108 protein-coding genes, 1 rRNA gene and 2 pseudogenes (1 of these 111 running past the window's edge) are annotated in these 115,343 nt (G+C 52.3%); 36 read left to right on the top strand and 75 right to left on the bottom strand.

Annotated elements, in window-relative coordinates; all coding sequences use genetic code 11:
• The 8 genes from icmF to JCR24_RS08015 all read right to left on the bottom strand — a co-directional run.
• A protein-coding gene (gene icmF / locus JCR24_RS08050; RefSeq protein WP_014196968.1) for a fused isobutyryl-CoA mutase/GTPase IcmF crosses the window boundary here: on the bottom strand, positions 1–164 show its start. 3,097 nt of this gene lie to the left of the window's left edge; 164 of the gene's 3,261 nt are visible here — the first part of the coding sequence; the start codon lies at positions 162–164; its stop codon lies beyond the left edge, outside the window.
• A 17-nt stretch (positions 165–181) separates the two neighbouring features.
• Complete coding sequence (locus JCR24_RS08045) at positions 182–814, bottom strand: TetR/AcrR family transcriptional regulator (protein ID WP_011232859.1); 633 nt, start codon at positions 812–814, stop codon at positions 182–184.
• A 246-nt stretch (positions 815–1,060) separates the two neighbouring features.
• Complete coding sequence (locus JCR24_RS08040) at positions 1,061–2,203, bottom strand: acyl-CoA dehydrogenase (RefSeq protein WP_011232860.1); 1,143 nt, start codon at positions 2,201–2,203, stop codon at positions 1,061–1,063.
• Between the two features lie 511 nt (positions 2,204–2,714).
• Positions 2,715–3,860: an acyl-CoA dehydrogenase gene (locus JCR24_RS08035; RefSeq protein ID WP_238980440.1), complete on the bottom strand. Its 1,146-nt coding sequence runs from the start codon at positions 3,858–3,860 to the stop codon at positions 2,715–2,717.
• 233 nt (positions 3,861–4,093) lie between these two features.
• Entirely contained in the window at positions 4,094–4,945 is an 852-nt protein-coding gene (locus tag JCR24_RS08030) for a 3-hydroxybutyryl-CoA dehydrogenase (RefSeq protein ID WP_013146630.1), read from the bottom strand.
• A 12-nt stretch (positions 4,946–4,957) separates the two neighbouring features.
• Positions 4,958–5,149, bottom strand: a complete 192-nt coding sequence (locus tag JCR24_RS08025; protein ID WP_080997802.1) for a hypothetical protein — start codon at positions 5,147–5,149, stop codon at positions 4,958–4,960.
• Between the two features lie 116 nt (positions 5,150–5,265).
• On the bottom strand, positions 5,266–6,444 hold the full coding sequence (locus JCR24_RS08020; RefSeq protein ID WP_015376074.1) for an acetyl-CoA C-acetyltransferase: 1,179 nt from the start codon (positions 6,442–6,444) through the stop codon (positions 5,266–5,268).
• 158 nt (positions 6,445–6,602) lie between these two features.
• A complete protein-coding gene (locus JCR24_RS08015) occupies positions 6,603–8,699 on the bottom strand; it encodes a heterodisulfide reductase-related iron-sulfur binding cluster (protein ID WP_238980439.1) in 2,097 nt (698 codons plus the stop codon).
• A gap of 335 nt (positions 8,700–9,034) precedes the next feature.
• Between JCR24_RS08015 and cls the strand changes: the two genes are divergently transcribed.
• The gene (cls, locus tag JCR24_RS08010) at positions 9,035–10,225 is read left to right on the top strand and encodes a cardiolipin synthase (RefSeq protein ID WP_238980438.1); all 1,191 of its coding nucleotides are present in this window, start codon (positions 9,035–9,037) and stop codon (positions 10,223–10,225) included.
• Between the two features lie 129 nt (positions 10,226–10,354).
• On the opposite strand, the gene JCR24_RS08005 is transcribed toward cls, so the two are convergent.
• The 5 genes from JCR24_RS08005 to speE all read right to left on the bottom strand — a co-directional run bounded on the left by JCR24_RS08005 (position 10,355) and on the right by speE (position 14,663).
• The gene (locus tag JCR24_RS08005) at positions 10,355–10,522 is read right to left on the bottom strand and encodes a XapX domain-containing protein (RefSeq protein ID WP_013146634.1); all 168 of its coding nucleotides are present in this window, start codon (positions 10,520–10,522) and stop codon (positions 10,355–10,357) included.
• A gap of 74 nt (positions 10,523–10,596) precedes the next feature.
• Complete coding sequence (gene argS, locus JCR24_RS08000) at positions 10,597–12,270, bottom strand: arginine--tRNA ligase (protein WP_238980437.1); 1,674 nt, start codon at positions 12,268–12,270, stop codon at positions 10,597–10,599.
• A 4-nt stretch (positions 12,271–12,274) separates the two neighbouring features.
• The gene (locus tag JCR24_RS07995) at positions 12,275–12,706 is read right to left on the bottom strand and encodes a YwiB family protein (RefSeq protein ID WP_011232869.1); all 432 of its coding nucleotides are present in this window, start codon (positions 12,704–12,706) and stop codon (positions 12,275–12,277) included.
• Between the two features lie 240 nt (positions 12,707–12,946).
• Positions 12,947–13,822, bottom strand: a complete 876-nt coding sequence (gene speB, locus JCR24_RS07990) for an agmatinase (RefSeq protein ID WP_238980436.1) — start codon at positions 13,820–13,822, stop codon at positions 12,947–12,949.
• 13 nt (positions 13,823–13,835) lie between these two features.
• On the bottom strand, positions 13,836–14,663 hold the full coding sequence (speE, locus tag JCR24_RS07985) for a polyamine aminopropyltransferase (RefSeq protein ID WP_238980435.1): 828 nt from the start codon (positions 14,661–14,663) through the stop codon (positions 13,836–13,838).
• A gap of 257 nt (positions 14,664–14,920) precedes the next feature.
• Between speE and JCR24_RS07980 the strand changes: the two genes are divergently transcribed.
• Complete coding sequence (locus JCR24_RS07980) at positions 14,921–16,966, top strand: transglycosylase domain-containing protein (RefSeq protein ID WP_238980434.1); 2,046 nt, start codon at positions 14,921–14,923, stop codon at positions 16,964–16,966.
• A gap of 131 nt (positions 16,967–17,097) precedes the next feature.
• On the opposite strand, the gene JCR24_RS07975 is transcribed toward JCR24_RS07980, so the two are convergent.
• Positions 17,098–17,613 carry a YwhD family protein gene (locus JCR24_RS07975; protein WP_063330595.1) on the bottom strand — a complete coding sequence of 172 codons (516 nt, stop codon included), beginning with the start codon at positions 17,611–17,613 and terminating at the stop codon, positions 17,098–17,100.
• Between the two features lie 17 nt (positions 17,614–17,630).
• Positions 17,631–18,299 carry a site-2 protease family protein gene (locus tag JCR24_RS07970; protein ID WP_238980433.1) on the bottom strand — a complete coding sequence of 223 codons (669 nt, stop codon included), beginning with the start codon at positions 18,297–18,299 and terminating at the stop codon, positions 17,631–17,633.
• A 131-nt stretch (positions 18,300–18,430) separates the two neighbouring features.
• On the opposite strand from JCR24_RS07970, the gene JCR24_RS07965 reads away from it, so the two are divergent.
• Complete coding sequence (locus tag JCR24_RS07965) at positions 18,431–18,619, top strand: 2-hydroxymuconate tautomerase (protein WP_238980446.1); 189 nt, start codon at positions 18,431–18,433, stop codon at positions 18,617–18,619.
• A 100-nt stretch (positions 18,620–18,719) separates the two neighbouring features.
• A complete protein-coding gene (locus JCR24_RS07960; RefSeq protein ID WP_238980432.1) occupies positions 18,720–20,021 on the top strand; it encodes an NCS2 family permease in 1,302 nt (433 codons plus the stop codon).
• A gap of 90 nt (positions 20,022–20,111) precedes the next feature.
• Here the strand turns inward: JCR24_RS07960 and JCR24_RS07955 are convergent, their stop codons facing one another.
• From JCR24_RS07955 to JCR24_RS07945, 3 genes are all read right to left on the bottom strand, one after another.
• Positions 20,112–20,630, bottom strand: a complete 519-nt coding sequence (locus JCR24_RS07955) for a YwgA family protein (RefSeq protein WP_015376081.1) — start codon at positions 20,628–20,630, stop codon at positions 20,112–20,114.
• A gap of 13 nt (positions 20,631–20,643) precedes the next feature.
• Positions 20,644–21,942, bottom strand: a complete 1,299-nt coding sequence (locus JCR24_RS07950) for an HD domain-containing protein (protein WP_095860278.1) — start codon at positions 21,940–21,942, stop codon at positions 20,644–20,646.
• 144 nt (positions 21,943–22,086) lie between these two features.
• A complete protein-coding gene (locus JCR24_RS07945; protein ID WP_011232879.1) occupies positions 22,087–22,314 on the bottom strand; it encodes a YuzB family protein in 228 nt (75 codons plus the stop codon).
• Positions 22,315–22,489: 175 nt separating this feature from the next.
• Between JCR24_RS07945 and JCR24_RS07940 the strand changes: the two genes are divergently transcribed.
• Entirely contained in the window at positions 22,490–23,143 is a 654-nt protein-coding gene (locus JCR24_RS07940) for an RsfA family transcriptional regulator (RefSeq protein ID WP_014196985.1), read from the top strand.
• Positions 23,144–23,282: 139 nt separating this feature from the next.
• Here the strand turns inward: JCR24_RS07940 and lipL are convergent, their stop codons facing one another.
• Together lipL and pta are read right to left on the bottom strand one after the other, a co-directional pair.
• A complete protein-coding gene (gene lipL / locus JCR24_RS07935; protein WP_238980431.1) occupies positions 23,283–24,134 on the bottom strand; it encodes an octanoyl-[GcvH]:protein N-octanoyltransferase in 852 nt (283 codons plus the stop codon).
• 199 nt (positions 24,135–24,333) lie between these two features.
• A complete protein-coding gene (gene pta, locus JCR24_RS07930) occupies positions 24,334–25,314 on the bottom strand; it encodes a phosphate acetyltransferase (protein ID WP_015376084.1) in 981 nt (326 codons plus the stop codon).
• Positions 25,315–25,568: 254 nt separating this feature from the next.
• Here pta and hemQ point away from each other — a divergent pair, with 254 nt between their 5' ends.
• The 3 genes from hemQ (at position 25,569) to gerQ (ending at position 27,686) form a co-directional block, all read left to right on the top strand.
• A complete protein-coding gene (hemQ, locus tag JCR24_RS07925) occupies positions 25,569–26,315 on the top strand; it encodes a hydrogen peroxide-dependent heme synthase (protein WP_238980430.1) in 747 nt (248 codons plus the stop codon).
• Positions 26,316–26,636: 321 nt separating this feature from the next.
• Complete coding sequence (locus JCR24_RS07920) at positions 26,637–27,083, top strand: cell wall hydrolase (protein WP_011232884.1); 447 nt, start codon at positions 26,637–26,639, stop codon at positions 27,081–27,083.
• Positions 27,084–27,101: 18 nt separating this feature from the next.
• Entirely contained in the window at positions 27,102–27,686 is a 585-nt protein-coding gene (gene gerQ / locus JCR24_RS07915) for a spore coat protein GerQ (RefSeq protein ID WP_044745350.1), read from the top strand.
• A gap of 195 nt (positions 27,687–27,881) precedes the next feature.
• On the opposite strand, the gene JCR24_RS07910 is transcribed toward gerQ, so the two are convergent.
• A complete protein-coding gene (locus JCR24_RS07910) occupies positions 27,882–28,253 on the bottom strand; it encodes a DUF423 domain-containing protein (protein ID WP_238980429.1) in 372 nt (123 codons plus the stop codon).
• A 210-nt stretch (positions 28,254–28,463) separates the two neighbouring features.
• On the opposite strand from JCR24_RS07910, the gene licT reads away from it, so the two are divergent.
• The 3 genes from licT to JCR24_RS07895 all read left to right on the top strand — a co-directional run bounded on the left by licT (position 28,464) and on the right by JCR24_RS07895 (position 32,935).
• Positions 28,464–29,294 (top strand): BglG family transcription antiterminator LicT, encoded by an 831-nt coding sequence (gene licT / locus JCR24_RS07905; protein ID WP_238980428.1) that lies wholly within the window; start codon positions 28,464–28,466, stop codon positions 29,292–29,294.
• 196 nt (positions 29,295–29,490) lie between these two features.
• Complete coding sequence (locus JCR24_RS07900; protein WP_238980427.1) at positions 29,491–30,903, top strand: glycoside hydrolase family 1 protein; 1,413 nt, start codon at positions 29,491–29,493, stop codon at positions 30,901–30,903.
• 97 nt (positions 30,904–31,000) lie between these two features.
• A complete protein-coding gene (locus JCR24_RS07895) occupies positions 31,001–32,935 on the top strand; it encodes a beta-glucoside-specific PTS transporter subunit IIABC (protein WP_238980426.1) in 1,935 nt (644 codons plus the stop codon).
• Between the two features lie 51 nt (positions 32,936–32,986).
• Here JCR24_RS07895 and JCR24_RS07890 read toward each other — a convergent pair whose 3' ends face one another.
• From JCR24_RS07890 to JCR24_RS07880, 3 genes are all read right to left on the bottom strand, one after another.
• Positions 32,987–33,286, bottom strand: coding sequence for a YwdI family protein (locus JCR24_RS07890; protein WP_238980425.1), 300 nt, complete (start codon positions 33,284–33,286; stop codon positions 32,987–32,989).
• Positions 33,287–33,299: 13 nt separating this feature from the next.
• On the bottom strand, positions 33,300–33,989 hold the full coding sequence (locus JCR24_RS07885) for a uracil-DNA glycosylase (RefSeq protein WP_238980424.1): 690 nt from the start codon (positions 33,987–33,989) through the stop codon (positions 33,300–33,302).
• 171 nt (positions 33,990–34,160) lie between these two features.
• A complete protein-coding gene (locus JCR24_RS07880) occupies positions 34,161–34,544 on the bottom strand; it encodes a YkvA family protein (RefSeq protein ID WP_015376089.1) in 384 nt (127 codons plus the stop codon).
• A 128-nt stretch (positions 34,545–34,672) separates the two neighbouring features.
• Between JCR24_RS07880 and JCR24_RS07875 the strand changes: the two genes are divergently transcribed.
• From JCR24_RS07875 to JCR24_RS07865, 3 genes are read left to right on the top strand one after another with little or no spacing between them, the layout of a single operon-like run.
• Positions 34,673–35,023 (top strand): STAS domain-containing protein, encoded by a 351-nt coding sequence (locus JCR24_RS07875; protein WP_013146655.1) that lies wholly within the window; start codon positions 34,673–34,675, stop codon positions 35,021–35,023.
• Positions 35,020–35,508, top strand: a complete 489-nt coding sequence (gene rsbW / locus JCR24_RS07870) for an anti-sigma B factor RsbW (protein WP_015376090.1) — start codon at positions 35,020–35,022, stop codon at positions 35,506–35,508. The genes JCR24_RS07875 and rsbW overlap by 4 nt, the downstream gene beginning before the upstream one ends.
• On the top strand, positions 35,468–36,238 hold the full coding sequence (locus JCR24_RS07865) for a sigma-70 family RNA polymerase sigma factor (protein ID WP_020753862.1): 771 nt from the start codon (positions 35,468–35,470) through the stop codon (positions 36,236–36,238). Before rsbW ends, JCR24_RS07865 begins: the two co-directional genes overlap by 41 nt.
• 49 nt (positions 36,239–36,287) lie before the next feature.
• Here the strand turns inward: JCR24_RS07865 and JCR24_RS07860 are convergent, their stop codons facing one another.
• Together JCR24_RS07860 and JCR24_RS07855 are read right to left on the bottom strand one after the other, a co-directional pair.
• The gene (locus JCR24_RS07860; protein WP_238980445.1) at positions 36,288–38,198 is read right to left on the bottom strand and encodes a SpoIIE family protein phosphatase; all 1,911 of its coding nucleotides are present in this window, start codon (positions 38,196–38,198) and stop codon (positions 36,288–36,290) included.
• A gap of 173 nt (positions 38,199–38,371) precedes the next feature.
• A pseudogene (locus JCR24_RS07855) lies at positions 38,372–38,467 on the bottom strand (FMN-dependent NADH-azoreductase); the annotation flags it as partial.
• A gap of 151 nt (positions 38,468–38,618) precedes the next feature.
• Here JCR24_RS07855 and JCR24_RS07850 point away from each other — a divergent pair.
• Positions 38,619–39,137: a type II toxin-antitoxin system PemK/MazF family toxin gene (locus tag JCR24_RS07850; RefSeq protein WP_015376093.1), complete on the top strand. Its 519-nt coding sequence runs from the start codon at positions 38,619–38,621 to the stop codon at positions 39,135–39,137.
• 484 nt (positions 39,138–39,621) lie between these two features.
• Here JCR24_RS07850 and JCR24_RS07845 read toward each other — a convergent pair whose 3' ends face one another.
• The 10 genes from JCR24_RS07845 to JCR24_RS07800 form a co-directional block, all read right to left on the bottom strand.
• The gene (locus JCR24_RS07845) at positions 39,622–40,257 is read right to left on the bottom strand and encodes an FMN-dependent NADH-azoreductase (protein ID WP_011232895.1); all 636 of its coding nucleotides are present in this window, start codon (positions 40,255–40,257) and stop codon (positions 39,622–39,624) included.
• A 173-nt stretch (positions 40,258–40,430) separates the two neighbouring features.
• Positions 40,431–40,580, bottom strand: a complete 150-nt coding sequence (locus JCR24_RS07840) for a hypothetical protein (RefSeq protein WP_013146662.1) — start codon at positions 40,578–40,580, stop codon at positions 40,431–40,433.
• 175 nt (positions 40,581–40,755) lie between these two features.
• Complete coding sequence (locus tag JCR24_RS07835) at positions 40,756–42,138, bottom strand: glycine--tRNA ligase (RefSeq protein WP_238980423.1); 1,383 nt, start codon at positions 42,136–42,138, stop codon at positions 40,756–40,758.
• Positions 42,139–42,401: 263 nt separating this feature from the next.
• Positions 42,402–43,256, bottom strand: a complete 855-nt coding sequence (locus JCR24_RS07830; protein WP_238980422.1) for a glycosyltransferase family 2 protein — start codon at positions 43,254–43,256, stop codon at positions 42,402–42,404.
• 79 nt (positions 43,257–43,335) lie between these two features.
• Positions 43,336–44,532 carry an MFS transporter gene (locus JCR24_RS07825; protein ID WP_238980421.1) on the bottom strand — a complete coding sequence of 399 codons (1,197 nt, stop codon included), beginning with the start codon at positions 44,530–44,532 and terminating at the stop codon, positions 43,336–43,338.
• Between the two features lie 174 nt (positions 44,533–44,706).
• Complete coding sequence (locus JCR24_RS07820; RefSeq protein ID WP_238980420.1) at positions 44,707–46,152, bottom strand: glycoside hydrolase family 32 protein; 1,446 nt, start codon at positions 46,150–46,152, stop codon at positions 44,707–44,709.
• Between the two features lie 11 nt (positions 46,153–46,163).
• Positions 46,164–47,540 (bottom strand): sucrose-specific PTS transporter subunit IIBC, encoded by a 1,377-nt coding sequence (locus JCR24_RS07815; RefSeq protein ID WP_238980419.1) that lies wholly within the window; start codon positions 47,538–47,540, stop codon positions 46,164–46,166.
• Between the two features lie 193 nt (positions 47,541–47,733).
• Positions 47,734–48,564: a PRD domain-containing protein gene (locus JCR24_RS07810; protein ID WP_011232909.1), complete on the bottom strand. Its 831-nt coding sequence runs from the start codon at positions 48,562–48,564 to the stop codon at positions 47,734–47,736.
• A gap of 18 nt (positions 48,565–48,582) precedes the next feature.
• On the bottom strand, positions 48,583–49,077 hold the full coding sequence (locus JCR24_RS07805) for a PTS sugar transporter subunit IIA (RefSeq protein ID WP_238980418.1): 495 nt from the start codon (positions 49,075–49,077) through the stop codon (positions 48,583–48,585).
• A gap of 90 nt (positions 49,078–49,167) precedes the next feature.
• Positions 49,168–50,229: a tartrate dehydrogenase gene (locus JCR24_RS07800; protein WP_015376102.1), complete on the bottom strand. Its 1,062-nt coding sequence runs from the start codon at positions 50,227–50,229 to the stop codon at positions 49,168–49,170.
• Positions 50,230–50,375: 146 nt separating this feature from the next.
• Here JCR24_RS07800 and JCR24_RS07795 point away from each other — a divergent pair, with 146 nt between their 5' ends.
• From JCR24_RS07795 to JCR24_RS07775, 5 genes are all read left to right on the top strand, one after another.
• Positions 50,376–51,611 (top strand): PucR family transcriptional regulator, encoded by a 1,236-nt coding sequence (locus tag JCR24_RS07795; protein WP_238980417.1) that lies wholly within the window; start codon positions 50,376–50,378, stop codon positions 51,609–51,611.
• Positions 51,612–51,728: 117 nt separating this feature from the next.
• On the top strand, positions 51,729–52,862 hold the full coding sequence (gene ald, locus JCR24_RS07790; protein ID WP_238980416.1) for an alanine dehydrogenase: 1,134 nt from the start codon (positions 51,729–51,731) through the stop codon (positions 52,860–52,862).
• A gap of 208 nt (positions 52,863–53,070) precedes the next feature.
• Positions 53,071–53,670 carry a Uma2 family endonuclease gene (locus JCR24_RS07785; protein ID WP_238980415.1) on the top strand — a complete coding sequence of 200 codons (600 nt, stop codon included), beginning with the start codon at positions 53,071–53,073 and terminating at the stop codon, positions 53,668–53,670.
• Positions 53,671–53,715: 45 nt separating this feature from the next.
• Positions 53,716–54,531, top strand: coding sequence for a pyridoxine/pyridoxal/pyridoxamine kinase (gene pdxK / locus JCR24_RS07780; RefSeq protein ID WP_238980414.1), 816 nt, complete (start codon positions 53,716–53,718; stop codon positions 54,529–54,531).
• Positions 54,532–54,685: 154 nt separating this feature from the next.
• Positions 54,686–55,546: a carbon-nitrogen hydrolase family protein gene (locus JCR24_RS07775; RefSeq protein ID WP_238980444.1), complete on the top strand. Its 861-nt coding sequence runs from the start codon at positions 54,686–54,688 to the stop codon at positions 55,544–55,546.
• A gap of 54 nt (positions 55,547–55,600) precedes the next feature.
• Here the strand turns inward: JCR24_RS07775 and putP are convergent, their stop codons facing one another.
• Positions 55,601–57,058, bottom strand: a complete 1,458-nt coding sequence (gene putP, locus JCR24_RS07770) for a sodium/proline symporter PutP (protein WP_238980413.1) — start codon at positions 57,056–57,058, stop codon at positions 55,601–55,603.
• A 407-nt stretch (positions 57,059–57,465) separates the two neighbouring features.
• Here putP and JCR24_RS07765 point away from each other — a divergent pair, with 407 nt between their 5' ends.
• The 3 genes from JCR24_RS07765 (at position 57,466) to JCR24_RS07755 (ending at position 59,732) form a co-directional block, all read left to right on the top strand.
• Positions 57,466–58,287 carry a basic amino acid ABC transporter substrate-binding protein gene (locus tag JCR24_RS07765; RefSeq protein ID WP_011232917.1) on the top strand — a complete coding sequence of 274 codons (822 nt, stop codon included), beginning with the start codon at positions 57,466–57,468 and terminating at the stop codon, positions 58,285–58,287.
• A gap of 69 nt (positions 58,288–58,356) precedes the next feature.
• Positions 58,357–59,013 carry an amino acid ABC transporter permease gene (locus JCR24_RS07760; protein ID WP_011232918.1) on the top strand — a complete coding sequence of 219 codons (657 nt, stop codon included), beginning with the start codon at positions 58,357–58,359 and terminating at the stop codon, positions 59,011–59,013.
• Positions 59,010–59,732, top strand: coding sequence for an amino acid ABC transporter ATP-binding protein (locus tag JCR24_RS07755; RefSeq protein ID WP_011232919.1), 723 nt, complete (start codon positions 59,010–59,012; stop codon positions 59,730–59,732). The genes JCR24_RS07760 and JCR24_RS07755 overlap by 4 nt, the downstream gene beginning before the upstream one ends.
• Positions 59,733–59,918: 186 nt before the next feature.
• On the opposite strand, the gene qoxD is transcribed toward JCR24_RS07755, so the two are convergent.
• The 5 genes from qoxD to JCR24_RS07730 all read right to left on the bottom strand — a co-directional run bounded on the left by qoxD (position 59,919) and on the right by JCR24_RS07730 (position 64,702).
• Complete coding sequence (qoxD, locus tag JCR24_RS07750; RefSeq protein ID WP_011232920.1) at positions 59,919–60,218, bottom strand: cytochrome aa3 quinol oxidase subunit IV; 300 nt, start codon at positions 60,216–60,218, stop codon at positions 59,919–59,921.
• Position 60,219: 1 nt separating this feature from the next.
• A complete protein-coding gene (gene qoxC / locus JCR24_RS07745) occupies positions 60,220–60,834 on the bottom strand; it encodes a cytochrome aa3 quinol oxidase subunit III (protein WP_160270581.1) in 615 nt (204 codons plus the stop codon).
• 3 nt (positions 60,835–60,837) lie between these two features.
• A complete protein-coding gene (qoxB, locus tag JCR24_RS07740) occupies positions 60,838–62,784 on the bottom strand; it encodes a cytochrome aa3 quinol oxidase subunit I (RefSeq protein ID WP_238980412.1) in 1,947 nt (648 codons plus the stop codon).
• Between the two features lie 17 nt (positions 62,785–62,801).
• Complete coding sequence (gene qoxA, locus JCR24_RS07735; protein ID WP_370643319.1) at positions 62,802–63,713, bottom strand: cytochrome aa3 quinol oxidase subunit II; 912 nt, start codon at positions 63,711–63,713, stop codon at positions 62,802–62,804.
• A gap of 245 nt (positions 63,714–63,958) precedes the next feature.
• A complete protein-coding gene (locus JCR24_RS07730) occupies positions 63,959–64,702 on the bottom strand; it encodes a TrmH family RNA methyltransferase (protein WP_015376115.1) in 744 nt (247 codons plus the stop codon).
• A 218-nt stretch (positions 64,703–64,920) separates the two neighbouring features.
• Between JCR24_RS07730 and JCR24_RS07725 the strand changes: the two are divergent.
• Positions 64,921–65,382, top strand: a pseudogene (locus JCR24_RS07725) (amino acid permease); the annotation flags it as partial.
• 148 nt (positions 65,383–65,530) lie between these two features.
• Here the strand turns inward: JCR24_RS07725 and JCR24_RS07720 are convergent.
• Positions 65,531–66,910 (bottom strand): ATP-binding protein, encoded by a 1,380-nt coding sequence (locus JCR24_RS07720; protein WP_238980410.1) that lies wholly within the window; start codon positions 66,908–66,910, stop codon positions 65,531–65,533.
• Between the two features lie 183 nt (positions 66,911–67,093).
• On the opposite strand from JCR24_RS07720, the gene JCR24_RS07715 reads away from it, so the two are divergent.
• Together JCR24_RS07715 and manA are read left to right on the top strand one after the other, a co-directional pair.
• On the top strand, positions 67,094–68,620 hold the full coding sequence (locus tag JCR24_RS07715) for an FAD-dependent oxidoreductase (protein WP_021321298.1): 1,527 nt from the start codon (positions 67,094–67,096) through the stop codon (positions 68,618–68,620).
• Positions 68,621–68,811: 191 nt separating this feature from the next.
• Positions 68,812–69,774, top strand: coding sequence for a mannose-6-phosphate isomerase, class I (gene manA, locus JCR24_RS07710; RefSeq protein WP_023634557.1), 963 nt, complete (start codon positions 68,812–68,814; stop codon positions 69,772–69,774).
• Between the two features lie 163 nt (positions 69,775–69,937).
• On the opposite strand, the gene JCR24_RS07705 is transcribed toward manA, so the two are convergent.
• Positions 69,938–71,092, bottom strand: a complete 1,155-nt coding sequence (locus JCR24_RS07705; protein ID WP_081132750.1) for a glycerate kinase — start codon at positions 71,090–71,092, stop codon at positions 69,938–69,940.
• 710 nt (positions 71,093–71,802) lie between these two features.
• On the opposite strand from JCR24_RS07705, the gene JCR24_RS07700 reads away from it, so the two are divergent.
• On the top strand, positions 71,803–73,041 hold the full coding sequence (locus tag JCR24_RS07700; RefSeq protein WP_011232930.1) for a GGDEF domain-containing protein: 1,239 nt from the start codon (positions 71,803–71,805) through the stop codon (positions 73,039–73,041).
• Between the two features lie 358 nt (positions 73,042–73,399).
• Here the strand turns inward: JCR24_RS07700 and rlmH are convergent, their stop codons facing one another.
• From rlmH to JCR24_RS07600, 20 genes are all read right to left on the bottom strand, one after another.
• On the bottom strand, positions 73,400–73,879 hold the full coding sequence (gene rlmH, locus JCR24_RS07695) for a 23S rRNA (pseudouridine(1915)-N(3))-methyltransferase RlmH (protein WP_011232931.1): 480 nt from the start codon (positions 73,877–73,879) through the stop codon (positions 73,400–73,402).
• Between the two features lie 84 nt (positions 73,880–73,963).
• Positions 73,964–74,116, bottom strand: a complete 153-nt coding sequence (locus JCR24_RS07690; protein WP_011232932.1) for a CxxH/CxxC protein — start codon at positions 74,114–74,116, stop codon at positions 73,964–73,966.
• 55 nt (positions 74,117–74,171) lie between these two features.
• Positions 74,172–75,392: a S1C family serine protease gene (locus tag JCR24_RS07685; RefSeq protein WP_011232933.1), complete on the bottom strand. Its 1,221-nt coding sequence runs from the start codon at positions 75,390–75,392 to the stop codon at positions 74,172–74,174.
• Positions 75,393–75,493: 101 nt separating this feature from the next.
• The gene (locus JCR24_RS07680; protein WP_011232934.1) at positions 75,494–76,288 is read right to left on the bottom strand and encodes an MBL fold metallo-hydrolase; all 795 of its coding nucleotides are present in this window, start codon (positions 76,286–76,288) and stop codon (positions 75,494–75,496) included.
• Positions 76,289–76,294: 6 nt separating this feature from the next.
• The gene (locus tag JCR24_RS07675) at positions 76,295–77,077 is read right to left on the bottom strand and encodes a two-component system regulatory protein YycI (RefSeq protein ID WP_011232935.1); all 783 of its coding nucleotides are present in this window, start codon (positions 77,075–77,077) and stop codon (positions 76,295–76,297) included.
• Positions 77,064–78,392, bottom strand: a complete 1,329-nt coding sequence (locus JCR24_RS07670; RefSeq protein ID WP_238980409.1) for a YycH family regulatory protein — start codon at positions 78,390–78,392, stop codon at positions 77,064–77,066. Before JCR24_RS07670 ends, JCR24_RS07675 begins: the two co-directional genes overlap by 14 nt.
• On the bottom strand, positions 78,385–80,214 hold the full coding sequence (gene walK, locus JCR24_RS07665; RefSeq protein ID WP_011232937.1) for a cell wall metabolism sensor histidine kinase WalK: 1,830 nt from the start codon (positions 80,212–80,214) through the stop codon (positions 78,385–78,387). Before walK ends, JCR24_RS07670 begins: the two co-directional genes overlap by 8 nt.
• Positions 80,215–80,220: 6 nt before the next feature.
• A complete protein-coding gene (gene yycF, locus JCR24_RS07660; protein WP_011232938.1) occupies positions 80,221–80,934 on the bottom strand; it encodes a response regulator YycF in 714 nt (237 codons plus the stop codon).
• A gap of 188 nt (positions 80,935–81,122) precedes the next feature.
• The gene (locus tag JCR24_RS07655; protein ID WP_011232939.1) at positions 81,123–82,409 is read right to left on the bottom strand and encodes an adenylosuccinate synthase; all 1,287 of its coding nucleotides are present in this window, start codon (positions 82,407–82,409) and stop codon (positions 81,123–81,125) included.
• A 217-nt stretch (positions 82,410–82,626) separates the two neighbouring features.
• Positions 82,627–83,991 (bottom strand): replicative DNA helicase, encoded by a 1,365-nt coding sequence (dnaB, locus tag JCR24_RS07650; protein WP_011232940.1) that lies wholly within the window; start codon positions 83,989–83,991, stop codon positions 82,627–82,629.
• A gap of 77 nt (positions 83,992–84,068) precedes the next feature.
• Entirely contained in the window at positions 84,069–84,518 is a 450-nt protein-coding gene (rplI, locus tag JCR24_RS07645) for a 50S ribosomal protein L9 (RefSeq protein ID WP_011232941.1), read from the bottom strand.
• Positions 84,515–86,491, bottom strand: a complete 1,977-nt coding sequence (locus JCR24_RS07640; RefSeq protein ID WP_013146700.1) for a DHH family phosphoesterase — start codon at positions 86,489–86,491, stop codon at positions 84,515–84,517. Before JCR24_RS07640 ends, rplI begins: the two co-directional genes overlap by 4 nt.
• A gap of 43 nt (positions 86,492–86,534) precedes the next feature.
• Complete coding sequence (locus JCR24_RS07635) at positions 86,535–87,464, bottom strand: YybS family protein (protein ID WP_238980408.1); 930 nt, start codon at positions 87,462–87,464, stop codon at positions 86,535–86,537.
• A gap of 135 nt (positions 87,465–87,599) precedes the next feature.
• Positions 87,600–87,836 carry a 30S ribosomal protein S18 gene (rpsR, locus tag JCR24_RS07630; RefSeq protein WP_008880812.1) on the bottom strand — a complete coding sequence of 79 codons (237 nt, stop codon included), beginning with the start codon at positions 87,834–87,836 and terminating at the stop codon, positions 87,600–87,602.
• A gap of 97 nt (positions 87,837–87,933) precedes the next feature.
• Complete coding sequence (gene ssb, locus JCR24_RS07625; protein WP_011232944.1) at positions 87,934–88,428, bottom strand: single-stranded DNA-binding protein; 495 nt, start codon at positions 88,426–88,428, stop codon at positions 87,934–87,936.
• 30 nt (positions 88,429–88,458) lie between these two features.
• Complete coding sequence (gene rpsF / locus JCR24_RS07620) at positions 88,459–88,746, bottom strand: 30S ribosomal protein S6 (RefSeq protein WP_011232945.1); 288 nt, start codon at positions 88,744–88,746, stop codon at positions 88,459–88,461.
• Between the two features lie 214 nt (positions 88,747–88,960).
• Positions 88,961–90,061 carry a redox-regulated ATPase YchF gene (ychF, locus tag JCR24_RS07615; protein ID WP_011232946.1) on the bottom strand — a complete coding sequence of 367 codons (1,101 nt, stop codon included), beginning with the start codon at positions 90,059–90,061 and terminating at the stop codon, positions 88,961–88,963.
• Positions 90,062–90,300: 239 nt separating this feature from the next.
• On the bottom strand, positions 90,301–92,322 hold the full coding sequence (locus JCR24_RS07610) for a molybdopterin-dependent oxidoreductase (protein ID WP_238980407.1): 2,022 nt from the start codon (positions 92,320–92,322) through the stop codon (positions 90,301–90,303).
• Positions 92,323–92,378: 56 nt separating this feature from the next.
• Positions 92,379–92,576 carry a DUF951 domain-containing protein gene (locus tag JCR24_RS07605; protein ID WP_011232948.1) on the bottom strand — a complete coding sequence of 66 codons (198 nt, stop codon included), beginning with the start codon at positions 92,574–92,576 and terminating at the stop codon, positions 92,379–92,381.
• A gap of 12 nt (positions 92,577–92,588) precedes the next feature.
• Positions 92,589–93,494 carry a mechanosensitive ion channel family protein gene (locus tag JCR24_RS07600; RefSeq protein WP_011232949.1) on the bottom strand — a complete coding sequence of 302 codons (906 nt, stop codon included), beginning with the start codon at positions 93,492–93,494 and terminating at the stop codon, positions 92,589–92,591.
• A 186-nt stretch (positions 93,495–93,680) separates the two neighbouring features.
• Between JCR24_RS07600 and yyaC the strand changes: the two genes are divergently transcribed.
• Positions 93,681–94,304, top strand: a complete 624-nt coding sequence (gene yyaC / locus JCR24_RS07595) for a spore protease YyaC (protein ID WP_011232950.1) — start codon at positions 93,681–93,683, stop codon at positions 94,302–94,304.
• A gap of 72 nt (positions 94,305–94,376) precedes the next feature.
• Here yyaC and JCR24_RS07590 read toward each other — a convergent pair whose 3' ends face one another.
• The 11 genes from JCR24_RS07590 to rpmH form a co-directional block, all read right to left on the bottom strand.
• The gene (locus JCR24_RS07590) at positions 94,377–95,078 is read right to left on the bottom strand and encodes a DUF554 domain-containing protein (protein ID WP_011232951.1); all 702 of its coding nucleotides are present in this window, start codon (positions 95,076–95,078) and stop codon (positions 94,377–94,379) included.
• A 54-nt stretch (positions 95,079–95,132) separates the two neighbouring features.
• Positions 95,133–96,002 (bottom strand): ParB/RepB/Spo0J family partition protein, encoded by an 870-nt coding sequence (locus JCR24_RS07585; RefSeq protein ID WP_011232952.1) that lies wholly within the window; start codon positions 96,000–96,002, stop codon positions 95,133–95,135.
• Positions 95,995–96,756 (bottom strand): ParA family protein, encoded by a 762-nt coding sequence (locus JCR24_RS07580; protein WP_011232953.1) that lies wholly within the window; start codon positions 96,754–96,756, stop codon positions 95,995–95,997. The genes JCR24_RS07585 and JCR24_RS07580 overlap by 8 nt, the downstream gene beginning before the upstream one ends.
• 125 nt (positions 96,757–96,881) lie before the next feature.
• Entirely contained in the window at positions 96,882–97,727 is an 846-nt protein-coding gene (gene noc / locus JCR24_RS07575) for a nucleoid occlusion protein (protein WP_011232954.1), read from the bottom strand.
• Positions 97,728–97,886: 159 nt separating this feature from the next.
• Positions 97,887–98,603 (bottom strand): 16S rRNA (guanine(527)-N(7))-methyltransferase RsmG, encoded by a 717-nt coding sequence (rsmG, locus tag JCR24_RS07570; RefSeq protein ID WP_011232955.1) that lies wholly within the window; start codon positions 98,601–98,603, stop codon positions 97,887–97,889.
• Between the two features lie 23 nt (positions 98,604–98,626).
• On the bottom strand, positions 98,627–100,516 hold the full coding sequence (mnmG, locus tag JCR24_RS07565; protein WP_011232956.1) for a tRNA uridine-5-carboxymethylaminomethyl(34) synthesis enzyme MnmG: 1,890 nt from the start codon (positions 100,514–100,516) through the stop codon (positions 98,627–98,629).
• 18 nt (positions 100,517–100,534) lie between these two features.
• Positions 100,535–101,923 carry a tRNA uridine-5-carboxymethylaminomethyl(34) synthesis GTPase MnmE gene (mnmE, locus tag JCR24_RS07560; protein ID WP_011232957.1) on the bottom strand — a complete coding sequence of 463 codons (1,389 nt, stop codon included), beginning with the start codon at positions 101,921–101,923 and terminating at the stop codon, positions 100,535–100,537.
• A 344-nt stretch (positions 101,924–102,267) separates the two neighbouring features.
• The gene (gene jag / locus JCR24_RS07555; RefSeq protein WP_011232958.1) at positions 102,268–102,924 is read right to left on the bottom strand and encodes an RNA-binding cell elongation regulator Jag/EloR; all 657 of its coding nucleotides are present in this window, start codon (positions 102,922–102,924) and stop codon (positions 102,268–102,270) included.
• Positions 102,921–103,685 carry a YidC family membrane integrase SpoIIIJ gene (gene spoIIIJ / locus JCR24_RS07550; RefSeq protein WP_011232959.1) on the bottom strand — a complete coding sequence of 255 codons (765 nt, stop codon included), beginning with the start codon at positions 103,683–103,685 and terminating at the stop codon, positions 102,921–102,923. The genes jag and spoIIIJ overlap by 4 nt, the downstream gene beginning before the upstream one ends.
• Positions 103,686–103,757: 72 nt before the next feature.
• Positions 103,758–104,123 carry a ribonuclease P protein component gene (gene rnpA / locus JCR24_RS07545; protein WP_011232960.1) on the bottom strand — a complete coding sequence of 122 codons (366 nt, stop codon included), beginning with the start codon at positions 104,121–104,123 and terminating at the stop codon, positions 103,758–103,760.
• Positions 104,124–104,202: 79 nt separating this feature from the next.
• On the bottom strand, positions 104,203–104,337 hold the full coding sequence (gene rpmH / locus JCR24_RS07540) for a 50S ribosomal protein L34 (protein WP_003253900.1): 135 nt from the start codon (positions 104,335–104,337) through the stop codon (positions 104,203–104,205).
• 478 nt (positions 104,338–104,815) lie between these two features.
• Here rpmH and dnaA point away from each other — a divergent pair, with 478 nt between their 5' ends.
• The 8 genes from dnaA to JCR24_RS07500 all read left to right on the top strand — a co-directional run.
• Positions 104,816–106,168, top strand: a complete 1,353-nt coding sequence (gene dnaA / locus JCR24_RS07535; RefSeq protein WP_025949250.1) for a chromosomal replication initiator protein DnaA — start codon at positions 104,816–104,818, stop codon at positions 106,166–106,168.
• A 172-nt stretch (positions 106,169–106,340) separates the two neighbouring features.
• Positions 106,341–107,477, top strand: coding sequence for a DNA polymerase III subunit beta (dnaN, locus tag JCR24_RS07530; RefSeq protein ID WP_238980406.1), 1,137 nt, complete (start codon positions 106,341–106,343; stop codon positions 107,475–107,477).
• A gap of 188 nt (positions 107,478–107,665) precedes the next feature.
• On the top strand, positions 107,666–107,896 hold the full coding sequence (yaaA, locus tag JCR24_RS07525) for a S4 domain-containing protein YaaA (RefSeq protein WP_012820418.1): 231 nt from the start codon (positions 107,666–107,668) through the stop codon (positions 107,894–107,896).
• Between the two features lie 11 nt (positions 107,897–107,907).
• Entirely contained in the window at positions 107,908–109,026 is a 1,119-nt protein-coding gene (gene recF / locus JCR24_RS07520) for a DNA replication/repair protein RecF (RefSeq protein WP_012820419.1), read from the top strand.
• A gap of 46 nt (positions 109,027–109,072) precedes the next feature.
• Complete coding sequence (gene gyrB / locus JCR24_RS07515) at positions 109,073–110,995, top strand: DNA topoisomerase (ATP-hydrolyzing) subunit B (protein WP_014194553.1); 1,923 nt, start codon at positions 109,073–109,075, stop codon at positions 110,993–110,995.
• A 150-nt stretch (positions 110,996–111,145) separates the two neighbouring features.
• The gene (gyrA, locus tag JCR24_RS07510; protein ID WP_011229522.1) at positions 111,146–113,602 is read left to right on the top strand and encodes a DNA gyrase subunit A; all 2,457 of its coding nucleotides are present in this window, start codon (positions 111,146–111,148) and stop codon (positions 113,600–113,602) included.
• 147 nt (positions 113,603–113,749) lie between these two features.
• Positions 113,750–114,817 carry an HD-GYP domain-containing protein gene (locus JCR24_RS07505; protein WP_014194554.1) on the top strand — a complete coding sequence of 356 codons (1,068 nt, stop codon included), beginning with the start codon at positions 113,750–113,752 and terminating at the stop codon, positions 114,815–114,817.
• 446 nt (positions 114,818–115,263) lie between these two features.
• Positions 115,264–115,343, top strand: a 16S ribosomal RNA gene (locus tag JCR24_RS07500); the annotation flags it as partial.

The following is a 115,343-nucleotide window of genomic DNA, read 5'->3' as shown; positions in this document are numbered from 1 at the left end:
TTGACGATTTCCTCCACCGATCGGTTATGGCCTAAATGGATGACCTCGGCGCCGCTCGCCTGCAAAATGCGGCGCATAATGTTGATTGAGGCGTCATGGCCGTCAAACAAGCTCGATGCAGTCACAAAGCGGACGTGATGCTTCGGACGGTAAATGTGCGCCATCGTTTCTTCTCCCCCTTTTAGACTCGCTGTTTCTCCATAATCCCCTTTAATAAAAACTCGGTTTGCAGTTCGATATATTCATCGAGTGTATACATTTTCCGCAGCACCCAACGGCGGAACGCCCACATTTGCCCAAGAACGACGATGTTGTGGGCGAACAGGCGGATCTCGCTTTCAGAAAGCTGCAGCGCCCCGCTCTCAACGCATGCGCGCAAAATATGTTCGAAAATCGCCGCCATATCGAGTTCTTTATTCAACACATACGGCAGCGATTCTTTGCTTAGCGCTTTCACTTCTTGATACATGACGAGCACTTCATCATCGAGTTCATCAACAACGCGGAAATAGTGGGCAATGGCGCGCCTTAACCCTTCGATCGTGCCATGGTGGGCACCGAGGTCTTGTTCCGTCCGCTCCCGCACTTCGTCGTAAATGCGGTCGCACACGAGATAGAGGACGTCTTCTTTCTTGCGGATGTACTCGTACAACGTGCCGATGCTGAAGCCGGACGCTTTGGCGATCTCCCTTGTCGTCGTTTGGTGGAAACCTTTTTGTTTAAACAAGGAAATCGCGCCTTTGATCATCTCATTGCGCCGTTTTTTCACGAGCTTTTCGTCTTTGACCGATGCAATCACTTCCCGTTTTTTCATGTTCGTTGTCTCTCCCCCATTCCCATTTGACGGCGGGGCGCCGCCCCGCCCCATGCCTATCCGTGCGCCCTTTCCCAAAGCGCCAAGCCGCCGTTCAGATCCAAAACCATTGAAATGACGCACAATGTTTCAATCGCGCGCCAACACGAATGAGTGGACGCGCAATGTTTAATTGCGTGTCAACACGAATGAGTAGACACGCAATGTTTAATTGCGTGTCAACACGAATGAGTGGACACGCAATGTTTAATTGCGTGTCAACATGCGCGAAATGACAAGGCGTTGGATTTCTTGCGTTCCTTCGTAAATTTGCGTAATCTTCGCGTCGCGCATAAACCGCTCGACCGGGTAGTCCTTCGTGTAGCCGTTGCCGCCGAAAATTTGCACCGCCTCGACCGTCACTTTCATCGCCGTGTCGCCGGCAAACAGTTTCGCCATGGCGGATGCTTTGCCGTACGGCAAGCCATTCGACTCCAACCATGCCGCTTGATAGGTCAAGAGCCGCGCCGCTTCAATGGCAGTCGCCATGTCAGCGAGCTTGAAAGCGACCCCTTGCTGCTCGATGATCGGTTTGCCGAACTGGACGCGCTGTTTCGCATAGTCCACCGCCGCATCCAGCGCGCCCTGGGCAATGCCGACCGCTTGGGCGGCGATGCCGTTGCGGCCGCCATCGAGCGTCATCATGGCGATTTTAAACCCTTCTCCTTCTTGACCGAGCAAGTTTTCTTTCGGAATGCGGCAGTCTTCAAAAATGAGCTCCGTCGTCGGCGACGAACGAATGCCGAGTTTCTTTTCCTTTTTGCCGAACGAAAAGCCCGGCGTTCCTTTTTCCACGATAAAGGCGCTGATCCCTTTATGCCGCTTTTCCGGATCGGTGACGGCAAATACGACGTAAATTTCCGCTTCGCCGCCGTTGGTGATCCATACTTTCGAGCCGTTTAAAATGTAGTGGTCCCCGTCTTTTACCGCACGCGTTTTCATCGAGGCGACATCCGACCCCGCCCCCGGCTCGGACAGAGCGTATGCCCCCAGTTTTTCCCCAGTCGCTAAGGCGCGCAAATACTTTTGCTTTTGTTCTTCGTTGCCGAACTTGTAAATCGGCCAGCTGGCGAGCGATATATGCGCGGAAAGCGTCACCCCGGTCGAGGCGCAGACACGCGACAGCTCCTCAACGGCAATGACATAGGCCAAATAATCGCTGCCAATGCCGCCGTATTCTTCCGGCCACGGAATGCCTGTTAAACCGAGTTCAGCCATTTTGTTGAAAATGCCGCGGTCAAACCGCTCTTCTTCGTCGCGCTCAGCGGCAGTCGGCGCTACCTCATTTTCGGCAAATTCGCGCACCATTTTTCGCAGCATTTCATGTTCTTCGCTCAATCGAAAGTTCATCGTTTCATTCCCCCGTTTTCCTATATATCCGAAATCCTCGTCCCCCGTGCCAGCGTGATCACCGTTTTCCAAAAACAGACAACGAATCGTTGTGCCGCGACGTTGCCATCCAGTTCGCCGCCCATTCCGGGTTTTCCAAAGACAGACAACGAATCGTTGTTGGGAAAAGAGAATAGGATCGCTCCGGCTGCACAACAAAACGCAGCAAATGACAGAGCCCCGTGTTTATGCCTCCATCCCTGAAAGCGGCGTTGTTCAGCCTTCCGAAGACCCGACGGTTTGCGGCTCATTCCACCATTTCATTCGGTTGCCAATCATGAGCTGACTGAACACAAGCTTTTCTGCCTCTTCCCTCGAACAAGAACGCCGACGGGCAAATGCCATTTGCCCGCAAAACGTTCATTGTTCGAGGAGGGCATGCTGTCGCATGCCCAGTCGGCAAGCGAACGGCTTGCCGACTACGGCAGAAAAGCTAGGAACAGAGCCTTCTCATCTGGTTCGGATTGGTTCATCAGCATGCCTGGCACAAATGTTTGCTGATGACGATGCGCTGAATTTCGCTCGTTCCTTCGTAAATTTGCGTAATTTTCGCGTCACGGAACAGCCGCTCGACCGGGTAGTCTTTCGTGTAGCCGTTGCCGCCGAAAATTTGCACCGCCTCGATGGCATTGTCCATCGCTGTTTGTGAAGCGAAGAGCTTCGCCATCGACGCCTCTTTTCCGCACGGCAGCCCTTGCGCGCGCAGCCAAGCGGCGCGATAGACGAGCCATTTCGCCGCTTCCGCCGCCGTCGCCATATCGGCAAGCTTGAAAGAGACGCCTTGCTGCTCGATGATCGGTTTGCCAAACTGCACCCGCTCTTTCGCGTAGGCGACGGCATGTTCGACTGCCGCCTCCGCGATGCCGAGCGCTTGGGCGGCGATGCCGATCCGACCGACGTCAAGGTTGGCCATCGCGATTTTAAATCCTTCCCCTTCCTGACCGAGCAAGTTTTCCGCCGGCACTTCGGCGTCTTCAAACGTAATGGTCACCGTCCGCGACCCGTGCAGCCCCATCTTCTTCTCATCTTTGCCAATCGACATCCCTGGCGTCCCTTTTTCCACAATGAACGCGGAAATGCCGCGGCTTCCGGCTTCTTCCGGATTCGTGCGGGCGAAGACGATGTACGTATCTGCCTCCCCGCCGTTGGTGATGAATATTTTTGAGCCGTTTAGCACATAACGATCTCCACGGCGCACCGCTTTCGTCTTCAAGCTTTTCGCATCCGAGCCGGCGCTCGGTTCAGTAAGGCAAAACGCCCCCAAGTACTCACCTCGGGCGAGCTTTGTCACGTATTTTTGTTTCTGTTCTTCGGTGCCGAAATACAAGATCGGATTCGTGCCGACCGACGTGTGCACTGATAAGATGACACCGACGGTCGGGCTCACTTTAGAAATTTCATGAATGGCGATGATGTACGACACAAAGTCCATACCCGCGCCGCCATATTGCTCCGGGACAGTGATGCCCATTAGGCCGAGTTCGGCCATTTTCGCTAAAATCGGGCGCGGAAACTCCCCTTGTTCCATGCGCTCGACAAATGGGGCGATCTCCGCCGCGGCGAACTCGCGCACCATTTGCCGCATCATTTCCTGCTCTTCGGTGAAGCGAAATTCCATGAAATGGCCTCCTTCCGATGTCGCTGACACAATGGTGTTTTCAGGCACTCCTCCGCTCCATGGGGTAGCCAGCAGGCAGCTGAACGATTCTATAGATTTGCCTTATAGGCTGTAAAACAGCGTTCCCGCATGCACCTAACGTGCGGCGTTACGGTCGGCAGACAGCATAGCGGGCGCCGCCCCACGCACATTGCGGCACGCTTCGGCGTTGTCCTGGAGCGACGCCAAGCGGTTTATTCATACGTGTAAAATCCGCGGCCCGTCTTGCGGCCGAGCCAGCCGGCTTTCACATATTTGCGCAAGAGCGGGCATGGGCGGTATTTGTCATCGCCGAACCCCTCATGAAGCGTTTCCATAATGTATAAGCACGTATCGAGCCCGATAAAATCAGCGAGCGTCAGCGGACCCATCGGATGGTTCATGCCGAGCTTCATCACTTCATCGATGGCTTCTTTGGTCGCCACCCCTTCGTATAAGGCGTAAATCGCTTCGTTGATCATCGGCATGAGGACGCGGTTCGAAATAAAGCCCGGAAAGTCGTTCACTTCGACCGGCACTTTGCCGAGCTTGCGGGCAACGGCTTCGATCGTTTCATACACGTCATCAGCCGTCGCCAATCCGCGGATAATTTCGACGAGCTTCATCACCGGCACCGGGTTCATAAAGTGCATGCCGATCACTTTCTCTGGCCGTTTCGTCGCGGCGGCAATTTCCGTAATCGGCAGCGACGACGTGTTCGACGCTAAAATCGTCTCCGGGCGGGCGAGCGCATCGAGCTCGGCGAACAGCTTTGTTTTCACGTCCATGTTTTCGACGACCGCTTCAATGACAAGATCCGCTTTGGCGGCGGCATGCAAGTCGGTCGAGCGGGCAAGCCGCGCGAGCGCTGCGTCTTTGTCCGCCGCTGTCATTTTCCCTTTTTCCACTTGGCGGGCGAGCCCTTTTTCGATGTTGGCGATTCCTTTGTCCAACTGCGCCTCGCTAATGTCGTACAAAAACACTTGATAGCCGGCGACGGCGCACACTTGAGCGATTCCTGACCCCATCTGTCCGGCGCCGACGACCATGATTGTTTTCACATCCATCTTCTGTTCCCCCTATCGTCCGCTTTGCGTTTCCTGTTCCGCGCTCAAACTCATATGCCTCACTGCCGCCAGCAGCCAACGGCAACCGGTCTTTGCATCGTCATCACAACAACCCCTGCTGTCAACCGTTGATGCCGCGGCTGTTGCGGCAATGAGCAACGTGCCGCGCGCTGCGACAGAGACAGCAGCGGCATGCCGCACCATGGCGCGATGCCTCATGACGCAACGCTTGAGGCAGACGGTCACACGCCGCATCCTATGCCTTGGCGCAACACTGGAAGGCGACGGCGGCATGCCGCTTGCCCGCCGCGCCCCGCTCGTTATACCTCGACCAAGATGGCGTCGCCTTGGCCGCCGCCGCTGCAGATGGCGGCGATGCCGAGGCCGCCGCCGCGGCGTTTCAGCTCATAAATGAGCGTGAGGATGATGCGTGCGCCGCTCGCGCCGATCGGGTGGCCGAGGGCGACAGCGCCGCCGTTGACGTTCACTTTTTCCGGGTCAAGGCCAGCGATTTGGATAGCAGCAAGAGCAACAGCGGCAAACGCTTCGTTTATTTCGAACAAGGCAATGTCGTCGACCGTTTTTCCCGTTTTGCGGAGCAATTCGTTGATGACAAGTCCCGGCGTTTTTGGGAAATCTTTCGCCTCAACGGCGATGGCGGTGTGGGCGACAACAGTCGCGAGCGGCTCAAGCCCCTCGCGGGCGGCGCGCTCCTCGCTCATCAAGACGAGCGCCGCGGCGCCGTCGTTGACGCCCGGGGCGTTGCCGGCCGTGATCGTTCCTTCCGGGTCAAACACCGGCGGCAGTTTCGCCAACGCTTCAAGCGACGTGTCTTTGCGCGGCGCCTCGTCGTGTTCGACGACAAGCGGCTCTCCTTTGCGCTGCGGAATCGTCACCGGAACGATCTCTTCCGCGAGCCGACCGGCTTCGATGGCAGCAATGGCTCGCATATGGCTGCGGTACGCCCACTCATCCTGCGCCTCGCGTGTAATGCCAAGTTCACGCGCTGTATTCCCGCCATAAACGCCCATATGGACGCCGGTAAAACTGCATGTCAAGCCATCATACACCATTAAATCCTTCACCGTGCTGTCGCCCATTCGCAACCCCCAGCGCGCTTTCGGCAGCACGTACGGGGCGTTGCTCATCGATTCCATCCCGCCCGCGACAACGACATCGGCATCGCCTAAGCGGATGAGCTGATCCGCGAGCGTCACGGCGCGCATGCCCGATGCGCATACTTTATTGACCGTCTCGGTGCGAACATGCCACGGAATGCCGGCATGGCGCATCGCCTGCCGCGATGGGAGCTGTCCTTGTCCGCCTTGCAAGACGGTGCCTAAAATGACATGATCGACTTGTTCCGCGCTCACGTCCGCGCGGGCAAGCGCTTCTTTCACGGCAATGCCGCCGAGTTCTGACGCTGACAGCGCTTGCAAAGAACCGCCGAGTTTTCCGAACGGGGTGCGCGCCCCGCTGACAATCACTGTTTTTCCCATATTCCTCTCCCCTTTTCGTTGGATAAGAAAGCGATTACAAAAAAACAGACTGAACGCTCGCTCGATCACGGTGTGAAAGAGAAGGTGTACAACGGTACACCCTCTCCTCTACCCTTATTCACTATTTTAAAAAATAAAAATTGTCTATGCAACTATTTTTACGATGCTGCTTCCTCTTTTTCCTCGCCAAACACCGATTTCGCCAACAATTCAGCGACATCGTACGTCGCAACGCGGTCTTCCACTTCCTTGGCCTTCGTGCCGTCCGACAGCATCGTCAAACAGTACGGACAGCCGGAGCTGATGACGGTCGGATTGACAGCGAGCGCTTGCTCCGTGCGGGCGACGTTGATCCGGTTGCCGGTCGTCTCCTCCATCCACATGAGGCCGCCGCCAGCGCCGCAGCACATTCCTCGCTCGCGGTTGCGCTCCATTTCAACAAGCTCGACGCCCGGGATGGCGCGCAAAATTTTCCGCGGTGCGTCATAGACGTCATTGTAGCGTCCTAAATAGCACGAGTCATGGAACGTAATGCGTTCATTTACCGGATATTTTGGCACCAAGCGCCCTTCTTCGATGAGCTTGGCGAGCAGCTCGGTATGATGATACACTTCGGCCTCGAACCCAAAATCCGGGTACTCATTTTTGAACGTATTGTAAGCGTGCGGGTCGATCGTGACGATTTTCTTGACGCCCGCTTTTTCAAATTCTGCGATGTTGTTCGTCGCTAATTCTTGGAACAAAAACTCATTTCCTAACCGGCGCGGCGTATCGCCCGAGTTTTTCTCCTTGTTGCCTAAAATCGCGAACTTGACGCCTGCTTCGTTCAACAGCTTGGCAAACGCAAGGGCGATTTTTTGGCTCCGGCTGTCATACGACCCCATCGAGCCGACCCAGAACAAGTACTCGATTTCCTCTCCCGCTTTCGCCGCCTCTTTGACGGTCGGCACATGCACATCATCGCGCAGCTCGCGCCAGTTCTCCCGCTCTTTTCGGTTCAAGCCCCACGGATTGCCTTGGCGTTCGATGTTCGTCATCGCCCGCTGCGCGTCCGGGTTCATCCGTCCTTCCGTCAGGACAAGATAGCGGCGCAAGTCGATGATTTTATCGACATGCTCATTCATGACCGGGCATTGGTCCTCACAGTTGCGGCACGTCGTACAGGCCCAAATCTCTTCTTCGGTGATGACATCGCCGATGAGGCTCGGCATTTCGATCGTCGCCGCCTGCTCGGACGCCGCGGCGAACGCGAGCTGATTGCCCCTTGTATGTTTGAAAGCGAACGCGGGCACCCACGGCGTGCGCGACGTGACGACCGCCCCTTTTTCCGTCAAATGGTCGCGCAATTTTAAAATCAAATCCATCGGCGACAACATTTTCCCCGTGCCGGTCGCCGGACACATGCTTGTGCAGCGGCCGCATTCGACACAGGCGTACAAGTCGATCAATTGCTTTTGCGTGAAATCCTCAATTTTGCCGACGCCAAACGACTCTTGGCTTTCGTCTTCAAAATGGATCGGCGCAAGCTTCGGCCGCGTCAGCCGGCTGAAAAAGACGTTGATCGGCGCCGCGATCAAATGGGCGTGCTTTGATTGCGGCACGTACACGAGGAACGTGAGCAAAATCAACAGATGCACCCACCAGGCGATAAAGAAGAGCACCGCAGCCCCCGTTTCGCCGACCCAGGAAAACGCGGCAGCAATAAGCGAGGCGACGGGCTCGCTCCATGTCGCTTCTTCGCCGTGCCAAATGATGCTCATCCCGTTGCCGAACAACACCGACAGCATGAGCCCGGCGATGAAGATGAGGACAAGCCCAGCTTTCAAGTCGCGCTTTAAACGGACGAGCTTTTCAATGTAACGGCGGTAAAAGGCGGCGAGCACCGCGATCAAAATAAGCAAGGTAACGATTTCTTGGAAAAACGTAAATCCCGCATACAGCGGCCCAAGCGGCAAATGCGCCCCCGGCGCAAGCCCTTTGATGATGAAATCAATCGCGCCAAATTGGACGAGAATAAAGCCATAGAAAAAGACGACGTGGATCAGTCCGCTTTTTTTGTCCTTGAGCAGCTTTTTCTGGCCGAACACGTTGACCCAGATGTTTCGCAGCCGCTCTTTTACTTTGCGGTCAAACTCGACTTTTTTGCCGAGTTTGATGTACATCGCCCGCGTTTTGACGACATATGCAAACAAGTGAATTGCGTAAGCGGTTACAAGCAAAAACGCGAGCCAGTTCACCACCAACAAGGCATTCATCTTCTCTCCCCTTCCCCCGTTTTTCGAGCGAATGTGTTGCCATAACAAAAGAAATTTTCAGAATTCGCTTTATGTCTATTGTACAAATGAATGAGCATTCAGTCAATAACCTTTTTTCATCCCAACCGTGAAAACTTTCCCTTGGCAACGGAGCGATCGCGGGGGAATCATCGATTTGTTCAGCCCTCTATAGACTCCCATGACGAAAAACATTCATCAATATGGAAATTTGATTCATTTGGAGTTTGGGTATGTTCACGGTAGATGCAATTTGAAACGTTTTGCGCGTTCTCGGGCACATTAATAAATACCGAATCGACATAGGAGGAGAAGATATGGTCGTCATTTCCGTCATTGCCATCGTATTGTTGCTCGTTTATCTTGATGACAAGCTTGGACAGTTCATCTTCCGCAATGGGCGCAAAAAAGTCGTCTACCCGGAGCGGAGAAGCGATATTTCCCTCTATATCAACGGCAGGCATTTATTTTCTGATTACTTCGCTGAACTAGGCCGCGCCCGCGATCATATTCACGTCTTGTTTTACATTATAAAAAATGACGAAACGAGCGCGCCATTTTTCCAGATTTTAAAGGAAAAAGCAGCTGCCGGCGTGAAAGTGCGAGTGTTGACCGATTGGGTCGGCAGCTTTGGACTGCCGAAAGCGCTCATCCGTTCGCTCGAGGAAAGCGGGGTGGAGTTCGCCTATGCCCGAAAGCCGCGCTTTCCGTTTTTCATTTACCGCCTCAACCGCCGCAACCATCGGAAAATTACGGTCATCGACGGGCGGGTCGGCTACATCGGCGGCTTTAACATCGGCCGCGAATACAACGGAAAAGACGCCAACTTCGGCGAATGGCGTGATTACCACTTAAAAGTGAACGGCGAAGGGGTTCACGACTTGCAAGAACAGTTTTTGCACGACTGGGAAGAAGCAACGGACCGGACGGTGCCTGACAAACATCGCTACTTCCCGCCGCTTCCGGCCGGCGCCATTCGCCATCAGCTCGTCGCCACCAACGGCACTGCCCTTGAAGAACAGTTTATCGAGGTCATCCGCCAGGCGAAAAAAGAAATTATGATCGGCAGCCCATACTTCATCCCAAGCCGGCCGCTGTTTAACGAGCTGATGCAAGCGCTTCGGCGCGGGGTGCGTGTGACCGTCCTTGTGCCGCTGAAGGCGGACCATTTATTTGTCAAAGAGGCTGCCTATCCGTACTTTTATCGACTCTTGAAAGCCGGCGCGCGCATTTACCGCTTTTACCAAGGATTTTACCATGCCAAAACGCTCGTCATCGATGAGGAGTGGTGCAACGTCGGCACAGCCAATTTCGATCGGCGCAGCTTGTTTTTGAACGGCGAAATCAACTGCTATGTGTTTGACCGCGCGTTTACCCGTCTCGTCAAACGGGCGATCGAGCGTGATTTGTTGCGCGCCGAGCCGCTGACGGTCGACTTTTGGCAAAAACGTTCGCTTCTTGACCGCGGCAAACAGTCGATTTCCCAGCTCATCTCCGCCTGGCTTTGACCGGTCTGAAGTTCCATTTCCCTCCCAAGCAACAGAAGAAGCAAAAAAACCCGGCCGGCGCTTCCGGCGGCTTGATGCTGCCAAAATTGCGCCAACCGGGTTTTGTTCCCCGTTTGATCATGCAAGTGCTTACTTCCAAAACACCGTGAACCATTGAAACAACCGCATGCCGAGATACACCCCGACGATGCCGGCGATGCCGGCCAACGCCGGGGGAGCAGGAATCGGCAACCGAAGCAAGGTGAACAAAAAGCCGACAACGATGCCGGTGATGAGCGATAGTACAACTTCTTTCATTTGTTGATCCTCCACCACTGTTTTTCTTTAGAATGCCCAAACAAAAGAGGGAGCAGTCGCTCCCCCTCGTTCGTTTACATTTGTTCCGGCGCTGAAACGCCAATGAGCGCTAACGCATTTTGCAGCGTAATTTGCACCGCCTTGACAAGCGCGAGGCGGGCTTTCGTTTTTTCGATGTTGTCCAGATCAAGCACTTTTTCCGCGTTATAAAAGCTATGGAGCGCGGAAGCCAAATCGAATGCATAGGCGGTGACGCGATGCGGCATCCGCTTGAGCGCCGCCTCGGCGACGACGTCAGGGAAATCGCCGAGCACTTTGAGCAGCTCGATTTCTTTTTCCGTCTCCGCTAAATGATGCAAAGCGAGGTCGCCTTCGTACGACACATTTTGCTCTTCCGCCTGGCGGAGAATGCTTGAGACGCGGGCGTGCGCGTATTGGACGTAGTAAACCGGGTTTTCATTCGACTGCGACACGGCCAAGTCCATGTCAAAATCCAAATGCGTATCGCCCGAGCGCATCGCAAAGAAATAGCGGACGGCATCGACGCCGACTTCTTCCATGAGCTCGCGCATCGTCACCGCCTTGCCGGTGCGCTTGCTCATTTTGACGCGCTCACCGTTTTGGTATAGGTTCACCATTTGAATGATTTCCACTTCAAGCGCCTCCGGATCATAACCGAGCGCAGCGATCGCCGCCTTCATGCGCGGAATGTAGCCGTGGTGGTCCGCTCCCCAAATGTTGATGAGCTTTTTGAACCCGCGCCGCAGCTTGTCTTGATGGTAGGCGATGTCCGGAAGCAAGTACGTATATGTGCCGTCCTGCTTAATTAAGACGCGGTCTTTGTCGTCCCCAAACGCCGTCGAACGGAACCATGTCGCCCCGTCCTGCTCGTAAATGTAGCCGCGCTCGCGCAAAGTGGAAAGCGCCTCGTCGATTTTTCCGCTTTCATAGAGCGATGTTTCCGAATACCAGACGTCAAACGGCACACGGAAGTCGGCCAAGTCTTTTTTGATTTTTTCAAGCTCATAGCGGAGCCCATAGTCGCGGAAAAAGGCAAGCCTCTCCTCTTCCTCCATTTCGACAAACCGGTCGCCGTACTCTTCGGCAAGCTTTTTGCCGATTTCGACGATATCGTCGCCGTAATAGCCGTCCTCCGGCAACGGCATATCGACACCGAGCGCCTGAAAATAACGGGCTTCGACCGATTTCGCCAAGTTGTAAATTTGCTTGCCGGCGTCGTTAATGTAGTATTCGCGCGTCACGTCAAAACCGGCTTTCGCCAAAATGTTGCAAAGCGAATCGCCGACCGCCGCGCCGCGGGCATGGCCTAAATGCAAGTCTCCGGTTGGATTGGCCGAGACGAACTCGACTTGCACTTTTTCCCCGTTGCCGACGTTCGATTCGCCATACGCTTGTCCCGCCTGCAAAATCGCCGGCACAACGGCTGTCAAATAGCGGTTGTCCATATAAAAGTTAATAAATCCTGGCCCTGCTACCTCGATGCGCTCAACCGACACCCGCTCACGGTCGAACTGCCCAACAATGGCCTCAGCGATCGCCCGCGGCGGTTTTTTCGCGATGCGGGCGAGCTGCATGGCGATGTTCGTCGAGTAGTCGCCATGCGCCTTGTCGCGCGGCACCTCAAGCAGCACATCCGGCAGCTCGTCGGCCGAAGCCAGCCCTGCTCTTACCGCCGCCTGGCGGATTTCTTCTTTCATCTTTTCCTTGATTTGTCCGACAATGTTCATCGGCTTATACCCCCTTAAATGTCAACGTCAACGTATGGCGCCCGCTTCGCTCATCGCCTAGCATCAGTTCATAGGAAAGAAAGAGCCGCCCCTTTTTCCGCTGCTCATCATAGTGAAACTCCATGGAGCTCGTTTTGGCCGCCAGCGCCCATCGTCCAAACGCTGTCCCATAATGGCCCGATGTTTCTTGGCGGCGGCGGAACGTTTGCCGCATCTCGACCGCTCCGGAACGAAGGACGGTCACCTCGTCAGGCGCGATTTTCACAATGTTGTTCACCCGCCCGAGTTCGTTTTCTTCGGCAAACTGCAAATAAACGGTTTCCCCTTTTATGTAATACGTGCCATCCGCCTCAAGCACAACCGTCTCTTGGCGCGGACCGTCGCGAATGACAGCCACTTGGCGGAGGCGCGCCGGGATGCCGTTTGTTTCCTTCATATCGATGAACACACCTTTGCGAACAAACAGTCATAATTCATAGTATAATGAACTGTTTCGCTCCATTCAAGAGGGGACAAACCCGATGGCAGATTTCCGCTCCAGTGGGCAAAAAAAGGGGCTGACCCAAAAGGTTGTTTTTCCTTAAATAAAACGTACGCTCATATTCCTGCATCTTTTGTCCCACCAAAGAAAAAAGCGCCCTCGCAAACTTGCGATTTAGGCGCTTTTTCTCATTTTTCACTTCGCCACCCAGCCAAGCAGCATTTCCCGCACAAGCTTGCTCGCCGTATTGGCCGTTTGTTCCGAGTGGTCGTAAATCGGCGCGACTTCCACCAAATCGGCGCCGACAACGCGGACGTCGGAGCGGGCGATCTCATGGATCGCGGCTAGCAGCTCTTTTGACGTAATGCCGCCGGCATCGACCGTCCCAGTGCCTGGGGCATGAGCGGGATCAAGCACATCGATGTCAATCGTCACATACACCGGACGGCCAGCGAGCTTCGGCAACACGGAGCGGAGCGGTTCAAGCACCTCAAACTTGGCGATGTACATACCGTTTTCTTTCGCCCACTCAAACTCCTCTTTCATCCCGGAACGGATGCCGAACGAAAAGACATTCGTCGGGCCGATCAAGTCAGCGACTTTGCGGATTGGCGTCGCGTGCGACAGCGGCTCGCCTTCGTAATGTTCGCGCAAGTCGGTATGGGCGTCCATGTGAATGACGGCCAAATCCGGGTAATAGTCGTACACCGCTTTGATGACCGGCCAAGAGACGAGATGTTCGCCGCCGAGGCCGAGCGGAAACTTGCCGGCGTCAAGCACCTTTTTCACGAACTGCTCAATCAGCTCTAAACTGCGGGCCGCATTGCCAAACGGCAGCGGAATGTCTCCAGCGTCAAAGTAGCGGATGTCTTTGAGTTCGCGGTCCAAATATGGGCTGTACTCCTCAAGCCCGATTGACACTTCGCGGATGCGGGCCGGGCCGAACCGCGAACCGGGCCGGTAGCTGACCGTCCAGTCCATCGGCATCCCGTAAATGACGGCTTCGCTTTCTTCAAAATTCGGATGGCTGCCGATAAACACGTTGCCCGAATAGGCTTCATCAAATCGCATCGCCTGCGCCCCCTTACTTCGTTAAATCCGCGACAAATTTTGGCAAGACGAAACACGCTTTGTGCAATTCTTTCGTGTAATATTTCGTCTCAATGTCATGGAACCGGTCGTCGCTCACAGCGAGCGGGTCGTATTGTTTCGAGCCGAGCGTAAACGTCCAGAGCCCGCTCGGATACGTCGGAATGTTCGCCGTATACAAACGGGTGATCGGGAAAATTTCTTTCACATCGCGGTAGACGTTGCGGATCAAGTCTGCTTTAAACCACGGATTGTCCGTTTGGGCGACGAAAATGCCGTCTTCCTTCAACGCGTTGGCGATGCCGGCATAAAACCCTTTTGTGAACAAGTTGACCGCCGGGCCGACCGGTTCGGTTGAGTCAACCATAATGACGTCATACTCGTTTTCGCTTTTGGCGATATGCATAAACCCGTCATCGACTTTCACTTCGACGCGCGGATCGTCGAGTTTTCCGGCAATTTCCGGCAAGTATTTTTTCGAGCACTCGATCACTTTGCCGTCGATTTCCACAAGCGTCGCTTTTTTGACGCTTGGGTGCTTCAGCACTTCACGAATGACGCCGCCGTCGCCGCCGCCGACGACAAGCACGTTTTCCGGATTGGGGTGGGTGAACAACGGCACGTGGGCGACCATTTCATGATAGACGAACTCGTCTTTTTGCGTCGTCATCACCATGCCGTCTAGAATGAGCATGTTGCCAAACTCCGCCGTTTCGACCATATCAAGTTTTTGGAACGGCGTCTGTTCTGTATGTAAAGTGCGGATGATGCGTGCGGTGATGCCAAAATGCTCCGTTTGCTTTTCGGTAAACCAAAGTTCCATTCGGTAACATCCTTTCTCCGAGCGTTGCTTACTATACAAGTTTTCCTTAGCCAACGAAAAACTAAACATGAAAAAGTATAGAGCAATCTAGCAAAAATGCAAGAGGAACAAGTTTAAAATAAAAAATTTTTTTTCATACTGGTAAGAAAAAGCGGAAAACCTCGCTGGCGAAGCCTTGACAAAAGCAAGGCGGCGCATTCAGCCGGGCGTCCGCCCGCATGTCTAAAACAACGCCAAAACCGTTGAGGTGATGCGCAATGGAACCGATCCCGGGCAGCCGTTTTCGCGGCACGTGGAAATATGTGCGCGCCGCCGTCTTTATCGGCTTTTTTCTCGCCATCTTTGCCTTCACCGCTCTCGGGAGCTTTGTGTTGTTCGCGAAAATCGAAGGCGCCCCGCCGGTCGCCGTGCCGCAGACGACGATTTTTTATGCGGACGACGGCCGCAAAATCGGGGAAAGCGACCATGGACAAAAGCGGTACTGGGTTCATCTCGGTGACATTTCCCCGCACGTCATCGAGGCGACGATTGCCGTTGAGGACCGAAAGTTTTACGAACACCACGGATTTGACTTGAAACGGATCGCCGGCGCGGTGCTCGCCAATCTCGAGGCCATGGACAAAGTGCAAGGAGCGAGCACGATCACCCAGCAATATGCACGCAACTTGTTTTTAACACATGAGAAAACGTGGTCGCGAAAAATCCAGGAAGCGCTGTACACGATCCGCCTTGAAGCCAATTACAGCAAAGAAAAAATTTTAGAAGGCTATTTAAATACGATTTACTACGGCCATGGCGCCTACGGCATCGAGGCAGCAGCGCGCTATTATTTCGGCAAGCACGCGAGCGAACTGACGCTGAGCGAGGCGGCGATGCTCGCCGGCATTCCGAAAGGGCCGTATTACTACTCGCCGCTTGTCAACGAGGCGCGGGCAAAAGCGCGGCAAAAAATCGTGCTCACCTCCATGGTGGAAGCCGGCTACATCAGCCGCGAAGAAGCGGAGCGGGCGTACCGTGACAAGCTCGTTTACATCCGCCACCGCGAACGAGAGCAGCCTGTGGCCCCGTATTTCCAAGATGTTGTGAAACAGCAGCTGCGCACGAAGCTTGGCCTTGATGAGCGGACGATTGAGCTCGGGGGGCTGCGCGTCTACACAACGCTCGACCGACGCCTGCAGCGAATCGCCGAAGAACAAGTTAAGCAAGTCATCAGTCCCCATTCTGCCATCCAGGCGGCATTGGTGGCCATGGATCCGCGCACAGGGGAAGTAAAGGCGCTCATCGGCGGACGCAACTACGAAGAAAGCCCGTTCAACCGCGCTGTGCAAGCGGAACGCCAGCCGGGGTCGACGTTTAAACCGTTTTTGTATTACGCGGCGATCGAGCAAGGATTCACCCCGTCGACGCAACTGCGCAGCGAACTGACCACCTTTACGTTTGACGGGGGCCGGGCGACGTATACGCCGCATAACTACAACGACTATTACGCGGACGGACCGATTACCCTTGCCCAGGCGCTCGCGGTCTCCGACAACGTTTTCGCCGTCAAAACACTGCAGTTTATCGGCGCGGATAAACTCATTGAGACAGCGAAAAAACTCGGCATTACGAGCCGGTTGAAGGCCGTGCCGTCACTCGCCCTTGGCACATCGCCGGTGAAAATGATCGACATGGTCGCCGCATACAGCACGCTCGCCAACTACGGCAAAAAAACGGACCCGGTGTTCATTAAAAAAGTCGTCGACGCGAACGGAAACGTGCTGTATGAACATAAGCCGGAGAGCCGGCAAGTGCTCGACCGCGACGCAGCGTTTGTGACGACCCATTTAATGACCGGAATGTTCGACCCAAAGCTTAACGGCTATACGACCGTCACCGGGCAATCGATCGCCGATGAAATGACGCGCCCGTACGCCGGCAAGTCCGGGACGACGAAAACGGACAGCTGGATGATCGGCTTCGCCCCGCAGTTGGTCGCCGGCGTCTGGACCGGCTACGACCGCGGCGAAACGATGAGCCGCTTTGACGAAAAGCAATACGCGAAACAAATATGGATCCGCTTTATGGAGAAAAGCCTCGCCGGCGAGCCGAAAAAATCGTTCAAGCCGACCAAAGGCGTCATCGGCGTCTACATCGACCCGCAAAACGGCAAGCTGGCGACCGATTCGTGCCCAGTGAAGCGGAAAACGTATTATATCGCTGGCACAGAACCGGTTGACTATTGCACCGATCATGTAAAAGAGGAGAAGAAGAAAAAAGAAGACGGAAAAAGCTGGTTCGAGAAATGGTTTCCATGGTTTTAAACAAGAAAATCCCCTGCGTTTGCCCGCAGGGGATTTTCTTGTCCTAGTTTTCCTGTGTTATACATGTAGATTTAGTTTATCCTTTTTTCCAGATAAGAACAAGCCCTTAGGCAAACATGTTCACAAAACCGTCACAATTCGCCTTCGAGTCCTTTTTTCAGTTCATCGCTCGAGCGGTTCCACATCCCGATGTCGTGGCCTTTCAAAAAGTCGGCGAGCACCCGCTTCGACTTAGCGTCCATATGATCGACGATGATATGCCGTTTCAGCGATTTATCGAGCCGGTTCACATGTTCCGGCAATAACTTATAACCGCGGCGCGCCTCACGGTCGATCGTCATTTCGCACGCCGTCACCCCGGCGTAATACGGACCGTCCTCGCGGCGCTCGATCGTCACCCAGACGATCCAATACGGCTTGCCGTTTGGCACGGCGGAGCGATCCGGCAAAAACTTGATGCCGCGCTCAACAGAGCTGCGGGCATGCATCGCCCCCATATCAACGAACGCTTCACCCGCTTCGACGTCAATGATGACCGGCGACACGTTTTCTAGGCTCAACGCCCCGGCGCCAAAGCCGCGGTGCCCGTCGGTCGGGTCGTCTTTGATGATATTAAAGCCGATGTTTTTTTTCTTTTTTTGCTCCATCCGCTTGTTCCTCCTTCCTACATAAACAAGCTGGCCACAAGTGACTGCAAGTTCTCAAGCACAAACGGCAGCGCCACTTGAAACACCGGCTCAATCGTATAGCGATCGAGCGGCGTCAGCACGAGAACAAGGAAAATGAGCGCCCCGTACGTTTCCCACTGCGTCATTTTCGCCCGCAGCCCATCCGGGGCCAAGTCTTCAATAATACGATACCCATCAAGCGGCGGAAACGGCAATAAATTAAACACAAACAAGACGGCGTTCAAGCTGATAAAAATTTGGAAAAACAGATCAAACCCGGCCGCAAACCAATCCGGCAGCGCCCGCATGATGCCGAAATCGATCATGGCGTACCAAATGACAAATCCAAGCGCGGCAAGCACGAGGTTGCTCAGCGGTCCGGCAACCGAGACGAGAATGCCGGCAAGGCGCGGATTTTTGAAATAAAAGCGATTGACCGGCACCGGGCGCGCCCAGCCAAACCCAGCGAGAAAAATCAGCAGGGTGCCAAGCAAATCCAAATGGGCAAACGGTGACAATGTCAGCCGTCCCTCGTTTTTCGCCGTCGGATCGCCGAACTTGTAGGCGACGTATGCATGAGCGAACTCATGCACGGAAAACGCCAGCGCCAGCGTCAACAGCACGTACGGAATTTCGCTTAACGAATACGGCAAAATGTGTTCCACTTGATTAACTCCTTTTCCCCTGTATTCACTATCCTTAGTATACATGATTTACCGCCAAAAGTGGACTGAACTTCACCGTTCCATGGTATAATAAGCGCGACAGCACTCGACAAGGAAATGGGGGAATGATGATGCCGTATGTCACGATCAAAATGCTCGCCGGCCGCACGGACGAGCAAAAGAAAGCGCTGGTGGAAAAAGTGACCGACGCCGTTGTAGAAACGACAGGAGCAAAAAAAGAGACCGTTGTTGTGTTCATCGAGGAAATGACGAAAGACCATTACGCCATCGCTGGAAAACGGCTGAGCGACGCGGAGTAACAAACAGGGGGACGCCATCGGGCGTCCCCGTTGCTTTTTGAAATAAAAACGAATATTATTATAGTTGTCTTTCATATTGTTCGCCTTTAGGAGGTTGCCTATGATTCGTCTTCCACACCGTGCCAGCAATCGCAAAACAGAGGTTCTCGCTGGCCTGACGACCTTTTTCACCATGGTGTACATCATCGTCGTCAATCCGGTCATCTTATCAGACGCCGGCGTCCCGTTTGAACAGGCGTTCACCGCCACCGTCATCGCGACCGTCGTCGGCACGCTATGGATGGCCATCTTTGCCAACTATCCGATCGCCATTGCCCCCGGCATGGGGCTGAACGCGTATTTTGCCTATTCCGTCGTCGGCTCGCACGGCGGCATTTCGTACGAAACCGCGTTTTCCGCTGTGTTTGTCGCGGGATTGCTGTTTTTGTTGCTGTCGCTCACCCCGCTCCGCAGCAAGCTGATCGAAGTGATCCCCGACAGCTTAAAACACGGCATCACCGCCGGCATCGGGCTGTTTATCGCCTTTATCGGCCTGCGGCTGACCGGAATTATCCAAGCCCATCCGCAAAATTTGGTCGCGCTTGGCAACTTGCATGCCCCGTCGGCCGTGTTGACGCTCATCGGCCTGGCGGTGACGCTCGTTTTCATGATGCGCGGCGTCAACGGCGCGCTCTTTTACGGCATGGTCGCGACCGGCGTCATCGCCTACGCGACCGGGCAGCTTCACTTTGACAAAGGTATCGTCTCGCTGCCGTCGCTGCCGGAAGGGCTTGTCGCCGCCAATCCATTGACGGCCGTTGGCGATGTCATCAGCCACAGCTTGTACGCTGTCGTCTTTTCCTTTTTGCTTGTCACGCTCTTTGACACGACCGGCACGATGATCGGCGTCGCCCAGCAAGCGGGACTGATGAAAGGAAACACACTGCCGCGCGCCCGCGAGGCGCTCTTGGCCGACTCCGTCGCGACCACGATCGGCGCCATGTTCGGCACGAGCCCGACATCGGCGTACATCGAGTCGTCAACCGGCGTCGCCGCCGGCGGCCGCACCGGCTTGACCGCGCTCACGGTCGCCGTCTTGTTCATCGCAGCCGCCTTTTTCAGCCCGCTTGTCGGCGCCGTCGCCGGGCTTTCTGCCATCACCGCCCCGGCGCTCATTGTCGTCGGCAGCTTGATGATCAGCAACATCGCCCATATCAATTGGCGCGAACTGGACGAAGCGTTCCCAGCCTTTCTCATCATCTTAAGCATGCCGCTCACGTCCAGCATCGCGACCGGCATCGCGCTCGGCTTCATCTCGTACCCGCTCTTAAAAATCGCCCGCGGCCGCTGGCGCGATGTGCCGTTGCTGCTGTACGTGCTTGCCGTGCTGTTCTTTTTGCAGCTGGCGTTTTTGCCGCATTAATCCAAAAGAAGAAGGTGTCCCGGAAACAATGGGACACCTTTTCGTCTATGGCCAGCTGATGGTGTGTTGAAACAGTGTTTTTCATCTTCCCTACACACAAGCGCCCTTGTTGCAACGGCTCCGCAGCGCCTCAATATACGCATACGCCTCTTCGATCTCGTCCTCCGTATAGCGCTGCTTGCTTTTTACGACAGCGATTTTCTCTTTTACCTCATCTTTTGACAAATGTTCAAAATAGAGCACCGTGGAGACAAGCTCCAAAAAGCGTGCGTTTTGTCCGTTCATCGCCTGCATGCATTCGGCAAGGCCCGGCATCTCCCAGTCGTAATGGCGCAAAAACTGTTCGCCCGCTTCGGTCAGTGTATAGCGGTATTGCACATAGCCGCTCTTTTTCTCTTTCACTTCATGCAAAAAGCCGAGCGCGCACAGCTCTTCGATGCGGCACGTCAACTCTTCCGAATACGGGCCGTAAAAGTGGAAGTCGAACTTCTCATAAAACGGAAAGTCGAGCTTTTTGGCGATGTAAATCATTTTTTGCAGCTTTTTGCGGCCCGCTATTTCCCCGGCGGCCGCCAACGCCTTCATCACTTTCGCATGCTCTGTGAGCACTCTCCGTCATCTCCTAACCCTTTAAAATTTCCATAATCTTTTTCTTCACTGTCCGCTTCGTCGACAAGTCTTCCAGGAAATCAGCGGGGAAATAGAGCTTATGGTCGGTGCGCCGCTTGCCGGAAATGGCGTCAACCAACACCGATTCGCGCGACAGCTCGCGCAGCTCCCCGTTTGGCATCAACAAATAAATCGGCAGGCGCTCGCCTTCCTCGCCCGGCCGGTAAAAATCGTACGGCAAGTCGGACGATGAATCGACGACCAAGTAATAGTCTGGATCGATCCCGGCCTTTTTGAACAAGCCGGTCAGCTCGATCAGCTTCGCCATTTGCTCGTTCGTCGGATGGAACTCCGTATATTTGAACAGGCGGCGGTGGACAAACCGCCGGCACAAATCGCTTAAAATCGGATCTCGCTCATATTGCCATTGCTGGAAGTAAAACAGGATGATCGCTTCATCGAGCGCCAAATAGTCGCCGAGCGTTACATGGCCGGCAAAAAACGATAAAAAATGGGTTGGCTTCGTCGCAAACGTATACCCGTCCTCGTACAGCTTTTTCGCCCGATGCAAAATTTTCGTCAAAATGACTTCCGCACTGCGCGTCACAGGATGGAAATACACTTGCCAATACATTTGGTAGCGGCTCATAATGTAATCCTCGACCGCATGCATGCCGCTTCGTTTGATGACGACTTGGTCTTCGCGCGGGCGCATGACGCGCAAAATGCGCTCCATGTCAAAATAGCCGTAGCTGACGCCGGTGTAGTACGCATCGCGCAGCAAATAATCCATCCGGTCGGCGTCAATTTGGCTCGAAATGAGGCTCACCACAAGCTTGTTCGGGTACGTTTTGGCGATCACTTCCGCCACTTTTTGCGGAAAATCGTCGCCCACTTCGCGCAAGGCGGCGTTCACTTCTGTATCGCCTAAAATGATGGCCTGTGTAAAATCTTCGTGGTCGAGGCGAAACACCTTTTCAAATGAATGGGAAAACGGGCCGTGCCCTAAATCGTGCAAGAGTGCCGCGCATAGGCAAAGAAGGCGCTCGCTATGATCCCAATGATCGCGGCCGACAAACACGTCGTCAATGATGCGGCGGATGATTTCGTAAACGCCGAGCGAATGGTTAAACCGGCTGTGCTCGGCGCCGTGAAACGTCAAATATGTCGTGCCGAGCTGCTTGATGCGGCGCAGGCGCTGAAATTCTTTTGTGCCGATCAAATCCCAAATCACTTTGTCGCGAACATGTATATATCGGTGCACCGGATCTTTAAACACTTTTTCTTCGTCAAGCTGCCCGCCGGAATACATCGCATCCTCCTCTTCCGTCTCCAACATACATCTATTATACGCCGTTTCTTTTGGCAAAGAAATAGTTGACTTTTTTCTCCGTCTTTCTCCATTATTGACGGAAAAAACAAAAAATCACCTTCTTTCGGCAAAGAAGGTGATCGGTTATCGCTTTTTCAACCTTTCGGCAATTTTATCAATCAGTTCGTCTTCCGTCAGCGCCGCCACCGGACGGTTGTTGACGAAGGCAAACGTCTTTTTCCGCCCTGGGCCGCAATACGACTGGCAGCCGATTTTGATGACCGCATCCGGATCAAGCTTTTTCAAGCGCGGAATCAATGTTTTTAAATTCGGCGCCTTGCAGTCGTCGCAAACGCGAAACTCATTCGCCATCACTCGTCATCCCTTTCCGCAGCGTTTGCTTTGTGTATTCTACCGCTTTTGCCGGAAAATTGCAAGTTGGCATGCTTTCACCCTTGTAATTTGCCAATCCCATAAACTTGCAACGTATAATTTTTTTCCTTTTGGTCCACCCTTTTACTAGCATGGGAAAAAGGAGTGGAGAACAATGAAACAACGGCAAGACGCTTGGACGGAAGAAGACGATTTATTGTTGGCAGAGACCGTATTGCGCCATGTGCGTGAAGGGAGCACCCAGCTGAACGCCTTTGAAGAAGTCGGCGACAAGCTAAATCGGACATCGGCCGCCTGTGGCTTTCGCTGGAATGCCGTCGTCCGCCATCAGTACGAAGAAGCGCTGCAGCTGGCGAAAAAGCAGCGAAAAGAGCGGCTGCGGCTGCTGGCCAAACAAGGCGGCGCGAAAAAGCGGCGCCTGTATGAACCACCGATGCCGTCATTGGAGGAGTTGGGCGATGTGATGCAGCTGCCAGCTGTCGTCCCATCCTCTCCGCCGCAACAAGTGACGCTGGATCAAGTGATCGCTTTTTTAAAAACGTTCCAATCCCATGAGCGGAAACGGGAGGCGCTGATCAAAGAAAACGAGCGGCTGCGCCGCGAAATTGACGAACTAAAGCAAAAAAATAAAGAACTTGAAGAAAAGGTTGCGAAATTAGAAGAAAATTCGTCGACCGTCCAAGAAGATTTTGAGACGCTCGTGAAAATCATCAACCGAGCGCGCAAAATGGTGTTAAAAGAGGAAGAAGAGCGGGGACTGACCTTCCGCATGGACCCGAACGGCAACTTGGAAAAAATCGCGGAGTAAATAAAATTAAGGATGCCCTGTCCATGGCTGCGCCTTGATCGCACTCTCTCCGGTGCGGCCGAGACACGGAGCATCCTTTTTGCCTGCCGGCGGCGTCAGGCGATGAACGCAGGCTCTTGCTGCTGGGCGGACCGCCCCCTTATTCTCCTGCTAGGAGCTCGCCCTTGAGCGCCGTTTCATTCCGCTCGACGATGCGCGCCCAATACTGCTCATACCAATTCCATTCGCCGTTCTCGAGGGCAGACGAATATAGCTCGCCGCCAAACGACTGCAGCGTGCGCCAAAGGGCGACAAGCAGCTCATCGATCGACAACTCGCAGCCGAGAAGCTCAGACAGCGACGCCATGACAGCTGGGACAACATCGGGGTAGGCGAATTTCGTTTTCTCTCCTTGGCGGCCGAGCTCATAAAAGCGGCGAATAAGCTCAGCCCGCGCGGCTCCACTCCCGTTGACGCAAAGGTAGATTTGCACGGCAACGCCGCCGCGCACCCGTCGCTGCGAAATGCCGGCAAATTTTTTGCCTCCTATGCTCAAATCATAACTCCCAGGGCAATAGGAACCAACCACTTCCCCCGCCTCAACGCGGGCGCCGTATGAGGCAAGCATGGCGGCCATGAGCGCGTACATCGCCTCATACCCTTGCTCGATGGCAATCGTGTTTTTCGTTTCCGGAAAAATGAGCGAAATATTCAACACCCCGCTGTCAAGGACAACGGCCAGCCCGCCGGAATTGCGGACGACGACGCGGTATCCTTCCTTATGCAAAAACGAAACCGCTTCGTGGAAATGGGGAAGTTTTGTATCCGCAATACCCAACACGATGGTGTCGTCATGCACCCATGTGCGGACGACCGCATCCGACTGTCCCGCACCAACCGCGGTGCATAATGCATCATCGATGGCAAACGATTGTTTCGCATCAAACAGCGGACCGAAATGCGACTGGTCGATGACCCGCCATTTCGGCTGCCGCAGCAATTCATGGCTCATCGCAGCAAACCCCTTACGTTGAACGTTCCGCTCTCATTATACCACATCAAACTGGAACGATTACGGCCATTAAAAAAGAAAGCGGCTAAACAGCAGCCAGCCGCCTTCTTTGACACGAATCCATGCATGAAACAAGAGATCGCCCATTCTTTGGCAAAACGAACCGGTTCCGACTCCTCTTGCTCAGTTCGCCGCCTCTTTACTCCCCAAGCGACTGCGCCGCGGTGATGAGCGCGAGCTTGTAGGCGTCTTCGGCGCTGCAGCCGCGCGATAGGTCGTTCACCGGCTTGTTCAGCCCTTGCAAAATCGGGCCGACCGCTTCAAAGCCGCCAAGGCGCTGGGCGATTTTGTAGCCGATGTTGCCCGCCTCAAGGCTCGGGAAAATAAAGACATTTGCGTCCCCTTGAATGACCGAGTCCGGCGCTTTCTTTTTCGCCACCTCTGGCACAAACGCGGCGTCAAATTGAAACTCACCGTCAAGGATCAGATCCGGCGCCATTTCTTTCGCCAACCGCACCGCCTCAACGACTTTTTCCGTCTCCGGCGACGAGGCCGACCCTTTCGTGGAAAAGCTTAACAGCGCTACGCGCGGCTTAAGGCCGAACATTTTGGCCGTCCGGGCGCTCTCGACCGCGATTTCAGCCAAATCATGACTGTTAGGAGCAATGTTGATGGCGCAATCGGCAAACACATATTTTTCGTCGCCGCGCACCATGATGAACACGCCGGACGTTTTGCCAACGCCTGGCTTCGTTTTAATGATTTGCAAGGCTGGTCGGACCGTATCCGCCGTCGAATGTGCCGCCCCGCTGACGAGGCCGTCGGCCGCTCCCGTATAAACGAGCATCGTACCGAAATAGTTTTCATCGAAAAGCAACTCGCGCGCCGTTTCTTCTGTCACTTTCCCTTTGCGCCGCTCCACAAACGCCGAAACCAGCTCATCAAACCCGCCGTAGCGGCGCGGGTTGACAATCTCCACCCCTTCAAGCGGCAAGCCAAGCGCAGCTGCTTTCACCCTTATCGCTTGCTCATCGCCAAGGACGATCGGCTGAAGCACTTGCTCCGTCGCCAAACGGCTCGCCGCCGTTAAGATGCGGTCATCGGTTCCCTCCGGAAACACGATTTTTCGACCCGTATCGGTTACTTTCGCTTTTAATGCCGTAAATAAATCGGTTGTCACGATCCAATCCTCCTTATGCTAGGCCAGCCTGCCCCGGTTAAGGCACGCCCGGCTCATTTCGGCATCCACAAGCCATTTCCACTATTAAGCATACCGCTTCTCGCCAGAAACGCAACGCAGGTAAGCCTTTACAACAAATAATTCACCTTTTGCCACAATTCAGTCTACTTCCACTTTGATGCGCTGATAGCCGCTTTTTTGGGCAAACTGTGATATAGTGATACTGTACAATTTGTTGATAAGGAGTGACGATGATGAGCGAAGCGGCCCAAACGTTGGACGGTTGGTATTGTTTGCACGATTTCCGCACGATCGACTGGAGCGCGTGGAAAATACTTCCAAACGAAGAGCGCGAGGCAGCGATCAGTGAGTTTTTAGCGCTTGTCGACCAATGGGAGACGACGGAAAGCGAGAAGCAAGGAAGCCATGCCGTCTACACGATCGTCGGGCAAAAAGCCGATATTTTGTTCATGATTTTGCGGCCGACGCTGGATGAGCTGCATGAAATCGAAACAGCGCTTAACAAAACGAAACTCGCCGACTATTTATTACCTGCGTATTCGTACGTTTCAGTCGTGGAGTTGAGCAACTACTTGGCGTCCGGCAGCGAAGATCCGTACCAAATTCCAGAGGTGCGCCGCCGTTTGTATCCAATTTTGCCGAAAACGAACTACATTTGCTTCTATCCGATGGACAAGCGGCGCCAAGGCAACGACAACTGGTACATGTTGTCGATGGAACAGCGGCGCGAACTCATGCGCGCCCACGGCATGACCGGCCGAAAATACGCCGGCAAAGTGACGCAAATCATCACCGGCTCCGTCGGCTTGGATGATTTTGAATGGGGCGTCACCTTGTTTTCAGATGATGCACTCCAGTTCAAAAAGCTCGTCTATGAAATGCGCTTTGATGAAGTGAGCGCCCGCTTTGGCGAGTTTGGTTCATTTTTCGTCGGCACTCGCTTGTCGGTGGAAAAAGTTCCTTCGTTCTTCCATGTATAAAAAAGAGGGGCCCAAACGCGGCAGGGCCCCTTCGCTTATTTTCCTGTTCTTCAAGCAACCGGCGAGCTCCTCCCCCTGAAAGGTCAGCCAAACGAGCGATTTCTTCCGCCGTCATCCCTTTGCACATCATGTTACGGGTCTTTCTTGCGCAACGGGTTTCCCTTTTTGGTCAACCTCCCCTGTTTCTGTCATATCCAGCCCAACTGCCCCATACATATAAATCAGAAATTCCTCCGAGAAATCGCCTGTCTGTCTGTCACCATTTTCCTGTTCCATCAATAGCCTATTACTGTCGAAATTCACAACGACTGAGGTGACGATATGGGTCAGATCGCTCCCTCCATTGTAGCCCACACAGAAGAGGAAGTGAAGTTGTTGGCTCGGCTCATGCGAGCCGAAGCGGAAGGAGACGGGCGGCTTGGGATGCTCATGGTCGGCAACGTCGGCGTCAACCGCGTCATCGCCGACTGCCTTGACTTCCGCGGCATCCGCTCTATCCGGCAAATGGTGTTTCAAAGCCCGGGCGGCTTTGAGGCGGTGCAAAAAGGGTACTTTTACCAACGGGCGCGCGAAGTGGATATAGGCCTAGCCCGCCAAGTGCTCCGCGGTTGGCGCTACCACCCAGCGACAAACGCCCTTTGGTTTTTTAAACCACCTGAAGGTCAACCGTGCCCACCGCAATGGTTTGGCCAGTGGAACGTCGGCCGCTACAAATCGCATTGCTTTTTTGCACCGACTCCATCCGACTGCCCACGTGTCTATTCTTAATATTGAGGAGGGTTCTTTATGCCGAACAATCCAGAAAATCAATTTTATCCACTTGATGAGGAGCAACAATCATTTTATTATTCGCCGTTCGGTCAAGAACGGCAACAACCGTATGCATCCTATCCATACGGCTATCCGTATCCGCAGCCGTACTATCCGGCGGCGTACCCGTATTATTACTATCCGCAAGCGGCTGCCGCTCCAACGATGACACCGGCGACAGCCGCCGCTCCGACGTTCGGTTTGCAGGCGCCGACGTTTACGGCCCCGACACCGATGCCGACCACCACCGGCCCATCGATTCCAGGGATGCTGCCGATTGAAGAATCGTACATTGAAAACATTTTACGGTTAAACAAAGGAAAAGTCGCCACTATCTATGCGACGTTTGAAAACAACCGTGAGTGGAATGCCAAGGTGTTTCGCGGCGTCATTGAAGCGGCTGGACGTGACCATGTCATTTTAAGCGACCCACAAACAGGCACACGCTATTTGATCCCGATGATTTACCTCGATTACGTCACGTTTGAAGGAGAAATCGCCTACGAATATCCGTTTGCCGGTGCCTCCGCCACGCCGCTCGCCTCCTATTCGCCGCGCTGAGTGCAAGCGCAAAACCGATGTTCGATGAGCAGGCTGCCCCAGGGTAGCCTGCTTTTTTTCATCCGATGCGACGTCCATCACAAGTTGCTGACGCCCAGTTGTTTATCATGGTGGCAAACGAAACAAAAAAGGTGCCTTCTATGATTGGGACGGCGCGTGATTTCCTGTTCGGGGTACACCTTGCCCGCGCTTCGCTTACAGCCATTTCAACGCCGCATAGCCGATCATCACCCAGGCGACCAAAAAAGCGACGCCGCCAAACGGAGTGATCGCGCCAAGCGGCTTAATCTGCGTTACACTTAATACGTACAAGCTCCCGGAAAACAACACGATGCCGGCGAACATCACCCAGCCCGCCGCACCGATCAGCCCGACATTTGGCGCCTTGCCAGCGAGCAATCCGACAACAAGCAGCCCTAATGCGTGGAACATCTGATATTGGACCGCCGTTTTCCAAATCTCCAAATAACGATCCGGAATCTTCCCTTCAAGCCCGTGCGCGCCAAACGCTCCCAACGCCACAGCCAAAAACGCATTGAGCGCGCCGAGGAAGATGAATGTTTTCATCGCGATCCCGTCCTTTCTGCCAAGCATTCCTCTCCCCATTATAAACGAGGATGCTCGCTAACAACAAATGAATAGTACCAACTCTTTCCCATTGATTACTCACACAACAAAATCCATTGACAAACTCGGCCAAATCGTCAATCCTTCTAAATAAGGGTATCACATGAATTTCATTCGGCAAGCATCCACATGCGGAAGGCAGGGGGTCATATGAAAATTGCGAAAGTCATCAACAATAACGTTATCAGTGTCATCGAAAACGGCCGCGAACTTGTCATCATGGGGCGGGGGATCGCCTTTCAAAAACGGCCTGGCGATGACGTTGATAAAGAAAAGATCGAGAAAGTGTTCAAACTGGAAAGCAAAGATATGATCAGCAAGTTTAAAGAACTGTTATATGAGGTGCCTCCCGAGTACGTCCATGTAACAGAGGAAATCATCCAATCCGCCAAAGAACAGCTCGGCAAAACGTTGAACGATATTATTTACATTTCATTGACCGATCATATTCATTTTGCCATTCAACGCCATCAACAAGGATTGCAAATCGTCAATCCTTTGCTTTGGGAGATTAAACGCATTTACAAACCGGAGTTTCGAATCGGGCTAAAAGCGCTGCAGATGATCCGTGACCGCCTTGGCATCGAACTGCCGGAAGATGAAGCCGGATTTATTACCATGCATATCGTCAACGCTGAACTGAATGAACAAATGGGCGACATCGTCACCATGACGAAAATCATTCAGGATATTTTAACGATTGTCAAATACCATTTTAAACTCGACCTTGATGAAGAATCGCTCAACTATTTCCGTTTCCTTACCCACCTAAAGTTTTTCGCCCAGCGTCTGCTTAGCAACACGTTGCTCAATCATGAAGAACATGACTTGTATCAACTGGTGAAGCAAAAATACCGCAAAGCGTACGAATGCACGAAAAAAATTAACGACTATATTCAGAAGACGCACTCCCGGATATTGACAGCGGAAGAGGAGCTATATTTAACCATTCATATCGACCGCGTCATCCGCCGCCATTAATTTTTATGGTTGACAACCATGAAAGCGCATGCTAGACTGGAGTCAGAAAATGAATATGAGTCAGACAATTAGGATTGTTACTGGTCATGCAGGCAAAACCTAAATTGTCTCGCCATCTTTTTCGCAGGCTTACTGCGTTTTTGGCGGGCAATTTAGGTTTTTTATTTTCATCTACAAAAGCAAGGAGGATCCATTGATGAAGTATGCTCATTTGAAACCGTTTCCAAATAACTTTTTGTGGGGCGGTTCAACATCTGCTTACCAAGTCGAAGGCGCATGGAACGAAGACGGAAAAGGGCCGTCGGTCATCGATATGGCCAAGCATCCGGAAGGAACGACCGATTTCAAAGTCGCGAGCGACCATTACCATCGGTATCAAGAAGATATCGCCTTACTCGCAGAAATGGGGTTTAAAGCATATCGCTTTTCCATCGCTTGGACGCGCATTTACCCGAACGGCGATGGGGAAGTAAACCGAAAAGGGTTAGAATTTTACAATCATTTAATCAATGAGATTGTCCGCCACGGTATCGAACCAATCGTGACGATCTATCATTTCGATTTGCCGTACGCCTTGCAAATAAAGGGCGGTTGGTCGAACCGGGCCACGATCGATGCGTTTGTCAACTACTGCCGGACACTGTTTGAACATTTTGGCGACCGTGTGAAGTATTGGTTGACCATTAACGAGCAAAATATGATGATCCTTCACGGGGAAGCCATTGGCATTGTCGATCCGGGCAGCAAAAACCCGAAAAAGGAGCTATACCAGCAAAACCATCATATGTTTGTCGCTCAAGCCAAAGCAATGGCACTTTGTCACGAAATGCTTCCTGACGCAAAAATTGGGCCGGCGCCGAACATTGTAACAATTTATCCGGCAAGCTCCAAGCCGGAAGATGTGCTTGCCGCCAACACGTATTCGGCAATCCGCAATTGGCTGTACTTGGACATGGCCGTTCACGGCCGCTACAACCCGACAGCGTGGGCATATTTAGAAGAAAAAGGGTATACTCCAGAGATTGCGGACGGCGATATGGACATCTTGCAAAACGCGAAACCAGATTTCATCGCCTTTAACTACTATACGTCGCAAACGGTGGCTGCTAGTGAAGGCGATGAGAGAGATATAAACCATACGGGCGACCAGCACATTACGATTGGCGAACCAGGCGTATACAAAGGCGCATCCAACCCAAACTTGGCGAAAAACGACTTCGGCTGGGAAATTGACCCGATCGGCTTCCGGACAACACTAAGGGAAATTTACGAGCGCTACCGGCTGCCGCTCATCGTAACCGAAAACGGGTTAGGAGCTTACGATCGATTAGAAGAAGGGGATATCGTGAACGACACGTACCGGATTGACTTTTTACGCAATCATATTGAGCAAATGCGTCTCGCCATCACGGACGGCGTCGACGTGTTCGGCTACTGCCCATGGTCAGCGATCGACTTAGTCAGCACCCACCAAGGCATCAGCAAGCGATACGGGTTCATTTACGTCAACCGCGATGAATTTGATTTGAAAGATTTGCGCCGCATTCGCAAACAAAGTTTTTACTGGTACCAACGGGTCATCGCCTCAAACGGCGAACAGCTTGACTAATCCGGATTGGGGAGGTTTTAGACGAGCTCATCAGGGGTGGCATAACATCGTCCTGTTGTGCATCTCCCCTCATTCATTACTCAAGGAGGGAAACGACATGAAATACGAACAACTGGCGAAAACGATCGTCAACCTTGTCGGCGGGAAAGAAAATGTCATTAGCGTCGTTCATTGTGTTACTCGCCTGCGCTTTAAATTGAAAGATGAAAGAAAAGCAGATACAGAAGCGCTTAAAAACTTGGATGGCGTCGTCACTGTCATGAAAAGCGGCGGCCAATATCAAGTCGTCATCGGCAACCATGTTCCAGAGGTATACAAAGCAGTCGTCGCGGTCGGCGGATTCCAGTCGTCCGCACCTGTATCTGCCCAAGAAGAAAAGAAACAAAATCTCTTTAATCGCTTTATTGATATCGTTTCTGGCATTTTCGTCCCAACGCTTGGCGTCCTGGCGGCAACCGGGATGATTAAAGGGTTTATCGCGTTATTCGTCGCGCTCGGTTGGCTTGATCCGTCATCGGGAACGTATCATATTTTATACGCGATTGGTGATGCGCTATTTTATTTCTTCCCGATTTTTCTTGGTTATACAGCAAGCCAAAAGTTTGGCGGTACGCCGTTTATCGGAATGGCAATCGGCGCCGCGCTTGTCTATCCGGCATTAAGTGGGTTAATGAACGGCAAAGCATTATATACGTTGTTTGCCGGCACAATGTTTGAATCACCCGTTTATATTACATTTTTAGGGATTCCGGTCATTTTAATGACATACTCATCATCCGTCATTCCCATTATCTTAGCTTCGTATTTTGCGGCCAAAGTGGAAAACGGCTTGAAGAAAGTGACTCCGGATGTCGTCAAAACGTTTTTAGTTCCGTTTTTCACGTTGTTGATCGTCGTACCATTAACCTTTTTAGTGATTGGACCGGTGGCGACATGGGCAGGAAAACTGCTCGGCCAAGCGACACTTGCGGCCTACCATCTGTCCCCTATTGTCGCCGGTTTGTTCCTAGGGGGCCTTTGGCAAGTACTTGTCATCTTCGGGCTTCATTGGGGACTTGTCCCGATTGGCATTAACAATTTGAGTACACTTGGCCAAGACCCCATTTTGGCAGTAGCGTCTGTTCCATCATTTGCTCAAATCGGTGCAGTATTGGCTGTTATGCTAATGACGAAACAACAAAAATTGAAAACGCTTAGCATTCCGGCGTTTATTTCCGGCGTCTTCGGCGTTACCGAACCGGCCATTTACGGTGTGACACTGCCACTGAAAAAACCGTTTATTATCAGCTGCATCGCCGCTGCCATCGGCGGAGCAATCGCTGGCGTCTTTAATTCCAAAATATATATGCTCGGTGGGCTCGGCATTTTCGTCATCCCGTCCTTTATCGATCCGAAACAAGGCATGACGCTCGGTTTTTGGGGCTTCATCATTGCCATTATAGTCGCATTCGCCCTCGGCTTTATCTTAACGTTATTGTTCGGGAGACAAAAAACAACGGAACAAACGCCTTCCCAAGCAAAAAATGGCCAGACAACAACATCGAAGCAAGTTCAACCTGGCGAAGAAATGATTGCCAGCCCATTAACGGGACAAGTCAAACCTTTGTCAAGCATTGAAGATGCAGCATTTGCATCCGGCGCACTCGGCCAAGGGGTTGCTATCGAACCGACAGAAGGCCGGTTATTCGCTCCCATATCCGGAACAGTCACGGCACTATTCCCAACGAACCATGCGATCGGCATCACATCTGATCAGGGAACGGAGCTATTAATCCATATCGGCATGAACACGGTTCAGTTAGAAGGAAAATGGTTTACTGCCCATGTTGAGAAAGGAACGCGTGTCGAAAAAGGGCAATTGCTTATTGAGTTTGACATTGAAAACATTCGTAAAGCTGGACTGGAAACGGTTACTCCTGTTGTCATCACAAACTTGACAGAACATATGAGTTGGAGTGCTGCCGACAAGACCCGCATCCAAGCCGGGGAACCGCTTCTCGTTGTTCAGCGCCAAACAGAACAGGCCGTGTAAACAGGAAAACCCGTGGAGAAAAGCCGCTCCACGGGTTTTCCTTGTCCCCCCTCAAAAATCCAACAACGACTCCCCGTTCGCCTCATCGTCAATGTCAGGGGAGCGTCCCCGGACAGAAACGGCTCCAAGCGAAAGCCCGCCAGCAACCGAAATCGGCCCGCCGACGACAAGCGGCCCGGCTGCGGCAGACGAAGCGGACGGCTGCGGATGGCTTGTTGCTTCCAACATCAAATCGCATAAAACGCGAATGGCGGCGACGTGTTCACGCACCCGCTGCAGGTCGTTCACGGACTTGGCTTTCCGCAACTCATCTTCCATCTTGGCGATAACGGCCGCAAACGAGATGGACATCATTCTCCCCTCCTTATTCAGCATGGACGCCGATGTTTTCGATTTGCCAGTCGATCGGTTCGCGTCCGCATTTCATCAAAAACGCGTTCGTCCGCGAAAACGGGCGATGGCCGAAAAAGCCGCGTGCGGCGGAAAACGGGCTCGGGTGCGGCGCTTCAATAATCAGATGGCGCGGATTCGTAATCCGTTCTTTTTTCTCCTGAGCGTTCCGGCCCCAAAGCAAAAAGACGACCGGATCGTCTTTTTCATTGACGAGTTCAATGACGCGGTCGGTGAATTGTTCCCACCCTTTGCCGCGGTGGGAGTTCGCCTGGCCGCGGCGGACGGTCAGCACCGTGTTTAACAATAACACCCCTTGCTCGGCCCATTTCACGAGATAGCCGTTATCTGGTATATAGCAGCCAAGGTCATCATGCAGCTCTTTAAAAATGTTCACCAAAGACGGCGGCACCGGCACGCCCGGCTTGACGGAAAAACTAAGCCCGTGCGCCTGCCCCGGGCCGTGGTACGGATCTTGCCCGAGCAGCACGACTTTGACGTTTGCATACGGTGTATAATGAAGGGCGTTGAAAATATCGTGCATATCGGGATAGATCGTCCGCGTTCGGTACTCTACTTTCAAAAATTCGCGCAGCTTCAAGTAGTATGGTTTTTGAAACTCCTCTTCAAGCAGCGGAGCCCAGTCGTTTTTGAGAATCGGCATTGCGAGCAACTCCTTTGCCATCGGCTTTTTCCCTTTTATCATTGTAGCCAAAAAGACACCAGCGTCAAAGCGAAGTGAATGTTCAGATTGAGGCAACCATAGCGAAACCTGTTTCCCCAACAGGAAATGCGTCAATCCCCTGCCGCAGCCATCAAAATATTGAAGAGAAAATCAAAATGTCCACGAAATCAACCAGCGGAGCAGCCAGACGCCAAGCAGCACGTATAAAAAAATGATCAGCACCCCAGCGGCCCAATTTGTCGGTTTGCCGTGCTTGGCAAGCTCTTCCGCCCGCGCCCGATGTTCGGCAGCGACGTCTTTCGGCAGCCATTTGAGCGCTATGTAAATGCCAAGCGGCACAAGCAGCAAATCATCGATATACCCAAGAACCGGAACGAAATCGGGAATCAAATCGATCGGACTGAACGCATACGCCACAACGACCAACATAAACAGCCGCAGCCAGATGGAAACGCGCCGGTCGCGAACCGCAGAATACAAGACGAATATGTCTCGTTTCAGCACCCTTGCCCATTCTTTCCACTTTGTGAACATCGCGTTCCCCTGCCCTTTCCTGTTTCATATAGTATAAAATATGGGTATAGTAGTGTAAACATTGCAAGGTGGACAACCTTCCCGTACCATCATCCAGCTAACTCATTGATTATGTGAGGTGAACGGCTATGGACAGGAAACGATTTCATATCGTGCATGATGAACAGCCGGATCGGCATGTTGTATACATAAAAGGGGAGCTTGATCTAGCGACGGCCGAACAGTTTCAACGCGCCGTCGAACCGCTTGCTCATGACGCATCAAAACCGCTTGTCATCCGCCTTGAAGAATTGTCGTATATCGACAGCACCGGCATCGGGATGTTTGTCGCACTGCTGAAAACACGCAAAAAACAAGAAGCGCCGTTTATGATTGAAAATGTGCCGCCAAAAGTGAAACGTTTGTTCGATTTAACAGGTGTATCTTACTTCTTTTCGGAAATGGATCAGACGACAGAAAGGATCGGGGGCCAATCATGAAAGAGCATGAAACCGTCGTACAGCTGTCGATTCCAGCTGATGCGCAGTTTATCGATGTCGCGCGTTTGACGCTATACGGGCTGGCCGCCAAGATGGGGTTTTCCTATGAAGAGATTGAAGATATGAAAGTGGCCGTCTCAGAAGCGTGCAACAACGCTGTTTTGCATGCGTACAACGGAAGGGGTGGCATCATTCATCTTCGCTTTGAGATGCGCGCCGATGCGCTTTCGATCATCATTAAAGACGAGGGCAAAGGGTTTGATTACAAACGGGTGTCCAAACAAGCAGCGCCCCTGTCCGCAAAGCCGCTTGAAGACGTCAAAGCTGGCGGCCTCGGCCTGTTTTTGATGGAAGCGCTCATGGACGATGTCACCGTCACCACAAAGGGCGGAACGGAAGTCCGCCTGACGAAATTCCGCCATCGCGGCGAAGGAGAGCATGCCCATGACTGTATATCCCCCTCCTCTGTCCAAGAGCAAGCTTGACGCCCTCATTTCCGCCTATCAACAAACAAAAACGGAAGAAGCGGCGACCGCCTTGCTCGTGCGCTTCGAGCCGCTCATTGCGGCCGCAGCGAAAAAAATGGCGCGCAGCCGCCCTGACTTTTACGAAGACTTGTTTCAAATCGGACGGCTGTCGTTTTTGCGTCTCCTTGACCATTACGACCCTAAACAAGGAACAAGCTTTGAGTCATACGCCATGAAAAGCTTGATCGGCTATATGAAAAACTATTTGCGCGACAAAGCATGGTACATCCAAGTGCCGCGCAAGGTGAAAGAAAAAGGAAGCAAAGTGCAGCAGGCGATCGATGAGCTGACCGTCAAGCTCGAACGGTCGCCGACGCTCGATGAGATCGCCGGCCACTTAGGCTTATCGGTCGAAGAAACGATCGAAATTTTGGCCGGACGGGACCATTACCAAGCCGTTTCGCTCGATGCCCCGGTGCAAGACGGGGAAAAGGATGCGACGACGATCGGTGAATTCGTCGCTGATGAAGCGAACGAAATCGAGTCACTGATCGAGCGAATGGATTTAGAGCAGGCGATCGGCAAACTGAGCGAGCAAGAACAAATCGTCATCGACGCCATCTTCCGGCGCGGGGAAACGCAGCGCTCGTTAGCCGAGAGGCTCGGCGTCTCGCAAATGACAATCAGCCGCATTCAAAAGCGGGCCATCGCGAAATTGAAGCGGCAGCTCGCCGCCTATTCGCCATAACGGTCAAACATCGCGCCGCCGGACGCATCAAGCGGTCGAACTGTCCATGCTAGCGGCGGCGCAGCAGCAACAACGTTTGGTCATCTTTTTGTTCGTATTGATGATACGCTTGAATATGCTCGTACAACTCGCGCACGATCTCCGGCGCCGGCTGATCAAGGTTGACGCGGGCGACCATCGCGGCGAGAACGGAAAAGTCATCGTCCGCCTCTTCGGTACGCTTTTCCGTCACCCCGTCGGTGTACAGCAGCACAAAATCGCCTGGTTCGAGCACAACCGATTTGGTCTCAAATGAAAATTGCGGAAACAAGCCGAGCGCGCAGCCTTTGGCGCCTAGCGGCACGCATTGCTTCGTTTTCGCCCGATACCAAAGCGCCGGTTCGTGCCCAGCGCACGCGTACGAGAACGTATGCGTCTTTTCGTTGTAATTGCCGACAAACATCGTGACAAACATCGACGGCTCGGTGTAGTCGTAGGCGAATCGGTTCAGCAGGTCAAGATACACGTGCGGCTGCGTTCCGTAATGGACGGTCCGGTCCAGAATAAATTTCATCAGCGTCATGAGCATTGCCGCTGGAATCCCTTTTCCCGATACATCGGCAATGCAAGCTGAGACCGATGTTTGATGGACGGCAAAGTGGTAGAAATCGCCGCTCAACACTCGGGCAGGGACGCTGAGGACGCTGATATCGACGTACGAAGGCAAATCCGCCTTCGACGATGTCTGCAAAAGCGCCCGTTGCATATTCGCGGCAAGCGACAGTTCAAAGTCGAGCTGTTCCCGCTCGCGCTCGAGCCGCTCTTTTTCTTTTTTCTCCGTCATGTCGCGCAAAACGGCGACAAGCCCTGTCAGCGCACCGTTTTCCATCACCGGCGCCAGCGTGTAGCCGACCGGCAGGCACACGCCGTCATGGCGGCGAAACGGCTCCTCCTCGACGCGAATCACCTCGCCGCTTTTCAGCTGTTTGACAACACGGCGCAGCCGCTTCCAGTCCCACGCGGACCCATCCGGCCCGGCGAGCGAGACAAAGGAAAACAGCGGCTTCCCTTTCGCTTCCTCCGGATCAAGGCCAAGCAAACGGCCCGCTTCCGGGTTCATCCATACGATCCGGCCGTCGCGGTTTAACATCATCAATCCCTCGCCAAGGGCGTTCGCCATCATTTCCAGCTGCTGTTTGTGCTGTTTCAGCTCCACGTACGGTTTTTCGACCGTCTCGACGTACATTGCACGCACGACATACAAAAATCCGGCCATTTCATACAGCTGCCCCCATAGCGCATGGCCGCCGCCAAGCATAAGCAGCCATTGGCCGAGGGCAAACCACCATAACGCCAGCAGCCAGTACAGGAAGGATCGGGAACTCCCTTGCCGCCAACGACGCCATACAAGCAAAGCGGCGCCCGCATCGAGCAACCCGATCATTCCCTCGCCGGCCTTCCACCAGAGCGGCCAGCGGCTTGTCCCGTCTCCCGGCCAAAGCGGCGCTGTCCAATGGATGAATAGCCCAACGACCGCCGCATAAGCAAAAGCGGCGAAAAACGCTTGCCACCGTTGCCCGCTCCTCCGCTCCATCACCTCATCGCGGCGCGAAAACAGAAAAAGAAGCCCCCAGGCAAGCGTCAATCGGGCCGAGAGCGAAAAAGGGGACGCTTCCACACCATCAGATGCAAAAGACAAGACAACATGCAGCGAAAACAACAAGCCTGAGGAGAAAAACAGCGCCCCCATCATCAGCCGCTCCATTGACAACGTATGCGGAAACACAGACCATCCTTGCACGGCGACAAGCCAGCAAACGACCATCACGGCGAGCCCTAAGGCAAGATGAATAGAATGATAGAATCCGGGCGAAACAGGCAGCCGGCCGGCCGCAAACAGAAGCAAGCCAAACATTCCGGCCGCCAGCACGGCCATCGCGCTGTGCGGACGCACCAGGCGATATCGTTCGTATTCATTCACCAACGGAGAACCTCCACTCTTCATTCTATATGGTTTATTATACCATACGGCTCCCCGCCAGCGTATATGAACGTGATGGCCGTTTGGTTGTCCAATAAAAAAGGAGCCTCTCCGAATGAAGAGGCTCCCAAGCCCAGTTTGCGGCCATTTCCCGCGCAATACTCGCCCTCCCGTTAAAACGTGTGCGCCAAGTCTTTCGCCCGGGCGATGGCGTTCGCTTTGATTTCTTCCGCCTTTTCCGGCACCGCCGCATGCCCTTCGACAAATACCATTCTATTGGTGATGGGAGATATCCTGCAACGACAAAATAATGGGAATGTATAGCGCAAAAAAATATTGCAGCGTGGCCGAACTTTAAGGACAAGATGTGATACAATCATGAGCGTGGCGGTATAAAACGAAGGGAAAGGGGGGAATAAAATGGAATCAGATGCTATTCAACGCGAACGATTACGTTTAAACAAAGTGGACAAAAAGGTAAAACTAGATGAATGGCATCCAAAGAAGATTGCTTTAGCAAACGAATGGATTGAGAATGAGCAAACGCAGATGAAGCGCCCGATCATACGAGGAGCTATTTTCACTTGTGAACTCGGGGAAAATATCGGCACAGAACAAAACGGAGAGCGGCCGGTGCTTGTTCTTTCTAATGACTGGATTAACCGCACATCCGGAAACGTTAAGGTAGCTCCTTTATCTACAAAATTAAAAACCAAAACCGTTACAGATCGGAAAGGGAAAACCAAAGTAGTGCCTCGTTTCAAGACACATTACTTTCTTCGAAAGGAAGTTTATCCTTTTTTAGCTCAGACTTCCGCGGTAAAGGTAGAAGAATTAACGACCGTAAACAAAGTACGATTAAAGCAACATATCGGCAATATAAACGAGGATGACTTAAATAAGATTATGAACCGTGTAAAATGGGTATTTGACCTGTAACGTATTTACAATGTATTGACGACGTATTTATGACGTATTGACATTTCCCTAGGTTTTTTCTATACTTAGAGTACAAAATAAGTTGTCTGTCTCGTCACAGACCATTTCACACGTGAAAAAACGTGGATTCGTTTGTTTTGACAACGGAGAGGAGCCTAAATGGTTCCTCTCTTTGCATATTATCGCCAAGAGAATCATAACCTAATGATAAGTTGCCTGCCGCGTCGCAGGCCATTTCACCCCGTCAGCGGGGAATTCATGGTTTTTGCCCCAGTACTTCGGTGCTGGGGTTTTATGTATTTATCGAGGAAAATTTCTCACGAAGAAATAGGGACTTTATTGATCAGGCTATACCATACGGCTCCCCACCAGCGTATATGAACGTCACGGCCGTTTGGTTGTCCAATAAAAAAGGAGCCTCTCCGAATGAAGAGGCTCCCAAGCCAAGTTTGCGGCCATTTTCCGCGCAATACCAGCCCTCCCGTTAAAACGTGTGCGCCAAGTCTTTCGCCCGGGCGATGGCGTTCGCTTTGATTTCTTCCGCCTTTTCCGGCACCGCCGCATGCCCTTCGACAAACAACCCTTCAAATGACGGAACACCGAAAAATTGCATGATGACGCTTAAATACCGATGACCCATTTCCATTTCCGCCGCCGGGCCTTCGGAGTAGAAACCGCCGCGCGCTTGAATGTGGAGCGCTTTTTTATCAGTAAGCAATCCGACCGGCCCTTGTTCCGTATATTTAAACGTCTTGCCGGCGACCGCCACGGCGTCAATATACGCCTTTAACACCGGCGGGAACGAAAAGTTCCACATCGGCGTGACGAATACATATTTGTCGGCGGAAATAAACTGCTCGCACAGCTCGTTCATCCGCCCGACTTTCGCTTTTTCTTCGTCAGACAGCTCTTCAAACGATTTCCCGGAGCGAAGTTTGCCCCAGCCGCTGAACACGTCGACGTCGATTTCCGGAATGTATTCCTTGTATAAGTCGAGATGAATGACTTCATGATCCGGATGCACTTGTTTGTACGTCTCAATGAACGCCTTTCCGACCGCCATGCTGTAAGACTGCGTGTCATCGTGCGGATGGGCGGTGATGTACAATACTTTTGTCATGATGCATACTCCCTTTCGTGATGATCTCGGCACTTTAGTGTTTGCACTTTGTTCAAGCGGCATACAATTGTTTTGAATTCAAATATCTCCAACAAAAGATAATTATATAAAGGTCCGAAACGCTTGGCAAACAATTTGACCGCAAAAAAAAATTGCCTTTCTCCAAGGCAATGTTACTCGCTTTGTTCCACGACAAACGGGTTTCCGCTGATTTGTTTTCGTATCTCATCGGTGAGTGTAAACGGTTCGCTTTTGACAGCGTTTTCATCACTGCCAGGCAGATGGCCGCTTCCATCGTAGTAGATCGGTTTTCCTTCCATCATGGTTGACCCCCTTGACCCATGCAGGATGCAGGAACTAGTCTACACTCCTATTTTACCATTATATACAGCGAACATTCAGCTATTTTTTGAAAATTTCCCTAAAAAAGCGATTCCGTTTCCATACATGTTCTTAAAAAAACGCCGGGGTTTCGTCGCTGCCCCGGCGTTCATGGCATCAAAAGGCGATTTTTTCCTCTAAAAAGGCTTTGAGCTCCCCAATCGGCAGCCGCACTTGCTCCATCGTGTCGCGGTCGCGCACGGTCACTTGGCCGTCTTGTTCAGACTCGAAATCGTATGTGATGCAAAACGGCGTGCCGATTTCATCTTGGCGGCGGTACCGCTTGCCGATCGAGCCGGTTTCGTCATAGTCGACCATGAAATGTTTCGCCAGCTCTTCATAAATGCGGTGCGCCCCGTCCGCGAGCTTTTTCGACAGCGGCAAGACAGCCGCTTTGTACGGCGCAAGCGCCGGATGCAAGTGCATCACCGTTCTCGTCGTGCCGTCTTCCAGCTCTTCTTCGTCATAGGCGTCGATCATAAACGCCAGCGTGACGCGGTCAGCACCAAGCGCCGGCTCAATGCAGTACGGGATGTAGCGCTCGTTCGTTTCTTGGTCGAGATAATGGAAGTCCTCGCCCGAGTATTCCATATGCCGCTTCAAATCGTAATCCGTGCGCGACGAGATGCCCCACAGCTCGCCCCATCCGAACGGGAAATGGTACTCGATGTCCGTCGTGGCGTTGCTGTAGTGGGACAACTCTTCTTTCGCATGGTCGCGCAGGCGGATGTTATCCTCCTTCATGCCGAGCGACAGCAGCCAGTCCTTGCAAAACTGTTTCCAATAGTCAAACCATTGCAGCTCCTCACCGGGCTTGCAGAAAAACTCGAGCTCCATCTGTTCGAATTCGCGCGTGCGGAATGTGAAGTTGCCCGGCGTAATCTCGTTGCGGAAGCTTTTGCCGATTTGCGCGATGCCAAACGGCAATTTTTTGCGCATCGTGCGCTGGACGTTTTTGAAGTTGACGAAAATGCCTTGCGCTGTCTCTGGACGCAAATAAATTTCGTTGGCGCTCGACTCGGTGACGCCTTGGTACGTTTTAAACATTAAGTTGAACTGGCGCACGTTCGTGAAATCGCGGCTGCCGCATTCCGGGCAGGCGATGTCGTATTCCTTGATGAGTTCATCCATCTTGGCAAGCGGCAACCCGTCAACGATCATCTCGATCCCTTTTTCCTCGAGCGCCTTCTCAATCAGCTTGTCGGCGCGGTGGCGCGCTTTGCACTGTTTGCAGTCGACCATCGGATCGTTGAAGTTGCCTAAGTGACCGGACGCTTCCCACGTTCTCGGGTTCATTAAAATGGCGGCGTCGAGCCCGACGTTGTACGGCGACTCTTGAACGAATTTTTTCCACCACGCCCGTTTAATGTTGTTTTTCAGCTCAACGCCAAGCGGGCCGTAATCCCACGTGTTCGCCAGCCCACCGTAAATTTCCGACCCCGGAAACACGAAGCCGCGATGCTTGGCATGTGCGACGATTTCTTCCATTGTCACAGCCATCTGTTCATCCTCCTCCATTCATCATTTGTTACCATGAAAAACGCCCTCGCCCCTAGGCCTTGTGCCTAGGGACGAGAGCGTAGCTCCCGCGGTTCCACCCTAGTTGATGCGCAAATCACGCATCCCCTTTTTGCCATTTCCGCTCCGGACTGCCGTTTCATTAACCGTCTTCACCGGGCTCCCACCGCCCCCGGCTCGCTTGGGAAGAGAGGGTTAACTACTATTGATCCGTCATCGCGATCCATATATGATTTTGTCCATTATCATAGCAAACCCCAAAACCTTTTGTCAACGCCATCCTGTTTTTTTTGCATCCAAAACCGCGACACGACGGGCTTCCCGTCCCAGATGACTTCGCTTTTCGCCCGGCGCTTCGCGACTTCCGGCTCGTCAAGCAAGAGCCAAAAATTTTTCATCGGCAAGTCCCCAAGCCCATGCTTCTCACACAGCCGCCGCAAATATTGGCGCCGCTTGTCGTTCATATGTCGCGACACGTTGTCGCCGTCCGGGCTGAACGCGTACAACACGGTCGCCGCCGCGACACGGGTGACGCGACAGGCGGCCGCCGCGCGCAAAAAGAAGTCCCAGTCCCAATAATGGTGAACGGACGGGTCAAAATCGCCGATGTTGTCATGAAGCGCCTTCCGATAAACGCTCCCGGACGGCACATACGTCGAAAACGTACGCATCGCCTCCAAATCATACTCATAAGCGAACAAAAACCGTGCCGACGGGATGCGTCGGTCGTTTTCGGTTCGATACTGAACAATTTCCGCATCGGCATAGGCAAAATCGGCGTCACGAAGCGCTGTGACCATCCGCTCGAGATGGCACGGCAGCACGAGGTCATCGTCGTCGCAAAGCATGATGTATTCCCCGCGCGCCGCCTTGACGCCGATGTTGCGGGCGGCGACATGTCCTTCGTTGTCGCGGCGGTCGATGAGACGAACGTCAAGCTCCGGGTACAAGGCGACGACATCATGAACGGGGATGCCGCCGTCATTGACAATGATCACCTCAAAATGGCGGTATGTCTGCCGGCTCAACGCCTCGAGCAGCTCGGCAAGCGGATACGGGCGATTGTACGTCGGGATGACGACCGATACGAACGGGCGCAAGGAATCCACCGCCTCTCTTCATGATCCGAACAAAAAAGGGCTTACCCTTAAGGTATAGCCCTCCGTTTGATTTGTCAACTTAAGCGAGCTCTTGCTGCTTCGTCTCGCTGCCCAACACCGCGACCGCCAAAACGGCGACAAGGACCGATAGACAAAACAGCGTGAAAATGGCCGTCACCGACACCCCTTGGGCGACAAGCGAGCCGACCAACAGTGGGCCAAAAATGCCGCCAATGCGGCCAAACGCCGCCGCCATGCCGGCGCCGGTCGCACGAATCGACGTCGGATACTGCTCCGGCGTATACGCATACAGCGCTCCCCAAGCGCCGAGGTTGAAAAACGACAAGAAAATGCCGGATGCCATCAGCCCAACGAGCGACTCGGCCGTGCCGAAAAAGTAGGCGCTCAATGCGGTGCCAAGCAAATACGTGACCAAGACAAATTTCCGCCCCGCCCGCTCGATCAGCCATGCGGCGCTGAAATAGCCGGGCAATTGCGCCAGCGTCATGATGAGCACATATTCAAAGCTTTTAATTAAACTAAACCCTTTCATCACCATGACGCTCGGCAGCCATAAAAACATGCCGTAATACGAAAAGACGACGCAAAACCAAAGCAGCCAAAGCATGACCGTCTCTTTCCGATGGGGAGCGGACCATACTTTGACGATATTGCTCCACACCGTCTCCTCTTTTTGCGCGGCCGCAAACCGCGGCGAATCGGGCAGGCGGAGGCGCAAATAGATCGCATACAGCGCTGGAATCGCCGCCAGCCATAACGCCGTTCGCCATCCGTAAGCTGGTATGACGAAATACGAGATGAGCGCTGCCAATAGCCAACCGCCAGCCCAAAAGCTCTCAAGCAGCACGACAACCCGGCCGCGGTCGGCAGCCGGCACCGCCTCCGAAACGAGCGTTGACGCGACCGGCAGCTCGCCGCCAAGTCCCATGCCGATCAAAAAGCGGAGCGCCAAAAACGCCGCCAACGTCGTCGTCAGCGCCGACAACCCGCTGCCAAGCGAGAACAGCAACAATGTGAAAATAAAAACGTTTTTCCGCCCGATCCGGTCGGCGAGCAGCCCGAACACGAACGCTCCAACCGCCATGCCGATCGAGTTGACGCTGCCGATCCAGCCGACTTGGCCGGCCGTCAAATTCCAGTCTTTTTGCAAGGCCGCCATCAAAAACGACAGCATCCCGACGTCCATGGCGTCAAACAGCCAACCGAGCCCGGCAATGCCTAACAGCTTGCGCTGGGAAATCGTCGGTTCGTTCATGTGTATCCTCCTGTCATTATCGATGTAAAGACATCATCTACTGTTCATTATAGAGGGGGACGGAAGTAAATTCAATCCCGTATTGCTCATTTTCTCACAAAACGAACCGCAACAGTCATAAAAAAGCCGCCGAAAAGCGATTGCTCTCGGCAGCTTTGCTCGTGCCAACCCATCTTATAATTCCCATTTCTCGATGTCCATATGAAGATGTCCATGAGTTCCAAATAAAATCGTTCGGTCGTCCGGATGCGGAAAAAACCGCGCAGTGAACGTCTCTTCGCCGTCATTGACGAACAGTTCGATCGATGACGTATCAAGGAAAACATGAAGCGAACGAAGACGTGGCAATCGACATTGCCGCTTCTCCGTCAGCCCATTCACAAAACTTTTTCGTTCAAGCGTCAATACCCCTTCATCGCTATTGTAAACAAGGCGGGCCGCATGGCGAAAGTAAATTTCCATCATGCTTCCGAACAGTTCAATATTGTCGAGGCGAAGTTCGATCGCATCTCCCTCGAGTCCCGCCCATGACCTCAGCTCATTCACCACACTGGCGCTTGGATATGCTACTTTTTGTTTGCGCAACTGTTTCAGCTCTTCCACTGGCGTCTGTCTCAGCTTGCCGCCAGTGAGGCGAAGTTCGCGCGGCAAGGTGAGCGCGTGCACCCAGCGGTGGCTCACTGTCGGCTGACGGTCTTCATCCTGGTCCGGCACGCCCATCCAACCGATTAAAATTCTTCGTCCGCGTCGGTCAAGCATCGTTTGCGGAGCGTAAAATTCAAAGCCGCGGTCAAGCTCCTCAAACGTCCCGTGAAGGAATTCGGCCCGTTCGTAGTCGAAGCGGCCGACAAAATAACCTGACTGGTAGACGTTTTGGTAGCGCATGCCGTCCAGTTTTAATCCTTGCGGGCAGACAATGAGCACGTCTTGCCCATCTAATGGAAACAAGTCTGGGCATTCCCACATATAGCCAAACGGACCAAGCCCGTTCATGTTGCCGCCAGCAATTGGGCCAAGATGCTCCCAATGACAAAGATCAGCGGAACGAAACAGCACCGCTTTTCCATCGCCGCTTTCGCTTTGCGCCCCCAAGATCATATACCAATGGCCCTGATACCGCCATACTTTCGGGTCGCGGAAATGGGCCGTATATCCGTCCGGAAGTGTAATGACGACGCCTTTTTTTGTAAAATGAATGCCATCTTCCGATACGGCCATGCATTGGTACGTTTGGCGGTTTCCTTGTTCATCTTTCACATTGCCAGTGTAAAACAGCACGAGCTTTCCATCGCAACTAATCGCACTGCCGGAATAGCAGCCATCTTTGTCATACCATTCGCTTGGCGCTAACGCAATCGGCGCTGCTTGCCAATGAACCAAGTCTGGGGATGTATAATGCCCCCAGAACTTGGCGCCATGGCCGGTGCGAAACGGCATCCATTGGTAGAAGACGTGATACGTTCCGTTCCAGTCGATCAGCCCGTTTGGGTCGTTCATCAACCCGACAGGAGGCATGAGATGGTAGCGAAGCCGATACCGGTCGCGATTGACAAGAGTCTCATATTTTTCGACTTCAGCGTATGCTTGTTCAATAAGTTTCTGTTCGCGTTCGGATTTCATCCACACGCCCCTCACTCTTCCTCTTCGCGAAACTTCAAGAGCCATGTCGCCACAAACGCTGAAACGACGGCAATGGCAAAACCGATTAAGTAGTGCATTAAGTTCGTGAGCCCTTCCGGCGCAACGATGGCGATCATCGGGATGCCGGTCAACCCGTAGGCATTAGCCACTACATTCGTAAATACGATGTACGCTCCGCCGAGCGCGCCGCCAATGGCCGCAGCGATAAACGGCTTCCGGTATTTTAAGTTCACCCCGAAAATGACTGGCTCGGTAATGCCTAAAAAAGCTGACAAGGCCGCCGGCAACGCAATCTCTTTTGTTTTTGTCCGCTTCGATTTGACAAATACAGCCAAACCGGCGCCGCCTTGGGCGACGTTGGCCATCGACCAAATTGGCAGTAAATAGTTGACCCCAAGTTTCGCCAACAAGTTCGCTTCAATGGCATGAAAGCTATGATGCACACCGGTAATGACGATCATCGAGTACAATCCGCCGAAGATAAGGCCGGCTAACGCACCGCCATAATGGTAAACAAAGTTCAACACCGTCGTAATCCCATCGCCAAGCAAATTGCCGAGCGGACCAATGGCCAAAATCGTAATAAATCCCGTCAAAATGACGGTCACAAAAGGAACAACAAGCAAACTGACCGCATGGGGAACAACTCTGCGCAATCCACGCTCCACTTTGCTCATCACATACGTCGCCAGCAAAATCGGCACGACCGTCCCTTGATACCCGACCATAGCGATATCAAAGCCAAGAAAATGCATATAGTTTGGCTTGGCCTCGGCCAATCCCCACGGGTTTAATAGCGCCGGGTGAGTCATAATACCGCCGATGACCGCCCCTAAAAACGGCGTGCCGCCAAATTCTTTCGCCGCGCTAAAGCCGATTAAAATCGGCAAAATAATAAACGCCGCACTCGAAAACATATCAAGCAAAATATACAGCGGGCTGTCTGCCGCCACCCATTTGAACGCCTTCATCATCCCAAGCAAACCCATTAACAAACCGCTCGCGACAATGGCTGGGATGATTGGGACAAAAATGTTTGACAACGTCTTCGCAAAGCGGGCGAGCGGATTCATTTTTTGCTTGATGGCTTCTTGATGGGCATCAGCATCACCTTGCTGTATCCCTGCTTCCCGGACAAACGCTTCATACACTTTATTCACCACGCCGGTGCCAAAAATAATTTGAAACTGTCCGGAGCTGGAAAACGCCCCTTTAACCCCTTCAATGTTTTCAATGTCTTTCGCCTCGGCCTTTTTGTCATCTTTTAAGACGAGGCGAAGCCGTGTCGCGCAATGAGTTGCGCTAATGATGTTTTCTTTCCCGCCAAGGAGCGGGATGAGTTGTTTAGCAATGTGTTCATAATTCATCGGTGAACTCCTCTCCTTCTGAATGATGGTGAAATGAAAAACAAAAAAGACCTAAAACATACAAAGGGCGATCTAGCGGCATGACTCACTTGCCGTTCCCTTCATACGTTTTAGGTCTTGCCTGCTCGAAGCAGTTACAATCCCGCAATATTTCGTTGTCTGTTTTGCATTATACGGCAACCTGCTGTTTTTGTCAACGCTTTCGCAACCGTTGGATATGGAGGACGATATAGGCGAGTTCCTCCTCCGGAAAACGGATGCCATATTCCTTCTCTGCATAGGTTGCCGCTTTTTGTGTACACGCCCATTCCTTTGCATATTTTGTCTGAATGAGCGCAAGCATCTCCTCATCCATCGAATGAATCGGCTCCCCGTTTTCGATGCGGCTTAAGGCAAAGCGCAAATGAGTGAGCAGCCGCTGGTATGAAATGCTTTCCTTATCGATCAATATGCCGAGCTCCGTTTGGATAAGGTCAACGAGTTCATGAATGAGCGTCGTCTCGCGCATCGTTTTGTTCATGCTGGCGGCATCGAGTTTCGCCGTATGAATATGAAGGGCGATATGGGCCGCCTCGTCATCGGGAATCTCGATGCCAAGCCGCTCTTTGATCAACTGTTTCGCCCATAGCCCAATTTCATACTCCGCCTTATATAGCACTTTAATTTCATTGAGCAATTTGTTTTGAATGCGGTAACCTTGCTTCAACCGCTCGATGGCAAACGACAAATGGTCAGTCAGCGCAATATGAATATGGTCGCTGAGCGGTGCTTGCAGTTTGCCTTCCGCATAGCTGATAATTTCTTCGGCAATATCGATATGTTCTTCTGGCAACGTGCGAAGCAATTGCTGGAACTTCTCATTTTCTTCTTCCATGACGAAAATTTTCTCAATGCGGCCCGGGGGGATGAGATCGTTTTTCCGCTTTTGAAACGCAATCCCCGGGCCCATGACAATTTTCTCTTTGCCTTCATCGAGCACGACAACGGCGTTGTTGTTTAAAATCTTATGGATGCGAAACGCCATATGTCCTCCCTGCCGCCCTTATTTCATTTTCACATGAAACAAGACCGTCTCACCTTTTGCTGCCGATGTCCCTGCTTTTTTCTCCAAACTTTCAAGCGCATCACCATTCGTGATGATGATCGGCGTCACCGCGCTTTTCGCTTTCTCGCGCACAAGCGGCAAGTCGACAGAAAGAAGCCGATCGCCCCGTTTCACTCGGTCGCCGGCTTTGACATAGGCGGTGAATCCTTCCCCGTTCATCGACACGGTGTCGATGCCGACATGGATGAGCAGCTCCATACCCGCTTCCGAACGCAAGCCGATGGCGTGTTTCGTCGGAAAGAGCTGGATGACTTCACCATCGACCGGAGCGACGACATCCCCATCCGCCGGATCGATGGCTATGCCATCGCCCATCATTTTTTGCGCAAACACCGGATCCGGCACGTCTTCAAGCCGCATGATCGTCCCGTCAAGCGGCGCGGTGATCGTCTCCTCTTTCAGCTGCTGCTTGCCAAACCATTTTTTGAACAACGGGCGTCATCCTTTCTATTCGATTTGTCTGACAACAAGTATACTGAAACAAAAGGACAGTGCCAACCGCGCCGCCCCAACCCGTCTTCATCAGCCGCGTTTGCGCAACCGCCGGCAAATTTCTTCCGTCACTTCCTTTGTCGTCGCCGTGCCGCCGAGATCCGGCGTTTTGATGCCGTCAGCGGTGACATCCTCGATCGTTTGCAACAAAAGGGCGCCGAGCTCTTCTTCGCCGAAATGGTCAAGCATCAGTTTCGCCGTCCAAATTTGCCCGATCGGGTTGGCGATGCCTTTGCCGTAAATGTCCGGCGCCGAGCCGTGCACCGGCTCAAACATGGACGGGTACTTGCCGTTGACGTTGATGTTCGCCGCCGGGGCGATGCCGATGCTGCCCATAATAGCGCCGCCAAGGTCCGTCAAAATGTCGCCAAACAAGTTGCTCGCGACAACGACGTCAAACGTATGCGGCCTTGTCACGAAAAAGGCGGCCAATGCATCAATATGGTACGACGCGGTCGCGACATCCGGGTAGTCGCGCTTGACGTCGGCGAACACTTCATCCCAAAACGGCATCGTATGGAAAATGCCGTTCGATTTCGTCGCGCTCGTCACATGCCGTTTCCGCTTCCGCGCCAGCTCGAACGCATATCGCATCGCCCGCTCCGTCCCTTTGCGGGTAAAGACAGCGTTTTGAATGGCGATTTCATCCTCACCGCGATGAATGCGCCCGCCGACTTCGCTATATTCCCCCTCGCTGTTTTCGCGGACGACGATGAAATCAAAGTCGCGCGGCTCGGTCAGAGGCGAGGATAAGCCGCGGAAATATTTCGCCGGGCGAATGTTAATCACTTGTTCAAATTCGCGGCGGATTTTCAGAAGCAATCCCCATAATGAAATATGATCAGGGACAAACTTCGGATTGCCGACCGCTCCAAGGAAAATGGCGTCAAAGTTCCGCAGCGTCTCCAGTCCATCATCCGGCATCATTTTTCCATGCTCCATATAATAGTCGCAACTCCATGGAAATTCAGTGAAAGAAAAGGAAATCCCTCCATGGACATCCGCAACCGTTTTTAACACATCCAACGCCGCGGGCACAACTTCCTTGCCGATGCCGTCGCCAGGAATGACGGCGATTTCCCATTTTTTCACAACAGTCTCCTCCTTGATGAATCATTTCCTTTCCCTAATTCGACAGAAAGCGCACCGAACCCTCTCCGTTATAGAATACACAATGGCAACCCTTATTTGTGGTAAAATCAAACTACAATCCTATGGACGATGCGGGGGAAACAAATATGTCTCACTATACCGACCCGTTCCGCGGCGAATTTGACAGCCTTGAAGAGTTTGCCGACCGTGTCAGCGACGTGCTGAAATGCCCGGTGACGATCGAAGACGCGAACCATCGGCTCATCGCCTACAGCGCCCATGATGATTACACCGACCCGGCGCGGACGGCGACGATCATCAGCCGGCGCGTTCCGGAAAAAGTGATCAACAGCTTATGGAAACAAGGCGCCATCCCGGCGCTACTCAAAAGCCGCGAGCCGGTGCGCGTGCCGCCAATTCATGATGTCGGCCTCGGCAGCCGCGTCGCTGTCTCGATCTGGAAAAACGATGAGGTGATCGGCTTCATCTGGGTGCTCGAAACAAACCGGACGCTTTCACCCGAGGAGATGGAATGGCTGAAGCTGGCGGCGAAAGCGGCGAAAAACAAAGTGCTGCAACTGTATATGCGCAAAAACAAAAAAGAAGAGCGGGTGCAAGAGCTGTTTTGGAAGCTGCTCACCGGCCACATTGCTCGTGAAGACGACATCCGCGCTCATCTCGCCGCGATGCAAATCCCGACCGCACCGCAGTTTGCCGTTGTCGTCTTCCGCTTTGCCGCCGATTTGATCGCCGAAATGGAGCGGCAAATTTCCTACTTATTGCAAACAACCCAGCAACTCCCGCTCCTTCTTTATACGACCGACGGCCGCGATGTGATTTTGCTGGCGGCACCCAAAACCGACCAGCCGCTCAAAGAGCTGAATGCATTCATCGAGTCGTTCGCCGCCAAAATGAAAGAACGATTTCACATCCACGATGTGCAGTGCGGGTTTGGCGGCGTGTACGGCGCCTATCGCCTCATTGAAAAAAGCTACCGCGAAGCGCTCGCCGTCCTGGCGCTGAAAGAAAAGCTCGGCGATGAAATCAAGTCGGTTTACGGCTATGCCCAGCTTGGCATTTACCAATTTTTTGATTTTTTGCTTGAACAAAAGCGGCAAGGAGAATGGACCAACCCAGCGTTAACGAAGCTGCAATCGTACGACCAGAAACACCACAGCGACTTGGTCAAAACGTTTGAAACATTTTTTGACCATAACGAAAATGTGCAAGAAACCGCCGACGTCCTCAACGTTCACCCGAACACGCTTGCTTATCGGCTCAAGCGGATTGCCGACATCGCCGAGCTTGATCTCAATGACATGAATCAAAAAATCAAATTATACATCGATATTAAATTAGCGAAATACGAAGCGCGCGGTTGAATTTGTGGAAATCCACAAAACCCACGCGCTTCTTTCTCTTTTTTGAACAATGCCCGGCCCGTTCCGTCTCTTTTATACTATAAGTAAGGCCACTTCTGACGAGGAGGAACGATATCCATGATTATTGGAGTGCCAAAGGAAATTAAAAATAACGAAAACCGTGTCGCCATTACGCCGGCTGGCGTATTGTCGTTCGTTCAGGCAGGACATACGGTGCTCATTGAGAAAGAGGCAGGGGTTGGAAGCGGTTTCAGCGACAGCGATTACGCCCGTGCCGGAGCACAAATCATCGAGCGAGCGGAAGATGTGTGGGCGCAAGCCGATATGGTGATGAAAGTGAAAGAGCCGCTGCCAAGCGAATACGGCTATTTCCGCCCAGGTCTCATTTTGTTCACCTACTTGCATTTGGCCGCCGACCCAGAGTTGACGCGCGCGTTAAAAGAAAGCGGCGTTATCGCCATCGCCTATGAAACTGTGCAAGTCGGCCGCACGCTGCCGCTGTTGACGCCGATGAGCGAAGTCGCCGGGCGGATGGCGGCGCAAATCGGGGCGCAATTTTTGGAAAAGCCGTACGGCGGCAAAGGCATTTTGCTTGGCGGCGTCCCAGGCGTCGCCCGCGGCAAAGTAGTCATCATCGGCGGCGGGGTCGTCGGCACGAACGCAGCAAAAGTCGCGGTCGGCCTCGGGGCAGATGTCACGATCATCGACTTGAACGCGGATCGCCTGCGCGAGCTTGACGACATTTTCGGCAACCAAATTACGACGCTCATGTCCAACCCGATGAACATCGCCGAAGCGGTCGCAGAGGCCGACCTTGTCATCGGCGCCGTCCTCATCCCGGGAGCGCGGGCGCCGAAGCTCGTCACCGAGGACATGGTGAAAGCGATGAAACCGGGGTCGGTCATCGTCGATGTCGCCATCGACCAAGGTGGCATCGTTGAGACAAGCGACCACGTCACGACGCACGACGACCCGACGTACGTCAAACACGGCGTCGTCCATTATGCGGTCGCCAACATGCCGGGTGCTGTCCCGCGCACCTCGACGATCGCCTTGACGAACGTCACGATCCCATACGCCTTGCAAATCGCCAACAAAGGCGTCATCCAAGCCATTACAGACAACCCGGCGCTTGAGCTTGGCGTCAACGTCGCCAACGGCGAAATCACGTACGAAGCGGTCGCCCGCGACCTCAGTTACCGCTACGTTCCGGCCCGCGAAGCGCTCGGGAAAACGTTGGCCGCCAACTAACCGTGATGGACACGGCCGGCAACACGCGCTGCCGGCCGCCTGTTCATCATTGTCCATTCCCATGATCGCCCGCTCATAGCGGGCGGCTTTTTTTTATCGTCCTAAACCGACAAGGCCGCCATTTCTACAAGTGAGCGTAGGCGGCGGGAGTATGTCACCCGTTGCGTTATGCCAAATCATTTTCGTTCGGCAAAGCGGCCAGTGTATAATGAAAATAGAAAGCTGGAAAGAAGGTGATTTCGTGAACGTTCCGGGAAAACAGGCGGTATCGCTTGAAGAATTTTATCGCATGCGGGAAACAACCGATCGTATTTTAGAATATATTGATGGCGCTGTGTTGATGTCTCCCTCCCCTTCGACCCAGCACCAACGCCTATCGGGACGGCTGTACGTCCAACTGTTCCATTTTTTAGAAGGAAAGCCGTGTGAAGTGTTTCATGCCCCTTTTGATATCGAACTAAAGAACGAACGAATCGAAGGCAAGAAAATTGTCGTCCCTGATTTAACCGTGATCTGCGATCGAAGCGGATTAACGGACAGCAAATTTGTCGGCGTCCCAACGCTGATCATTGAAATTTTAAGCCCTTCCAACCAGGCGTATGATCTCGTGTTCAAATTGAACTTGTATATGCAATACGGAGTCGGTGAATATTGGATCGTGAACCCTATGCACTCTGTTGTGCAAATCTACTCGCTCAATGACGACGGACAATATGAACAAGCCGGCGTCTGGAAAGAAACCGGCATGGCATGTTCGCGCGCGCTTGACGGTTTTTCTGTTGATGTAGAACAACTATTTCGTCCTTGAGGGCGGCTTCATGGTATAATCTTGTAGAACAAAGGAGTGATGACGATGACGATGCCAAAAGCATTGACGATCGCCGGGTCAGACAGTAGCGGCGGCGCCGGGCTGCAGGCGGATTTGAAAACATTCCAAGAACTCGGTGTCTACGGGATGACGGCAATCACGACAATCGTCGCCATGGACCCGCACAACCGTTGGGCACATCAAGTGTTTCCCGTCGACCTCGCGACGATCGAAGCCCAGCTTGAGACGATCATCGTCGGCGTCGGCGTTGATGCTCTCAAAACGGGGATGCTTCCAACGACGGATATCATTGAATTAGCGGCGCGCACCATTGAAAAACATGGATTGAAAAACGCCGTCATCGACCCGGTTATGGTGTGCAAAGGGGCGGACGAGCCGCTCCATCCGGAAAATACAGTGTGCTACCGGGAAACGCTTGTACCAAAAGCAACGGTCGTGACGCCGAACTTGTTTGAGGCGGCGCAGCTAGCCGGCCTGCCGCGCATTGAAACGATCGAGGACATGAAGGAAGCGGCCGGGCGCATTCATGAACTCGGGGCCCAATATGTCATCGTCAAAGGCGGGCGGAAAATTCCGCATGACTATGCGGTTGACGTCCTTTACGACGGCAAAACGTTTGAACTCCTCGAATCGGAGCGGATTGACACGACGTATACGCACGGAGCAGGCTGCACGTTCTCGGCGGCCATCGCCGCCGAACTGGCGAAAGGCCGGCCGGTGAAAGACGCCATTGCGACGGCAAAAGCGTTCATCACCACCGCCATCCGCCACTCGTTCCCGCTCAACGAATACGTCGGGCCCACACATCACGGTGCGTACCGCCGCTACGGCGAACAATAATAGACAAGACCTCGTCCTTGTCTTTTTCCGCAACTCCCCTCCTTGAAATAGGAAGGGAGCGGGGCCTGCGCATATTGAAAAATCAAATGCCTCGAAACGGTTTGCATGGTGCTAAAATAGATGCCATATGGAAATAGAAAGGAAGGTGCCGCCATTGCGCGTCTCGGCTGTCCAATATCATCTTCACACCATCCGTTCGTTTGACGAGTTTGCCGCGCAAGTGACGCATTACGTCAAAACGGCGCAAGAGTTTGACGCCGAGTTCGTCTTGTTCCCAGAATTTTTCACGACCCAATTGCTTTCCATTCCACTTGATGACGGACGGCAAGCGACGATTGATGACTTGCCGAATTATACCGAAAAATACACTGAACTGTTTGTGTCGCTCGCCAAAGACACCGGCATGTATTTGATCGGCGGCACGCATGTCATCCGCCAAAACGGCAAGCTGTACAATGTCGCTCATTTATTCACGCCGGATGGGCACATCCATCAGCAGGCGAAATTGCACATCACCCCGACGGAAGTGAACGAGTGGAATATCGCTCCAGGCGACGGCGTGCATGTGTTTGAAACGGACAAAGCGACGATCGCCATTTTGACGTGCTATGACATCGAGTTTCCGGAAATCGTTCGTATGGCGCGCGCCAAAGGGGCAGATGTCATCTTCTGTCCGTCGTGCACCGATGACCGGCACGGGTTTTACCGTGTACGGTATTGCTGCCACGCGCGGGCCATCGAAAACGAAGTGTATGTCGTCACGACCGGCACGATCGGGTCGCTTCCGACGGTCGACTTTATGCGCGCCAATTTCGGCCAAGCGGCCGTCATCACGCCCAACGACATCCCGTTCCCACCCGGCGGCGTGCTTGCGGCCGGCGAGATCAACGACGACATGGTCATTACGGCTGACCTCGACTTATCGCTTCTTCGCAAAGTGCGGGAAAAAGGATCGGTCGCGACATGGCGCGACCGGCGCATCGACTTGTACCCGGATTGGAATCAAGTGAAATAGTCCTAAACGACAAAAAGGGTGCCCCTGCGCAAGGGGACACCCTTTTGCCTATTTTTAGGACAGCAACTGCTTGAATCGATCAAATTGTTCAGCTACTTTCCCTTCTGGCTCCTTCGTCAGCAAGCTGACGATCACAATCGCTGCCAAGCTGGCGGCAAAACCGGGGATCATTTCATACAACAGCCCTTTTAAGTAGGCGGATTGCGTCCAAAGAATGACCGTCAATGCCCCAGCGACCATGCCGGCGAGCGCCCCCCATTTCGTCATCCGCCGCCAGCATAAGCTCAACAGAATAACTGGGCCAAACGATGCGCCAAATCCAGCCCACGCATAGCCGACCAAGTTTAAAATGGTGTCGTTTTTCGTATACGCCAGCGCTGTCGCGACAATGGCGACAAGGAGCACCGACAAACGCCCGACGAAGACAAGCTCCTTATCCGAAGCCGCGCGGCGGAACACGACTTTATACAAGTCTTCGGTCAGCGAGCTCGACGTGACGAGCAACTGTGACGAGATCGTGCTCATAATCGCCGCTAAAATCGCCGCCAGCAAAAACCCAGTAATAATCGGATGGAACAAAATGTGTCCGAGTTGAATAAACACCGTTTCCGGATCATCAAGCTTCATGCCGCGCTGCGAAAAGTAAGCGATTCCAAAAAGACCGGTCAACATCGCCCCGACAACGGAGAAAATCATCCAGCCCATGCCGATGCGGCGGGCGCTTTTCATTTCTTTCACCGACTTAATGGCCATAAAGCGGACGATAATGTGCGGCTGGCCGAAATACCCAAGCCCCCAGGCGAATAATGAAATGATGCCAAGAAAACTTGTTCCTTTCCATATATTCAACAAGTTGGGATCGATGTCGCGAATCGTCTCCATCGTATCCACCGGCCCGCCTGTATGGAACAGCGTCACCACCGGCACCAGAATCAACGCAATGAACATAATCGTCCCTTGCACAAAGTCCGTCCAGCTGACGGCCAAAAAGCCGCCAAACAGCGTGTAGGCGACAACAACACCGCCGACGATCCACAATCCCGTATGGTAGCTAACACCAAATGAGTTTTCAAACAGAACGCCCCCCGAAACGAGGCCGGACGAGACATAAAACGTAAAAAAGACCATAATGACAATCCCAGATGCCATCCGCAACAATTTCGACGCATCGCCGAAACGGTTTTCCAAAAACTCCGGAATCGTAATCGAATCGTTCGCCACTTCTGTATAGACGCGCAAGCGCGGCGCAACGAACAGCCAGTTTGCATAAGCGCCAAGCGTCAAGCCGATGACGATCCATGCGGCGCTCACTCCATCGATATACATCGCCCCCGGCAGCCCCATGAGTAGCCAGCCGCTCATGTCGGAAGCCCCGGCGCTGAGCGCCGTCACCGCCGGTCCGAGCGTCCGGCCGCCAAGCATATAATCGGACAAATTGGACGTCCGTTTATACGCCCAATAGCCAATCCAAAGCATGCCGACTAAATACACAATGATGGAAAATAAAACCATATGGACTCTCCTTCCTCTACTGTCTTGTCACCACTTTCATCATAACGAAATTGATAGTATTTACACAATAGTATTTATTTTTCCATACCGCTATAATAAACAAATTGACAAAACCTTTGCCAACTCTACCCTCTTTCTGGTATAATATTCTGTAAATTCGAAATCAATCGTTTATGTCTTTTTATACATAAAAAATTATTTTATAAAAATGCACACGAAATGATATTAGCCATATGCCCTTCAGTTAATTTGGCGAAAAACATTGAAAAATGCGCCTTTTCCCCATTTATACGGCAGTACCAAAATGTTCAAACAATTATTTTTATAAAACCTATTGCATAATAACAAAAATATTGATAGTATGATAATCGTTCATCGACAATGATTCCAAAGGGGGATTTTATAGGATGTTAAAAATGAAGAAAGGTTTGATCGTAGCGGTCGTTGCTGCGTTGTTTATGGCGCTCGCCGCTTGTGGCAAGTCGACAGAAACAAGCTCTCCGTCAGGCGCTGAAAAAGAAGGGAAGCAAAAAATCACCGTCGGGACGGACGCGGCGTTTGCGCCATTTGAATATATGCAAAAAGGAAAAATTGTTGGGTTTGACGCCGACCTTTTGGATGCGGTGATGAAAGAAGCCGGCTTGGATTATGAATTAAAAAACATCGGCTGGGATCCGCTGTTCGCTTCGCTGCAAAGCAAAGAAATCGACATGGGCATTTCCGGCATTACGATTACGGACGAGCGGAAACAATCTTATGATTTCTCAGCTCCGTACTTTGAAGCAACACAAGTCATCTTAGTCAAACAAGGCAGCCCGGTGAAAAACGCCCTTGACTTAAAAGGGAAAACGATCGGCGTTCAAAACGCGACAACCGGTCAAGAAGCTGCGGAGAAGCTATTTGGCAAAGGCGATCATATTAAAAAATTCGAAACGAGTGTTGTTGCCATTATGGAACTGCTAAACGGCGGTGTTGATGCTGTCATCACGGACAACGCGGTGGCAAACGAATACGTGAAAAACAATCCGGACAAAAAATTGCAAGTCATTGAAGATCCACAAAACTTCGCTTCGGAATACTACGGCATGATCTTCCCGAAAGACAGCGAATTGAAAGCCAAAGTGGACGAAGCATTGCAAAAAGTGATCGACAGCGGCAAATATGCAGAGATTTACAAAAAATGGTTTGGCAAAGAACCGAATATGGAAGGCTTAAAACAACAACAATAAGCGCACGAACATAGAAAAATGCGTAACTGCTAGCAAGTTACGCATTTTTCTTAGAGAAAGGTGAGATCGATGGATTTTCGTTTTGATATTATTGTTGAATACGCCCCTTACTTTTGGCAAGGGCTGCTCGTAACGATCGGCGTATCATTAGCCGGCATCGTGTTCGGCCTCATTCTCGGCCTGTTCATCGGCCTTGGCAAAATGTCGTCCAACCCGATTATTCGTTTGCCGTTTTCGTGGTACATTAACTTTTTCCGCGGTACGCCGCTTGTCGTGCAAATTTTGCTCGTCCATTTCGGCGCCATGCCGCTCTTTTTCGCCCAGCCAAATGCCGTCGCTTCCCTGGCCGTCTCGCTGTCGCTCAACTCGGCCGCGTATGTGGCCGAGATTTTCCGCGCCGGCATCCAGTCGATCGACAAAGGGCAAATGGAAGCGGCCCGCTCGCTTGGGATGACGCATGCGCAGGCGATGCGCTACATTATTTTGCCGCAGGCGTTAAAGCGAATGATTCCGCCGTTTGCGAACGAGTTTATCGTCTTAATTAAAGATTCGTCGCTTGGGATGGTCATCGCCGCCCCGGAAATCATGTATTGGGGGAAAGCGGCCGCGGGTGAGTATTACCGCGTTTGGGAGCCGTATTTAACAGTGGCGTTCATCTATTTGCTCTTAACGCTTTCGTTAAGCAAACTGTCACACTATCTTGAAAGGAAGTATTCGACCCAATGATTGACGTACGCCAGCTGAAAAAATCGTTCGGTTCGCTCCAAGTTTTAAAAGGAATCGATGTCCATATTCGCGAAGGAGAAGTCGTGGTCGTCATCGGCCCATCGGGGTCGGGAAAATCGACGTTTTTACGCTGTTTAAACTTGCTTGAGGATTTCGATGAAGGTGAAATTATTATTGACGGCATTAATTTAAAGGCGAAAGACACGAACTTAAATAAAGTGCGGGAAGAAGTCGGAATGGTGTTCCAGCGCTTTAACTTGTTTCCGCATATGACGGTGCTGAACAATATCACGCTGGCACCGATGAAAGTGCGGAAATGGCCGCGTGAAAAAGCGGAAGCGAAGGCGATGGAGCTGCTCGCCAAAGTCGGGCTGCAAGACAAAGCGCACGTCTACCCGGACTCCCTCTCCGGTGGGCAGGCGCAGCGCGTCGCCATCGCCCGGGCATTGGCCATGGAACCGAAAATCATGCTGTTTGACGAGCCGACGTCAGCGCTTGACCCGGAAATGGTCGGGGAAGTGCTCTCGGTCATGAAGCAGCTGGCCAATGAAGGGATGACGATGGTCGTCGTCACCCACGAGATGGGCTTTGCCCGTGAAGTCGGCGACCGCGTCCTGTTTATGGACGGCGGCTACATTGTCGAGGAAGGGAAGCCGGAAGACTTGTTCGACCACCCGCAGCATGAGCGGACGAAAGCGTTTTTATCAAAAGTGCTGTAAAACGTCGTCTTGCCTGTTTGAGGCAAGACGACTTTTTTAGGCACATATCATGCCCCCTATAATGCAACCACGTTGCCTCTCCATCTCTTCAATGTTCCGTCAACGGCTCCCCCATTTCAGGCATCTATGACACCACAAAAGCTCTTCTGAACATAAAAAGCCGGCCGAACCCCGGCCAGCCTCGCTTTACAACACAAACTGCATCACCCAAATCGAACCGGCGACAACGACAACAGCAATAAAGAAGCTGTATACCATGTTGAACGTTTGCACTTTGCCGCTGTCGCTTTCGTTGACGTGCATGAATAGAAACAGCTGCAAGCTCGCTTGGATGATCGCGAACAAGACGATGATGACGATCACGGCTTTAAGCGGCAGCCCAGACGAGAGCGCCACCCAAAGAGCCGCAAACGTCAAGACGAGCGACAACAAAAACCCAATGATATGTTTCCACGGAAATGATTCGCGATGGCTGTTTGCGCCCATGTTAGATCACCATCCCTAACAAATAGACGAGCGTGAAGATGAAAATCCAAACGACGTCTAAAAAGTGCCAATACAAACTGACGATAAACACTTTGCGCGCCGTTTTCGGCGTAAAGCCGCGCTGGAGGAGCTGGATGATGATCAAAATCATCCAGCCAATTCCTACACTGACGTGGGCGCCGTGCGTGCCGACGAGCACGAAAAAGCTTGATAAAAATGCGCTCGTCTGCATCGTCGCTCCTTCATGGACGTAATGGATGAACTCGCGAATTTCAACCGTAATAAACCCCACCCCAAGCAGAAGCGTCACGAGCAGCCAGGCAATCAGCCCGCTCATGCGGCCGCGGCGCATTTCAAAAATGGCCAACCCACATGTGAAACTGCTCGTCAACAGCAACAACGTTTCGATCAAAACGTCTTTTACCTCAAACAGCTCCCCTGCCGTCGGCCCCGAGCCGGTCCGTTGGAACAAGACGAGATACGTCGCAAACAGCGTCGCAAACAGCGCGACTTCCGCCCCGAGGAAAATCCAGAAACCCAATATGTTCAACCGACTTTCTTGCGTCCGATACTCCAGCGGCACCGTTTCCTCATAGCGATGTGCAGCTTCTCCCATTCGTCACGCCCCCTTCCGCGCCGCTCGTTCCATCCGTTTGATTTCGTCAACCGGAATATGGTAGCCATCATCGTCTTCAAATGAGCGGAGAATCAATCCAAGCACAATGAACAACGCACCAACGATAGCCAACGCAAACCACTTGAACACAAGGCCGAACCCGGCGACGAAAAACGCCACCGACATCCAAAACGGGCGTCCTGAGTTGCTTGGCATATGGATCGGCTTCAAGTCTTCTTCTTTCACGTGGAAGCCGCCATACTTTTTCTTCATCACCCAATACGCGTCCACATCTTCGACAACCGGCGTCACCGGGAAATTGTAATGCACCGGCGGCGACGCGGTCGCCCACTCAAGCGTCCGTCCGTTCCACGGGTCGCCGGTCATGTCGCGCTCGCCGTAGCGGGCGCTGTAATAAATGTTGTAACAAAGCACGATAAACCCGATGCCCATCAAAACCGCCCCGACCGTCGCGACGACGTTGAGCGGCGTCCAGCCGAGACCAGCCGAGTACGTGTACATGCGGCGCGTCATCCCCATCAACCCGAGGAAATACATCGGGAAGAAGCAGACGTTAAACCCGATCATAAACAGCCAAAACGTCCATTTGCCGAGCCGCTCGTTTAAAATATGGCCAAACATTTTCGGATACCAGTAATGCAAGCCAGCAAAGCAGGCGAACACCGTACCCGCGATCAACACGTAATGGAAGTGGGCGATGAGAAAATAGCTGTTATGGTATTGATAATCGGCCGCGGCCATTGCCAGCATCACGCCTGTCACGCCGCCGATGACAAAGTTCGGAATAAACGCCAGCGACCAAAGCATCGCGGTTGTAAAACGAATTTTCCCTTTTCGGATCGTAAACAGCCAGTTGAAAATTTTCACCCCGGTCGGGATCGCGATCGCCATCGTCGTGATCGAGAAGGCAGAGTTCACGGCCGGCCCTGCGCCCATCGTAAAGAAGTGGTGCACCCAGACGATAAAGCTTAAAAACGCAATGCCCACGATCGAACCGACCATCGCCTTATAACCGAACAGCCGTTTCTGCGCAAACGTGCTGACCACTTCCGAGAAAATGCCGAACGCCGGCAAAATGACGATATACACTTCCGGATGGCCCCAAATCCAGAACAAGTTCGCCCAGAGCATCGACATGCCGCCGTTGGCCATCGTGAAAAACTGCGTATCAAACAGCCGGTCAAACGTCATGAGCGCCAAGGCGACCGTCAACACCGGGAAGGCGAAAATAATGAGCACGCATGTGATGAGAATCGTCCACGTAAACATCGGCATGCGCATCAACGTCATGCCCGGCGCACGCATTTTCAAAATCGTCACCAAAAAGTTGATCCCCGTCATCAACGTCCCGATTCCCGAAATTTGCAGGGCAACCGCATAGTAGTTGTTGCCGACGCCATGGCTGAACTCATTCCCCGCGAGCGGGAAATACGCCGTCCAACCGGCGTCCGGCGATCCGCCGATGACGAATGAAATGTTAAACAGCAACGCACCGAAGAAAAAGAGCCAAAAGCTTAACGCATTCAAATATGGAAACGCGACATCGCGCGCCCCGATTTGCAGCGGAACGACAATGTTCATCAAACCGATGATGAACGGCATCGCCATAAACAAGATCATAATCGTCCCGTGCGTCGTAAAAATTTCATTGTAGTGCTGGGCATCAAGAAATTTCATATTCGGAGCCGTCAGCTGCGCCCGCATCAAAAGCGCATCGACGCCGCCGCGGAAGAGCATCAAAACTGCGCAAATAATGTACATGACGCCGATTTTTTTATGGTCGACGGTAGTGAGCCATTCGTTCCACAGCCATTTCCATTTTTTAAAATACGTCAAGACGAACACAATGCCGATTATCGTTAAAACGATCGCGACATCAGCCGCGTAAATGAGCGGCTCTCCGGTTACGAAAAACTCGCTCCATTTCATCTTTCGCTCCTCCTTTCCTACTCCCCATGATGGTGACCGTTTGTCATCGTTTCATCATGTTGATCGTCATTTTTCATTGGCTTTCCATCTGCATGATGGCTGTTCTGTTTCGCATGGTCAATCCATTGCAAGTGGGTGTTCGAAAACGTCATTCGCCCAACAAGCCCCGGTTTTAAAATTTGTGTGTATTTTTCCTCATCGAGCTTCGGGGCGGTTTGTTTCACTTCATTTATCCATTTGCGGAAGTCCGTTCCCGTTTGGGCGACAACCTCAAATTCCATATGTGCGAACTTTTCCCCGGAAAAGTTGGCGCTCCGCCCCATATACGATCCTGGTTTATCAGCTTGTAAAATCAGCTCTGTCTCCATGCCGTCCATCGCATATTTTTGTCCGCCTAGCTCCGGCACCCAAAACGAATTCATCGGTCCGACGGACGTGAGCTTGAATTTGACCGGCACACCGGCCGGAATATGGACGTAGTTGACCGTTTCAATGTTTTCTTCCGGATAGCTGAAAATCCATTTCCAGTTCGCCGCCGTCACATGAATCGTGATCGGTTTCACGTTCTCGGTCGGCGGCTTTTCCAACGCAAACGTCGCCTTCACTGTTGGAACAGCGAGCGCAGCGACAATCAAAATCGGAATGGCCGTCCAGACGACTTCAAGCAACGTGTTTCCTTCCTCATCCGGCGGCTCATAGCCGGCATTTTCCGGCTTCTCGCGATAACGAATGAGAAAAACGGCAAACAACGTAAATACAACAACAATAATGAACAACATAAAGCCGACAGACCACATGATCAAATCATACTGCATGCGCGCCACCGGCCCTTGCGGATTGAGCACGGCCGTGCGCTCCACGCAGCCCCCAAGCAAAAACAAAAACGGCAAAACCAGCACCGCGCGCCATCTCGCCCGTTTCATCGCTATCGGTCCTCCCTCTTCTGCCCCAACCATTTCGGGGCCTTCCATGCATTTTCTTTTGTCTCTACCATATCAAAATTGAAAATGTTTGAAACGAATGAGCGAAAAAGTTCATAAATCAGCAAAACATTTGTCACAAACTGTTCAATCATTGTTCAACAAATCGCCACTTGTTTTCCTCGTTTAGGGAAATATTGATGAGAAAGGAGAGTTGCGGAAAAGCCCGCCATAAAACAAGACAGCTGAATTCTTTATGAAAAAGAACCCAGCTGTCCTTCGTTCGTTTGAATGGCATATCCTTGTTGCTGCAACTGTTTGCGAATGCGTGGGTTTAACGTTTGCCACATCCATTGTTCATACAACGCCTTTTTCTCTCCAGGCAATAAATAGTAGTGTCGGCCGGCCTGGCGGCGCGCCCGCTCGGTGACATCATAGAGCGCTAACGCAGCGGCGACGGAAATGTTAAAGCTTTGCACAAAGCCGTACATCGGAATGACAAACGTTCCGTCCGCCAAGCGGAGCGCCTCTTCCGACACGCCGCTATGCTCGTTGCCAAACAACAGCGCTGTCGGTTGGGACAGATCGATGTCGGAAACCGGAATCGTCTCCTCACCAAGATAGCTTGCATACACTTGATACCCTTGACTTTTCAAATCGGCAATGGCCGTTTTGATATCTGGCTTATGGTGGAGCGTCAGCCACTGATCGGCATAGCGCGTCACAAGCCGGTTCGGCGAAAACGGCGCCTTTCCCGTCACGATATGAACGTCTTGAACGCCAAACGCTTCAGCCGTCCGCAGCACCGCCGCTTGGTTATGCGGGTCATCGACCGCTTCGATCAAGACGGTAATATAGCGGGTGCGCTCATTCAAAACCTCATACATCCGCCGAAGCCGCCTTGGCAAAATCATTTCCCAAACCGGACGCGTCGATTCGGTGATCAGCCCTTCTTGCCGCAGCTGTTCCAAAAATGATGTCGCTTCCCGTTCTTCCACAACGCATCCCCCTTTCCAAGCCTAGCGTATTCTGTGTTTCCCATTGTACAAAATGACAGGATGCCAAGGCAATTCATGTATTTTTAAATACTATTCAGATTATTAAATATATAATAACTTGAAAACATTGCTCATTTACAACCTCTTTATCTATCGGTTAGTATTATAATGTAAGCGCTTCAAAAATACTTTTTCAAAAAATATTATTTATTATCAAGCTGTTTAACCTTGCTGAACAGCAAGAAGCGCCGAGCGCATTCGGCCGGCTGACAAAGCGCGGCATTCCGGGCGCGGCCTTGATCGCCACTGCGCTTGTCATGCTTGTCGGCGTATATTTGAACTACGTATCGGAAAAAGTGTTCCAATGGGTGACAAGCATCGCCACATTCGGCGCCATTTGGACGTGGGCGGTAATTTTGCTGTCCCAGCTGAAATTCCGCAAACAGTTGAGCGCGGAACAAGCACAACGTCTCACGTTCAAACTTCCGCTTTATCCATACAGCTCATACGTGTCGCTTGCCTTTTTGATCGGCGTTGCCGCCCTAATGGCGTATTTCCCGGATACGCGCATCGCTTTGATCATCGGCCCAGCCTGGCTGCTGCTTTTGACGGCAGTATACTTCGCCAAAGGAATGCATCGTCGCCAGCATGGCCAAGCCGAAGAAAAGCAAGCTGGATGACAAGTCCGATCAAAAGAGAGGGTGTCCCCATCCTTGCGGGACACCCTCTTTCTAAAACAAAAAGCAGGAAATGTGCAATCGCAGACCCCATCCTTCCGATCGGTCTATTTCCGTTTGGATCATGACTCGCTTTCACCCTCCAATCCTTTCATTCATCAACCGCTATGTAGGCTTGGCGCGGATGATTCGGCTGATCCGGGTATTTTAAGCGGATTTTCCCTTCCTCCAACAGCTTTCCTAAATAATTGTTGCGCAATCCATCCGGCGTCCGTTCGAGCAGCTCTGCCAGCTCTTTCAGACGCAGCGGCCGCTCGCGGCATAACCGAACGATCAATTGTTCCATGACCGCTGGAGCCAACCGTTTTTTTCGCCGTGCCAATTCTGCCATCTTCCATAGCCGTTCGTCGATCGTTTCCCCTTTTTCGTTGCTGTCATGCATACTGATGTCGTTGTTTACGGAGCTAAGCAAGCTATTTACGAACTTCAACTCTTTATTTATAGAGATCGACGTTCTATTTACGGAGTCAGACTCATTTTTTATGGAGTTCGACCCGATGTTTACGGAGTTTTTGGTTATATTTACGGAGTTTTCTTCGTTGTTGACGGAGTTGGTGTCTATACTTACGAAGTTTAGTTCGTTAGTTATGAAGCTCTCGGTTTCCTGTCCGCTGTCCGGATCCAGCCATTCGGGTTCCGACTGTTCCAGCTGTCCAGCCGGTTCTGTTTCCATTGTTGCGCTAATTTCAGCTGGAAATTGCAGCGGACACAACACAACGATTGTACGGTCTGGATTCGTTTGCTGCGAGATATCGACCGGACAGACAAGCGCCTGTTCCTGCATATCACACATTCGCTTAAGGCCCGATCCCGCGCGTTTGCATACGTCGATCAGCAAAAACATTTTAAAAATATTCGGGTTGCGCAAATTGCTTGTATGCCCCGCCATTGCCGCTTCAATCGGGATGCGAAACCGTCCCGGGTTGGCAAAGCGAAATGAACGATCCTCTTTTTCGACGGTGATGCCGCCTTCCTCCCCATAATCGGCATGAACGAGCGCATTGACGAGCGCCTCGCCAAGCAGAGCGCGCCCTTCATCCGACCAAACGTGACGCTCCAGCTCAGCCAACACGCGAAAATAAAAATCATAAATGTTGCCCGACCATGTGCCGTCTTGTGATGTGAACCGCTTCGTCCATCCTGCCGCTTCACCGTCAGTGTGCTCTCGATATTCCAAAAAGTATTGCGGCAGCACCTCGGTGATGATCCGCTCCTCACTGAACATCAACAATCCCGCGAGCGTCAGCCCTTCTTTGCTGCTGTCGCGCAGCTTGCCCCACGCGCCGATTTTGTATAAAAATTCTTTTGTCTCGAGCCCGTTCCACGGATGGCCCGGTTTCACCCGAGCAAACCGCTCGCGGTAATGGCTGACGGTCTCGAAATTGAGCTCACTTAAGCTGTAATGCTCTAAAATCAGGCTGTCTGCCAGCGCATGGGGGCGTTCATGAAACGAATTTGTATATTTATTCACTCCCGATCTTCCTTTGACGTTATTTTTGCAAAACAGTTTGATTCTCTTTTTCTATTGTACCATCTTTCCTTCTCCTTGCGGATAGTTGCCAAAAAAAGAAAACGGTTGTGGATATGTGGAATAGTTCGCCCGATAAAAGGAAAACTACAGAAGACAACATTGACATGCAAGGAGGAGGTCATCATGTCGTCCCTTCCTTCCACCGTAGAGCCTTACTGGCGCGACTCCGTTTCGCTTCCGTCGTTTCCGAAGCTCGATGCGGACATTTCCGCCGACGTCGCAGTCATCGGCGGCGGCATTTCCGGGATTACAACAGCGTATTTGTTGTCGGCGCAAGGGGCGCGCGTCGCCCTTCTGGAAGCCGACCGGCTCCTGAACGGCACGACCGGCCATACGACAGCGAAAATCACGGCCCAGCACGATCTCGTCTATGATGAATTTCTCAACCATTTCGGTGCAGAAAAGGCGCGACTCTATTATGACGCCTGCATGGACGCACTCCAGTTTATCCGCCGCACGATCGAAGAACAACAAATAGACTGCGACTTTTGCGAGCAAGATGCCTATATTTATACGATGTCTTCCTCTTCTTTCCAAAAACTAGTGAAAGAATGGGAAGCGTACGAACGGCTCGGCATTGACGGCGCCTTCGTTGAGTCGATCCCGCTCCCGCTGCCGGTGGCGGCAGCGGTCGTGATGAAGAGGCAGGCGCAATTTCATCCGCTCAAATATTTGGCCAAACTCGTCGATTCGATCACACAGGCTGGCAGCGCCATTTACGAACACACACCAGCGGCGGATATTGAACAAGGAAAAAGGATGACAGTCATTACGCGAGACAAAAAACGGGTTGAGTGCGACCATGTCGCCGTCTGTTCTCACTTTCCGTTTTACGACGGCGGGTTTTACTTTTCGCGCATGTACGCTGAACGGTCGTACGTATTGGGAGTGACGATCACTGAACCGTACCCGGGCGGCATGTATTTAAGCGCCGATGAACCGAAACGCTCGATCCGCTCCGCAGCGGCAGGCAGCGAGACGCTTATCCTAATTGGCGGCGAAAACCATAAAACCGGCCAAGGCGTGCCGACGATGCGTCATTACGAGGCGCTGTCCTCGTTCGCTTCGCAGCTGTTTACGGTGAACGACATCCGTTACCGTTGGTCCGCCCAAGATTTGACGACGCTGGACAAAGTGCCGTACATCGGCCCGATGACGGCAGGGACGCCAAACATTTATGTCGCGACAGGGTACCGGAAGTGGGGGATGACGAACGGGACGGTCGCCGGGATGCTTTTGTCTGACCTCATCCTCGACCGCGACAACCGATACCGCGACTTGTACTCCCCGTCGCGCTTTTACGCTGATCCAAGCATGAAGCAGTTTTTCACGACAAACCTTGACGTCGCCAAACATTTGCTGGAGGGAAAGATCGAACCGGTTGTCCGCCGGCCGCAAGATTTGACGCATGGCGAAGGGGCGGTTGTCTCGGTCAACGGAAAGCGGGCTGGCGCCTATAAGGACGAAGCCGGGGTGCTCCATGTCGTCGACACGACGTGCACCCATATGGGTTGCGAGCTGGAGTGGAACAGCGGCGACCGGACATGGGACTGCCCATGTCATGGCTCGCGCTTCTCGATCGATGGCGATGTTATCGAAGGACCGGCGAAACAGCCGCTCGCGCGCATTGAACTTGATGACGCGAAGTGACGCGCTGACGCAGGACGGCGGCGCGTGCAGAACATCGTCGCAATCGGCATGTCGACCTTGAGTTCCAATGGGGGTTGGGAGCGTATGTTCCTAACCCCCTTATCGTTTTCATTTGCCGATAGCGCATTTCATGATAAGATGAAAATTAGAGTGGACTGCATGTTGTATGATGTTTTCGGGAGGGATGACGCATGGACCTTGAACCGATTTTTCTCACCCCTGTCTTCCAAGAACGGATTTGGGGCGGCACGAAGCTCGCCGAACGATTCGGCTACGACATTCCGTCTTCGCAAACAGGGGAATGCTGGGCGGTGTCCGCCCATCCGCACGGGCAGACGGTCGTCGCCCGCGGACCGTTTGCCGGGATGACGCTCGGACAATTATGGGAGGAACGCCGCGATTTGTTCGGCCACTTCCCGTCTGACCGCTTCCCGCTGTTGACCAAAATTTTGGACGCCAACGCCGACTTGTCAGTCCAAGTCCACCCGGACGATGAATACGCCAAAACGCATGAAGGCGGAGAACTCGGCAAAACGGAGTGTTGGTACATCATCGACTGCAAGCCGGGCGCTCAGTTGATTTACGGCCATTATGCAGAAACGAAAGGAGAGCTGCGCGCGATGATGGAAGCGGGGGAATGGGATCGTTTACTTCGGAAAGTGCCGATCCGCCCCGGCGACTTCTTCTATGTCCCAAGCGGCACGATCCACGCCCTTTGCGAAGGGACGCTCGTCCTTGAGACGCAGCAAAGCTCAGATACAACCTACCGCGTCTACGATTACGACCGCGTCGACAGCCAAGGGCGGAAGCGCGAGCTTCATCTCGAGAAAGCGATTGACGTCACGACCGTCCCGCATCGCGACATCGATGTCCACCCCCATGTCGCCGAATTTCCCGGCGCGACGGTGACGACCTTCGTGGAAGGAGACTACTTCGGCGTCCAAAAATGGGACGTCCATGACGCGTTCGCGTCAGAACAGACGAAACCGTTTCTCATCGTCAGCATCCTAAAAGGTGAAGGTGAGCTCGTTCATAATGAGCGGATATACGCGATCCGCCAAGGCGGCCACTTTATTTTGCCGCACCAATTTGGCCGGTTCACGATCCGTGGGATGCTTGAGGCGATCGCCTCATGGCCGCGGGCAGGCAAATAAACGACTGACTTCCTCAACCAATGGGTTGCAACATACAAAAAAGGTGTCCTCTTGCCTTTGGGACACCTTTTTCTATTGTCCACCCGAGAAGGGGACGGCTGAACAGAACATGCCGTTCAACAATAGGATTTCACCCATGAAGAAATCCCATCATCTTCCCCGCTTAGGAGAAAGATGTCCCTTTCATTTGACCGAGACGATACACAGAGGCAATATGCCGCGCCGTTTGTGTCACATAATGTTCTGCCTGCTCCAACGCTTTTTCAAGCGGCACGACGCCGGGCACGATCGTAAACAGCGCGTCGATGCCATGATCCAACACGACGGCGCTGTCGTCGCCCAACGACCCGGCGATGCCGATGACGGGGACGCCGAACTGTTTCGCTGTCTTGGCGACGCCGATCGGCGTTTTGCCGAACACCGTCTGTCCGTCAATCCGCCCTTCGCCGGTGATGACCAAGTCAGCGTCTTTGACGCGCTCCGCGAGCTGAACCGTCTCGATCACAATCTCTACGCCGCGCTTTAGCTCGGCCGGGAGAAACGCGAGCAGTCCCGCCCCCAACCCGCCGGCCGCACCCGCTCCCGGGATGTCGCCGACTTGTTTGCCGAGATCGCGTCGGATGACATCTGCGTAATGCGCCAAATTCCGGTCGAGAACGGCGACCATGTCCGGTGTCGCCCCCTTTTGCGGACCGAAAATGGCCGACGCTCCGTTCGGACCGGTAAGCGGGTTGTCGACGTCGCACGCCACGTCAATGCGGACTCCCCCAAGACGCGGGTCGAGACCGGAAAGGTCAATCGCATGCAAATCGGCCAGCGCGCCGCCGCCCGGACCGATGTCGCAGCCGTCTTCGTCCAAAAGCCTTCCCCCGAGCGCCTGCACCATGCCGGCCCCACCGTCGTTCGTCGCGCTGCCGCCAATGCCGATGATGAGGTGGGTGGCGCCGGCATCCAGCGCTGCAAGGATCAACTCCCCTGTCCCTCGCGTCGTCGTCACCAATGGGTTACGCCGGTCGCGCGGGACAAGGTGCAGCCCTGAGGCGGCGGCCATCTCAATCACCGCCGTCTTCCCATCGCCAAGCAAACCAAAAAACGCCCGCACCGGCTCGCCGAGCGGCCCGGTCACTTCCGTTTCGACGATGCGGCCGCCGGTCGCATCAACGAGCGACCGCACCGTCCCTTCCCCGCCGTCGGCCATCGGCACCTTAACGTATTCCGCCTCCGGAAACACCGTGCGAAACCCACGCTCGACCGCCTCGGCGACTTTGAGCGCAGAAAGACTTTCTTTAAATGAATCAGGGGCAATAACGATTTTCATTCTTTTTCCCTCCTCTTTTGTCTCCATCCAAACCTTGGAAACGAAAAGTCATCGGAAACGGCTGTCTTGGCACAAACGATGACAATAGCCTCCACTATAAGTTGTTCGCCAACCGAAGCGCTGCTTCCTTTGAGCGCAAACAAATCGCCAACATACTTACGCCACGAACAAATCATGGCTGCTCGTAGCCGCCATAAGCGGGAAAAGAGAAGCGCCAAACACCTCAGCCGCCGCAATCGTATTCGGATTCGGCGATATGATATTTCCGTCCTTTCCGTCGCCGACAACGTCGCAATCGCGCTAGCTGTACTGGAAGAACCACCTATGCTTTATCTGCTTCCCTTTTCATTCAGCGAAACAAGCACGATCCAGCTGTATAGTTCACGAAAGAATCGGCATCGATTGGAACCAACTTTCACTCAATATGTGTCAAATTTTGTGGAAAAAAGGCGAAAAACAATGCCATTTCGTCTATTTTCACAATTGTGTATATAGTACTATAATAGATGTAACCATATGTTCGTTTGTTCCAATTGGGAACATCTTGATTCTATAAAAAAGACGGTTTCCAAATTCACCGTTCGCCATCGGCGGCTATAATCCGTATTTTTGCTGAAAGCCACTGGCATGTGAGCGGCCTTCCTCTTTTTGGAATCACTTCATCAACGCCGAAGTTGTCAGAGGTCAGATTTATAGGAGAGAGAGCTGTGATGTTACTCCGAGCACGACCGATGATTTTTGCTGTTTTTTCCGCATCCATTGTTGTTGTTTTTGTGTCAGAACCGCCTTCCTTCGATCGCACCTATGTCATCGCTTTGCTGTTTTATTGGCTGTTTTCCAGCTTGTATTCACACTTGCGCGTCATAGACAAAACGAAAAACAATATTCCCGTTGATTACGGCATTAACTATAGTTTATCGTTCGCCTTATTTGCCGGCCCGTTCGGGCTGTTTATCTTTGAAGCGTTGTTTCGCTTGACTGAACATATAGCAAAAAAATATTTGAAAACAGCGGAACCCGATGAATGGCTGCACACATTGTACAACATCGGCTCGTTTGTGACGTTCAATTCGCTCGCGTTTGCCTTATACAATCTCCTTGGTCCGCTGTTTCAGTCTATTCCGTTCATTGGCTTCTGGCTGCTTTTATTCCTGCTCGTCATCGTCGTTTCCTTTTTGACTGACTGTTGCCTGATCATCATTTTTTATATAACCGGCGACATTCAGACACAGCGCGAGGCGTTGGACTTTATTAAGACGAGAAGCTGGATGGACATGGGAAAAACGGCGCTGACAAACGGTCTGTTATTTCTCTTTTTGCAAGAACAGCGGTGGGATATGCTTTTGAGCTTATTTTTGCTGAATTACTTCGTCAGCCGCTCGTTCTTTTCCAAATCGCAAAGCATCCAGCATAAACTAGAACGCGACCACTTCGAAAAAATGGCCTACACCGACTTTTTGACCGGCATCCATAACCGCGCCTACATGGATCAAACGATCGCCAAGCTAAACGGATCCGGTGAATGGATTGGCGTCGTCGTCGCCGATATCGACAATTTTAAAACGATCAACGACACGTATAACCATGCCGTCGGCGACGAGGTGATCCGCCATTTCGCCTCAACCTTGAAACAGTTTCTCAAAGAGGGCGATTTTTTGTTCCGCAGCGGCGGTGAAGAATTTACGATGTTTTTGCGTAATCGCACATTTGAAGAGAGCGTCCGGCTTGTCGAGGAGATTCGAGAAGCAGTGCGCCATAGCACTGTGTTGGTCGATTATATGGCGGCAAAACGTCCCATTGCCTATACGTCGTCGTTCGGTCTTTACTTTTGTCAAGCAGAAGGAACGATGTCAATTGAAAAAGCGTACATTTATGCCGACCATTTATTGCTCCGTTCGAAAGAAAGCGGCAAAAATAAAGTATCAGCCCAATGCGGGGGAGTTGCATAAATTAGGCGGCTCTCCCCTGACTTTTCCTTAGCGCAACCCTCTTTTCCTGCTATATTTCCCTAAACGTCATTTGGCATAACACCTTAATCAAGATTCGCGATCTGTCAAACCAATGCGGCGCCCCTTGAGTGAATAACGTAAAAATTCCTTAATTGAAAAAGATTTCCATAAAATAATGAGACCGCTTCATCATTACACAAACGGTGATTGATGAAGGATAGCCGTTGTGCTGCATTGGCGGCAACGGCTATTTGAATCAAATGTCTCATACTTTATCCCCCATATTCAACCGTAATGGATAAATCTGCGATAGAACGTCTTCATCCCATCATGAAACTAAGAAATGGAAAAACCCCATTTACTTATGATACGGTTCCCCGCGGTTAATGCGAAATGCGCGGTAAATTTGCTCGAGCAAAATGAGGCGCATCAGCTGGTGTGGAAACGTCATTTTCGAAAACGACAGGGTCTCATCGGCGCGCGCCATCACTTGTTTGCTTAAGCCAAGCGAGCCGCCGATGACGAACACCACTTTGCTTTTGCCGTAGGTGGCGAGCTCATCGAGACGGGCGGCGAATTGCTCGGACGATTGCATCTTCCCTTCAATCGCGAGCGCGATGACGTGAGCGTCATGCGGAATTTTCGCCAGCAGCCGTCCTCCCTCGCGCTCTTTGATTTGTTCCTCCTCAAGTTCGCTCGCCCGCTCCGGCGTTTTTTCATCAGCGACTTCGATGATGTCGATTTTGGCGTATGCGGACAGACGCTTTGTATATTCATTAATTCCAGCGATTAAATATTTTTCCTTCAATTTACCCACAGCGACAATGGAAATATGCACAAACAACCCCTGCCTTATAAACAGCTTATCAACAAGATTTATCCACATATACACAACACATATCCACATGTTGTGAAAAAACTGTTATCCTCCTACGACATATACAGCTTGTTTCGAGCAAAAATAGCACTGTTTTTCGCTGTTGTCCACAGGCAGGAGATCCGGCGCCTGTTCCGTTTCATCTACATATTGATCAATAGCGATGTCGACATGTTCTTCACATGTGAATATCATCATTCTCGCCCCTCTCCTTGTGGAAAAAAGAAGGAGCGTTTTCGCTCCCTCCATTCGTTTAATACGACTCACGCGCCAGCTTCATCGTGACCGTGCGTTTTTTCCCATCACGATAAAACGTGACTTCCATCCGGTCGCCGATCGATTTTTTCGTATACAAATATTTGCGCAAATCAAGCACGTTGCGGATTTTTTCGCCGTCAAGCGCCACGATGACATCAAACTGTTTTAAGCCCGCCTGTGCGGCCGGCGACATCGGCACGACTTGAATGACCGCCGCTCCTTCCGTTACGTTCGGCGGCAAATGGAGCGTCGCCTGCAAATGGTACGATGGGATGTCGCTCAGCGAGCGAAGTTCAACGCCCATGTACGGACGGCGCACTTGTCCGTATTTTTCCAAGTCCGAAATGATCGGAATGGCCGTGTTGATCGGGATCGCGAACCCGATGCCTTCAACCGCCTCTTGGGCGATTTTCATCGAGTTGATGCCGATGACTTGCCCTTTGATATTGACAAGAGCGCCGCCGCTGTTGCCCGGGTTGATCGCCGCATCTGTCTGCAATACTTCTGCGTTCCAGTCTGGAGCGCCGTCTTGGTCCAAATCGACTTCGACCGTCCGGTTCGTTCCGGAAATAATGCCTTGTGTCACCGAGCCGGCAAACTGCAAACCGAGCGGGTTGCCGATGGCAATGACTGGCTCGCCTGGCTTCACCGTATCGGAGTTGCCGAACTGGGCGACTTTTTTCACATGCTTCGCGTCAATTTCCAAGACGGCTAAATCCATAAGCACATCACTGCCGAGCAGCTTCGCCGGCACTCTCGTCCCATCTTTGAGGCTCACTTCGAGCTGACTGGCGTTTTCAACAACATGATGGTTCGTGACGATAAACGCCCGGCCTCCCGCTTTCTTGTAAATGACGCCCGATCCGACGCCAGCCTCGCCTCCTTGCGACCAGAAGCTGGCTTCTTGAATGTTGACAACGCCGACAACCGCATCCGACACTTGGTCGATCGCCTTTGTCACCGCCGTCGTCACATCTACGGAAACACTCTGCCGAATCGGTGGAGTTCCATTTTCCTCTGTTTTTGGCTCTTCCTCTGCTCTTTGATTCGGCACAACATCATACGGGAGGATATCCCAACGGGAAAGCGCCGGAATGGACATGAGGACGAGCAGCCCTCCTAACACGGCGCCGACAAGCGCGGAAACAAACGATCCGCTGCGCCGCTTCCTCCTCGTTTGTTCGTACGGCTCATAATGGTCGTCGTAGTATCCCATGCTCACCCTCCTTTCCACATTCGTCTCCATCCCTCATTATAATCATGAACAGGAGAAAAAATCCAACAAATGTGTCTCCCTCAGTTTCGGCAAAACGGGCTTTATACATACGCTAGTGCCGTCGCCCGACGCGGATCGGTATCATACAAACGAAAGCGGGCGCCGACCGCTAAGCCTTTCTGTTCCAACACTTGCGTCACGGTCATGCGCGCCAGCTCTTTCATATTGTTATCTTGGCTCAAATGGGCCAAATAAATTTGCTTTGTCCGGTCGCCGATCACGTCAGCAAGCGCCAAACCCGCTTCCTCATTCGAAATATGGCCGACATCGCTTAAAATGCGGCGCTTGACGCTCCATGGATATCTCCCCATCCGCAGCATGCCGACGTCATGATTGCTTTCAAACACGAACACATCCGCGTTTTCAATCGTCTTTTTGATCCGCTCGCTCACATAGCCGGTATCGGTGAGCAACGCAAGCTTTTTCCCTTCATAGTGGAAAACGTAAAACATCGGCTCGGCGGCGTCGTGAGAGACGCCGAACGATTCGACGTCAACATCGCCGAACGTCCTTACCGCGCCGAGCGGAAAGACAAATTTTTGCTCGGGCGGAATGTCGCCGACCGTTTGTTCCATCGCCCGCCACGTTTTTTCATTGGCATACACCGGCAGCCGATACTTGCGGGCAAGCACCCCGAGCCCTTTAATATGGTCGCTATGTTCATGGGTGACAAGCAGCGCATCAAGCTGCTTTGGATGGCGGCCGATCTCAGCAAACAACTCCTCAAGCTGCTTGCCGCTCAAACCGGCGTCAACAAGCAGGCGCTGGCGGTCTGTCTCAATGTAAAAGGCGTTGCCGGTGCTGCCGCTGGCCAGCACACTAAATCGCATCGTCATGTTCTTTCACTCCAGCACATTTCCTTGATCATTGATCACTTGCCCTTCAAACGCATTGACGAAATAGTCTTCCTTCCGATTGACAACAATATGCCAAGTTGGAGTCAACACTTGGGATGCAGTAAATTGAACAAGCCCGTAATAGCCAAGCTCCACTTTCGTGACGCGGTCGCCCGGCTGCAAATGCCCTTTTCGGTACAACGTCTCAATGGCTTTAATCGCCGGGACGATATCTTGCTTCCGCTCGTACTTTTCCAAGTCGCTGAGCATCGTCTGTTCATACGACAGCGCTTCCCGTCTCCCGTTGACATGGATGACGAGCTTGCTGTTTTCATTGCCGTAAATCATCTTGCCGTCATACATTTGGTAGCAGGTCAAGATTCCTTGTTTTTCATCAAACGACCAAAAGGCATATTGCCCGCCGCCGATGATGTAGCGCTGCAAAAACTCACGCAGCTGGTATGGATCGTCAATCGGCAGCGCAACCGGATCGATGAACGTCCCTTTGACTTTCGTTTCTCCTTCGATTTTCACTTTTTGCCCGGGCAGCTTTTTTACATCCGCCATGGTGAATGAGCGGCTTTTGCCGCTGACATACGCCGCTTTCGTCACTTCTTTAGGCAGATCCACATACGTAATGCCGTTCGCCTCAAGCTGCTCTTCAATCGTCGTTTCCAAAATGACATCGAGCTGGCTGCTGTTTCGTTTTTCCATAAACTGATAGCCTAAAAAGCAGTCGAGGATGAGGAACACGATAATAAAAATCGTCTTCGTTTTACTCCAGTCCATTTGTTCCCCCTCCTCCCGCCTCATCGCCCATGTTTACCTTTTTCCACGTTTGTCCGTACAAGTAGAACCATGCCGGTTCAAGGCGGATGACTTTTTCCCGCTCCGGATCTTTGATGAGCTCATAGCCGATGGCGATATCTTTGATGAGCGATTTGCGAACGCCTTTCGTCTGTTCGAACCAGTTGACGACCTCATGGCCGGACGGCAGCGTTTTTGGTGTGCGGTTGCGATCCGCGATTTCAAGGCGGAAGAGCGGACGCTGGTATTTCATCAAATCGGACGCTCCCCACGTCTCCACGATTTCTGACATGCCGTATTCATTAAAGACTGGATAGCCGTTGACGACAAGCCGGAACGTGACTTTTCGATCCTCCTCGCTCCAGCGGGCGAAATGATACAGATCCGTCCAACCGCCATGCTCATTGACGAAATCAATGCTTTTTTGGATGATATGGGTTTCTTGCTCCGTTTGTCCCATATTCGAGACGCGCGCCGCTGGATTCACATACAGCAGCATCCGTTGAAGAAAATCGACGTCCATCAGCCGCGAACCGTCTGTATATTCTTCGCCAAACGGAATCAAATCTTTTTTGACAAAGCTTGGATCGCTAAAGAGCGCTTCTTTAAACTTGTCTGCGTCCAGCTCGTCGGTATAATATTGCAGACTGCTGAGCACCACTTCTTTTTCCGGCAAATACAACTGCTTCGTTTCGCTGACCGGATAAGCGAAATAACGCGGAAAATGGCTCGCTTCTTTCGCCAGCCGGCCGATCGCCGATAAGGAGGCATCGCTGGCAATCGCCTTGTAAATTTTGCGCTTGTCGGTCGCGATGAAGTAGATGGGGAACTCGTCCTTCCCGCCGAGCGGGACGAGCAGGCGGTCAAACGCCAAGCCGTCGAGCCCCCTGTCATCGATCGTGAAAATCAATCGGTATATGTCGATCGGCACTTCATCGGGGTAAATGATCTCAAGCCGCTCTTTGCCGTTTAAAAACGATAAAAACTTCCCTTGCGGAACAGAAGACGAAACATCTTCGAAATCATCAAGCGTCCATCTTCTCATTTCTTTCAGCACTTCATTTTTCTCTTCGTCTTTCGTCACAGCATAGGGGACGCCGTTTTTATGAATGAGAATCTGCTTTGGCTGCACGACCATCGCTGTATCCACTTGCGTATTGCTCACGGAGACGTGTTGAATGTATTCGTCGTTTTGCAGCACGTCGTATTTCGGATGATATGTCCATAAGGCAAACGTTAAGGTAATGCTGATGAGCACAAACAACGTCAACACGATGGTTTTGATCGTTTCATACATCGCACCAGTCATCCTTTTGCTCGCGTTCTAGCGGCAGCGTAAAATAAATCGTCGTTCCTTTATGCTCCTTGCTTTCTGCCCAAATCGTCCCGCCATGGGCAAGAACGACTTCTTTGGCAATGGCCAGCCCAAGCCCCGTACCGCCCAATTTGCGCGACCTGGCCTTGTCGACCCGGTAAAACCGTTCGAAAATTTTTGCCAAGTCGGCTTTCGGAATGCCGACTCCTTCGTCGCTGACGCTGACAATAATTTCATCAGCAAGTTTGCGGACGCGAAATGTAATCGTCCCTCCTTGCGGAGAGTACTTCAAAGCGTTCGAAATAATGTTGTCTAACACTTGCGTAATTTTATCTTCATCAACTTCAATAAAAATCGCCTCGCGCGGAATTTTGCGAACGAACCGGATGTTGTCGCTTTTCGTCAACTCAAATCGGTCAATAACTTTATGGAAATAGGCTGAAAAATTGATCCACGTTTTCTTCAGCTTGTAGTCTTTGCTGTCGAGCTTGGACAGATGGAGCAAGTCGTTGACAAGCCGAATCATCCGTTCCGTTTCATTTTGCACGACTTGAATGAACCTCGGCGCGATGTCTTTATCTTGCCAAGCGCCGTCAGCGAGCGCTTCTAAGTAGCTTTTCATCGTGGTGAGCGGCGTGCGCAATTCATGCGACACATTGGCGACAAACTGCCGCCGCTCGCGGTCGATTTTTTCCTGTTCGGTAATGTCGTGCAAAACGACGATCAACCCGTTGACAAATCCGCCCTCTTTTTGAATCACCGACAACGACGCGCGCAAAATATACAGTTCCTCATCCGTGCTGAAATCTAAAATGAGCGAATCGCGCTCCTCAAGCAGCGTTTCAAACGTATACTGGTCGGCAATGCCAAGCACGTCGACGATCGAACTCGACAGCACTGTTTCACGTGAAACATTCAAAATGTTTAACGCTGCATCGTTAATGAGAATGACGCGCCCGCGACGGTCGGTCGCAATGACGCCATCAGTCATATGCGTCAAGACGGACTCGAGCTTGCGCCGTTCCCCTTCCGTCGTCGCCTGCGCTTCCTGCAGTTTTTTGGTCAGATTATTGAACGTCATCGCCAATTGGCCGATTTCATCATAGCCGTACACTTTGACCTTGCGGGAGAAATCTCCCCTCGTCATCGCCAGCGCTTGCCGGCGCATATCGGAAATCGGCCGGGTGATCGTGCGGGACAAAAAAATGCCGAGCACGGCGGTAATGGCGAGAGCGATCCCCGTCCCGGTCGCCAAAATCATATTGATTTGCCGCATTTGCGAAAAGACGTTTTCCATCGAGGCGATGACGTAAATGACACCTTTGATTTCGCCGCTCGTTTTGATCGGAGTCGACGAAATGTACATGCGATGACCTGTTTTCGAATCGAGTAGCATCCGGTCGACGATTTCGCCGGTGACGAGGGAACGTTTTACATAAATCTCGGTCGTCCGCTTTCCGACGATGTTTTGCATATACGGATTGGATGTCGCAAGCACTTTCCCTTTCTCATCGATGACGCGCACTTCGGAAATGTCTTGGGAAACGAAATCATGAAGAAGCGAACGGATGTCTTCTTCCAATGTCGGGCTTTTTTCATCGCGCTCCCGATTCATCGCCTGCTCGACGTTATAGGCGAGCAAGGTCACCCGTTCGTTTAATGAGTTTTTAAAGTTCTGCACAAGCTCCGTTTCCAGCTTGCGAACGAAGTACACGCCGATGATTTGCATGGCGACGAGAATCAGTAATACATAAATGATGACAAACTTAAAATGAATCGAACGGAATGGACCTACTTTTTTCATGCTGGCTCATGACTCCTGTTCCGGATTGCGCAAGTAATAGCCGACTCCCCGTCTTGTGACGATCCAATTCGGGTGGGAAGGGTTGTCCTCAATTTTTTCACGCAGACGTCTTACCGTCACGTCCACGGTGCGCACATCGCCATAGTAATCGTAGCCCCAGACGGTTTGCAGCAAATGCTCGCGCGTCATCACTTGGCCGATATGCTTCGCTAAGTAATGAAGCAGTTCAAATTCGCGGTGGGTCAGTTCAATTGTTTCCCCCCGCTTTTGCACGACATACGCGTCCGGACGGATGACGAGCGGGCCAATGACGATTTCATTTGTTTCGTTTTCTCCTTCTTCTTGGTTGGCCGTTTGCGCATGGCGACGCAAGTTTGCCTTCACCCGCGCCAGGAGCTCGCGCGTGCTGAACGGCTTTGTCACATAATCGTCCGCACCAAGCTCCAACCCAAGCACTTTATCAATCTCGGAATCTTTCGCTGTCAGCATAATGATCGGCATATCATACTTTTTCCGCACTTCACGGCATACTTCCATGCCATCTTTTAACGGCAACATAATATCCAATAAAATCAAGTCCGGCATCGTTTCTTCAACTTTTTGCAGCGCTTCTTCGCCGTCGTAGGCGCAAATGACTTCATATCCTTCTTTTTGCAAATTAAATTGCAAAATATCGGCAATCGGTTTTTCATCATCAACGACTAAAATGCGTTTTTCCATCTCGCTCACATCCTTCCTTTTGCGATGGAATCCTATCATTACTAATTTACCATGTTATGAACATGAAATCATCCTTTGCCGATTGCCATTTTGAGGAGCCTATCAAAGAAAAAAGCATAGACGCGCGCGCATCTATGCCTGTCGTTTGCCTTGTTTATACGCTGCCTGCCACCGTCCACTGTTGCCGCTTACGCGTAGACGCTGCGGACGACGTTCGTTTGCGAACGGTCCGGTCCGACGGAGAAAATCGAAAGAGGGATGCCGGTGAGCTGGGAAATGCGCTCGACGTAATGGCGGGCGTTCGCCGGCAGCTCGTCTAGACTTTTCACCCCGGTGATATCTTCCGTCCAGCCAGGAAGTTCTTCATAAATCGGCTCGCATTCGGCCAACACTTTTAAGCTGGCTGGAAATTCTTCGAGCACTTGGCCGCGGTAGCGATAGGCGACGCAAATTTTCAACGTTTCAATGCCGGTCAACACATCGATCGAGTTAAGCGACAAGTCCGTAATGCCGCTCACCCGGCGGGCATGACGGACAACAACACTGTCAAACCAACCGACGCGGCGCGGACGGCCGGTCGTCGTCCCATACTCGCGGCCGACTTCGCGAATGCGGTCGCCGATTTCATCGTGCAGCTCTGTCGGGAACGGCCCGTCGCCGACGCGCGTCGTATAGGCTTTCGCCACCCCGACGACATGCTTGATTTTCGTCGGCCCGACACCGGCGCCGATCGTTACCCCGCCAGCGACTGGATTCGACGACGTGACAAACGGATACGTTCCTTGGTCAATGTCAAGCATGACGCCTTGCGCTCCTTCGAACAAGACGCGGCGCCCTTCATCGAGCGCATTGTTCAATACGACCGATGTGTCGCAGACGTATTTGGCGATGTGCTGGCCGTACTCGTAATACTCCTCAAAAATGTCCTCCAACCGGAAGCCTTCGACCCCGTACACTTTTTCAAGCAGCGTATTTTTCTCCCTCAAGTTGCGCTCCAGCTTTTCGGCAAACACGTCGCGGTCAAGCAAATCAACAATGCGGATGCCGATGCGCGCCGCCTTGTCCATGTACGCCGGCCCAATTCCTTTTTTTGTCGTGCCGATTTTGTTTGCCCCTTTCCGCTCTTCCTCAAGCTCGTCCAATTTCAAATGATACGGCAAAATGACATGAGCGCGGTTGCTGATGCGCAAATTATCAGTCGAAATGCCGCGCTCGTGCAAATACGAAAGCTCCGCAACGAGCGCCTTCGGATCGACGACCATCCCATTGCCGATGACGCAAATTTTATCTTTATAAAAAATGCCCGACGGGATCAAGTGCAGCTTATACTTTTCCCCGTTGAACACGATCGTGTGTCCGGCATTGTTTCCCCCTTGATACCGGGCAATCACTTCCGCATTTTCCGATAAAAAGTCCGTAATTTTCCCTTTCCCTTCATCGCCCCATTGCGTGCCGACAACAACGACTGACGACATGGCGAGCACCTCCAGTTTCCTCGGTCTAAACATTGTCAGTGTACCAGTTTTCAGCCATAAAGTCAATGAAACACGAACATTAAAAGAAAATATCGTCTTTTTTATTCGTTTATCAATGATCAGGAAGGCTCCCTCTTTAACGCCGCGGGTGTAAACGAAGAAATAGTCAAAGGCCAAAAGAACAAAAAGGCGCCCGCCGCCGGCAGCGCGGTCCGTCTTACGCCCCCGGTGGAATTTGCGCCTCATCGAAACGGCGCTCTAAGTTGACGAATTTATTGTACTCTTTAATAAAGGCGAGCTGCACCGTCCCGACCGGGCCGTTCCGCTGTTTGGCGATAATGATTTCGATGATGTTTTTGTTCTCGGAATCTTTGTTGTAGTAGTCGTCGCGATACAAAAAGGCAACGATATCAGCGTCTTGCTCAATGCTCCCCGATTCGCGAAGATCGGACATCATCGGCCGCTTGTCCTGGCGCTGCTCAACGCTGCGCGACAGCTGTGACAAAGCGATGACCGGCACTTCGAGCTCGCGGGCGAGCGCCTTTAACGAACGGGAGATTTCCGACACTTCCTGCTGGCGGTTTTCCCGGTTGCGCCCACTTCCTTGAATGAGCTGCAAATAATCGATCACCACCATGCCGAGGCCGCTTTCCTGTTTCAAGCGGCGGCATTTGGCGCGAATGTCGCTGACGCGGATGCTCGGCGTATCGTCAATATAAATGCCGGCGTTTGACAAACTGCCCATCGCCATCGTCAGCTTGCCCCAATCTTCCGGCGTCAGCTTGCCAGTGCGCAAGTTTTGGGCGTTGATGTTGCCTTCGGCGCAAAGCATCCGCATCACAAGCTGCTGGGCGCTCATTTCCAAGCTGAAAATCGCGACATTTTCGTTCGTCTTCGTCGCCACATTTTGGGCGATGTTTAATGCGAATGCCGTCTTCCCGACCGATGGCCGGGCGGCGACGATAATCAAGTCGCTGCGCTGAAATCCGGACGTCATCCGGTCGAGTTCAGTGAATCCGGTCGGGATGCCGGTGATGTCCCCGTTCCGGTTATGGAGCATTTCAATGTTGTCATACGTCTGTACGAGAACATCTTTAATATTTTTAAAGGCGCCTGAATGTTTCCGTTGGGAAACCTCCATAATTTTCCGTTCCGCTTCATCGAGCAAAACGTCAATTTCATCTTCCCTTGTATAGCCATCTTGGGCAATCGATGTCGCCGTGCGAATGAGGCGGCGAAGCAATGATTTTTCTTCAACAATGCGGGCGTAGTATTCGACGTTGGCCGCTGTCGGCACAGAATCGGCAAGCTCGCTTAAGTAGGAGACACCGCCCACTTCCTCCAGCTGCTCCAAAGCGGCCAGTTCCGCCGTCACCGTCACTAAATCGACCGGCTCGCCTTTATCAGCGACGCGAAGCATGGCGTGGAAAATTTTTTGATGGGCCGCGCGGTAGAAGTCTTCGGGAATTAATCGTTCCGAGGCGAGCGTCAGCGCAGTGGGATCCAAAAACACAGCGCCAAGCACGGCCTGCTCGGCTTCAATGCTTTGCGGAGGAATTCGTTCTGAAAAAAGTTCGCTCATCGTCTCACCGCCTTTCCCCCGTTTCATCTCCGTCGATAATGCCCCCGCCATAGCGGGCGGGGGCATCATTGCTGCCGTTATTTTTGTTCCTTGACGTGCACTTTTAAGGTCGCTGTCACTTCCGGATGGAGCTTCACCGGCACATTCGTATATCCGAGGGAGCGAATGGCATCAGCAAGCTCGATTTTCCGTTTGTCAAGCTTCAAGCCGTGCTGGGCCTGAAGCGCCTCAGCGATTTGCTTGCTCGTGATCGAGCCAAACAAACGGCCTCCCTCGCCCGCTTTCGCCGGAATTTCCACCGTCAGCTTCTCGAGCTCTTCTTTCAGTTTTTTCGCATTGGCCAATTCTTCCGCCGCTTGGCGCTGCTCTTTTTGTTTTTGCGCCTCGAGCGCTTTGATGTTCGCCGGCGTCGCTTCAATGGCGAGCCCTTGTTTGAACAAAAAGTTGTTTGCGTAACCGTCGGCGACGTCTTTGATTTCCCCTTTTTTCCCTTTTCCTTTCACATCTTTTAAAAAAATGACTTTCATGATGGCTTCCCCCCCTCGAAATAGTCATGAATGGCTTCACGCAGCTGCCGCTCCGCCTCTTCCACCGTCACTTCGGACAATTGGGCGGCGGCGTTTGTCAAATGTCCGCCTCCACCAAGCCGTTCCATAATGACTTGCACGTTGACATCGCCGAGCGAGCGGGCGCTGATGCCGACCGTCCCGTCGGACCGCTTGGAAATGACGAACGAAGCAACGACGCTGCTTAAAGTGAGAAGCGTATCGGCCGTTTGCGCAATCAACACTTGGTCGTGCACCTCGTTCTCGCCCCCTTTGGCGATGGCGATGCCATGCTCATCGATCACCGCCCGTTCGATCAATTTCGCCCGTTTGACGTAGTTGGCGATGCTTTCCCGCAGCAATTTTTGCACAAGCACCGTATCCGCTCCTTGGGCGCGCAAGTATGACGCGGCGTCGAACGTCCGCGAGCCGGTGCGGAGCGTAAAGCTTTTCGTGTCGACGACGATGCCGGCAAGCAGGGCGGTCGCTTCGAGCATCGTCAGCTTCATCCGTTTCGGTTGGTACTCTAACAGCTCGGTGACGAGTTCCGATGTCGAAGAAGCATAAGGCTCCATATAGACGAGAATCGGCGCCTCAATGAACTCTTCGCCGCGGCGATGGTGATCAATGACGACGATATGGTCGGTGCGATACAATAGCCGCTCTTCAATGACGAGCGACGGACGATGCGTATCGACGACGATCAAAAGCGTATCCTCGGTGACGAGCTCAAGCGCCTGCTCCGGCTTTAGGCATCTTGACCATAACTCAGCATGTTTTTTCATTTCCTCAAGCAACCGTTGCGCCCCGGCATCCGTTTTGGCCGGATCGACGACGATAAACCCTTCCTTTTGGTTCGATTGGACGACTTTTAAAACGCCGATCGCCGCTCCCATGGCGTCCATATCGGGATATTTATGGCCCATGATGAGCACTTTGTCGCTTCCTGCAATCAGTTCGCGAAGCGCATGGGAAATAACGCGGGCGCGGACGCGCGTCCGCTTTTCCATCGGGTTCGTTTTGCCGCCGTAAAACTTCACTTTTCCATTTCCTTGCTTAATCGCGACTTGATCGCCCCCGCGCCCCAACGCTAAGTCCAAGCTTGATTGGGCGAGCGCCCCGAGCTCCGGGAGCTGGGACACGCCGGCGCCGATGCCAATGCTCAGCGTCAGCTGGGCATGATGTTTTGCCGTCTGCTCTCGCACTTCGTCGAGAATGGAAAATTTGCTTTTCTCGAGCCGCCCAAGAATATGTTCGTTCAATACGGCAATAAATCGGTCGGATGACGTCCGCTTTAAAAAAATGCCATAGTCGTTCGCCCACCGGTTCAACACGGAAGTGACGAGGCTGTTTAGTTGGCTTTTTGCCTGATCGTCCATCCCTTGCGTAATTTCATCATAATTGTCAAGAAAAATAATGGCGAGCACCAGCCGTTCCGCTTCATACTGCCGCTTCAATTCCAAATGCTCAGTAACATCAAAAAAGTAAAGAAGCCGTTCAGGGCGGCGAATGACCACTTTCAGCTGCTTTCCGTTCAATTCGACGATCTCTTCGTCCGTTTTTCCCCTTTTCACAAAAGCGGCCAACGATTCGGAAAGCTCGGCGAGAGAGCGGCCGACAAGCGTCTGTTCCTTAAAGCAGGCGGCCAAAAAACGGTTCGACCACTCGATTTCTCCCCCTTCATCGATGAGCATAATGCCGATCGGCATTTGCATCAACGCTTCCTCGCCTACTTTTTTCACCCGGTGCGACAAATTGGAAATATAGTGCTCCAACTCTTTATGCAAGGAGCGTTGCGCCCCAATGACATAATAAAGCACAAACCCGACGCCAAGAAGGGCGACGAGGCCAAGCAGCCATTGGAAGTAAAACAAGCCAATCGCCATAAGCACCGCCAGGGCGGCTAACGCATATAACGGATAGCGATACGCTTTCCTTTCATAAAAATGGGACATTCAAGTCAGCTCCTACACTGAAGAAATGACTCGCCTTATCCAATTATAATATGCGGCGGCGCAAATCAAATCCTAAATCAATTATACCGAATATCGCCACAAGATAAAGTAGAAAAGGCAGGAATAAGCAAACGACCGTCCCTGCCGCCACCACACCTTTGCCAACCCCTTTTTTGTAAGTGGCGTAGTAAAGAAACGAAAATCCTTGCACAATCATCGCCAGCTGCAACACATACGATAAGTTCAACACGGCGATATAGGCAAACGATCCTTCTTTGAACGGGAACAAGGAGAGAAGGAGCACAAAGACATACAACCACAATACAGTTTTCGGCCACATAAGCTCGCGAAACGGCGGCCATGAACCGACCGGCAGCTTCAGCCTCTTCATCACCGGCAGCGAGACGATGATCGTCGCGTACGCCAGCGCAAACGAAGCGATGACAAACAGCGTCGGAACCATATAGCCGATCAGCTTCAGCCCTTGTTCGAACTGCCTTTGCATCTCCAAAGGCGGCGCTTGTCCCATTCCCTTCATTAGATTCATTGCCGTGTCAAACGATTCTCGCACGAGCGCAAGCGTATCTTGGATCATATCGACGTGCAAAAATTGAATCGAGATGATGTAATCAAGCACGATATTCGCCAAAAATACAAGCGCGCCGACAAGAAGAACAAGATAACGGTTTTTCTGTTTCGAAAGCATCGCGCCGACTGCCATGCCGACGGTGCCGAACATAAGCGCCATCGGCAGCGACAAAAGCGAGCCGATCAAACCGGAGATGACCAGGGCCGCCGCCAGCAGCAACATAGCTGGAATCCACCCATGGCGCATCGTAAACACCATAAACGGAAGCGCTAAAAACAAAGCGGCGACAATCCCAATGACCGGCGCGTACAGCGCAAGCAAAAACAAAACAGCAAACAGTGCGAGCTCAATCGCCGCTTCGGTGAGGGCGTGCGTTTTTCGCAATGGACGTTCCCCTTTCTTTGTTTTTTGGTGATTTGACCTCCTTCCCCACTTTCACTCTGCTTGGGAGTGGGAGTCCGCTCAGTCAGAGGAGATAAAAAAAGCAGTAAGGATCCCCCCTTACTGCTTGCTTTCGGCTCACTCGTCCGCAACGTACGGCAGAAGCGCCATTTGGCGCGCGCGTTTGATCGCGACCGTCAATTTGCGCTGATATTTCGCGCTCGTTCCCGTTACACGGCGCGGCAAAATTTTGCCGCGTTCAGAAATGAACTTTTTCAGCAAATCGACATCTTTGTAGTCGATATGCGTAATGTTGTTCGCCGTGAAGTAACATACTTTGCGGCGTTTGCCGCGGCCGCCTTTCCGTCCTGCCATGCTATTTCCTCCTTTCCGTTGCCATCGTTTCCTCATCGGTGGAATGGCCCGCTGCCTGCGCGTTGTTTAGAGACAGGGGCTTCAAGCGACTTGTTTATTAAAACGGCAAATCATCATCAGAAATATCGATCGGCTGGCCGTCATTGGCGAAAGGATCGTCATCGATGCGGCCAAACCCTTTTTCGTTCGGATATTGGTGGTTCTGATCTTGCCCGAATGGGAATGGATCCCCATAGTAGCCGCCTGCTGTTGCCCCTCGCTGCTCGCTCGTTCCTTTCGGCTCAAGAAATTGGACGCTATCAGCCACCACTTCCGTCACGTACACGCGCCGACCTTCTTGATTTTCATAGCTGCGGGTTTGCAGTCGGCCATCGACACCAGCCAAGCTCCCCTTTTTCAAAAAGTTGGCGACGTTTTCCGCCTGGCGGCGCCAAACGACACATTGAATAAAATCCGTTTCCCGCTCGCCCTGCTGATTTGTAAACGGACGGTTGACCGCGAGCGTAAACGTGGCAACAGCCACTCCGCTTGGAGTGTAACGCAACTCCGGATCTCTCGTTAACCTGCCGACCAAAATGACGCGGTTAATCATCAGAACCACCTCTTCATCATGTCGAAAAGATTATTCTTCTTCTTTGACGACGATATGACGGATGATGTCTTCGCTGATGCGCGCTAAGCGGTCGAATTCTTGCACCGCTTTCGGCTCCGATACGACATTGACGATCATGTAATAGCCGTCGCGGTATTTTTGAATTTCATAGGCTAAGCGGCGCTTGCCCCAATCCGTCACGTTCGTAATCTCCGCGCCGTTTTCTTTCAACACGTTGTTGAACCGTTCCACGAGAGCTTGTCTCGCTTCATCGTCCATGTTCGGGCGGATGATGTACATGATTTCGTACTTTCTCACGCTCGTCACCTCCTTTTGGTCTAAGCGGCCCTTCCATTCGAAGAGCAAGGAGCAATCACCATTACTCACATTTGTTGATTATACCATGACCGACAACGATAAGCAAGGCAGTTTGCCGCATTCCGTCGGCGCAAACATCTTCCATCCGTATGACCAAGCCAAAAACGGCCCCATGCCGTGACCTGCTGCATCCGCCCTGCCCTCGAACCGATGGTTACACGTTGAACCGGAAATGCATAATGTCGCCGTCTTGCACTTCGTAGTCTTTTCCCTCCAAGCGCACTTTTCCGGCTTCGCGCGCCGCCGCCATCGATCCAGCCGCGACAAGGTCATCGTACGACACCGTTTCCGCGCGAATAAACCCTCGCTCAAAGTCGGAATGGATGATGCCGGCGCATTGCGGCGCTTTCATCCCTTTGCGGAACGTCCACGCCCGCACCTCCTGCTCGCCGGCGGTGAAAAACGTCGCCAATCCGAGCAAGCTGTAAGCGGCGCGGATAAGCTGGTCAAGGCCGGACTGCTCGATGCCGAGCTCCTGTAAAAATTGCCGTTTTTCCTCATCGCTGAACTCAGCGATTTCCTCTTCGATTTTGGCGCAGACAACAATGACTTCAGCGTTGTCGCGCTTCGCAAACTCGCGCACGTCCTTGACAAACGGATTGCCGCTAGGGTCAGCGATATCTTCCTCGCCGACATTGGCGACGTAAAGCATCGGCTTTATCGTCAACAAATGCAGCTGCTTGACGACTTTCATCTCTTCATCAGTGAACTCGAGTGTGCGCGCCGGCTTGCCGTCTTCGAGCGTCTCCTTCAACCGCCGCAAAATGTCGTATTCAAACGCCGCCTCTTTATCCTTTTGCTTGGCGATTTTGCCGACCCGCTCGATTCGTTTGTCAATCGTTTCTAAATCAGCCAACACGAGCTCCAAATTGATCGTTTCGATATCGGCGAGCGGGTCGACTTTGCCCGCCACGTGGGTGATGTTTTCATCACTGAAGCAGCGGACGACTTGGCAAATTGCATCGACTTGGCGGATGTGAGACAAAAACTTGTTGCCAAGCCCCTCTCCTTTGCTCGCCCCTTTGACGATGCCCGCGATATCGGTAAATTCAAAAACAGTCGGCACCGTCCGCTTCGGCCGAAACATTTCCGTCAATACATCGAGCCGCTCATCGGGCACTTCGACGACACCGACGTTCGGCTCAATTGTGCAAAACGGATAGTTGGCTGACTCAGCACCTGCTTTTGTAATGGCGTTAAACAGCGTCGATTTGCCGACGTTCGGCAATCCGACGATTCCTGCTGTCAATCCCATTCGTTCCACTCCTCTTTCCCGTTCACATCTTTCCTCATTATATGGGCTGGCCAAGAAAATGACAAGCGCGCCGCAAGCGGGGAATGTTTCCTCTCCCACCCGCTTCAAAAAAGGCGGAAGTTTGCGCCCTTTTCCCAACACTTGAATGACAAAATCATCTTTTCGGATCAACAGCCTCAAACCGCATTTTGTCGTCGACCATATCTTTTTTCTACTGATCCGAAGCAACTGTGAACCGCTTACTTTGCTTCCGACGTGACTTTTTCAATATTGACCAAACAGTCATACAGCGCGCTGCCGCAGCCGTTATCCGACTCCAAATCGGACGTGAGGACGTTGACCGGCCCGCCGAACACTCCCCATTGTCCTTCGTCAATGTTGATCGTGCCTGGGTAGGCGCCATCAAGCACCTTGACCGTTCCCACGAGCGATCCACGGTCGTTGTAAACACGCGCCCGGTCGCCATCGGCAAGACCCTTTGCCGCAGCAACATCAGCCGCTACCTCAATGCGGACTGTCTGAAGCGCTGGGATGAGCGGATAATGTTGCGAATGATTCGAACGGAGCGGATGGATCGTCAACAGCCGATACGGATATTTGGCGGCTAGTGCCGGATTGGACTCCTCCGATTCGGCCGGATACATGATTTGCAGCCGGCCATCCATCCCTTTTTGCTTGGCGATGGTTGACGTAAATTCGTATTTTCCGCTTGGCGTTTGAAACCGGCGGTCGCGCCATGGCACCGGTTCGACAGGCAAAAGGACGCGGTGTTCTGTTTTCAATCGCTTCAGCGTAATGCCGTGATGCTCCAACGGCCGGAGCGCCATTGCAAGAAACTGCTCACGCGTATAGGCAAAATCATCCCCAAACCCGAGCCTTTTTGCCAGCTCCGTCCAAATCCACAAGTCCGGCTTCGCCTCACCCGGCGGGTCGACAAGCTTCGGCCCGTAGTTCAAATACGCATGGTACATCGATGAACAATAGACGTCTTCCTCTTCAAACGAAGCCGCTACTGGCAAAACATAATCAGCCATTGCAGCCGTATCGGTCATGAACTGCTCAAACACAACCACCGTTTCAATGGAAGCGAACGCTTTTTTCATCAAGTTCGTGTTCGGCACTTGAGCGAGCGGGTTGCCGCACGTGACGATCACCATGCCGATCGGTGGATCATCCGCCCGCAATATCTCTTCTCCCTGCTTCATCATCGTCCATGTGCGCGATGCCGTTTTCCGCTCTGGGAGCGTCAATGCGGCTTTATCAAAACACTCGCCCACCTGCAAGTTGCCAAAATTCGCCCCTCCACCCGGAATGCCAACGTTGCCGCTTGCGGCGACAAGGGCATCGATCCATCGGATTGTATTGCCGCCGTTCGCATAGCGTTGCATGCCAAGGCCAAGATACGTTGCGGTCGGCCGGTCCCCGTAAAGCCGGGCCAGCTTCGTCATTTGATCGCGGCTAACACCGGTATGCCGCTCAATCTCCGCCAACGAAATTGTCTGCAATAGTTGTTTGACATCATCAAACCCAATTGTGTGTTGCTTGATAAAGGCCCGGTCCTCCAACCCGAGTCGAAGCAGCTCTTTCATAATGCCCATCGCCAAAAAAGCGTCCATTCCCGGCTTGATGCATACGTACTGATCGGCGATGCGCGCCGTCGGGCCAAACAGCGGATCAATGACCACAATGGTCGCCCCGCGTTTTTTCGCGGCAAGCAACCGCTCGAATAAATGCATGTTCGTGCGGGCGACGTTTCGCCCCCAAATGACGATGTGGCGGCTGTTGTCGATATCTTCTGGCGCATGGCTGTAGGCGTTGCCAAAATCCCATGTCTGCGCCTCAATGCCCGCGCCCCAGCAAAGGCTGCCGATAAGCTCTGTTGCCCCACCATAACAATTAAAAAAACGGCGGTCCAGGTTTTTCAGCAGCCCGTTGTTGGCGTAATCATGGCTGTGAAGCACGGCTGTCGGCCCAAATTGTTCTTTCAACTTCCGCATTTTCCCGGCGATGTCATCAAGCGCCTCTTCCCAAGAAATGCGAACGAACTGCCCGTTTACTTTTTTCAACGGATAGAGAAGGCGTTCTTTGGCGTTTACCCGCTCTTTCAACATCCGCCCGCGTCCGCAAATGTTCCCTTTCGTGATGGGATGGTGTTCGTCGCCGTCAACCCGTACGACTTTTCCCTCGTTCACCGTCACCTTCAGCCCGCATACGTCCCAGCAGTTGAGCGGACATGATGTTACATGCGTCGTTTCCGTCATTTTCTCCCTCCCCTTCGCAACAAAAGAGCATGGCCTCGCCACCATGATTCATTTGCTTATTCTTCATGCTTGACGAGCACTTTTTTCATTTTGCGGATAAACTCTTTGCGCGGCAACAAAACGCTATGGGCGCACCCTTCGCATTTAATGCGGATGTCAGCGCCCAAGCGAATCACTTTCCAACGATTCGTTCCACATGGGTGCGGCTTTTTCATTTCGACGATATCGTATAGGCCGAACTGTTTCTCTTCCATCGATCCACCTCCCTATGACAACGATTGCTCCCGTTGCGGCTTTGCCTCGGGCTGCTCTTGTTCGTCGCGGCGATGCAGCACAAGCCGTGGGTATGGGATTTCGATTCCCCGTTCGTCCAACAGCAGCTTTACTTCCTTGCGGATCGCCCGAGCGACCGCCAGATGGCGCATCGGCTTCGTTTCGCACGTGATGCGCAATATGACTTCCGAGCTGGCTAAATTTTGCACGCCAAGCAATTCCGGCGGGGCGACCATGTCTTCATACTTCGCCGGCAGCTGCGGAAGAAGCTCGCGGATGGCTTCCTCCGCCTCTTCAATGTCTTCTTCATAGGCGATGCTGACGTCAACGACAGCGAGGCTGTTGTGCAGTGAATAGTTCGTCACTTGAGTGATGCTGCCGTTTGGCAAAATGTGCACTTCCCCGGTCCAACTTTTAATTTTCGTCACCCGAAGCCCAATCGTTTCAACATACCCTTCAAAATTGCCAATGCGCACATAATCGCCGACCGCGAACTGGTCTTCAAAAATGATGAAAAATCCAGTGATGATGTCTTTCACTAAGCTTTGTGCGCCAAAACCCACGGCCAGCCCGACGACCCCAGCCCCGGCGAGCAGCGCTTTGACGGGAACACCAAACGTATCTAAAATCATCAAGAGCGCAATAAAATATAGTACGTACGTAATGACGTTGTCGAGCAGCCGAACGAGCGTCGCCTCCCGCCGTTCGGAAATGCGGATCGGCGCCTTCTGTCGCACTTTGAACATGTTATGAACGGCAATTTTCAACACTTTCACCGCAATGGCGCATATGAGTAGGATAAGAACAATCTTCAGCGTCCCTTTTCCGATCTGGAGCCACAATTTCTCATCTATCAAAAATGCGAACAATCGGCTCATCGTTTTTTCCATCGTGTTCAACGTTGGCGACACCTCAATCTTTTTTCTTGTTCTGCGCTTTTATTTTAACAAGACCGGCCGCTGATTTGTAGCCCGATATCCCGTTATCGCGAAGAAAAGGCAAGAAAACGAACAATGAAATGTATATCATTCTTTTATTTTCCGTATACTGTTAATACTTTTGAAACGAAAGTAGGAGTGAAGCGAATGAGCATACCATCGATATTTTACTCATCCAAGGAGGAAAGGGACCGCGTGTTTTACGATGAGCAAGGGGCGGTGTCGTCGATCGCTTGGCGGGTCGCCTCACTGCTTCCCGACCCGCTCGCTCAGCCGGTCGCTATCGTTTGCATCGGCACAGACCGCTCGACCGGCGATTCGCTTGGACCGCTCGTCGGCACGATGCTCAAAGAGAAGCCGTTGGCTCGCTTCCACGTGTACGGAACACTCGAAGAACCAATCCATGCCGTTAATTTGGAAGAAAAGGTAGAAGCCATTCGACTCATTCATAACGATCCGTTCATGATCGCGGTCGATGCCTGCCTCGGGCGGCTGAAAAGCGTCGGCGCCATCACGATTGCCAAAGGACCCGTCCGCCCTGGGGCTGGGGTCAACAAACAGCTCCTTCCCGTCGGCGACGCCCATATTACTGGGGTTGTCAATGTCAGCGGGTTTATGGAGTTTTTCGTCCTGCAAAATACGCGCCTCCATCTTGTCATGAATATGGCGAAAACGATCGCCAATGGCATTTACGAAGCGGAGCGGTTCATCCTCCGAAAAGAGCGGCTCGCTGCCCCTCCGCTCTCAACAGACCGGCATTCATTATGGTAGGCAGCAAATCCCCCTCTTGGTCAGCTGTTCAAGGAGGGGATTTCTTTTCTGTCCGGCCAAAACAACCGGTCGTTAAACGAGTGAAAGAATGAAAACGGCGGCTGCCGTAATGAGAATGCTCGGCAGCAAATTGGCCACGCGAATGTTCGTCAAACCGAGCATATTGAGTCCAATGGCCATAATTAAAATGCCTCCGGTCGCCGTTGATTCGGCGATGAACGAATCGAGCACTTCCTTCGGCACAAACCGTTCGATTTGCGTCGCCAACAGCGCGATGCTCCCCTCATAAACAACGACCGGCAAGGCGGAGAAGATGACGCCGATGCCGAGCGTCGTCGTCAAAATGACACTGGCAAAGCCGTCTAAAATCGATTTCGTATACAAGACGCTATGGTCGCCGCGCAACCCGCTGTCAAGCGCTCCGACGATGGCCATCGCCCCGATGACAAACAACAACGTTGCGCTGACAAACCCTTTAGCGATGCTTCCTTGCCCGTTTCCGCTCACTTTCACCTCGAGCCATTGACCGAGCCGGTTCAGCTTTTCCTCCCAGTTCCACCACTCCCCGAGAATGCCGCCGAAAACAAGGCTGAAAATAACAACGAGAAACTGTTCGCTTTTCATTCCCATTTGTATGCCAAGCAGCGCCACCGCAAGCCCAATCCCCCCCATCACCGTTTCCTTCACTCGCTCGGGGATGCGATGAAGCCATTTTCCAATCAACGCCCCGGCGATAATGCTCACTCCATTGACAATCGTTCCTAACAACACCATGATGTCCAACCCTCTCTTGCAAAAAAATAAACCGGCCTTGATCAAAGGGCCGACTTACTCGTCGAACCGCACATCGAGCAGTTCTAATATTCTCTCTAAATCTTCCGGAGAAAAAAACTCAATTTCAATTTTTCCTCTTTTCCTCGTTTGTTTAATCGTGACGTTCGTCCCGAATTTTTCGCGCAGCAACGATTCGCTTTCCCGAATAAACACGCTTTTTTCCGGCGGTTTCCGCTTCGATGTTTCACGTGAAACATTTTCGTTCGCTTGTTGGATCAGTTTTTCAAGCTGGCGGACGTTCAACCCTTCGCGAATCGTCCGTTCCACGATCGATTTCATTTTGCTTTTTTGTTTCAGCCCTAAAAGCGCGCGGCCATGTCCCATCGAAAGTGTGCCATCAATGAGCAGCTTTTGCACATCTGAAGGGAGGGACAACAAACGCAAATGATTAGCGATGTGCGGACGGCTCTTCCCAACACGGCTCGCGACTTCCTCCTGGGTTAAGTGCAGCTTGTCCATCAACATTTTGTACGCCATCGCTTCCTCGATCGGGTTCAAATCCTCGCGCTGCAAGTTTTCAAGAAGGGCGAACTCCATCATTTGCTCATCAGTCAACTCGCGCACCACGACCGGCACTGACGGCAAATTCGCCTCTTTGGCCGCCCGATAGCGCCGTTCACCAACGACGATTTCAAATCCGTTCGGTACACGGCGGACGATGAGCGGCTGCAAAATGCCGTGCTGCAGAATCGATTGCTTCAACTCCTCAATCGCCTCAGGCTGAAACGTTTTCCGCGGCTGGTACGGGTTTGGATGAAGGTCGTGAATGCTTACTTCCCGCACCGTTTCCTCTTTCCCATTAAGTTCATTGAGAGAAAGGTTGTCAAACAGCGCACTGATGCCTTTGCCGAGACCTTTAGCCACGTTCAAGCACCTCCTTCGCCAGTTCCAAATACACTTCCGCCCCCCGCGATTTCACATCGTACAAAATGATCGGCTTGCCATGGCTTGGCGCCTCACTCAGCCGCACGTTTCGCGGGATGATCGTCTGGTACACCTTTTCGCGGAAATACTTTTTGACTTCTTGAATGACCTGCAAGCCTAGATTCGTCCTTGCATCAAGCATCGTCAACAGAACGCCTTCGAGGCGCAAATCATAGTTTAAGTGCCGCTGCACAAGCCGGATCGTGTTAAGCAGCTGGCTGAGCCCTTCTAACGCATAATATTCGCATTGGACAGGGATGAGCACAGAATTGGCCGCTGTCAACGCGTTGAGCGTCAGCAAGCCGAGCGAAGGAGGACAATCGATAATAATGAAGTCGTATTTGTCTTTCAGCGGCTCGATCGCGTTTCTCAGCCGGATTTCGCGGGAAATGACCGAGACGAGCTCAATTTCTGCGCCGGCGAGCTGGATCGTCGCTGGAATGACGTATAAATTTTCGATGTCCGTCGGTCGAATGACATCTTTTGCTTTCATGTCGCCAATGATGACATTGTAAATGCATTCGTCCACATCGCCTCGCTCAATGCCGATGCCGCTCGTCGCATTTCCTTGCGGATCGGCGTCAACAAGCAGCACTTTTTTTCCAAGATGCGCCAAACATGCCGATAAATTGACCGCCGTCGTCGTTTTTCCAACTCCGCCTTTTTGGTTTGCAATAGCAATGACTTTTCCCACGATGCCACCTACCTCTATCTCTTCCTCAATCCATTTTATTTTAGCACGAAAACAGGAAAATGACTTTGTTTTCTGAAAGAAAAAACCCCATCAGCAGTGCTTGATGAGGCAAAAGGTGACTTTCGTTATTTTTTCGCGATTCGAATCGTAATTTGATAGTAGTCATCGAATTCTTCTTCTTCCGATTGAACGGACACCCCGCTGCTTTCGACCATGGAAAGCGACTGGCGGATCGTGTTGACGGCGATGCGCATATCGCGGCTGAACGCCTTTCGCTTCGGTTTTGGCTTCCGTTCCCCCGCCTCGAGCAGCTTTAACACCCGATCTTCCGTCTGCTTGACATTCAACTGTTTGTCGATGATTTCTTGCAGCAGTTTCAGCTGTTTTTCTTTATCTTTCAAGGCAATCAACGCGCGCGCATGACGTTCCGTAATCGCCCGTTGCAAGAGCGCCTCTTGCACCTCTTGCGGGAGTTTCAGCAGACGCAGCTTATTGGCGATCGTCGACTGTCCTTTGCCGAGCCGCTGAGCGAGCGCTTCTTGCGTCAAATCATGGAGCTCGATCAATTTGGCGTACGCCATCGCCTCTTCAATCGGCGTCAACTCTTCGCGCTGTAAGTTTTCAATGAGGGCGACGGAGGCGGTTTCTTTGTCATTTAAGTTTTTGATGATCGCGGGGATTTCCGTCCAGCCAAGCTTTTGCACCGCTCTCCATCTCCGCTCGCCAGCGATGATTTCAAACCGTCCGTTCCCGCATTCGCGGACGACGATCGGCTGGATGATGCCGTGCGTGCGGATCGTCAGCGCCAACTCGTCGATCTTCTCTTCATCAAACATCGTGCGCGGCTGAAAGCGGTTCGGAATAATGCTTTTGACCGGAATGTGGCGAACTTCCTCCCGCTCTTGCTTTTCCTCCATTTCTTCCTGTTCTTTTTCTCCAAAGCTGAACAAGCGCGAAAATGGATGCTTCATCCCCCTACACCACCTTTGGACATACTTGGCCAAAATGTCTCTGTCTCGCCCGGCATACGCCGCCTTACGGTCGGTTTTTTGGCGCGGGACGAAGGCGGGGAGCGAAACAGCTTGTTTCTCTCTTTCAGCCGGCAAAGCCCTCCCCCGCCCGCAAAGACGCTACTGAATCGGTTGTTTGTTCGGCGTTCCCGGTTTGCGCGGGTATTGGTTCGGCGTTTTTCTCATTTTTTGGATGAAAATGATCGTTCGTTCGCCTTCGTCAAACGGCAACGTGAACGTTTCCGTCGCCGTCACTTCTCCGCCAAGCACAGAAATCGCCTTGTTTCCCTCTTTCAGCTCCTCGAGCGCCGAAGCAGCTTTCATCGCAATGAATGTCCCGCCCATTTTCACGAGCGGAAGGCAAAGTTCGACAAGCACTGGCATGCGCGCCACCGCTCTGGCCGTGACGACGTCAAATGATTCGCGCATCCCCTTTTGACGGGCGAACGTCTCAGCGCGTTCGTGGTAAAGCGCCACGTCCGCAAGCCCGAGCTCGGTGATCAGATGCTCTAAAAAACGGATGCGTTTTTGCAGCGAATCAACGATGGAAACGCGCAAATGCGGAAAACAAATTTTGAGCGGAAGGCTCGGAAATCCCGCCCCGGATCCGACGTCGCAAAGCGCAAGCGGCGCTGAAAAGTCGTAGTAAAAAGCCGGGGACACCGAGTCGAAAAAGTGCTTCACATAGACGCCGGGCTTGTCCGTAATAGCGGTCAAATTCATTTTCTCGTTCCACTCAACGAGCAGTTCGTAATAGCGCTCAAACTGCGCAAGCGCCCGGGAAGAGAGGAGAATTCCCCTCTCTTCGAGCATGGTTTGAAATTGTGTCGCCTCCATAAGCCAATCCTTTCCCTCATTGTTTATTCATTCGACACGCGCGCGATTCTTCCTTGTTCCAAATACACTAATAATATCGAAATATCGGCCGGATTGACGCCGGAAATGCGCGACGCCTGGGCGATCGAAAGCGGGCGCACTTGTTTGAGCTTTTGCCGCGCCTCGGTTGCAAGCCCTTGGATGGCGTCGTAATCGATATCTTCCGGGATTTTTTTGTTTTCCATTTTTTTGAGCCGTTCGACTTCTTGCAACGATTTTTGGATGTAGCCCTCGTACTTGATTTGAATTTCGACTTGCTCAGCCACTTCCGGAGCGATCTCCTCGTCAGCCGGCGCCAGTTTTCGGATGTGCTCGTACGTCATCTCCGGGCGTCGGAGCAAATCGGCGGCGCGAATGCCGTCTTTCAGCTCGCTTCCACCCGCTTCACGGATGACTTCCTGCACTTTTGGCGTCGGTTTGATGATCACCGTTTGCAGCCGCTTTTTCTCTCGTTCGATCGCCTCTTTTTTCGCCAAAAATTTTTGATACCGCTCTTCGGAAATGAGACCGATCCGATAGCCGAGCTCGGTCAGGCGCAAATCGGCGTTGTCATGGCGAAGCAAAAGCCGGTACTCGGCACGCGACGTCAGCAGGCGGTACGGCTCATTCGTCCCTTTCGTCACCAAGTCGTCGATTAAAACGCCGATATAGGCATCAGAACGGCTTAAAATGATTTCTTCGCGGCCGAGCGCACGGTGGGCGGCGTTAATGCCGGCCATAATGCCTTGGCCTGCCGCTTCTTCATAGCCGGACGTGCCGTTGATTTGCCCTGCGGTATACAAGTTTTTCACAAGCTTCGTCTCGAGCGTCGGCCATAGCTGCGTCGGCACGATGGCATCATACTCGATCGCATAGCCAGCCCGCATGAGCTGCGCCTTCTCAAGTCCCGGGATCGTCTCGAGCAGCTTGCGCTGGATATGTTCCGGCAAACTTGTTGACAACCCTTGCACGTACACTTCTTCTGTTTCCCGCCCTTCCGGCTCGAGGAAAATTTGATGGCGCGGCTTATCGTGGAACCGGACGACTTTATCCTCGATCGATGGGCAATAGCGCGGCCCGGTTCCTTTGATCATGCCGGAGTACATCGGCGACAAGTGCAAGTTTTCATCGATGATGCGGTGTGTTTCCTCCGTCGTGTACGTCAGCCAGCACGGCAGCTGATCAGTGATGTATTTTGTCGTCTCGTACGAAAACGCGCGCGGCTCCTTGTCTCCCGGCTGAATTTCCGTTTTGCTGTAGTCGATCGTCCGGCTGTTGACGCGCGGCGGCGTGCCCGTTTTGAAGCGAACAAGCTCAAACCCAAGCTCTTCTAAATGCTCGGACAGCTTAATCGACGGTTGCTGGTTGTTCGGGCCGCTCGAATATTTAATGTCTCCGATGATGATTTCCCCGCGCAAAAACGTCCCGGTCGTAATGACGACCGCCTTGGCGTAATAATGCGCCCCCGTGTGAGTGATGACACCTTTGCAAACGCCGTCTTCGACGATCAGCCGCTCGACTTTTCCTTGCAGAAGCGTCAAATTCTCTTGATTTTCGAGTGTTTTTTTCATTTCCCGCTGGTACAGCACTTTATCGGCTTGCGCCCGAAGCGCGCGGACGGCTGGCCCTTTGCCGGTGTTTAGCATCCGCATTTGAATGTATGTTTTGTCAATGTTTTTTGCCATTTCCCCGCCGAGAGCGTCGATTTCGCGCACGACGATTCCTTTCGCCGGGCCGCCGATCGACGGGTTGCACGGCATGAACGCGATCATATCGAGGTTGAGCGTAATGACAAGCGTCTTCGCCCCGATGCGCGCCGAAGCTAATGCCGCTTCGCAGCCGGCATGGCCAGCGCCAACGACAATGACGTCATACGTTCCTCCATGGTAATCCATATGGCATTTCCTCCTCGCTTATTTTCCTAAACAAAACTGAGCAAACAGCTGATCAATCAAGCTTTCATGGACCGTATCACCAATGATTTCGCCAAGCAACTCCCATGCCCGGCGCAAATCGATTTGGACGAGATCAACCGGCATGCCGGCGTCAATGCCGGCCAAGGCATCCTCGATCGCTGTTTTCGCCTGCTCGAGCAAGGCGATATGGCGAGAGTTTGAAACGTACGTCAAATCGCCGGCTTCCAGCTCACCCCCAAAAAACAGGTCAGCAATCGCCTTCTCCAGTTCATCAATTCCTTGTTCATGCAACAGGGATGTCCCCACGACCGGCCGGCCGGCCGCCAGCTCCTTGACCCGCTCCATATCGATCCGCCGGGGCAAATCGGTTTTATTCACAATGACGATGGCGTCCATTCCCTCGATCATGGCAAACAGCCGCTCGTCCTCTTCCGTCAGCGGTTCATGATAATTCAAAACGAGCAAAATTAAGTCGGCCCGCTTCAACATTTGCTGCGAGCGCTCGACGCCGATCCGTTCGACGACATCTTCGGTTTCGCGGATGCCAGCCGTATCGATCAAGCGAAGCGGTACGCCCCGGACGTTGACATATTCCTCGATGACGTCGCGCGTCGTCCCCGGAATATCGGTGACGATCGCCCGATTTTCATGGGCGAGCGCATTCAAAAGCGACGATTTGCCGACGTTCGGCCGCCCGATGATGACCGTTGCCAGCCCTTCGCGCAATATTTTTCCTTGCGCGGCGGTCGACAGCAGCTTTTCAATTTGCCCGCGCACATATTCCGCCTTTTCCCGCAAAAGGCGCGGCGTCATTTCTTCGACATCATCGTATTCCGGATAATCGATATTGACTTCAACATGTGCCAGCGTCTCCAAAATCGTCTGCCGCAACTCGCGAATCAATTTTGACAGGCGCCCTTCCATTTGCTGTAGGGCGACGTTCATCGCTCGGTCGGTTTTGGCGCGGATCAGGTCGATGACTGCCTCAGCTTGAGATAAATCGATGCGCCCATTTAAAAACGCCCGCTTCGTAAACTCCCCCGGCTCGGCGAGCCGCGCCCCGTTTGCCAGCACGAGCTGCAGCACCCGATTGACGGAAACAAACCCGCCATGGCAGTTGATCTCGACCACGTCCTCGCGCGTAAACGTCTTCGGTGCGCGCATAACTGATACCATTACTTCTTCAACGACCCGTCCGCTTTTCGGATCGATGATATGCCCGTAGTGGATCGTGTGTGATGGAACGTCTTTGAGCCGCTTTCCGCTCGGGCTGCGGAAAAGCCGGTCAGCGATCTCAACCGCTTGATCTCCGCTCAACCGAACGATGGCAATCGCCCCTTCGCCCATCGGCGTCGAAATGGCGGCGATCGTATCAAATTCCGTCAAAGCTGTTCACCTCTCTTTGCTCCGCTTTCTCTATATCCACAGCCCGTTTTGGCCGCTTTTTTTCCTTGTGCATATTCACTTAGTTCAATTTTAACTTATCCACATGTGAATAACAATACGGCGCGCTCAACGCGGTTGTTGAAAAATATAAGCGGCGGCCGTCAAAAAAAAAGTTGGTGGAAACTAGTGATTGCTTCACAATCATCTGGACGGATAGGCAAAAAAGACAGTTGCTGCGCTGTTTCCCCATTTGAAGAAGCTCTTGCTGGAGCGTTTCCCCATTTCCATCGCCAATCTTCCAGGCGGCGCCAATACCGTAAAAAAAGAGGCCGCCTCTCTACAGTTTAGCGAGGCGCCTCTTTTTTCGGCGACATTTTGCCTGTTTTCGGAGCGACGACAATCGAACGGTGCGGATCAACGCCAACGGAATAGGTCAAGACGTGCTTGTTGTCAGCCAGCGCTGCATGGATGATCTTCCGTTCATGCGCCGGCAACGGCTCCAACCTTACTTCTTTTCCCGTCTTCACCGCCCGGGCGGCCAGCTTGTGCGCCAGTTCGATCAGCGCCTTTTCCCTTCGTTCGCGGTAATTTTCGACATCGACGGCAATCGACACGTATTCGTCAGCATGGCGGTTGGCGACGAGCTGCGCCAAAAACTGAAGAGCGTTTAACGTTTGCCCGTGCTTGCCGATCAATAGACCGACCGGCCCCCCGTGCACATGAAGCGTCACCTGCTTGCCGCGGCGGACGGCTTCGATGCTTGCCCCTTCCGCCCCCATTTGCGCGATGACTTGCTGCAAAAAGCGAACCGTCTCCTCAACCGGGTCGATTTTCAGCACGGCTTTCACAACCGCCGGCCGGCCGCCAAACAAGCCAAACCAACCTCTTTTCCCTTCATCGAGCACAACAATAACCGCACGCTCTCGAGGCACGCCAAGCTGCGCGAGCGCCAACTGCACCGCCTCTTCGACTGTCCGGGCAGTCGCGGTCACTTCTTTCACTTTTTCGCTCCTCCTGAATGGGCGGCAATCTCCGGCCCTTTAATGAGATACGTTTGCACAATGGAGAAAATATTTCCGACGACCCAGTAAAGCGACAAAGCAGCTGGGAAGTTGATCGCGAAAATGACGATCATAATCGGCATCATCCAAAGCATCATCGCCATTTGTGGATTTTGCTGAGCGGAGCCGGCCATCATGATTTTCTGCTGGATGAACGTCGTCACGCCGGCAATGACCGGCAAAATGTAGTACGGGTCTTTTTCGCCAAGGTCAAACCATAAAAAATTATGTTGGGCAATTTCTCTCGTCCGCATGATGGCATGGTAAAATCCAATTAAAATCGGCATCTGGATCAAAATCGGGAAGCAGCCGGCCATTGGGTTGACGCCGTGCTTTTGGAATAAGAGCATCATCTCTTGCTGCAGCTTTTGTTGAGTTTGCGCGTCTTTTGAGCTGTATTTTTTGCGGAGCGCTTCAATTTCCGGCTGAAGCGCTTGCATCGCCTTCGCGTTGCGCGTCTGTTGAATCATCAGCGGCAAAATCAATAAGCGGATCAAAATGGTGACGACAATGATGGACAACCCAAAGCTTCCGCCGAGCAGCCCGGCGACATATTTGATCAGCCAAGAAAGCGGATAAACGATATACTCGTTCCAAAACCCCTTGCTTTCCGGGGTGATCGGTTTGTGAATTTCCGTGCATCCGGCCAGCACAGCCGCTAACGCACCGAACAAAATGATGAATCTGATTCGCCTTTTCACCTTCTTTTTCCTCCCACATATACAAGTTCACGTATGTATTTTACCATTTTTTTTGCCGCGTGGAGCATTTTTTCAAGCCGAATGCGACGGTTGGCCTCCTTTTTTCAGCCCTCCGGATTTCCGGAGCACATGGATTAAACTTTTTTTTACTTCCGCATAATTCATCTCCGCCACCGGCTGCCTAGCGATAACGACATAGTCTTTGCCAGGGGCAATCTCCTCTTTCAATTCGAGGAAGCATTGGCGGATGTAGCGCTTGATTCGATTTCGGACGACAGCCTTGCCAAGTTTTTTGCTGACAGACAGCCCGATGCGAAAATAAGGCTGCTCCGGGCGGTCAAGCGTGTAGATGACAAACTGGCGGTTGGCCGTTGAAGCGCCCCTCTGAAACACTTCCTGGAACTCTTCGTTTTTCTTGATCCGATACTTTTTTTTCATTCTCCCCAAACACTCCATTTGCCTAATTTCCCGGCGGCAAAATATTGAGAAAAAAGACCACTGAAACTTCAGTGGCCTATTATGCAGACAAAACTTTTCTTCCTTTGCGGCGGCGGCGCGCCAACACTTTTCTGCCGTTTCTCGTGCTCATGCGCGCGCGGAATCCGTGCACTTTGCTTCGTTTCCGTCTATTCGGTTGATACGTCCGTTTCATCTATGACACCTCCCTAGGGAATAACAGTTACGGGCAGTCTTTCTCATTATATTGAACAATCTTAGCAAATGTCAACCGCCTCTTCGTTTTTCCAACTCTGATCAGCGCTGTGGATAAATTTTTTCTCCCTATCAACAATCCACAACATTTATCGACATTTTTTTCACATGTTCAATGGTGTGGATAATGATTTTTTCACACCCTGTCCATTTTGTGGATAATCAAAAAAATCCCGTTGCAACAAGCCGCTTTATTTGCTATTATTATTGTGTTTTCACTATGGATAATTATGTGGATAAGATGATTCTATCCACATTTTGTGGATAGATTGTGGATAGTTTTTTCACAACGCGTTAATAATATTACCCACAGATGGTGGATTTTGTCGAAAAGCTTCTTTATTTCCTTAATACGCTTTTTCCACAAACTTATTTTTTTAAACAAACGATCATCCTCTGACTTAAGGGAGGGGCAACGGGTGGAAAATATCCATGACTTATGGGATCGCGTGCTCGCGGAGATTGAACGAAAAATCAGCAAGCCGAGCTTTGAAACTTGGCTCAAGTCAACAAAAGCCCACTCTTTACGAGGTGACACGCTCGTCATCGTAGCCCCGAACGAGTTTGCTAGAGATTGGCTTGATTCTCGCTACTCTCATTTGATTGCGGAAACGATCTACACCATCACGGGCGAAGAATTGGCCGTCAAGTTTATCATTCCGCCAAATCAGGATGATGAAGAACTAGAGTTCCAGTCATCTAAGAAAAAGCAACGGAAACCGTATGAAGAGACAAACGATTTCCCACAAAGCATGTTAAATCCGAAATACACATTCGATACGTTTGTCATCGGCTCCGGCAACCGGTTCGCCCATGCCGCTTCATTGGCGGTCGCTGAGGCTCCGGCCAAAGCATACAACCCCTTGTTTATCTATGGCGGCGTCGGACTTGGAAAAACACACTTAATGCACGCGATCGGCCATTACGTGATTGAACATAACCCATCGGCGAAAGTGGTCTATTTATCTTCAGAGAAGTTTACGAATGAGTTTATTAACGCCATCCGAGACAACCGCCCTGACGACTTTCGCAACAAGTACCGGAACGTTGACGTCCTACTGATCGATGATATTCAGTTTTTGGCCGGAAAAGAACAAACGCAAGAAGAATTTTTCCATACGTTTAATACGCTGCACGAGGAGAGCAAGCAAATCGTCATCTCAAGCGATCGACCGCCGAAAGAAATCCCAACACTCGAAGACCGCTTGCGTTCGCGCTTTGAGTGGGGGCTCATCACCGACATTACGCCGCCTGATCTGGAGACGCGGATCGCTATCCTCCGCAAAAAGGCGAAGGCGGAGGGGTTTGACATTCCAAACGAGGTAATGCTTTATATCGCCAATCAAATTGACTCGAACATCCGCGAGCTTGAGGGCGCTCTCATTCGCGTCGTCGCTTATTCGTCGCTCATCAACAAAGAGATCACCGCTGACTTGGCAGCAGAGGCATTGAAAGACATCATCCCGAGCGCAAAGCCGAAGGTAATCACGATTCAAGACATTCAGCGCGTTGTTGGACAGCATTTCAACATCAAGATGGAAGATTTTAAAGCGAAAAAGCGAACAAAATCGGTCGCGTTCCCTCGGCAAATTGCCATGTATCTCTCCCGCGAACTGACCGACTGTTCGTTGCCGAAAATCGGCGATGAATTTGGGGGACGCGATCATACAACCGTCATCCACGCCCATGAAAAAATATCAAAGCTTTTGCAAACCGATACGCAGCTGCAAAGGCATATACAAGAGATTCAAGAAAAGCTGAAGCAACTGTGAACAACTGTCTCGGTTTTATGCACAGCTTATCCACATGTGGACAGGCTGTGCTTGCTTCGCTTTTTTTGTTTATCCACATACTAACAAGCCATACGACTAGTACTACGGTTTTTGTTTTTATATTTTCATAATTTATTTCCGACGATCTAAAGAAACAGGGAGGAACAGCAACGTGAACATTTCCATTGACCGCGAAGCGTTGGCCAAGAGCGTCCAAGACGTGATGAAAGCCGTATCGACAAGAACGACGATTCCGATTTTGACCGGAATCAAACTAACAGCAACCGCCTCGGGAGTAACGCTGACCGGAAGCGATTCCGACATTTCAATTGAATCGTTTATTCCGCTTGAAAAAGAAGGCAAGTTGCTCGTTGATGTGAAAAGACCGGGGAGCATCGTACTGCAGGCGCGCTTTTTCTCTGAAATCGTGAAAAAACTGCCGCAACAAATGGTGGAAATCGAAACGGAAGACAACTTTTTGACGATCATCCGCTCGGGGCACTCAGAATTCCGCCTCAATGGGCTAAACGCCGACGAATATCCGCGCCTGCCGCAAATTGAAGAAGAAAACGTGTTTCAAATCCCGGCTGATTTATTGAAAACCGTGATTCGGCAAACGGTGTTCGCCGTTTCTACATCGGAAACGCGCCCAATCTTGACAGGTGTCAACTGGAAAGTTGAACATGGCGAGCTTGTCTGCACAGCGACCGACAGTCATCGCTTAGCCATGCGCAAAGTGAAAATTGAGTCGGAAAATGAAGTATCATACAACGTCGTCATCCCTGGAAAAAGTCTTAATGAGCTCAGCAAAATTTTGGATGACGGCAACCACCCGGTGGACATCGTCATGACAGCCAATCAAGTGCTATTTAAGGCCGAGCACCTTCTCTTCTTTTCCCGGCTGCTTGACGGCAACTATCCGGAGACGGCCCGCTTGATTCCAACAGAAAGCAAAACGACCATGATCGTCAATGCAAAAGAGTTTCTGCAGGCAATCGACCGAGCGTCCTTGCTTGCTCGAGAAGGAAGGAACAACGTTGTGAAACTGACGACGCTTCCTGGAGGAATGCTCGAAATTTCTTCGATTTCTCCGGAGATCGGGAAAGTGACGGAGCAGCTGCAAACGGAGTCTCTTGAAGGGGAAGAGTTGAACATTTCGTTCAGCGCGAAATATATGATGGACGCGTTGCGGGCGCTTGATGGAACAGACATTCAAATCAGCTTCACTGGGGCCATGCGGCCGTTCCTGTTGCGCCCGCTTTATACCGATTCGATGCTTCAGCTCATTTTGCCGGTGAGAACATATTGACCCACCGCCCTCCTATTGGCGAAAACCATTCAGCTTCAAGGGCAAAAGCCGCCCGACAACGCTGCTTTTTCTCAAGTCCGATGAGAAGGCGGGCAACATCTATGCCCATCCTTCTCATCGGCTTTCTTTGCGAGTGGGCGGATTTTCCGGTAAAATAAAAGAATAGGCAGTTTGAAGGAAAGCGAGCGATGACACGGATGGAACAACGGGTGACGATTACAACGGAAACGATTACGCTGGGGCAGCTTTTGAAACTTGTGCGATTGATCGATACTGGCGGTGCGGCCAAATGGTTTTTGCAGGAACATCACGTGCTTGTCAATGGAGAACGGGAAAACCGGCGCGGGCGAAAGCTGAGAGACGGCGACCGGATCGACATTGAACCGTTTGGCACGTTCGTCGTCGTAAAAGCGGAGTAGGTGAAGGTTCGGTGTTTTTGACCAACTTAACGTTGACGAATTACCGGAATTATGAGTATGAAACGCTGAATTTCGGCGAGGGCGTGAACGTCATCTTAGGAGAAAATGCCCAAGGAAAGACGAACATGATGGAGGCCATTTATGTTTTGGCTATGGCGAAGTCGCACCGCACGTCCAACGATAAAGACCTTATCCGTTGGAATGAAGAGTATGCTAAAATAGAAGGAAGAGCGGAAAAACGAAGCGGGTCGTTAACGCTTGAGTTGCTTATTTCAAAAAAAGGAAAAAAAGCAAGATGCAACCATATTGAACAGCAACGGCTCAGCCAATACGTCGGCCATTTGAATGTCGTCATGTTCGCTCCTGAAGACTTGAATTTAGTCAAGGGAAGTCCGCAAGTGCGGCGCCGATTTGTCGATATGGAAATCGGGCAAGTGTCGCCTGTGTATATACATGATTTGAGCCAATACCAAAAGCTGCTGCAACAACGCAATCATTACTTAAAAATGATGCAGGCGCGCGAGCGGAGCGATGAGGCGGTTCTTGATGTGTTAACTGAGCAGCTTGTATTGCTGGCGGCCAAAATTACGCTGCGGCGCCGCCAGTTTTTGTCGCTGCTTGAGCAATGGGCGATGCCAATCCACTATGAAATCAGCCGCGGCGCCGAACAGCTTTGCATCCGATACGAACCGTCGGTCGACGTATCAGAAAAGGCGGAATTGTCGAGAATAGTAGAAGCATACAGTGAAACGTTCGCCGCCATGAGGGAACGGGAAGTTCTGCGGGGAACAACGTTGGTCGGCCCGCATCGCGATGACATCGCGTTTTTCGTGAATGGAAAAAACGTGCAAACTTTCGGTTCCCAGGGGCAACAACGTACAACCGCGCTAGCGGTCAAGCTGGCAGAACTTGAGCTCATCTTTTCCGAGTTAGGCGATTACCCCATTTTATTGCTGGATGATGTGTTGTCAGAACTTGATGACTTTCGGCAAACCCACCTCCTTGATGCCATCCGGAAAAAAGTGCAAACTTTTGTCACAACAACAAGCATTGACGGCATTAAGCACGATATCATTCAAGAAGCGGCCATTTATCGAGTCCATTCTGGCTCGGTAACCGCTCCTTCTTGACCGCGAGACCGTTGAACGTTTGCAAAGAAAGCGTAGGTGATCAGGCATGACAATGGAACAACGGGTTGAGCAGACGTACGATGCAAGCCAAATCCAAGTGCTTGAAGGCCTTGAAGCGGTCCGCAAGCGCCCGGGGATGTACATCGGCTCGACGGGGCCGAAAGGACTGCACCATCTCGTTTGGGAAATCGTCGACAACAGCATCGACGAGGCGTTGGCGGGCTATTGCACAAACATCGATGTGACGATCGGCAAAGACAACAGCATCACCGTCGCCGACAACGGGCGTGGCATTCCGGTTGACATTCACGAGGCGACCGGGCGTCCCGCCGTCGAAGTCATTATGACCGTCCTTCATGCCGGTGGGAAATTTGGCGGAGGGGGCTATAAAGTGTCCGGCGGCTTGCACGGCGTTGGCGCTTCGGTCGTCAACGCCTTATCGGAATGGCTCGAAGTTTACGTCTATCGGGATGGAAAAATCCATTACCAGCGGTACGAGCGCGGAGAACCGTGCACCGACTTGCAAGTCATCGGCGAGACAGACCGGACCGGAACGACGACCCGTTTTAAGCCGGACCCGGAAATTTTCACTGAGACGACCGAATTTGACTATGAAACGCTGGCCACTCGGTTGCGTGAGCTCGCCTTTCTAAATCGCGGCTTAAAAATCACGCTGACGGACGAACGGGTTGACAGCCGAAAAAACGAATATGTTTACGAAGGCGGCATTCGTTCATACGTCCGTCATTTGAACCGAACACGAGAAGTGCTGCACGAAGAGCCAATTTATATCGCTGGCGAGCGTGACGGCATTGCCGTAGAAATCGCCTTGCAGTACAACGACGGCTATACGAGCAATATTTATTCGTTTGTCAACAACATTCATACGCATGAAGGCGGCACACATGAATCTGGCTTTAAAATGGCGCTGACGCGCATTATCAATGATTACGCTCGCAAGCAGCAAATTTTTAAAGAAAACGACACGAATTTGACTGGCGAAGATGTGCGCGAAGGGCTGACGGCCATCGTGTCGATCAAGCATCCATCGCCGCAGTTTGAAGGGCAAACGAAAACGAAGCTCGGCAACAGCGATGCGCGCACGGTGACCGACGCTGTCTTTTCCGAACAATTTGAAACGTTTTTGCTTGAAAATCCGACGATTGCCCGAAAAATCGTCGAAAAAGGCATGATGGCGGCGCGGGCGCGGCTGGCGGCGAAAAAAGCGCGCGAACTGACGCGGCGCAAAAGTGCGCTTGAAATTTCCAATTTGCCGGGCAAACTGGCTGACTGTTCGTCAAGAGACCCGTCGATCAGCGAGCTGTACGTCGTCGAGGGCGATTCGGCCGGCGGCTCCGCGAAACAAGGGCGCGACCGCCATTTCCAAGCGATTTTGCCGCTGCGCGGGAAAATCCTTAACGTGGAAAAAGCGCGCTTGGACAAAATTTTGTCGAACAATGAGGTGCGGGCGATTATTACCGCCCTTGGCACGGGCATTGGCGAAGAGTTTGACATCTCAAAGGCGCGTTACCATAAGGTCATCATCATGACCGACGCCGATGTTGACGGGGCCCATATTCGCACGCTTCTTTTAACATTTTTTTACCGTTATATGCGGGAATTGATTGAACACGGCTACATTTATATCGCTCAGCCGCCGCTGTATAAAATCGAGCAGGGAAAACAGGTGCGTTATGCTTACAACGACCGCCAGCTTGAGAAAATCCTTGCCGAGCTGCCGGACCAGCCAAAACCGACGATTCAACGCTATAAAGGACTGGGCGAAATGAATCCGGAGCAACTTTGGGAAACGACGATGAATCCGGAAACGAGAACGTTGCTGCAAGTGAGCTTGCAAGACGCCATTGACGCAGATGAAACGTTTGAAATTTTAATGGGCGATAAAGTTGAGCCGCGCCGCCAGTTCATCGAAGAAAATGCCCGTTATGTGAAAAACTTGGACATTTAGGATAAAAAAAGAGGGAATCAGCCGCCCTCCTCGCTTCACCTTGCCGACGGGGACACCCGGCGCGCGAGCGAAGCGGCGCCCGCCGTCCGTCCGCGTCCGCCTGGCCGGGCGGTCCGGACTGGAGGAGGTTTCAAAGGGAGGTTTGAACGAATGGCAGAACACGAACAACCGCGCATCCGCGAAGTGAACATCAGCCAGGAAATGCGTTCTTCGTTTCTTGACTATGCGATGAGCGTCATCGTTTCGCGCGCCCTGCCGGACGTGCGCGACGGGCTGAAGCCGGTGCATCGCCGCATTTTATATGCCATGCACGACCTCGGCATGACTGCCGATAAACCGTATAAAAAGTCGGCTCGCATCGTCGGCGAAGTGATCGGGAAATATCATCCGCACGGGGATGCCGCCGTGTATGACACGATGGTGCGCATGGCGCAAGATTTCAACTACCGCTACATGCTTGTCGACGGACATGGCAACTTCGGATCGATTGACGGCGACGCGGCAGCAGCGATGCGCTACACGGAAGCGCGCATGTCGAAAATCGCCATGGAGCTTTTGCGCGATATCAACAAAGACACGATTGACTATCAAGACAACTATGACGGTTCGGAAAAAGAACCGGTCGTGCTGCCGTCCCGGTTTCCTAATTTGCTTGTCAACGGTTCATCCGGCATCGCTGTCGGAATGGCGACGAACATTCCGCCGCACCAGCTTGGCGAAGTGATTGATGCCTTGTTGGCATTAAGCCAAAATCCGGAGATGACGGTTGCCGATTTGATGGAATACATCCCAGGACCTGACTTTCCAACCGCTGGACAAATTATCGGCCGCAGCGGCATCCGCAAGGCGTACGAAACGGGTCGCGGCTCCATTACATTGCGCGCCAAGGCCGAAATCGAGCAGCAGCCAAACGGCAAGGAAACGATCATTGTGACCGAGCTACCTTACCAAGTAAACAAGGCGAAACTGATCGAGCGGATCGCCGAACTTGTGCGCGACAAAAAAATTGACGGCATCACCGACTTGCGCGACGAGTCGGATCGGAGCGGCATGCGCATCGTTATCGAAGTGCGGCGCGATGCCAACGCGAAGGTTGTGTTGAACAATTTGTACAAACATACGGCATTGCAAACGAGTTTTGGCATCAACATGCTTGCTTTGGTAAACGGCGAGCCGAAAGTGCTGAACTTAAAAGAGTGTTTGGAGCATTATTTAAACCATCAAAAAACCGTCATCCGCCGGCGGACGGCGTTTGAGCTGAAAAAAGCCGAGGCGCGTGCTCACATTCTGGAAGGGTTGCGCATCGCCCTTGACCATTTGGATGAAGTGATCGACCTCATCCGCCGCTCACAGACAACGGAGGCGGCACGCGAAGGGCTGATGGCGCGGTTCTCACTCAGTGAACGGCAAGCGCAGGCGATTTTGGATATGCGCCTGCAACGGTTAACCGGCCTTGAGCGGGAAAAAATCGAACAAGAATACCAAGACCTTGTCCGTCTGATCGCAGAACTGAGAGGCGTATTGGCCGACGAAGAGAAAGTATTGCAAATCATTCGCGATGAACTGAGCGAAATTAAGGAGCGGTTCAACGATGAGCGGCGCACGGAAATCGTTTCAGGAGCCGTTGAGCAGTTCGATGACGAGGATTTAATTCCACAAGAGCATGTCGTCATCACGCTTACTCATAAAGGCTACATCAAGCGCTTGCCTTTATCGACGTACCGGAGCCAAAAACGCGGCGGACGGGGCGTGCAAGGCATGCATACGGCGGAAGACGATTTTGTCGAACATTTGCTCATTACGTCGACTCATGACACCGTGCTGTTTTTCACGAATAAAGGGAAAGTATATCAGGCAAAAGGCTACGAGATTCCGGAATTCGGCCGCACAGCCAAAGGGCTGCCGATCATCAACTTGCTTGAGCTCGATAAAGATGAGTGGATCAACGCCATGATTCCGATTGAAAGCGAGTTTAGCGATGAACGCTACCTCGTGTTTGCGACAAAGCAAGGAATTGCCAAACGTTCCCCGCTTTCAGCGTTCGCCCATATTCGCAACAACGGGCTTATCGCCATCCATTTGCGCGAAGGGGATGAACTGATTTCTGTCCGGCTGACGGATGGCAAAAAGCATTTGATCATCGGTACGAAAAACGGCATGCTCATCCGTTTTCCGGAAACCGACGTGCGGGCGATGGGCCGCAGCGCGACTGGAGTCAAAGCGATCACGCTTGATGACGGGGATGAAGTAGTTGGCATGGAAATTTTAGAAGACCATCATGATGTGCTTGTCGTCACGAAAAAAGGGTTCGGCAAGCGTACTCCGGCCTCGGAATACCGCGTGCAAAGCCGCGGGGGCAAAGGATTGAAAACGTGCAACGTCACGGATAAAAACGGTCCTGTCGTTGCGGTGACAACCGTCGTCGGCAATGAAGACGTCATGGTGATCACGACCGGCGGCGTACTCATTCGCATTGCCGTCAGCGATATTTCTCGGACGGGAAGAATCGCCCAAGGCGTTAAGCTCATTCGCCTCTCTGGCGAAGATGGGCATGAGTGCGTCGCTACGGTGGCGAAAGTGCCTGAGGAAGAAAGGGACGAGGAATAAAGAAGAAGATCATTCAGCCTAACGGAAACGGCGCTTCGCCTATAGGCGCGGGGCGTCGTTTTTCTGTTTCAAAAGCCTGCCATCGCGGCCAAAATCATGTTACGATAGAAATACAGAGAAAAAAAAAGACAAAGGGGGCACTAATCGATGGTCCGTGTGAAACGCTCCCAGCTTCGCGAAGGATGCGTGCTCGCTGAAGATGTGCTCGGCAAGACGAAACGTCCAATTATACCGAAAAACACCGTGATCACGAAACCGTTGCTACTCGTACTTGAAAAATTCCTCGTTGAGGAAGTGGACGTTGAACCATTGCTTGCTAACGGTGAACCATTTCCCAACGTCGATTCCGCATCAACGGCGGTTGCCAAACAGCCGATGGCTTTCTACTTAGAGGCGGTCCAACGATACAAAACATGGTTTCAATCGTGGCAAGCCGGTTTGCCGGTTGATATCGGCGAAATCAGAGGGGTCATCATTTCGCTTTTTGAACGAATGGCGGGCCAAAAACGGGAGTTGCTTATGTTGCATCATTACGCAACAAAGGACGAATATTTGCACCATCATGCCGTCAGCGTCGGGCTGCTCGCGGGCTTTTTGGCCATGCAGCTTGGATACAGCGAAGGGGAATGCCACCAAATCGCCCTTGCCGGTGTGCTAGCAGACTGTGGCATGGCGAAAGTAAGTAAGAGAATTTTGACAAATCCGTCGGCGCTCACTGAAGCCGAGTTCAATGAAGTAAAGCAGCACCCTGTCTTCAGCTACCGCATGGTGCAAAAAATCCCTGCGCTAAACCATGGGGCAAAACTTGCTGTGTTGCAACATCATGAACGAAATGACGGCAGCGGCTACCCGCTCGGAGTAAAAGCAGAAAGAATTCACCCTTACAGCCAGATCGTTGCCGTCGCTGATGTCTACCATGCCATGACTTCAGAACGGTTATACCGTCGCAAACAGTCGCCGTTTCGGGCCATTGAAACGATGCAAAGGGAGCAGTTCGGCAAACTGAGTACAGAAGCTGTCGCCGCGCTGGTGAACAATCTCATCGGCCTACAAACAGGAGCCGTCGTCAAACTCTCCAACGGCGAAATGGCTGAAGTTATGTTTATTCCTTCGGACGAGCCAGCCCGGCCGATCGTCAAGATCATCGAAACCGGACAGTTGCTGTCACTAAGCGTTCAGCGGGACATATATATCGAGGAAATGGTGCAAGGTTGATCAGTGTCAGTTCCAAAAAATACTATTGCCTAAACAACATCCACATGATACAATCAACATTGCTTGTGACGGTAAAGAAATAAAAAAGTTGTTGACTTTTCGTTGTCCATGGGTTATTATTTAATAGCTGTCATCATTAAGGGACAGCGAAAAAGCTCCTTGAAAACTAAACAAAACGCAAGCGTCATAAGAAAAGCTGAGGCTCGCGGGTCGCCGCGATGGGCAAATGTTCTTCGCCTGCAGGGATTTACAATCCCGAAGGCGAAGGTTATTTGACCCCGAGAGGCGGCGGGCCGAAGCTGGACAATGCGAAAAGCTGAGGCCGCTTGCCTATCGGCGAAACGCGCTGAGAGGCCCGCGAGCGGGCTTAGCCCGCCGCAGCGGGACACGAAGCGTCGCGAGCCGATAGCGGCCGAAGCTGGACAATGCGAAAAGCCAATCAACTTTCTTTGGAGAGTTTGATCCTGGCTCAGGACGAACGCTGGCGGCGTGCCTAATACATGCAAGTCGAGCGGACCAAATCGGA

The organism is Geobacillus sp. YHL, assembly GCF_022341265.1.
GTDB classification, from domain to species: domain Bacteria; phylum Bacillota; class Bacilli; order Bacillales; family Anoxybacillaceae; genus Geobacillus; species Geobacillus thermoleovorans.
This window is presented reverse-complemented; position numbering and strand designations above follow the sequence as displayed.

What these genes read in the sequence shown, in the direction of transcription:
- JCR24_RS08045 (WP_011232859.1), bottom strand. Translation starts at nt 814, where the DNA reads ATGAAAAAACGGGAAGTGATTGCATCGGTCAAAGACGAAAAGCTCGTG.
- JCR24_RS08040 (WP_011232860.1), bottom strand. Translation starts at nt 2,203, where the DNA reads ATGAACTTTCGATTGAGCGAAGAACATGAAATGCTGCGAAAAATGGTG.
- JCR24_RS08035 (WP_238980440.1), bottom strand. Translation starts at nt 3,860, where the DNA reads ATGGAATTTCGCTTCACCGAAGAGCAGGAAATGATGCGGCAAATGGTG.
- JCR24_RS08030 (WP_013146630.1), bottom strand. Translation starts at nt 4,945, where the DNA reads ATGGATGTGAAAACAATCATGGTCGTCGGCGCCGGACAGATGGGGTCA.
- JCR24_RS08025 (WP_080997802.1), bottom strand. Translation starts at nt 5,149, where the DNA reads ATGGTGCGGCATGCCGCTGCTGTCTCTGTCGCAGCGCGCGGCACGTTG.
- JCR24_RS08020 (WP_015376074.1), bottom strand. Translation starts at nt 6,444, where the DNA reads ATGGGAAAAACAGTGATTGTCAGCGGGGCGCGCACCCCGTTCGGAAAA.
- JCR24_RS08015 (WP_238980439.1), bottom strand. Translation starts at nt 8,699, where the DNA reads ATGAATGCCTTGTTGGTGGTGAACTGGCTCGCGTTTTTGCTTGTAACC.
- cls (WP_238980438.1), top strand. Translation starts at nt 9,035, where the DNA reads ATGGTCGTCATTTCCGTCATTGCCATCGTATTGTTGCTCGTTTATCTT.
- JCR24_RS08005 (WP_013146634.1), bottom strand. Translation starts at nt 10,522, where the DNA reads ATGAAAGAAGTTGTACTATCGCTCATCACCGGCATCGTTGTCGGCTTT.
- argS (WP_238980437.1), bottom strand. Translation starts at nt 12,270, where the DNA reads ATGAACATTGTCGGACAAATCAAGGAAAAGATGAAAGAAGAAATCCGC.
- JCR24_RS07995 (WP_011232869.1), bottom strand. Translation starts at nt 12,706, where the DNA reads ATGAAGGAAACAAACGGCATCCCGGCGCGCCTCCGCCAAGTGGCTGTC.
- speB (WP_238980436.1), bottom strand. Translation starts at nt 13,822, where the DNA reads ATGCGATTTGATGAAGCCTATTCGGGCAACGTGTTTATCGGCAGCCAT.
- speE (WP_238980435.1), bottom strand. Translation starts at nt 14,663, where the DNA reads ATGGAACTTTGGTTTACCGAAAAGCAAACGGAGCATTTTGGCATCACC.
- JCR24_RS07980 (WP_238980434.1), top strand. Translation starts at nt 14,921, where the DNA reads ATGGAACCGATCCCGGGCAGCCGTTTTCGCGGCACGTGGAAATATGTG.
- JCR24_RS07975 (WP_063330595.1), bottom strand. Translation starts at nt 17,613, where the DNA reads ATGGAGCAAAAAAAGAAAAAAAACATCGGCTTTAATATCATCAAAGAC.
- JCR24_RS07965 (WP_238980446.1), top strand. Translation starts at nt 18,431, where the DNA reads ATGCCGTATGTCACGATCAAAATGCTCGCCGGCCGCACGGACGAGCAA.
- JCR24_RS07960 (WP_238980432.1), top strand. Translation starts at nt 18,720, where the DNA reads ATGATTCGTCTTCCACACCGTGCCAGCAATCGCAAAACAGAGGTTCTC.
- JCR24_RS07950 (WP_095860278.1), bottom strand. Translation starts at nt 21,942, where the DNA reads ATGTATTCCGGCGGGCAGCTTGACGAAGAAAAAGTGTTTAAAGATCCG.
- JCR24_RS07945 (WP_011232879.1), bottom strand. Translation starts at nt 22,314, where the DNA reads ATGGCGAATGAGTTTCGCGTTTGCGACGACTGCAAGGCGCCGAATTTA.
- JCR24_RS07940 (WP_014196985.1), top strand. Translation starts at nt 22,490, where the DNA reads ATGAAACAACGGCAAGACGCTTGGACGGAAGAAGACGATTTATTGTTG.
- lipL (WP_238980431.1), bottom strand. Translation starts at nt 24,134, where the DNA reads ATGAGCCATGAATTGCTGCGGCAGCCGAAATGGCGGGTCATCGACCAG.
- hemQ (WP_238980430.1), top strand. Translation starts at nt 25,569, where the DNA reads ATGAGCGAAGCGGCCCAAACGTTGGACGGTTGGTATTGTTTGCACGAT.
- JCR24_RS07920 (WP_011232884.1), top strand. Translation starts at nt 26,637, where the DNA reads ATGGGTCAGATCGCTCCCTCCATTGTAGCCCACACAGAAGAGGAAGTG.
- gerQ (WP_044745350.1), top strand. Translation starts at nt 27,102, where the DNA reads ATGCCGAACAATCCAGAAAATCAATTTTATCCACTTGATGAGGAGCAA.
- JCR24_RS07910 (WP_238980429.1), bottom strand. Translation starts at nt 28,253, where the DNA reads ATGAAAACATTCATCTTCCTCGGCGCGCTCAATGCGTTTTTGGCTGTG.
- licT (WP_238980428.1), top strand. Translation starts at nt 28,464, where the DNA reads ATGAAAATTGCGAAAGTCATCAACAATAACGTTATCAGTGTCATCGAA.
- JCR24_RS07900 (WP_238980427.1), top strand. Translation starts at nt 29,491, where the DNA reads ATGAAGTATGCTCATTTGAAACCGTTTCCAAATAACTTTTTGTGGGGC.
- JCR24_RS07895 (WP_238980426.1), top strand. Translation starts at nt 31,001, where the DNA reads ATGAAATACGAACAACTGGCGAAAACGATCGTCAACCTTGTCGGCGGG.
- JCR24_RS07890 (WP_238980425.1), bottom strand. Translation starts at nt 33,286, where the DNA reads ATGTCCATCTCGTTTGCGGCCGTTATCGCCAAGATGGAAGATGAGTTG.
- JCR24_RS07885 (WP_238980424.1), bottom strand. Translation starts at nt 33,989, where the DNA reads ATGCCGATTCTCAAAAACGACTGGGCTCCGCTGCTTGAAGAGGAGTTT.
- JCR24_RS07880 (WP_015376089.1), bottom strand. Translation starts at nt 34,544, where the DNA reads ATGTTCACAAAGTGGAAAGAATGGGCAAGGGTGCTGAAACGAGACATA.
- JCR24_RS07875 (WP_013146655.1), top strand. Translation starts at nt 34,673, where the DNA reads ATGGACAGGAAACGATTTCATATCGTGCATGATGAACAGCCGGATCGG.
- rsbW (WP_015376090.1), top strand. Translation starts at nt 35,020, where the DNA reads ATGAAAGAGCATGAAACCGTCGTACAGCTGTCGATTCCAGCTGATGCG.
- JCR24_RS07865 (WP_020753862.1), top strand. Translation starts at nt 35,468, where the DNA reads ATGACTGTATATCCCCCTCCTCTGTCCAAGAGCAAGCTTGACGCCCTC.
- JCR24_RS07850 (WP_015376093.1), top strand. Translation starts at nt 38,619, where the DNA reads ATGGAATCAGATGCTATTCAACGCGAACGATTACGTTTAAACAAAGTG.
- JCR24_RS07845 (WP_011232895.1), bottom strand. Translation starts at nt 40,257, where the DNA reads ATGACAAAAGTATTGTACATCACCGCCCATCCGCACGATGACACGCAG.
- JCR24_RS07840 (WP_013146662.1), bottom strand. Translation starts at nt 40,580, where the DNA reads ATGATGGAAGGAAAACCGATCTACTACGATGGAAGCGGCCATCTGCCT.
- JCR24_RS07835 (WP_238980423.1), bottom strand. Translation starts at nt 42,138, where the DNA reads ATGGCTGTGACAATGGAAGAAATCGTCGCACATGCCAAGCATCGCGGC.
- JCR24_RS07825 (WP_238980421.1), bottom strand. Translation starts at nt 44,532, where the DNA reads ATGAACGAACCGACGATTTCCCAGCGCAAGCTGTTAGGCATTGCCGGG.
- JCR24_RS07820 (WP_238980420.1), bottom strand. Translation starts at nt 46,152, where the DNA reads ATGAAATCCGAACGCGAACAGAAACTTATTGAACAAGCATACGCTGAA.
- JCR24_RS07815 (WP_238980419.1), bottom strand. Translation starts at nt 47,540, where the DNA reads ATGAATTATGAACACATTGCTAAACAACTCATCCCGCTCCTTGGCGGG.
- JCR24_RS07810 (WP_011232909.1), bottom strand. Translation starts at nt 48,564, where the DNA reads ATGGCGTTTCGCATCCATAAGATTTTAAACAACAACGCCGTTGTCGTG.
- JCR24_RS07795 (WP_238980417.1), top strand. Translation starts at nt 50,376, where the DNA reads ATGTCTCACTATACCGACCCGTTCCGCGGCGAATTTGACAGCCTTGAA.
- ald (WP_238980416.1), top strand. Translation starts at nt 51,729, where the DNA reads ATGATTATTGGAGTGCCAAAGGAAATTAAAAATAACGAAAACCGTGTC.
- JCR24_RS07785 (WP_238980415.1), top strand. Translation starts at nt 53,071, where the DNA reads ATGAAAATAGAAAGCTGGAAAGAAGGTGATTTCGTGAACGTTCCGGGA.
- pdxK (WP_238980414.1), top strand. Translation starts at nt 53,716, where the DNA reads ATGACGATGCCAAAAGCATTGACGATCGCCGGGTCAGACAGTAGCGGC.
- putP (WP_238980413.1), bottom strand. Translation starts at nt 57,058, where the DNA reads ATGGTTTTATTTTCCATCATTGTGTATTTAGTCGGCATGCTTTGGATT.
- JCR24_RS07765 (WP_011232917.1), top strand. Translation starts at nt 57,466, where the DNA reads ATGTTAAAAATGAAGAAAGGTTTGATCGTAGCGGTCGTTGCTGCGTTG.
- JCR24_RS07760 (WP_011232918.1), top strand. Translation starts at nt 58,357, where the DNA reads ATGGATTTTCGTTTTGATATTATTGTTGAATACGCCCCTTACTTTTGG.
- JCR24_RS07755 (WP_011232919.1), top strand. Translation starts at nt 59,010, where the DNA reads ATGATTGACGTACGCCAGCTGAAAAAATCGTTCGGTTCGCTCCAAGTT.
- qoxD (WP_011232920.1), bottom strand. Translation starts at nt 60,218, where the DNA reads ATGGGCGCAAACAGCCATCGCGAATCATTTCCGTGGAAACATATCATT.
- qoxC (WP_160270581.1), bottom strand. Translation starts at nt 60,834, where the DNA reads ATGGGAGAAGCTGCACATCGCTATGAGGAAACGGTGCCGCTGGAGTAT.
- qoxB (WP_238980412.1), bottom strand. Translation starts at nt 62,784, where the DNA reads ATGAAATGGAGCGAGTTTTTCGTAACCGGAGAGCCGCTCATTTACGCG.
- JCR24_RS07715 (WP_021321298.1), top strand. Translation starts at nt 67,094, where the DNA reads ATGTCGTCCCTTCCTTCCACCGTAGAGCCTTACTGGCGCGACTCCGTT.
- manA (WP_023634557.1), top strand. Translation starts at nt 68,812, where the DNA reads ATGGACCTTGAACCGATTTTTCTCACCCCTGTCTTCCAAGAACGGATT.
- JCR24_RS07705 (WP_081132750.1), bottom strand. Translation starts at nt 71,092, where the DNA reads ATGAAAATCGTTATTGCCCCTGATTCATTTAAAGAAAGTCTTTCTGCG.
- JCR24_RS07700 (WP_011232930.1), top strand. Translation starts at nt 71,803, where the DNA reads ATGTTACTCCGAGCACGACCGATGATTTTTGCTGTTTTTTCCGCATCC.
- JCR24_RS07690 (WP_011232932.1), bottom strand. Translation starts at nt 74,116, where the DNA reads ATGATGATATTCACATGTGAAGAACATGTCGACATCGCTATTGATCAA.
- JCR24_RS07685 (WP_011232933.1), bottom strand. Translation starts at nt 75,392, where the DNA reads ATGGGATACTACGACGACCATTATGAGCCGTACGAACAAACGAGGAGG.
- JCR24_RS07680 (WP_011232934.1), bottom strand. Translation starts at nt 76,288, where the DNA reads ATGACGATGCGATTTAGTGTGCTGGCCAGCGGCAGCACCGGCAACGCC.
- JCR24_RS07675 (WP_011232935.1), bottom strand. Translation starts at nt 77,077, where the DNA reads ATGGACTGGAGTAAAACGAAGACGATTTTTATTATCGTGTTCCTCATC.
- JCR24_RS07670 (WP_238980409.1), bottom strand. Translation starts at nt 78,392, where the DNA reads ATGTATGAAACGATCAAAACCATCGTGTTGACGTTGTTTGTGCTCATC.
- walK (WP_011232937.1), bottom strand. Translation starts at nt 80,214, where the DNA reads ATGAAAAAAGTAGGTCCATTCCGTTCGATTCATTTTAAGTTTGTCATC.
- yycF (WP_011232938.1), bottom strand. Translation starts at nt 80,934, where the DNA reads ATGGAAAAACGCATTTTAGTCGTTGATGATGAAAAACCGATTGCCGAT.
- JCR24_RS07655 (WP_011232939.1), bottom strand. Translation starts at nt 82,409, where the DNA reads ATGTCGTCAGTCGTTGTTGTCGGCACGCAATGGGGCGATGAAGGGAAA.
- dnaB (WP_011232940.1), bottom strand. Translation starts at nt 83,991, where the DNA reads ATGAGCGAACTTTTTTCAGAACGAATTCCTCCGCAAAGCATTGAAGCC.
- rplI (WP_011232941.1), bottom strand. Translation starts at nt 84,518, where the DNA reads ATGAAAGTCATTTTTTTAAAAGATGTGAAAGGAAAAGGGAAAAAAGGG.
- JCR24_RS07640 (WP_013146700.1), bottom strand. Translation starts at nt 86,491, where the DNA reads ATGTCCCATTTTTATGAAAGGAAAGCGTATCGCTATCCGTTATATGCG.
- rpsR (WP_008880812.1), bottom strand. Translation starts at nt 87,836, where the DNA reads ATGGCAGGACGGAAAGGCGGCCGCGGCAAACGCCGCAAAGTATGTTAC.
- ssb (WP_011232944.1), bottom strand. Translation starts at nt 88,428, where the DNA reads ATGATTAACCGCGTCATTTTGGTCGGCAGGTTAACGAGAGATCCGGAG.
- ychF (WP_011232946.1), bottom strand. Translation starts at nt 90,061, where the DNA reads ATGGGATTGACAGCAGGAATCGTCGGATTGCCGAACGTCGGCAAATCG.
- JCR24_RS07610 (WP_238980407.1), bottom strand. Translation starts at nt 92,322, where the DNA reads ATGACGGAAACGACGCATGTAACATCATGTCCGCTCAACTGCTGGGAC.
- JCR24_RS07605 (WP_011232948.1), bottom strand. Translation starts at nt 92,576, where the DNA reads ATGGAAGAGAAACAGTTCGGCCTATACGATATCGTCGAAATGAAAAAG.
- yyaC (WP_011232950.1), top strand. Translation starts at nt 93,681, where the DNA reads ATGAGCATACCATCGATATTTTACTCATCCAAGGAGGAAAGGGACCGC.
- JCR24_RS07590 (WP_011232951.1), bottom strand. Translation starts at nt 95,078, where the DNA reads ATGGTGTTGTTAGGAACGATTGTCAATGGAGTGAGCATTATCGCCGGG.
- noc (WP_011232954.1), bottom strand. Translation starts at nt 97,727, where the DNA reads ATGAAGCATCCATTTTCGCGCTTGTTCAGCTTTGGAGAAAAAGAACAG.
- rsmG (WP_011232955.1), bottom strand. Translation starts at nt 98,603, where the DNA reads ATGGAGGCGACACAATTTCAAACCATGCTCGAAGAGAGGGGAATTCTC.
- mnmG (WP_011232956.1), bottom strand. Translation starts at nt 100,516, where the DNA reads ATGGATTACCATGGAGGAACGTATGACGTCATTGTCGTTGGCGCTGGC.
- rnpA (WP_011232960.1), bottom strand. Translation starts at nt 104,123, where the DNA reads ATGAAAAAAAAGTATCGGATCAAGAAAAACGAAGAGTTCCAGGAAGTG.
- rpmH (WP_003253900.1), bottom strand. Translation starts at nt 104,337, where the DNA reads ATGAAACGGACGTATCAACCGAATAGACGGAAACGAAGCAAAGTGCAC.
- yaaA (WP_012820418.1), top strand. Translation starts at nt 107,666, where the DNA reads ATGACACGGATGGAACAACGGGTGACGATTACAACGGAAACGATTACG.
- gyrB (WP_014194553.1), top strand. Translation starts at nt 109,073, where the DNA reads ATGACAATGGAACAACGGGTTGAGCAGACGTACGATGCAAGCCAAATC.
- gyrA (WP_011229522.1), top strand. Translation starts at nt 111,146, where the DNA reads ATGGCAGAACACGAACAACCGCGCATCCGCGAAGTGAACATCAGCCAG.
- JCR24_RS07505 (WP_014194554.1), top strand. Translation starts at nt 113,750, where the DNA reads ATGGTCCGTGTGAAACGCTCCCAGCTTCGCGAAGGATGCGTGCTCGCT.